The organism is Bordetella bronchialis, from assembly GCF_001676705.1.
Taxonomy (GTDB): domain Bacteria; phylum Pseudomonadota; class Gammaproteobacteria; order Burkholderiales; family Burkholderiaceae_B; genus Bordetella_C; species Bordetella_C bronchialis.
In genome coordinates this window covers 1,819,203-1,933,012 of record NZ_CP016170.1, presented here as the reverse complement: position 1 = coordinate 1,933,012, position 113,810 = coordinate 1,819,203, and the positions used below count along the sequence as shown (strand labels likewise).

The following is a 113,810-nucleotide window of genomic DNA, read 5'->3' as shown; positions in this document are numbered from 1 at the left end:
TGGAAGGACATGAACCAGATCAACGGCTGCGGCGAACGGGCCGCGGCGCGTTATCCCGAGCTGGTCTACTGGACCTACAACTGGCGCAAGGGCGGCGGTTCGCAGCGCATGATAGAAATCAGCAAGCGCGAAAACTTCTACCAGCAGGAATACTGCGGCTGCGTGTATTCCCTGCGCGACACCAACCGCCATCGGCGCGCCCAGGGCCGCGAACGCATCTACATCGGCGTGAAGTTCTACGGCAAGGATGGCCCCGTCAGGCAGGAAACGCTGCTGGCGGACGATACGCCGGCGACCGCCGCCACGCCGGATACGCCCTGATTCCCATCGCCACGGGCAACGGCCCCGGCATGGGGACCGGACAGGCCGGCACCCTGGAGACATTCGCGGCGCGCCGTGCGGCGTACACTTTGTCCTCGACCCCGCCCGCAACCTTGAGGACACTATGAACGGCGCCGAAAGTCTGGTCCATACGCTGCTGAAAAGCGGCATCGATACCTGCTTCGCCAACCCTGGCACCAGCGAGATGCACTTCGTCTCCGCGCTGGACCGCATTCCCGGCATGCACTGCGTACTGGCGCTGGCCGAAGGCGTCGTCACCGGCGCGGCGGACGGCTATGCCCGCATGGCCGACAAGCCGGCCGCCACGCTGCTGCATTGCGGACCGGGGCTGGCCAACGGGCTGGCGAACCTGCACAATGCGCGCCGCGCGAATTCCCCCATCGTCAACATCGTCGGCGACCAGGCCACGCATCATCGCCCGCTGGACGCGCCGTTGACGGCGGACACGGAAGGTTGGGCACGCCCTGTTTCCGCGTGGACGCGCACCGCCACCGATGCCGCCACCATAGGCCGCGACGCCGCGGCCGCCGTGCAGGCGGCGCGCACGGCACCGGGCCAGATCGCCACGCTGATCGCGCCTTCGGACACCTGCTGGAATGCCGGCGGCGTCGTCGCCGAACCGCTGGCGCCCCCGCCCGCTGCGTGCGTCGACGAAGGCGCCGTCGCGGCGATCGCGCGCGTGCTGCGCGCGGGCGAACCGGCCGTGCTGTTCGTGGGCAATGCGGCGCTGCGCGAAGCGCCGCTGGCCGCGGCCGGACGCATCGCGCATAAAACCGGTGCGCGCGTCATGGCGCCCACGTCCAATCGCCGTGTCGAACGGGGCGCCGGCCGCTATCCGGTCGCGCGCCTGCCGTATGCAGTGGAACCCGCCGTCGCCGCGCTCAAGGGCGTCAAGCACCTGATCCTGGTGGGCGCCAAGGCGCCGGTGGCGTTCTTCGCCTATCCCGACAAGCCCGCCGTAATGTACCCGGAAGACTGCGTGGTGCACGTCCTGGCGCGCGAGGACCAGGACGCCCTGGACGCCCTGTCCCGGCTGGCCGATGCCCTGGATGCGCGTGTCCCCGCGCCGGTCACCGAGCGTATCGCGCTGGAGCCCGCGCGCGGCGCCGTCACCTCCGAAGCCGTGGCCCAGACCGTGGCCGCGCTGCTGCCCGCGAACGCGGTCATCGTCGACGAAGGCGTAAGCTTCGGCCGCGCCTTCTACCCCGGCACGGCGAACACCGTGCCGCACGACTGGCTGCAGATAACCGGCGGCGCCATCGGCAACGGCCTGCCCCTGGCCACGGGCGCGGCCCTGGGCGCGCCGGGCCGACGCATCGTCTCGCTGCAGGCGGACGGTTCGGCGATGTACACCGTCCAGGCGCTATGGACCCAGGCCCGCGAACAGCTGGACGTGACCACGGTCATCCTGGCCAACAGGAAGTACGCCATCCTGCTGGGCGAGCTGCAAGGGGTCGGTGCGGCCGCCGGCAAGACGGCCATGGATATGCTGGACCTGACCCGTCCCGATCTGGAATGGGTGAAGATCGCCAACGGCATGGGCGTGGAAGCCGCGCAGGCCGACACCATGGACAAGTTCGCCGATCTCTTCGCCACCGCCAACCGGCGCAAGGGGCCTTTCCTGATCGAGCTGGTCATCTGACCTCCCGCGCGCGGCCAGGCGCGCGGGCCGGCTAACATCGCATCACAAAGAGTTATGCGGGCCGCGGCGCGCGGCGGTCTTCGCACGGCTATCCTGCGCAATATAGCGACTACGGGAAGGCGAAGATTCATGGCACCCTTATCGTGCCTGCGATACGGCAGCTACCGGCACGATCCCCTGAGCGGCGGCTACCCCCTGGGGCACGGCCATCGCATGTATCTGCCCGGGCTGATGCGATTCAGCCGCCCAGACCCGCTGAGCCCCTTCGGCGCCGGCGGCCTCCATCCCTACGCTTATTGCGCGGGCGACCCCATCGACCATACGGACCCGCGCGGCGCCTTCCCCGTCGTCGCCGTGGCAGCCTTGATCATCGCCTCGCTCGACGTTGCCTCGGTGATGCGGTCAGCCAGAAAAGCGGTCAACCTGTTCGACGAGGCGCGGGGGCTGACGGGAATGGGCCAACGCCGCGCACGAGCGCTCGCGGCGCTGCATGCCACGTCGGTCGTGTCGACGACATCCGGAGCTCTCGTGGGCGTCATTACCGCGGTGATGGGATTCTCCGCGCCCGACGGGCGCAACGGCTCGGGCGGCTGGCTATCGGGCGACGCGCGGGATCTGCTGTGGCTCACCGTCGCCCTGAGCGCCGTTGGCGGCGTCGCCGGCGGGGCGGCACATATCATGGGCAAGGCGATGCCGCACGCCGCGGCCGAAGTCCGGCCGGTGCAAATGGCCGAGATGCCCTACCCCTCGGATGAGGTTCATGCCAGCCGCCCGCGACGCCCGAGCGTCGTCACCACCTTGGACCCGGGCGCGATGGCGGTGGCAATGGAGAGGCACAGATGGCCGGTTCCCGTTTACGACGACATCATGCGTGGCGGCGAAAGCTACGATCGACCGCCCGCCTACCCGCAAGACGCCCCTCGGCCGGCGTCCCCTGGCGCTCCCCCGCCCTACTCGGTACAAGACCCGCTATCCCCCTCGCCTCCACCGGACGACCCCGCGCCAACCGCGGACATGTCGACACCGTTGTAGTCGAATGAACGCCCGCCCGACGCAGCACAATGCCATCGCCTATGCGGGTCAATACCGGGACCTTGCGTCCGCGGGCTACCCACCGGGCAACGGCTATCGCCTGTACTTGCCCTCCTTGATGCGATTCAACCGCCCCGATGACCTGAGCCCGTTCGGTGCCGGCGGCGTCCACGCCTATGCCTACTGCGCGGGCGATCCCGTCAATCATACGGATCCGGAGGGAAAGTATCCCATCCTGACATTCGCCAGCATGGTAATGACGCTGGTCGACATGGCCACCACGGCAAGCGCGTACCGGAACGCCAGCAGGATAGGCGGCGACCTGGCCCGCGTAGAGGGATGGACCGCGCGCGCCGTGGCCTTGCGGACTGCCCATCTTGTGTCCGGCGTGTCGGGCGGCGCGGGGGCGGTGGCGGGCCTGGCGGGCAGCATCCTGGGATTCACGTCCACGAACGGGCAAGGCGAGCCCACCGGACAGACCAGGATCCAATCCATCCTGCTCTGGACCACCATCGGGCTGACAGTGGCCGGCGCGGCCAGCTTCATGGCGGCGGCGCGCATGGCACGTTCGGTGGGCCGCATCGACCCCATCGAGCTGCCGCAAAGCGATGAAGCGCTAAACCGGAATTTCGCCGAAGAGCACCGCCAAGAGCTGGCGCGGGTAACGCTCGAACGGAATACGCTCCTGGACCAGATGCGGCGATCCCGCCCACCCGGATACCAGGATGCCATTCCCATGCGGACGCTATCGCATCCCCGGGGCGCCGGCCCGACGCCCGATATCCCTGCCATCGCGCCCCCGGCCTATGCGGAGACACCCAATGGCGTGACCCATCGCCCTTACATCTCGCCACCGCCCACGCCGCCGACCCGCACCGCCGCCACGCCATGGCGGGCAGGCCCGCCGCCCGCCTATACCACCAGGCCGCCTTCGCTCGCGACCCTTGCCCTGGACAGCCAGGATGGCCGGGAACAAGGACCGATCTAGAGATGCGGGACATGGGACGCCAGGCCTGCCTGACATGGCAACACAAAATGTTATGCCGGGCCCGCCCACCGGGCTGCCGCGCGCGGCTATCCTCCGCGCAGTAGCGACTCCGGAAAGCGGATACCCATGGCACACAGCCCGTCCCTGCGATACAGCGGCTACCGGCACGATCCCTTGACCGGCGGCTACGCCCTGGGCAACGGATACCGCATCTACCTGCCGGCCCTGATGCGTTTTGCCGAACCGGACAGCGACAGCCCGTTCCAGCTCGGCGGCATCAACGCCTATGCCTACTGCCATGGCGACCCCGTCGATCGTTCCGACCCCAGCGGGCATATCACCGAAGCGCTGGAGGCCCTGGCCGAAGAAGACCGGATCTGGCTGAGCGAAACCTGGGCTGAAGAAGCGAGCGGACATCAACGTCCGGCCGCGGCAGTCTCCGGCGATGCCGAAACGGGGAACATGCAATCGCTGGACCTCTCGGCCAAAGACCAGCCCGTGAAAATGCGACTGAAGCATTTGTTGCTCGTCGAACGCAAGGAGGCTCACGCCTATATCCCCGACGAAGCAGGCGAACGGATGATTGCGCTTCGCCCCGTCGTGCGCCGGGCGAACAGCCGCCCCGGTCCGACCGATCTTGCCTTGCAGCCCGCGGACGCCAAGCCGCTCGGCGTCATGTTCGCGACCGCGTCGTCCATGGGAGGCATGGCGCCGCGTATCGATGCCGGCCCAGACGCTCGACCGACGTCCAGGCTCGCCTGGGGTCACATCGACACCCATTCCGCCACCCCGTCCTACTCGCTGCCTCACGGCGGGGTTTTCGAGGCGTATCCGCCAACGGCTGCGACCTCGATATGGCAGGGCGGCGTGAAGGCGTTTCGCCAAGAGCCGGCAGACATGCCGCAATACGCGGACGAACGGCCGAACCCGGCTGGCGACCAGGGATCGGGCTACAGCCAGCCGACGCTGGTGTGAGACGCGCCGGGAGGGCGGCCATCGCGATGCGCGCGCCCGGCTAACATCGCAACACAAAGTGTTATGCCGACCGGGGGTCTGCCCGCCAGGCGAGCGGCTATCCTGCGCACGTAGCAACTACGTGACGAAGCGGACCCCCATGGCGAACAGATCGTCCCTGCGATACAGCGGCTACCGAAGCGACTTCGTGACTGGCGGCTACGCCCTGGGCAAGGGATACCGGGCCTACCTGCCAGGGCTGATGCGCTTCGCGAGGCCCGACGGCTGGAGCCCGTTCGGGCGCGGCGGAATCAATGGCTACGCGTATTGTGGCGGCGACCCCGTCAACTATTCGGACCCGAGCGGGCATCTTTTTGAAGAAGATTTCCTGGCGTTTGAACCGAAAAAAAAGCCCACCGTGGACAGAATGGGGCGGCCGCTCATGGAGACGCCCGCCGCGGTACTTGCCCCCCGGCCCGGTTTCAACGAGATCGAACCCGACAATCTCACATTCGGCGGGCAGGCATCCGACGGCGCATCGATCGGCACGCAGCGTGCGCGGCGTGGCACCAGCGCCGCTACGCAACCGGCCGGGCACGCCATGTCCGTAAAGGAGCAACTGGCCGCCGCCTTTTCGCTCGGTCCGGAAGACCCAGGTTCGACTAAGGCGCCAGGCAGCTTCGATATCCCGAGCGTGGAAGCGACACCCTATCACCCGGTGCCCCGGGCGCCGGTCGGGAAAGTGACAGTGACCGTCGCGGCAGACAGCGAGTTCCCGATAGACATCGACGACGCCACGAGTGACGTGGACGACGCCACGGGCAATCCGCCCGTGGCGCGACTGATCAATCCCTACTCGACCCGTGGCGGGAGCGTGGCGGCACCCACTCAGGCACCGCTCTCGCGGTTGAGGCAACGGATGGCGGATCTCTGGGAGACCGACGTCTCGAACATCCTGTTCTCGCCCATGGAGCCGCCGGACCCGCCCCTGTCGCGATGGCCCACCCTGCAAGGAAACCGGCAATAGCCGTATCCGAGGCCGGCAAACGGGCACGGGGCCCGGCAAGGACAACCGCTTCGCCGCCCGCACGGCATCAGACCGAGATATACCTCCATGGCAGATAAAACGTCTCTGCGATATGCCGGCTACCACACCGATGGCACGGCAGGCGGGTACTCGCTGGGAAACGGCTACCGGCTATACCTGCCGGGCATCATGCGTTTCGCCAGCCCGGACAGCCTGAGCCCCTTCGGCCCTGGCGGAATCAACGCCTATGCCTACTGCCGGGGCAATCCAATCGACGGATCGGATCCCGGCGGACATATCAAGCTTGTGGATCTCATGGAAGACACCGGCGAAACGACGAGCCTGCTGGAAGAACAGGCGTTGCGCCCCGCATCCAGAAGCTCGACACGCACGGACCACGGGACCGGCGACCGGTCGATCGGCATGGAGAACACGCATCGCGACACCTCGCCGCCCGCGCCGCTGGACAGCTCCAGGCGTACGACCCGGCGAAGCAGCGACCGCAACGGGACCGCGTCGCAGCGTGGCAGCCGCGCCGGAACGCCACAGGCGGCGTCCTCGCTTCCAACGGCCGACGACACCAACGAGGCGCTGCTGCAGCGGGAGTCCTTTCCGCCCCCGCCCCTGCCGGCCGCGGAGCCGCCGCTGCGGGCGGCACAACTTGGACTGCCTGCGAGCGCATCCCCGCCCGGCCCACCGTCCGGGCCCGGCCCGCGACCCACGCCAGCCGCCGGGGAACTCGCGCTTTCGATAGAAGGCCTGTTATCCGCGAATTCCGTGCCGCACCCGCACGCGAGCGATCCCCTGGCGCCTATGCGCGAGGCAGCTCCGTCCCCGCGGATCACGTCCATGCCAGCCATGTTGTATCCGCGAGCGCGGCATGCCGGCCCATGGCGGGCCTTATTCAACAAGGCCGTGCAAGCCTATGACGCCTGGCGCCACCCCGACCCCTGGCTGGACTGAAGCGGACGTCATCCGGCGCGGCGTCCGTGTACACCGCATGCTGGCGCGCATGGCGAACACCGCGGCCCCCATGAAGGAGAATGCCCATGACCGGTGAATCGAACCTGCGCTACGGCGGCTATCGCGACGACCGGGTGACGGCAGGCTATGCGCTGGGCAACGGGCATCGCTTATACCTGCCCTCCCTGATGCGTTTCACCAGTCCGGACGGCATGAGTCCATTCGGCGCGGGCAGAATCCACTCTTACGCCTACTGTGCCGGCGACCCCGTCAACCACGCCGATCCCGGCGGGACGATGGCGGTTGCCATACTCGCCGCGGTCATGGCGGTCGGGGACGTCGTATCCGCCCTTCGGGGCGCAAGCAGGCTCAGGTCGGTAGTCCGTGAAAGCCGCGCGGCAGGCGGTTGGACCGGGCGCACGATAGGCCTGGCCGCACTGCACGGCATAAGCACGGCGACCGGCGCCACGGGAGCGGTAGTCGGATTCATAGGGGCGCCAGCGGGTCTCGCCGCCCCGAGCGCCACTAGCAACGCGCTGTTCTGGGCCACGATGGGCCTGACGGCCGTCTCCGGTGCCAGCACGATGGCCAGCCTGACCGTGGAAGGCACGGGAAGGCCGCGATCCGCCAACCCGGGAAGGCCGGAGATAGCGGGCGGGACCGCGCAAACGCGAAGGCCGCCGCTCGCGCGTCTACCCCTGGAACAGCACGAAATGGGTGCGTTGCCGGATGACGGCCGCATACGAACCATTAGTCATTGGGAACGGTTATGGCGAAGCAGCACCCCCTACGGCGAGGCATCGCCGCCCTCTCCGCTTTCCCCCCCCGTGTCACCCTCTTACGATGAAGCGATGCGCGTCGGCATGGAGGCCGGCATAGTGATCGTGCCGGCGCCCCCCCGTTACACCGAGTTCGACAGGCAGTTTCCCTATCTTGCCCCGGTGGGCGACGCGCCGCCCTTATATGAGCCGCTCCCGCCGGCGTCCGTATCGGGCGGGCCGCCCGATACGGAAGCACCGCCGGAATAACAGCCCCGCGTTACTGCAGCGTCCGCTCGAACACCAGCTTGCCGTCGCGCAGGTCCACGGGCACCACATCGCGCGGACCGAAGCGGCCTTCCAGGATCAGCCGTGCGACCGGGTTCTCGATCTGCTGCTGGATGGCTCGCTTGAGCGGACGCGCGCCGAACACCGGGTCGAAGCCGACGCGGGCGATTTCCGCCAGCGCGGCATCGCTGACCTCCAGCCGCATTTCCTGCTTTTCCAGCCGTTCGGCCAGGCGCTTGAGCTGGATGCGCGCGATCGACTCGATGTGCTGCGACTCCAGGCCATGGAAGACGACGACCTCGTCGATCCGGTTCAGGAACTCCGGCCGGAACGACTGCTTCAGTTCGTCCCACACGACTTCCTTGATGACTTCGTAGGGCTTGCCCGCCATCGTCTGGATGTGCTGCGATCCCAGGTTGGAAGTCATGACGATGACCGTGTTGCGGAAGTCCACCGTGCGGCCCTGTCCATCGGTCAGGCGGCCGTCGTCCAGTACCTGCAGCAGGACATTGAACACGTCCGGATGCGCCTTCTCGATTTCGTCGAGCAGGATCACGCTGTACGGCTTGCGGCGCACGGCTTCGGTCAGGTAGCCGCCTTCTTCATAGCCCACATAGCCGGGCGGCGCGCCGATCAGCCGGGCCACCGAATGCTTCTCCATGAATTCGCTCATGTCGATGCGGATCATGTGGTCCTGCGAATCGAACAGGAAGTCGGCCAGGGCGCGGGTCAGCTCGGTCTTGCCCACGCCGGTCGGGCCCAGGAACAGGAAGGAACCATACGGCCGGGAGGGATCCGACAAGCCGGCACGCGAACGGCGGATGGCATCGGCAACCAGGCGCACGGCCTCGTCCTGCCCCACCACGCGGCGGTGCAGGAACGCTTCCATTTCCAGCAGCTTCTCGCGCTCGCCCTGCATCATCTTGGATACCGGGATGCCCGTGGCGCGCGACACGACCTCGGCGATTTCCTCCGCGCCGACCTGGGTGCGCAACAGGCGCGGGCGCTCGCCCTGCCCGGCCTGCTGGGCCCCGCTTTCGGCGGACTTCAGGCGTGCTTCGAGTTCCGGCAGCTTGCCGTATTGCAGCTCCGCCAGCTTGTCGAACTGGCCCTTGCGCTGCAACTCGGCCATTTCCGCGCGGACCTGCTCGATCTCTTCCTTGATCGCCTGGCTGCCCTGGACGGCGGCCTTTTCCGCCTTCCAGATTTCCTCGTAGTCGTTGTATTCGCGCTGGAGTTTTTCCAGCTCGTCCTCGATGGACGCCAGGCGGCGCTTGGAGGCCTCGTCGGATTCTTTCTTGACCGCCTCGCGCTCGATCTTCAGCTGGATGATGCGACGGTCCAGGCGGTCCATCACTTCGGGCTTGGAGTCGATCTCCATGCGGATGCGCGCCCCCGCCTCGTCGATGAGGTCGATGGCCTTGTCAGGCAGGAAGCGATCGGTGATATAGCGATGCGAGAGTTCGGCCGCGGCCACGATGGCGGGATCGGTGATCTCCACCCCATGGTGCAGCTCATAGCGTTCCTGCAGGCCGCGCAGGATGGCGATGGTGGACTCCACGTCGGGCTCGTCGACCAGCACCTTCTGGAAACGGCGCTCCAGCGCGGCGTCCTTTTCGATGTACTTGCGGTATTCGTCCAGCGTGGTGGCGCCGATGCAGTGCAGTTCGCCGCGCGCCAGCGCGGGCTTGAGCATATTGCCGGCGTCGATGGCGCCCTCGGCCTTGCCGGCGCCCACCATGGTGTGCAGTTCGTCGATGAAGACGATGCTGCTGCCGTCGTCCTGCGCCAATTCCTTCAGGACGGCCTTCAGGCGTTCCTCGAACTCGCCGCGGAACTTGGCGCCCGCCAGCAGCGCCGCCATGTCCAGCGACAGGACACGCTTGCCGCGCAGGGTTTCGGGCACCTCGTCGTTGACGATGCGCTGGGCCAGGCCCTCGACGATGGCGGTCTTGCCCACGCCGGGTTCGCCGATCAGCACGGGGTTGTTCTTGGTGCGGCGCTGCAGGATCTGGATGGTGCGGCGGATTTCATCGTCGCGGCCGATGACCGGATCCAGCTTGCCCTGGCGGGCGCGGTCGGTCAGGTCCAGCGTGTACTTGGCCAGCGCCTGGCGATTGGATTCGCCTTCGGCGCCCTGCACGGCTTCGCCGCCGCGCACCGCATCCACGGCCGCCTCCAGCGCCTTTTTCTGCAGGCCAGCGTCGCGCAGGATGCGGCCGGCGGGGCCCTTGTCGTCGGCCAGCGCGAGCAGGAAGAGCTCGCTGGCGATATAGGTATCCCCGCGGCGCGCGGCTTCCTTGTCGGTGCGGGTCAGCACGTTCTGCAGGTCGCGGCCGACCTGTACGTTGCTTTCGCCCTGGACCTGGGGCAGGCCCTTCAAGGCCGCGTCGATGGCGGCGGGCAGCCGGTTGACCGCCACGCCGGCGCGCGCCAGCAGGCTGGAAGCGCCGCTTTCGGGATCGCCGATCAGGGCGGAAAGAACGTGCAGGGGTTCGATGTAGGGATGGTCGTTGCGCGCGGCCAGGCTCTGCGCATCGGCCAAGGCCTGCTGGAACTTGGTGGTGAGCTTGTCGAATCGCATAATGTGGGTCGATTGGTAAAGGTTGGAGCCTGGCCCGCGGCCGGCTCGATGCTCCACAAATGCGGGCGCCCCGGCGGGATTTCAATGCCCGGACACCACGATACGCGATACACGGAACCGATGGATACCCATGTTTTCGTCTACGGCACGCTGCGCCGGGGGGAGATCAACGACCTGGCGGTCGCCGCGGCGCGGGCCGGCCTGCCGGTCCCGGAATACGCCGGCGCTGCCCGCGTGCGCGGTTGGCTGTACGACTTCGGCGACTGGCCCGGGCTGCTGCCCGACCCGGACGGCCCCGCCGTGACGGGCGATGTCTACCGCATCGACCCGGCGCTGCTGCCGCTGATGGACGCCATCGAGGAATACGACCCCGCGGGCGGCTCCTGCTTCGTCCGCTGCACGGTGCGGCTGGAGGTGGGCGGCCGCGAACTGGCCTGCCACTATTACCCCATCGATCCGGCGCACATCGGCCGGGCCCTGCGCACCGACGCCACGGACTGGATCGCCCACCGCAAAAGCCGCGCCGCATAGCGGCCCGGGCGGTGCGAGGGCGCGCGGCCCGCGCCCCCTTGTGCCGCCCCCTCGCGTAGCGCGCCGCGGACGAAAAAATGCCCGCGGGCGGGCGGGCCGCCGCGGGCATCCGGAGCACGGCCCGGTACGCCGGTCAGACTTCTTCGTACAGCGGCAGCGTGAGGAACTCGGCGAAATCGTCCTGCGTGCTCATCTGCTCGAAGATCTGCGCGGCGCGGTCGTAGGCCTTGCTGGGCCCGGCCACGCCGTGCACCTTGGCCAGCTCTTCGGGAATCAGCTTGCGCACCAGGTCGGCGGTCACCTTGGTGCCGTCCTCCAGCACGCCCTTGGGCGAGCGTATCCACTGCCAGACCTGCGAACGGGAGATCTCCGCCGTGGCGGCGTCTTCCATCAGGTTGTGGATGGGCACGCAGCCATTGCCGTCCAGCCAGGAGCCCAGGTAGTGGATGCCCACGTTGATGTTCATGCGCAGCCCGGTCTCGGTGATGGGCGCCTCGGGCTGGAAATCCAGCAGGTCGGCCGCGGTGACGGCGACGTCCGGGCGCTGCTTGCCGATCTGGTTGGGCGCGTCGCCCAGCACCTTGACGAACTCCTCCATCGCGACCGGCACCAGGCCCGGGTGGGCCACCCAGCCGCCGTCATAGCCGTCCGTGGCGTCGCGGGCCTTGTCCGAACGGATGCCGGCCATGGCCTGTTCGTTCTTGACGGGATCGTTCTTGATGGGAATCAGCGCGCTCATGCCACCGATGGCCGGCGCGTTGCGGCGATGGCAGGTCTTCAGCAGCAGCAGCGCGTAGGCGCGCATGAAGGGCGCCGTCATGGTGACCTTGGCGCGGTCGGCCAGGCAGAAGTCGCGTTCCACCTTGAACTTCTTGATGCAGCTGAAGATATAGTCCCAGCGGCCGGCGTTCAGGCCGGCGCTGTGCTCGCGCAGTTCGTACAGGATCTCGTCCATTTCGAAGGCGGCCAGGATGGTTTCCACAAGGACGGTCGCCTTGATCGTGCCCTGCGGGATGCCCAGCGCCTGCTGCGCGCGGACGAAGATATCGTTCCACAGCCGTGCTTCCAGGTGGCTTTCCATCTTGGGCAGGTAGAAGTACGGCCCGCTGCCGCGCGCCAGCAATTCCTTGGCGTTATGGAAGAGATACAGGGCAAAGTCGAAGATCCCGCCGGACACCCGCTTGCCGTCGACGGTGACGTGCTTTTCGTCCAGGTGCCAGCCGCGCGGGCGTACCAGCAGAACCGCGGTCTTGTCCTTCAGCGCATAGGTCTTGCCGCCCTGCTCCAGGCGTATCGTGCGGCGCACGGCCTCCATCAGGTTGAGCTGTCCGGAAATCTGGTTGCGCCAGTTGGGCGTGTTGGAATCCTCGAAGTCCGTCATATAGCTGTCGGCGCCGGAATTCAGGGCATTGATCACCATCTTGCGCTCGACCGGGCCGGTGATTTCCACGCGGCGGCACTTCAGGTCCTCGGGGATCGGGGCGATGGTCCAGTCGCCGTCGCGGATGGCCCGCGTCTCGGGCAGGAAGTCCGGTTTCTCGCCGGCGTCCAGGCGCTTGGCGCGCGCGGCGCGGGCCGCCAGCAGCTGCTGGCGGCGCGACTCGAAGGTGCGGTGCAGGTCGGCCACCAGGGCCAGCGCGTCGTGCGTCAGCACGGTCTCGAAGCCGGGTTCGATGGGGGCGTCGATCGCGACGCCGGCGGGCAAGGTCAGGCTCATAGATGTCTCCGCGGAAGAATCCTGTGTCCGCCAGTGTACGAAGCGGATATTGAATTAAAAAGTATATAAAAGTAGATTCATCTTTTATTCCTGGTTAAAAATGGACCGCTTCAAGCAACTCCAGACCTTCGTGGACGTGGCCACCCTGGGCAGCCTGTCGGCGGCGGCGCGGGCGGAAGGCGTGGCGCCCGCCATGATCGGCCGACGCATCGATGCCCTGGAAGCGCGCCTGGGCGTGAAGCTGCTGGTGCGCTCCACGCGCCGCATTTCCCTAACGGCCGAGGGCAGCGCCCTGCTGGAAGACGCCCAGCGCATCCTGCGGGACCTGAACGAATCCGAAAGCCTGGTCGCCCAGGGCAGCGCCCGGCCGACCGGCCTGCTGCGCATCACGGCGCCGGCCGGCTTCGGCCGGCGCCATGTCGCGCCCTTGCTGCCCGGCTATGCCGAGTGCTATCCGGACGTCGGCGTGACACTGGACCTGAGCGACCGCCTGGTCGACCTGATCGAAGAGCGCTACGACTGCGCCGTGCGCATCGGCGATCTGGACGATTCCGGCATGGTGGCCATCCGCCTGGCCGATAACCGCCGTGTCGTGGTGGCCTCGCCCGACTACCTGGCGCGGCATGGCACGCCGCGCACGCCCGCCGACCTGGCCGGACATCACTGCCTGTCCTTCGGCAACCAGGGCAACCAGTCGCGCGGCTGGCTGTTCCGCGTGAACGGCCAGGTGCAGCCCTATCGCGTCGCCGGGCGCCTGGAATGCAGCGACGGCAGCGTCCTGCACCAATGGACGCTGGCGGGCTGCGGACTGGCCTGGCGCTCGATGTGGGAAGTCCAGCAGGACCTGGCGCGGGGACGGCTGATAACCGTCCTGGACGACTACTGCGCGCCGCCCAACGGGATCTACGCCATGCTGCCGGAACGCAAGCACATACCGGCACGCGTGCGGGCCTTCATCGACCTGTTGCGGCAGGCCTACGCGGATCCGGCGTACTGGAGCCGGCCCGCGTCGGAATGACCGCCATTCAGCGTATTGCCACGTGGCGCCGCCTACAATCGTGCGCTATCGCGCGGCCGCCCGCCGCCGCCCTAGTCCGGTGGACCCATGCGCCTGGTTCTTTGCTTTTTGCTGGCCCTATGCATCCTGGCCCGCGCGCAGGCGCAGGAAGACAACGGCCCGCCGCGCGTCGGCGTGCCGCCCTGGCAGACCGTGCGGCTCGGCGCGCCCGCGCACCGCTATCCCTTTCCGGTCTACGCCAGCCGCGTGCTGAGCGCGGACAAGCTGGCCGGCGTCGAACACGTCATCGTCATCCTGCATGGCATCAAGCGGGACGCCGATCGCTATTACGAAACGGCGGCGGGACTGCTGTGGCTGAATCCGGCCGCCATGGACCGCACGCTGGTCATCGCGCCCAAGTTCGCCGACACCATAGACCGCGGCTTCGAAGGCATGCCGGCGTGGCACCGGCAGCGCTGGATCGCCGACGGCGATAGCGCCAAGGCGCCGGGCCGCCCCGCTCCCATCGGGTCCTTCGACGTGCTCGACGACCTGCTGGAATGGCTGGCCGACCGCCGCGAGCTGCCGGCGCTGCGCGACGTCGTGCTGGCCGGCCATTCGGCCGGCGCCCAAATGCTGCAACGCTACGCCGTGCTGAATGACGTGGACGAAGCCATCCGCAAGCGCGGCGTGGACCTGCGCTACGTCATCGCCAACCCGTCCTCGTACCTGTACTTCACCAAGGACCGGCCGCGCGCCGACGGCGGCTTCGGCCCGTACAACGCGGGCCTGTGCCCGGACTTCGACGATTTCCGCTACGGGCTGGAGCACCTGCCGCGCGACGTGCGCGTGCCGGATTCCAAGCGCCTGGCGGCGCGCTATGCGCAGCGTGGCGTCACCTATCTGCTGGGCGGGGCCGACAACAACCCGGAACACCGTTGGCTGGACAAGCGCTGCGGCGCGGAGGCGCAGGGACCGACACGGCTGGCGCGCGGCCGCGCCTATCTGCGCTACGAAGCCTGGCTGCCCGCGCTCAAGCACAACGTGCATCGCGCCTATGAAGTGGCCGGCGTCGGCCATGACCAGCGCGGCATGTTCGGCTCGGAATGCGGCGCGCGCGCGCTGCTGGGCGCGGACGCCAGCACGGTCCCCGGCGCGGCCGCTTGCACCGCGCCCCGCCCGCCGTCCGGACGAAGCCGCTAGATCGCCCGGCCGCCGGGCCGGCGGCCCGGTGCGCCGGGCGGGCCATCGGCAGGTGGGCCGGACGAAGGATCCCCGCGCCGCGCGTAACGGCGGTATCGTATCGATTCCGCTGGTCCATCATCCCAGCACGTCAACGCAGGCCATCACCATGTCGCTAGAAGAACACTACACCGCCATCTTGCAGCAGCTCGGCGAGGATCCCAACCGCGAAGGGTTGCGCGACACGCCGCTGCGCGCCGCCAAGGCCATGAAATACCTGTGCCGCGGCTACGACCAAAATCTGCACGAGATCGTCAACGGTGCCTTGTTCTCGTCCGATACCAAGGAAATCGTGCTGGTCAAGAACATCGAGCTGTACTCGCTGTGCGAGCACCATATCCTGCCTTTCATCGGCAAGGCGCACGTCGCGTATCTGCCCAACGGCAAGGTGCTCGGGCTTTCCAAGGTCGCCCGCATCGTCGACATGTTCGCGCGCCGCCTGCAGATCCAGGAGAACCTCAGCCGCCAGATCGCCGAGGCCGTTCAGCAGGTCACCGGCGCGGCCGGCGTGGCGGTGGTCATCGAGGCCCAGCACATGTGCATGATGATGCGCGGGGTGGAGAAGCAGAACTCCTCCATGGTGACCTCCGTCATGCTGGGCGAATTCCACGAGAACGCCGCCACCCGGGCGGAGTTCATGAACCTGATCCGCTGACTCGCCCCGCCGCCTGCTCCAAGGTAAAGCTGGTCTGCTTCACGTCCTGCGAATCCAGGCCCACATAGACGTTGAACAAGCCCGGTTCGGCGCCATAGTGCAGTTGGGCGTTGTAGAAGCTCAGGTCGTCCTCGTCGATGGTGAAGGCCACCTGGCGCGATTCGCCCGGCTTCAGCGTCACTTTCCGGAAGTGCTTCAATTCCTTGACCGGCCGGCTGATGGAGGCCACCGGGTCCTGGATATACAGCTGCACCACCGTCGCGCCTTCGCGGCTGCCGGTGTTGGTCACCGTCACGCTGGCCTGTACGGTGCCGCCGCGCGGCATCAGCGGGCGGGACAGGGCGACATCCGACACCGCGAACGTGGTGTAGCTCAAGCCATAGCCGAAGGGAAACAACGGGCCGTTGGCCGCGTCGAAATAGCGGGACGTGTACTTGTCCGGATGCACGGGATCGAAGGGCCGCCCGGTGTTCAGATGGTTGTAGTAGATGGGGATCTGTCCCACCGAACGGGGAAAGGTCATCGGCAGTTTGCCGGACGGGTTGTAGTCGCCGAACAGCACGTCGGCGACCGCATTGCCGCCCTCGGTGCCGGCGAACCAGGCTTCCAGCAGCGCATCGGCGTTGTCGTTCTCCCAGGTCAGCGCCAGCGGCCGGCCGTTCATCAATACGATGACCAGCGGCTTGCCGGTGGCCTTCAAGGCCTTCAGCAGCCTGGCCTGGCTGTCGGGAATCACGATATCGCTGCGGCTGGAGGCCTCGTGCGCCATGCCCTGCGATTCTCCCACCACGGCCACCACCACGTCGGCCTGCCGCGCCGCCGCCACGGCGTCGTCGATCAGGCGCGCGGGCGGGGCCGCGTCCACCTCTACATCCTGTTCGTACAGGTTCAGGTACTTCACGATCTCGGGATCGTCGATGACATTGGCGCCCTTGGCATACAGCAGCCGTGCGCGGTCGCCGACCGCCCGCGAGATGCCCTGGTAGACCGACACGGTCTGTTCGGGCCGGCCGGCCGCCGACCAGTTGCCCATCATGTCGCGCTGGCTTTTGGCCAAAGGCCCGACCACGGCGATGGTGCCCTGCTTGCGCAGCGGCAGCACGCCGCCCCGGTTCTTGAGCAGGACGAGGCTTTCGCGCGCGACCTGACGCGCCGCGTCCCGATGCAGGCGGCTCTCGGCATTGACGTCCGGCGGATCGTTCTGCGGCGGCCCGATGCGGCGATAAGGGTCGCGGAACAGTCCCAGGTCGTACTTGACGCGCAACACGTCGCGCACGGCGCGGTCCAGGTCGGCCATGCTGACGCGGCCGCTGTCCAGCAGCGGCTTCAGGTTGTCGCCATACATGGTGTCGCTCATGCTCATGTCCGCGCCGGCGGTGATCGCCAGGCGCGCCGCGTCGCGGCCGTCGGACGCCACGCCATGCTTGATCATTTCCATGATGGCACCATGATCGCTGATGGTGATGCCCTTGAAGCCCCATTGCTTGCGCAGCACGTCCTGCAGCAGCCATTTGTCGCCGGTGGCCGGCACGCCGTTCAGCGAATTCAGGGCGATCATCACGCCCACCGCGCCGGCATCCAGGGCCGCCTTGTACGGCGGCAAGTAGTCCTGGAACAGGCGTTGCGGGCTCATGTCGACGGTGTTGTAGTCGCGGCCGCCCTCCACCGCGCCGTAGGCGGCGAAATGCTTGACCACGGCCATGATGCTATCGGACGCCGCGGGATCGTCGCCCTGGTAGGCCTTGACCAGCTCCGCGCCGATGCGCGAAGTCAGGTAGGTGTCCTCGCCGAAGCCTTCGGAATTACGGCCCCAGCGGGGATCGCGGGATATGTCCACCATCGGCGACCACGTCACGTCCAGGCCGTCGGCGCTGGCCTCCTTCGCGGAGATGCGGCCGGTCAGGCGGATGGCGTCCAGGTTCCAGGTGGACGCCAGGCCCAGGCCGATCGGGAAGATCGTGCGTTGCCCGTGGATGACGTCGTAGGCGAAGAACAGCGGGATCTTCAGCCGGCTTTGCATGGCCGAGTCCTGCAGCACGCGGATGTCCTTGGGCGTCACGGTGTTGAAGACGGCGCCCGCCTTGCCCGCCCGGATATCGGCATTGAAGCCGGCCCGGTCGGGGTTGGCCCCCGCCGGCACGCTGACCAGGCGCAGCTGGCCGATTTTTTCGTCCACCGTCATGCGCCGCAGCAGGTCTTCCACGAAGGCTTCGCGCGCCGCGTGCTCGCGCATCATGGACGGCGCCGCCAAGGGGGGATGGTCCGTCTGGCCATATGCCGGCGTCCCGGCGGCCAGCGCGATCAGCAAGGGTAGGGTCGAGCGAAGCTTGTTCATGCGCATGCGTCTCTGTTCTTGTGGATGGCGAAATGCGCGCGTAGGCGGCGGGCGGCCTCGCGGGGGCAATCGGCGGGGACCAAGTTTGCCACATCGGCCGCAAGGCGGCGGTGGCGGCGGCTACAGCAGGGAAAGCGTCAGCGGATCGGCCTGGCCGTCGAAGAAGCGATCCAGGCAGGCACGGAAGATCGGCTCGCCGGGCGCCGCCCACGTGAACAGCGTCAAGGACGAGCGCAGCTTCACTGCGTCCAGGGGCCCGAAGATATCCGCCGCGGTCCCGGGGGCGCGCTGCACGAGCTCGCAGGCGTGTCTCAGCCGCGGTCCCAGCACGGGGTGGCGCAGGTAGGCGCGCGCCTCGTCCAGCCCGGAGATGGCGTAGCGCCGCGCCATGTCGCTGCGCCCCAATCCCCGCACCTGGGGAAACACGAACCACATCCAATGGCTGCGCTTGCGACCTTCGGCCAGTTCGCGGCACACCGCGTCGTAGACCGGGTCCTGCGCCTGGACGAAGCGTTGCAGGTCGTAGGGGTCGTTCAGTCCGCCGGTTTCCATGTCAGCTCCCACGCGCCGCTCAGCGCGTTCTGCAGCCACAGCGCGCAGGTGAGCGTCTTGGAATCGGTGATGGCGCCTTCGCGGCAGGCCGCGAACAGGTCGCCGACCGCCATGGGATGGACATCGACGAATTCGTCGGCATCGGTCCGCGCCGGACCGGGCTGCAAGCCGCGGGCGAAGTAGATGTGGATGATTTCAGTCGAATAGGCGATGGCCACGTGCATGGCGCCCGCCAGGGCCCACTCGCCGCCGCGGTAGCCGGTTTCTTCGAGCAGTTCGCGCTGGCCGCACACCAGGGGATCCTCGCCCGGGTCCAGCTTGCCGGCGGGAAATTCCGTCATGACCCGGCCCAGGGGATAGCGGTACTGGCGCACGAGCAATACGCGGCCGTCGTCCAGCAGTGGCACGACGACGACGGCACCGGGGTGGACGATGTATTCGCGCGTCGCCTGGTGGCCATTGGGAAGCTGCACCGTGTCGCGCCGGGCGCGCAGGAAACTGCCTTCGAACAGGGTCTCCTGCTTCAGGGTTTTTTCCAAGAGGTGGGCGTCGCTGTTCGTATGCACTGATTCCATCCGCGGCTGAAGGGGAAGTCCAACTTTAGCAGTTGCCGCTGGCACGTTCCGTGCCTGGCCGTTCGGATTCTCACAATACGATGCGGGCGGCATGTGAGAAGATCGGGACTGCCGGGCGCGTCCCGGCGCCGCGGCAAGTCCGCCGCGGGGCCGACAGGAGGGGCGCGTGTATCCAGCGCCGGCCGCCGTCCGTGCACAAAAACATACAGGAGGAGCACCATGTCCATGAAGACCCTGGCGCGCGCTTTCGCCGCCTTCGCCATTGCCGCCGGCATCGCCCCGGCAGCGGCCCGCGCCGACTATCCCGAAAGACCGGTGAAGATCGTCGTGGCATTCACGGCGGGCGGTACGACGGACATCCTGACGCGCGCGATCGGCAACAAGATCGCCGAGTCGCTCAAGCAGAGCTTCATCATCGAGAACCGTCCGGGCGCGGGCGGCAATATCGGCACAGAATACGTGGCCCGCGCCGCGCCGGACGGCTACACGCTGCTGGCCGCCTCGGTGGGCCCCATCGCGGTCAACTCCAGCCTGAACAAGCTGGACTACGACCCGCTGACCGACTTGGTCCCGGTGGTGCAGTTCGCCGACGTGCCCAATGTGCTGGTGGTGCCGCCGGAAGCGCCCGTGCATAACGTGGCCGAGTTCATCGCCTATGCCAGGAAACACTCCGGCAAGCTGAACTACAGCTCGACCGGCATCGGCACCTCTTCCCACCTGGCCAGCTACATGCTCATGCAGAAGGTCGGCGTGCAGGCCACCCACATTCCCTACAAGGGCGCCGACGCGCTGAACGACCTGCTCAGCGGCCGCGTGCAATTCATGTTCGCCACCATTCCTTCGGTCATCGGCCAGATCAAGGCCGGCAAGCTGCGCGCGATCGCGGTCAGCAGCATCCGCCGCTCGGCCTCCATGCCCGACGTGCCCACCATCGCGGAAAACGGCTTCCCCGGCTTCGAGGCCGGTTCCTGGTTCGGCATGTTCGCGCCCAAGGGCACGCCGCCGGCGGCCGTCGCCACCTTGAACCAGGCGGTGAACGCCGCGCTGCCCGGCCTGAAGGACAAGATGACCGCCGAAGGCGCCGATCCCGTGGGCGGCAGCCCCGAAGCCTTCGGCGAGTTCACCCGCAAGGAACAGGCGAAATGGAGCGCGCTGGTCAAGCAGATGGGCGCCAAGGCGGAATAGCCGGGCGCCCCTGGGCGGTCCGTAGCGGCGGTCCGTCGCCGCGCGGTGCCGGATCTCGCCGCGGCCGTGCAAGACGATGAAGGCCGCGCGTCTCAGGCGCCCAAGCCCGGGGGCGCGGCGGCGTGCCGGCGCAAACGCCAGTCCACCGCCTCGAACACCAGCTCGCTGGCCAGCGCCATGGCGGCCGCCGGCACCGCCCCCGCCAGCAATAGCTGGCCATCGTTCAAAGCCAGCCCCGTGACGATGCGCTCGCCGAAGCCGCCCGCGCCGATAAAGGCGGCGATGGTGGCGGTGCCTATGGAGATCGAAGTGGCCGTGCGCACGCCGGCCAGGATGGTGGGCCGCGCCAGGGGCAGTTCGATCAGCATGATGCGCTGCCGCGTAGTCATGCCCAATGCCGTGGCGGCCATGCGCATGCCGGAAGAGACTTCGTCCAGGCCGGCGACCGTGTTGCGCATGATGGGCAGCAGCGCATATAGCGTCAGCGCCAGCAGCGCCGGCACGGCGCCGATGCGGCCCGTCACGGTGATCAGGATGGCGAGCATGGCCAGCGACGGGATGGTCTGCAACAGGCCCGTCATGCCCAGCACGACCGCGCGCGGCCGCCGATGCCCATGGACGAACACGCCGGCGGGTACCGCCACCACGACGGCGATGGCGACGGCGAACGTCACCAGCATCAGGTGCTGCCAGGCCAGCCGGCCCAGGTCCGGGCCCAGCAATTTGTTCCAGAAGCCATAGCGCGCGGGCTGCGCGGCGGCGGCCGCGCCCGCGGCTCCCGCCGACCCGCCAGCCGCCCCGGCTGCGGACGTCGTGCCGGCGGCGGAAGGCGTACCGGCATCCGCCGTCGCCAGCCGTTCGCGGGCGATGATGTCGAACGGCGCGCCATCCAGTTCGGCGCGCGCGTTCATGGCGATCATGGCGTGCTCGTCTATCGTCCCCGCCAGGGCCTGCATCGCCGCCCAGGCCTCGGGATGGCGCCGCGGCACATCGAGCCGGTACAGCACCACGGCGTCGTAGCGCGGGAAGTACTTCAGGTCGTCGTCCAGGATGCGCAAACCCAACGCGTCGATCTTGGCGTCCGTGGTGTAGATATCGATGACGTCCGTCTGTTTTTTCTGGATGGCATCGTAGGCCAGGCCATGGTCCAGCCCCGTGGGCACCTGGGGCAGGCCATAACGCGCGGCAAGACCGCGCCAGCCATCGGCGCGGCCTATGAATTCGCTGGAAAGCCCCAGGCGCAGCTCGGGATGCCGCGCCAGGTCGCTCAGGGAACGTATACCCAGCCGATCGGCGTCGGCGGCGCGCATCGCCAGCGCATAACCGTCGTTGAACCCGAAGGGAATGCCCACGCCCAGCCCCAGGGGCGCCAGGCCGCGCCGCATCTCGTCCATCGACAGCGGCTTGTCGCTCTTGAGTATCTCCAGCGCGATGGTGCCCGTGTACTCCGGATAGAGGTCGATGCCGCCGCTGCGCAAGGCCTGGTAGACGATGGCCGTATTGCCCAGCCCTTGCGACACGGCGGGCGCCTGCCCGGTCCGCTGCCGAACCTGCAGCGCCAGCAGCTGGGCCAGGATGTACGACTCGGTGAAGCGTTTGGAACCGATGCGCAGGGCCGCCGCGGGCGGGCCGTCCGCGACAGGCGCGGCACGCTGGCGGGCGTCCTGTCCCGCGGCGCCCTGCCCGTGCGCGGTGGCGGGCGCGGCCATCGGCAGGACCGCCAGCATCGCGGGCAGGCAAAGTTCGAGGATACGGCGTGCGAAACGTGCCAGGGGCGATGTAGGCGGGGTCATCCGGAAAGGGCGATAGTGGGACAGGCGCCAGGGCGGCCACGCTGCCCGCGCCGGGGACGCGGGAGTCCCGCCAGGCGACGGGCAGCGGTCAATTGTGCCATCATGCCGCATGGCTTCCATCCCGTTATTCCCCTTAGGCAATGCCCTGTTCCCGGACGGGATCATGCATCTGCGCGTGTTCGAAGTCCGCTACCTGGACATGGTGCGCCAGTGCATCGCCGATGGCAGCGCCTTCGGCGTCGTGCCGCTGCTGGAAGGCCAGGAGGTCCGCACGCCGGAAGGCAAGGAAGTCCTGGCCGGCGCCGGTACGCTGGCGCGCATCGTGGAATCCTCCGCGCCCATGCCGGGCCTGCTGCAGATCGTCTGCGCCGGCACGCGCCGTTTCCGCCTGCTCTCCGCGGAGCAAGGGCGTTTCGGCCTGTGGACGGGCGAAATCGAAATCCTGCCGGACGACCCCGCGCGCGAGATCCCGCAGGAACTGCAAGCCTGCGCCAACGCCCTGGGCGCCCTGATCGCCGACCTGCAGCGCCGCGCCACGCCCACGGCCCTGATGCCGGTGGTTCCGCCCTTTCGCCTGGACGAATGCGGCTGGGTCGCCGACCGCTGGAGCGAAATCCTGCCCCTGGCGCCGGCGATGAAGCAGGACTTGTTGCTGACGGCCGACCCGGAATTGCGCCTGGCGCACATCCACGACCTGCTGGAGACGCGCGGCCTGCTATCGCCGCCGGATACGTCCCCACCTATTTGACCGCCTGCCCCCGGGCCCGCGCCACGGCGGCGGCGGCCTCTTCCTCGGCTTCCTGGTCGGTGGGTTCCAGCATCGGCAGAATGCCGCTGCCCATCGCGCCGCGCGGCTGCAGCAGCAACGCCACCAGGGCAGTCCAGCCGGTCTGATGCGACGCGCCCAGGCCACGGCCGGTATCGCCATGGAAGAACTCGTGGAATAGCACCAGATCGCGCGAGGCCGGGTCGGCCTGCAGCAGCGGATAGCCCATCATGGACGGCCGTTCGCCGTCGCCATTCTTCAGGAACAGGCGGGTAATGCGCTGCGCGAGCAGGTCGGCGATTTCCCGCAGTGAATACCTGTGGCCCGACCCCGTGGGGTACTCGACGCGGAAATCCTCGCCGTAATAGCGATGGAATTCATATAGCGACTCGATCAGCAGATAATTGACCGGCAGCCAGACCGGCCCGCGCCAATTGGAATTCCCGCCGAAGACCCGCGAATCGGATTCGCCCGGCAGATAGCGGATGCAGAAGCTCTGCCCGTTGTGGTGGAATTCATAGGGCGCGTCGCGATGGTACCGCGACAGCCCGCGCACGCCGTAGTCCGACAGGAACTCGCTTTCGTCCAGCGCGCGCCGCAGCAGCGCTTTCATGCGATGCCCGCGCAACAGCGACAGCAGCGCCGAATTGCCCTTGCCCGGTTCGGTCCAGCGCGATACCAGCCTGGCCAGGTCGGGGCGATGCCGCAGGAACCAGCGCAGCCGTTCCTTGAATCCCGGCAGCCGCCCGTGCACGTTTTCTTCCAGCACCTGCACGGCGAACAGCGGGATCAGGCCGACGATGGACCGCACCCGCATGGGCATGCTGTCCTGGCCCGCCAGGTGGAGCGCGTCGTAGAAGAATTCGTCCTCTTCGTCCCACAGGCCGGTTTCGCATTCGTCGCCGCTGTTGACGGCCTCGGCGATGTACAGGAAGTGCTCGAAGAACTTGACGCCGATATCGACGAAGGTCTTGTTGACCGTTGCCAGCTCCAGCGCGATGCGCATCATGTCCAGCGCATAGGCCGCCATCCATGCGGTGCCGTCGGACTGGTCGATGTGCCCGCCGGTGGGCAGGGGCTGGGAGCGGTCGAAAATGCCGATGTTGTCCAGGCCCAGGAAACCGCCCTGGAATATGTTGTGCCCATCGGCGTCGCGCCGATTCACCCACCAGCCGAAATTCAGCAGCAGTTTGTGGAAGATCAGCTCCAGGAAGGCATGGTCCGGCTCGCCCGTCCAGGCGCGGTCGATTTCATAGACGCGCCAGGTGGCCCAGGCATGCACCGGCGGATTGCCGTCGCCGAATGCCCACTCGTAGGCGGGAAGCTGGCCATTGGGGTGCTGGTAGCGGTCCTTGACCAGCAGCAGCAGCTGGTTCTTGGCGAAGACCGGATCGACCAGGGCCAGCGCGGTCGCCTGGAATGCCAGGTCCCAGGACGCATACCAGGGGTATTCCCATTTGTCCGGCATCGATACCACTTCGCCATTGCACAGGTGGCGCCACTCGGCGTTGCGGCCGCGCCGCCGGCGCGCCGGCGGTGTCGGCTGCGCGGCATCGCCGTCCAGCCACCGCGTCACGTCGAACTCGTAATACTGCTTGGACCACAGCAGTCCGGCCAGGGCCTGCCGCTGCACGAGCCGGGCGTCGGGATCCTCTATTCCCTGCTGCAGGCAGGCGTAGAAGGCATCGGCCTCGGCGCGCCGCCGGGCGATCAGCGCTTCGGCATCCAGGGGCTGCGCATCGCGCCGCGCCTGCGGCTGCAGGCGCAGCACCATGCTGGTCCGCGTGCCAGGCGCAAGGCAGGCGACGCGGTGTGCCGCCACCTTGGTGCCGGCGTCCTCGCGCACGGCGTCCTGGATGTCGTGCACGATGTAGTCGTTGATGCCGTCCTTGAACGGCCCCGCTCCCTCGCTGCCGAACAGGCGCCGCACATTGGTTTCGTTTTCGCAGAACAGCCATTGCACCGGGTCCGGTGCCTGGACGGTGGCGATCATGGGTTCATACGCCGGGTGCCGCGCCAGCACGGCCCAGCCATCGCCGTCGCGCACCCGCTGCAGCGAGGGCTTGGGCGATGCGCCGTCCCATGACCACGTATTGCGCGCCCACAGCTGCGGCATCACGTGCAGCGTGGCGTATTCGGCGCTGGGATTCTCGATCGTCACGCGCATCACGATATCGTCCGGCGTGTGCTTGGCGTATTCCACCGTGACGTCGAAGTAGCGGCGGTCATCGAACACGCCGGTATCCAGGATCTCGTACTCGGGCTGGTCCACGCCGCGGCGCGCATTCTCGGCAACCAGGTCGGCGTAGGGAAAGGCCGCCATGGGATAGCGGTACATCATGCGCATGTAGGAATGCGTGGGCGTGGCGTCCAGGTAGAAATACAGCTCCTTGACGTCTTCGCCGTGATTGCCCTCGGCATTGGTCAGGCCGAACAGGCGCTCCTTGATGATGGGATCGCGCCCGTTCCACAAGGCCAGCGACAGGCACCAGCGCAGCCGGTCGTCGCCATAGCCGGCGATGCCGTCCTCGCCCCAGCGATAGGCGCGGCTGCGCGCATGCTCGTGCGGGAAGTAATCCCAGGCGGTGCCGTATTCGCTATAGTCCTCCCGCACCGTGCCCCACTGCCGTTCGCTCAGGTAAGGCCCCCAGCGCCGCCAGGGGACGGAATCGGCCTCGGCCAGGCGTTGGCCTTCTATGGTCTGGAATAAAGCGGTGGCACGCGGCGGCGACATGGCACGTCCTTGCGACAGGCGGGAAAAGCGAATTTACTCCGTCGGGGCGGCGCCGGGCACGACGCCGCGCAACATGCTTTCCATGCGCAGCAGCTCCCCCAGCGACCAGGCCTGGAAGGGCGCGCCGCCCCATGAATGCGGCGCATCGCCGTCGGCGATCTCCGCCACATGGTCCAGTCCGCCCGCGTCCAGGTGGCGATACAAGGGCGCCAGCCAGCGCGCGCGGGCCGCTTCCACGGCCGCCCGGTCCAGGCTGCCCGCCTGGGCACGCACGCGCAGCCAGGCCTGCAGGAAGGCGCCCATGAGCCACGGCCAGGCGGTGCCCTGGTGATAGGCGGCATCCCTTTGCGCGGGGCCGCCCTGGTAGCGGCCGATGTAGCGGGGATCGCCGGGCGCCAGCGTGCGCGGGCCCATCGGCGTCAGCAGCTCGCCTTCCACCTGGGCCACCACGGCGCCGGCCAGCGGCCCGTCGATCACGGCGTGGGGCAGGCCCCCGACGGCGAAGATCTGGTTCGGACGCACGCTGCCGTCCAGGCAGCCCGGCTGGTGCCCGGCGTCCACCACGTCGTACAGGCCGCTGCCGTCGGGCTTGGGATAGCGCCGCAGGAAGGATGCGGAGGCGCGGCCAGCCAGGGCGCGGGCGGCCGCGTCCCAGGCGCCCGCGATGCGCAGGGCGTTGATCCATAGCGCCTGCACCTCCACCGGCTTGCCGATGCGCGGCGTCACCACCCAGTCGCCCACCTTGGCATCCATCCAGGTCAGCTGCAGGCCTTCCGCGCCGGCGCGCAGCAGGCCGTCCTCGTCGGCGGCGATACCGTGCCGCGTGCCGGCGGCATAGCCGGCGACGATCGCGTCGATGGCCGCGCGCAGCGTCTCGCGGGCCGCCGCGTCGGCATGCCCCGACTCCAGGTACTCATGGGCGGCCACGACGAACCACAGGGAGGCATCCACGGCGTTGTATGCCGGCTCCCCGCCGTCGTCGGGGAAGCGGTTGGGCAGCATGCCGCGCGAGATGTAGCGGGCCCATTCGAGCAGGATGGCGCGGGCGTCATCGAGGCGCCCGCTCGCCAGCAGCAGCCCGCGCATGGCGATGAAGGTATCGCGTCCCCAGTCGGTGAACCAGGGGTAGCCCGCGACCAGCGTCAGCCCTTCCGCCCGCGACACGACATAGGCATCGGCGGCGCGCCGCAGCCGGTCCGGAAAGGCGGCGCGCCGGGCGGCCTCTTGCCCCGCCATGCGGCGGGCGAGCGCCAGGGCGTCGTCGGATGGCGCGCCCTCGGCCATGTCGGCGGCCAGGATCATGGCCGCCGGACCGGCGCCCAGGTCGAACGTGAACCGGCCCGGCGTGGCCAGGTCCTCGACGTCGTCCATGCCGCGCTCGCGCTCGCGGGCATAGCAGAAACCCCGGTACCAGTCGGGCTCGTGGGTATAGCGGCCGTTGGTGTGCGCCACGATCGCCGGCACATCGCCGTAGGGTCGCCAGCGCACCCGCGCGTCCTGCACGGTCGCGGCGAAATCGAAGGCAGGGTTCTCGCGATGCAGGGCGTGGTAGTCGCGTCCCGACAGCAGCGGCCGCACATTCAGCGCCAGGCCGCCCTCGCCTTCCAGCGTCCAGCGCAGCACCGTGCGGGCGCTCTGTTTGTCCACGAAACACTCCGCACGCACGGCGCGGCCGTCCCGCAGCCCCAGGCGCCACGTGGGCCAGGGATGCAGGTCAAACGAGACGGGCGGGGCCCCGTCGCCGGGAACGAGCAGGTCCGGCGCATAGCGCTGGGGCGTGAGCAGCTGGGGCCCGTCCGCCAGGTCGACCCAGGCCTGCACGCCATTGACCAGGACCATGCGCCCGGTGGGAGGCCGGGTGGCGCACAGCAGCAGCGCGTGGTAGCGGCGCGTGTGCAGGCCGCACGCCGTGCCGCTGGCGTAGCCGCCGCGGCCATCCGCCTCCAGCCATTCCCGGGTGTCGTCCATGCTCAGGCCTGTTGCGGCCGCGCCACGCTGCAATGCACCATTGCAGGGGCTTTCCTGGGGCATGCGCACCACGGAAAGGCACGAAAGCGCTTATTTCCAACGCCATCCGGTTTCTTCCGAAACGGTTGTTGCGACGCATCAAAATAGGTGTTTATCATGATTGCAACGCCCTCGCCTTTAGCTCGTTCCGATCTTCCACCAGGAGTCCCATCATGGGTTCGCGCCGCCTTTCCAGCCTTTCCTTCACGCCTTCCGATACGGCCGCCCTGAAACGCGGCGCCCGCGCGACCGCCCGCTTCGCCCATCGCCGCGTGGCGATGCCGGCCGCCGCCTTCGTGCTCGATTCGGTGGAGGGCCTCTTCACCTTCATCGACGAATTCGCCGATTCCGTCGAAGAGGTGCGCAAAGCCATGGCCCGCGCCCGTTCGGAACGCTACACCATCTCGGCACACCGCCGCTGAAATAATGGGACCGCGCCCCGGCTGCGGCCGGGGGCGGGTCAGGCCACGACTTCCGGCGTGACCGTTTCGCTTTGCAGATCGTCCAGGAAGCGGTCGCGCCAGCGTGACAGGTTGTTCTCGTTGAGCCTGGCGAGCATGCTGCGGTGCCGCGCCACGCGTTCGGGCAGCGACATGGTCAGGGCACGGTCCAGGGTTTCGGCCATGCCGTCCGGATCGTAGGGATTCACCAGCAAGGCGCCCTCGCCCAGTTCCTCCGCCGCGCCGGCGAACTCCGACAGCACCAGCACACCGGGATCGTCCTGCGACTGCGCCGCGACGTACTCCTTCGCGACCAGATTCATCCCGTCGCGCAGCGGCGTCACATAGCCGACTTGCGAGGCGCGGAACAAGGACATCAACAACGCGCGGTCATAGGACTTGTTGATATAGCGCAGCGGCGTCCAGGCCAGGTCGGACCAGCGGCCGTTGATGCTGCCCGCCGCGCTTTCCAGCTGGCGGCGGATCTGCCGGTACTGCTCGACATCGGATCGCGACGGCGGCGCGATCTGCACAAAAGTGACCTGGCCGCGATGCGCCGGGGTTTTCTCCAGCAGGCGCTCGAAAGCCGTGAAGCGCTCCACCAGCCCCTTGCTGTAGTCCAGCCGGTCCACGCTGACCATCAGCCGCCGCTGCTGCAATCCCTGCTTCAGGTTGGTGATCTGGCGCGAGCGGCTGTGCTTGAGCGACAGCTGCTGGATTTCCTCGGGATAGATGCCGATGGGGTACACCCCCGCGCCGATGCGATGGCCGCCGATCTCGATATAGCGGTCGCCGCGGCGCCCCGCGCCGAAGCGCCTGCATACATAGTCGACGAAGGCGCGGCGGTCCGCGTCGGTCTGGAAGCCGACAAGGTCATAGGCGCACATGGCCTCTACCAGCTCGCGATGCGGCGGCACCGTCGCCATGACGGGTTCGACGGGAAACGGAATGTGCAGGAAGAACCCGATGCGGTTGCGGATGCCGGCCTGGCGGCAGGCACGCGCGAAGGGCAGCAGGTGGTAGTCGTGCACCCACAGGATGTCGTCGGGCTCGATCAACGGCTTCAGGCGTTCTACCAGCCAGTGGTTGACGCGGCAATAGCCGGCGTATTCGCGCCTGTCATAGCGGCTCAGGTCGGGCCGGTAGTGGAAGACCGGCCACAGCATGCCATTGGAGAAACCGCGGTAGTACTGATCGTAGTCCGCGCGCGAGAGCGCCACGGTCGCATAGGTAATGTTGTCGCGCGTTTCCTTGTGCACCGTGTCGGGCCGCGTCGAACCGTCGACGATATCGCCACTCCATCCGAACCATATGCCGCCCATTTGCTTCAGGGCATCGAACACGCCCACCGCCAGGCCGCCCGCCGTGGGCTTGCCTTCCGCGATGGGCGCGACCCGGTTGGATACAACGATCAATCTGCTCATAGGCCGACCTCCTTCTTCTATTGTCTTGCCCGCGCTCAAAGCAGCGCGAGCCAACCCGCCAGCGCGGCTGGCGTGGGAAAGCGCCAGTCGGCGACGCTCTCCCCTTCCCCGATCTTGATCGTAACGCCGCCCATCGCCTTGACGGCCTCGAATCCGGCCTCGTCGGTCAGGTCATCGCCGGCGAACAGCGGCACGCGGCCGGCGAAGGGCGGGAGGCCCATCAGGCGGCCGATGGCCGCCGCCTTGCTGGCGTGGCGCGGCTTGATTTCCACCACCATCTTTCCCGGTTGCAGGACGAAGCGATCGGCATGCGGTTGCATGGCCATTTCAGCGGCGATGCGCGCGTCCTGCTCGTGGTCCGGCGCGTTGCGGTAATGAAAGGCCAGCGACAGGCCCTTGTGTTCCAGCTGCGTGCCGGGCCAACGGTCCACCAGGGGGGCCAGGCTTTCCACCATGCGCGCCACCGCGGCGGTGTCGACGGGAAGTTCATGCAGGGTGCCGTCGGGCTCGCGCCATTGCGCGCCATGCAAGCCGGCGCCGGTCAGGACCAGCGGATGGACCAGGGCGTCGATCTGCGCCAGCGGCCTGCCCGATACAATCGCCAGGGCGCCATCCGCCAGGTTCTTCAGGCGTCCCAGCACGTCCAGGGTTTCGGCCGGGACATGCGCCTGCTGCGGCGTGGCCGCGATGGGCGCCAGGGTTCCGTCCAGATCGAACAGGAAGGCATGCCTGCCGACGTTGTCGCTGGTGACGGGAATGGAATGGCTATGCACGTTTTCACTCTCGCCCGCCTACGCGGGGTATGACCGTTACGTTATAGCCCAGGGGTGTAACCAGAAGCCGCTTCGGGAAGTTACAAAACGAGAGCAGACCGCATACAGGCCCCACATCCGCCCCGGAACTTAAGATGACCGTCAGGCTCCAACGCCCTGGATTGCCAGCCCAGCAAGAGCATCGCTAAGGAGAGACGCATGCGCATTCTTTTGGTGGAAGACGACCGGATGATCGGCGAAAGCGTTTTCGACGGCCTGCGCGCGGAAAACTATGCGGTGGACTGGGAGAAAAACGCCAAGGGCGCGGACCTGGCGCTGCGTACGGGGCCCTACGATCTGGTCCTGCTGGACCTGGGGCTGCCGGACGGGGACGGGCTGAGCCTGCTGCGCGACCTGCGCACGCGCCGCAACCGCACGCCCGTGCTCATCGCCACCGCGCGCGACGCCGTCGCCGACCGCATCGCGGGACTGGACGCCGGCGCGGACGATTACGTCATCAAGCCTTATGACATGGACGAACTGCTGGCGCGCATGCGCGCGCTTATCCGGCGCAGCGCCGGACGCGCCGAACCGGTGTTCGAGCACGCCGGCGTCAGCATCGATCCGCACGACCGCTCCGCGCGCGTGAACGGCCAGCCCGTCACGCTGACCGCGCGCGAATGGGCGGTGCTGGAACCGCTGATCGCCCGGCCCGGCATGATCCTGTCGCGCGCGCAGCTGGAGGAAAAACTCTACAGCTGGCAAGAGGAAATCAGCAGCAACGCCGTAGAGGTCTATATTCACGGGCTGCGCAAAAAACTCGGCCAGCGCTTCATCCAGAATGTGCGCGGGGTCGGCTACGTCATTCCCAAAACATGAAGATTCCGCTCGGCTCCTCGCTCAGGGCCCGCCTGATTTTTTTCCTGTTCGCATCCATCCTGCTGGCCGCCCTCGTGCAGGGCATCGTGGCCTACCGCAATATCCTTCAGCAGACCGACGAAATCTTCGACGCGCAGCTGCAGCGTACCGCCGCCTCGCTCACCGCCGGCGACGGCCTGCTCAGCGCCACGCCGTCCGCGCCCGCCGGGCCCGCGCCGGCCGACAATCTCATCATCCAGATCTGGACGGCCGATGGCGCGCGGCTGTTCAAGTCCGCGTCCGGCAAGCTGCTGCCCGATCCGGTGGTGCTGGGTTTTTCCACCGTCAAGGCCGGCATGTCCACGTATCGCGTGTATGCGATGGCCACGCCCTTCCAGGTGACGCAGGTCGCCCAGGATATGGACGTGCGGCAAAAGACCGCGCGGGCGCTGGCCTTGCGCAGCGTCGGGCCCATCGCCGCGGCCGCGCCGCTGCTGATGCTGGTGGTGTGGTGGGTGGTGGGCGCGTCGCTGCGCCCGGTACGGCGCACCCGCGAAGAACTGGCCCGGCGCCAGCCCGAAGCGCTGTCGCCGGTGGCGGAGGCCGGCCTGCCCGACGAGATCCGGCCGCTGGTCCACGAGCTGAACCTGCTGCTGGAACGCACGCGCCAGGCCTTCGCGGCGCAGAAGCGCTTTGTCGGCGACGCGGCGCATGAACTGCGCTCGCCCCTGGCCGCGCTGCGCCTGCAACTGCAGGCGCTGCAGCGTCCCGGCGACGAGGCCGCGCACCGTGTCGCCGTCGAACGCCTGGCCACCGGCATCGACCGCGCGTCGCGCCTGATCGAACAGTTGCTCTCGATGGCGCGCCACGACGCCGCGGCCGTGCAGGCGGCGCCCAGGCGCGTGGAGCTCGTGCAGTTGATGCGCCAGGCCATCTCCGACATCCTTCCCGAGGCCAATGCCAAGGCCATGGATATCGGCATGGACGGCGTGTCAGAGGCCTGGATCCAAGGGGATCCCGATGCGCTCGCGCTGCTGGCGCGCAATCTGCTGGACAACGCGATCAAATACACGCCGGCCGAGGGACGTATCGACGTGGGCATCTCGACCCACGGCGACGCGGTCACCCTGCTCGTCGACGACAGCGGGCCCGGCATTCCGCCGGCGGAACGCGAGCGCGTCTTCGACCGCTTCTATCGCGCGCAGAACCACGACGCGGTGGGCAGCGGCCTGGGCCTGTCCATCGTGGAGGCGGTCGCCCGCCGGCACAACGCCGCCGTGTTCCTGGAAGACGCGCCGGGCCTGGGCGGGCTGCGCGTGCGGGTACGCTTTCCCTTCGGTTTCGCCTAGATCGCGCGGCCCCGGGGCCGCTTAAGTTTCACCTAAGTATCGGGTCGGAAGATGGCGCCGTGTTCAGACACAGGTGGCCGCTGGAGCATTGCCACCGCAACAAACGCTCATTGGACGAGTGCTCGAGGACCCGATATGAAGATCAAGACCCTTACTCCCTCCCGTTTGACGATGTCGCTGATCGCCGCCGGTGTCATCGGCGCCACCGCGGCGACCGCCACGATCGGCACCGCCTCTCATGCCGAGAACGCGCCCCCCGCCATGACCCAGCCCGTGCAACCGGCCCTCGGCATGACCTCGGTGCCGAACTTCGCGCAGATCACGCGCGAATACGGCCCCGCCGTGGTGAACATCAGCGTATCCGGCACCAAGAAGGTCGCCCTGCAGCAGGACCCCTTCGCGCAATTCTTCGGCGGCATGCCCGGCATGCCGGGCTTTCCGGGCTTTCCCGGCCAGATGGGCCCCGGCACGCGAGAGGTACCCATCCGCGGCGAAGGCTCCGGCTTCATCGTCAGCGCCGATGGCTTGATCCTGACCAACGCCCACGTCGTGCAGGACGCCAATGAAGTCACCGTCAAACTGACCGACCGGCGCGAGTACCGCGCCAAGGTTCTGGGCAGCGATCCGGTCACCGATGTCGCCGTCATCAAGATCGATGCCAAGAACCTGCCCGTGGTCCGCCTGGGCAGCGTCGACAACCTGCAGGTCGGGGATTGGGTACTGGCGATCGGTTCGCCCTATGGCCTGGAAAACACCGCGACGGCCGGTATCGTCAGCGCCAAGGGCCGTTCGCTGCCCGACGACACGTCGGTGCCCTTCATCCAGACCGACGTGGCGGTCAATCCCGGCAATTCGGGCGGGCCGTTGTTCAACTCGCGCGGCGAAGTCGTCGGCATCAATTCGCAGATCTATACGCGCACGGGCGGTTTCCAGGGCCTGTCCTTCGCCATTCCGATCAACATCGCCACGAAGATCAAGGATGAAATCGTGGCGCACGGCAAGGCCAGCCACGCGATGCTGGGCGTGACGGTGCAGGAGGTCAACCAGGACCTGGCCGATTCCTTCAAGCTGGACAGCCCGAGCGGCGCCTTGGTGGCCAGCGTGGAAAAAGGCAGCGCGGCCGACAAGGCCGGACTGAAATCCGGAGACGTCATCCGCGCCATCGACGGCCGCCCGGTCGTCTCGTCGGGCGACCTGTCCTCGATCATTACGCTGGAAGATCCGGGCACGCGCGTCAAGCTGGACATCTGGCGCGACGGCAAGCCCGTGCAGGTAACGGCGACGCTGGGCAAGTACGGCAAACAGGAAACCGTCGCCGCCGCCAACGCGCAAACAGGCCAGCATGCCAGGCTCGGGCTCGCGCTGCGCCCCCTGACGCCCGACGAACAGCAACAGGCCGGAACGCCGGGCCTGCTGGTCGAGCAGGCCGAGGGCGCCGCCGCCAAGGCCGGTATCCAGCCGGGCGACATCATCCTGTCAGTGAACGGCGTGCCCACGCGCAATGTCGACGAGGTACGCAGCGCGGTGTCCAAGGCCGGCAAGACGGCGGCCCTGCTGGTCCAGCGCGGCGACGGCAAACTGTTCGTGCCGGTGCAGATCGGCTAAGGCCGGGACCATGGTTGGAGCGGCTCCGCGCCGGCTCCAGCCATGCGCGGCGCGCAGCGGACGGCGTTTCTTGGTACCCTTCGCGGGGACGCCATCGTGGCATCCCCGCGCCAGACCCGGAAACCCGTTTCGCCAGTGCCGCTGCTATCGCCATCGCACCCCCATCCTTCTTCCCCCGGCCATGCCGGAATCCGATATGCCGTCCGCGCACGGCGTATCGCCTGCGCTGCCGCCTTGGCGCTGTTGCTGGCGGCCTGCGCCTCCACCCGCGTGCCGCCCGGCTACTACCGCGTCGAATCCGGTGACACCCTGACCCAGATCGCGCGCGAGCACAGGCAAAGCGTGAGCGACCTGATCCGCTGGAACCGCCTGGACAGCGCCAACCGCATCGACGTGGGCCAGGTATTGCGCGTCACGCCGCCCGGCGACGCCGCGCCGTCGCCAACCCGGCCCGCCGCCCGGTCCGGGTCGGGCACGAAGTCCGCCGCCGCCAAGCCCGACAGCGCCAGGCCCGCCGACACGACGCCCTTGCGCGGCATCCAGTTGGTATGGCCGGCCCAAGGCACGCTCGCCCAGCGATTCAACGGTTCTTCCTCGCAAGGGCTGCGCATCGTCAATGCCGCCGGCACGCCGGTGGTGGCCGCCGCCGCGGGCTCGGTGGCCTACGCCAGCAACGGCCTGCGCGGCTACGGCAACCTGGTCATCCTGCGCCATACTTCCGGATTCCTGACCATCTACGCGCACAACCGCCGGCTGCTGGTCAAACAAGGACAGCAGGTCACACAGGGCCAGAAGATCGCCGAAATGGGCAATACCGACAGCAAGCAAGTCGAGCTGTACTTCGAATTGCGCCAAAGCGGCAAGCCTGTCGATCCGGCGCGGGCACTGCCGCCGCGCTAACTTTTCCCCGTCTTTCCATGGCCCTGGTTCTGGCTCGCTTTCTCTACGGTTTCTCGCTGTCCTGGATCGTCGTGGCGGTCCTCATCGCCGCCACCTTGCTATGCATCCGCCTGGTGGGCATCGCCGTCGTCGCCTTCGACCAGGAACGCAAAGGCGATATCGCGGGAGCGGCCTGCGTCGCCGTGGTCATCGTGGCCGCGCTGGCCGCGATCGGATGGCTGGGCGGCCGCCTGTACGACGCGCTGGGCGCCTCGGCGCTGGTCGGCGGCACGGCGCATTGGCTGGCGGGCGGCAATACCCTCTCGCCCGCCGCCATCTTCGGCGCCTTGGCCGGGTTCGGCAGCCTGGCGGGGATGCGCGCCTGGATGAACCGCCCGCCCAGGGATCCCGCGCTGGCCAGGGGAAAGGCGGCCGACAAGGCCGCGGCCAAGGCGGAGCGCGGGTCCGCCCGCGCCGATGGCGCGTCGTCCGGGGGCAAGACGCGGGCGGCGGCATCCAAGGCACGGGCCAAGGCAGCGGCGCCCGCGCGCGGACCGCGCATCCCGCAGCTGGGCTGGAGCGCGCTGTTCCTGCTCCTGCTGGGCGCCGCGGTCTTCGCCTTCGCCTACGGGGTGGATCCCCTGTCCGTCCCCCCGGACGCCACGGCGGCGGCCGCCCGCATCTATCGCGACATGGCCATGCGTGCCCGGCCGGTCTACCTGGCGGCGGCGGTGCTGTTGGGCACGGGCGCCGTGCTGGCGCTGCTGTGGTTCTTCTGGCGGCGCAGACCGGAACGCTAGCTGTCCCGATGTACAGGCCGCGCCGGCCGTGGCCGGTGTTGTCCTTGCGCGAACCGCGCGGGCCCAGGCGGGCCCCGCCCCCTGGCATCGAGACTTCCCGCCCCGGCGCCCGATCCGCGTATTGCCGGGGAAGCGCCAGGCGCCCGTATCCGTCCCGGCCGGCTCGCGGACGGGTATGGCGCCCCGCTTCCCGTGTGGCAGGACAAACAATAACGATTCTTATTATAAAATCGTGCGGTCCAACCCTTGTAGGAGTCCGCGGCCATGGCCGGTACGCATAAATTCTGGTTCGTGTGGCGCGCGCCCCTGATCCTGCTGGCGCTGACGGTGTTCGGCCTGCTGGCGGCCCTGCTGGGCACGGAGATCTGGCACTGGGCCTCCTGGGTCGCGCTGGCGGTGCCCATCGCCGTCATCCTATTCCACACCGCGCGCCGCCCGCGCTCCCGTACATCGCCAGCGCGTACGTCTTCCCCTTCCTGACCGCCCATCGGCGGGCATACCACCCTCTACCCGGGCCCCGCCGCACGCCGGGCGTCCGCCTTCACCCGCAGGCCCGCGCCGGTCGCCCGGCGGCGGGCTCCGTCCCTGGACGGTCGCCCGCCCGCTTCGCCTCGCCGGTGCACCGCTGCCATCGCCGCACTTTCATGGGCCCCTTCCCAGGGGTACGCTAAATGCTGCGTCCGGCCTTGCGTCGTCCGCCGGGCGCCACCCTTGAAACGTTGAAGGCCGCCGCCACTTAGGCGACATATCCCGTAGGCAGAAACCATGAGATCACGCGACTTGACGTCCTGGATGTGGGGTGACGCCCTCTCCATGCTGGAACAGGCCGAACGCCTGCAACGGCAGTTCTTCCGAGCTTGCGCGGCGGATCCGCATATCTGGGAGCCGCCCATCGATGTGGTCGAAACGGCGGATGCCGTGATCGTCCACATCGCCCTGCCGGGCGTGCCGTCCTCGGCCGTCACCGTGCGTTATCAGGCCGACGGCGTGACGGTGTCCGGCATGCGGCGCCTGCCGGCCGGCGGCGCCGCCCATATCCACCGGGTCGAAATCCCTTATGGGCGCTTCGAACGCCACATCGTCCTGCCCGTGGCCGCGCTGGAGCCCAGCACGCCCGAGATGTCGGATGGTTGCCTCGTATTGACGTTCAGGAAAAGAAAGGAAACGCCATGAAGCTTTGGCCCACCATGCAAGTGAGGACCGACGATGACCGGGCCCGCGCGGGCGGCAACAGCGCGCCCGCCGGCGAGCCGGATCAACGTACGACCAAGCCCCTGCCGCAGGACGCGATGATCCTGATACCGCTGCGCGAAGCGGTGCTGTTCCCGGGCGTGCTCTCGCCCGTGACGGTGCAGCGCACGGGCTCGGTGGCGGCCGCGCAGGAAGCCGTCAAGAGCGAGCTGCCGGTCGGCTTCCTGCTGCAGCGCGACGCCACCAAGACCGACGTCGGCCCTTCGGACCTGTACTGGGTCGGCACCCAGGGCCCGATCGTGCGCTACATCACGGGCCAGAACGACGCCCATCACATCGTGGTCCAGGGACAGTCGCGCTTCCGCGTGCTGGAATTCCTGGAAGGCTGGCCCTTTATGGTGGCCCGCGTCGCCATGGTCGAACCGGTGGAAACCTCCGATCCGCAGATCGAAGCGCGTTTCCTGCAGCTCAAGGAACAGGCGGTGACGGCCATCGGCCTGCTGCCGCACGTGCCGGACGAACTGGCCGCCGTGGTGCAGGGTGTCACCTCGCCCGCGCTGCTGGCCGACATGGTCGCCAATCTGATCGACGTGAAGGTGGAGGATAAACAGGACATCCTGGAAACCTTCGATCTGGGCCGCCGCCTGGACAAGGTGATCGAGCTGCTGTCGGCGCGCGTCAACGTGCTCAAGCTCAGCCGCGAAATCGGCGAAAAAACCCGCGCCCAGTTCGACGAGCGCCAACGCGAGCATGTGCTGCGCGAACAGCTGCGGCAGATCCAGAAGGAACTGGGCGAAGGCGACGACACCGCGGCGGAAGTCGAGGAGCTGAAGAACGCCATCGAAAATGCCGGCATGCCCGAAGACGTGCTCACGCACGCCCGCAAGGAGCTCAAGCGCCTGCAGCGCATGAGCGAGGGCGGCGGCGAATACGCCATGCTGCGCACTTATCTGGAATGGCTGACCGAACTGCCCTGGAAGCAGGAGCCGCAACCGCCCATCGACATCGCGGAAGCGCGCCGCATCCTGGACGAAGACCACTTCGGCCTGGAAAAAATCAAGCGGCGCATCCTGGAGTACCTGGCAGTGCGCAAGCTCAATCCGCAGGGTAAGAGCCCGGTGCTGTGCTTCTCCGGCCCGCCGGGCGTGGGCAAGACCTCGCTGGGCCAGTCCATCGCGCGGGCGACGGGCCGCGTCTTCCAGCGCGTGGCCTTGGGCGGCGTGCACGACGAAGCGGAAATCCGCGGGCATCGCCGCACTTACCTGGGCGCCCTGCCGGGCAACATCATCCAGGCGATGCGGCGCGCGGGCACCAGCAAGGTGGTGCTGATGCTGGACGAAATCGACAAGCTGGGCGCCGGCGGCTTTCATGGCGATCCCGGCAGCGCGCTGCTGGAGGTCCTGGACCCCGAGCAGAACCACAAGTTCCGCGACAACTACCTGGGCGTGGATTTCGACCTGTCGCACGTGATGTTCATCTGCACCGCGAACGTGCTGGATACCATTCCGGGCCCGCTGCGCGACCGCATGGAGATCATCCAGCTTCCGGGCTATACGGAGGAAGAAAAAATCCAGATCGCCCGGCGCTACCTGGTGCGCCGCCAGCTGGAGGCCAATGGCCTGCGCCCGGAACAGGCGGAAGTCACCGACGCGGCCCTGAAGGCCATCGTCGAGGACTACACCCGCGAAGCGGGCGTGCGCAACCTGGAGCGCGAGATCGGCTCCGTGCTGCGGCATGCCGCCATGCAGATCGCCGAAGGCCGTCAGGAAAGCGTGCGCATCGACGCCGGCGACCTCGCCGATCCGCTGGGCCCACGGCGCTTCGAGAACGAGGTCAAGCTGCGCACCAGCGTACCGGGCGTGGCCACCGGCCTGGCCTGGACGCCGGTGGGTGGGGACATCCTGTTCATCGAGGCCAGCAAGGTCCCCGGCGGCGGACGGCTGATCCTGACGGGACAGTTGGGCGACGTCATGAAGGAATCCGCGCAGGCGGCCCTGACGCTGGCCAAGACCTGGAGCGGCGACGCGCTGGACAAGGTGGACATCCACGTCCACGTACCGGCGGGCGCCACGCCCAAGGACGGCCCCAGCGCCGGCGTGGCCATGTTCGTCGCCCTGGCATCCTTGTTGAAAGGCACGCCGGTACGCTCGGACGTCGCCATGACGGGCGAAGTCAGCCTGCGTGGCCTGGTGCTGCCCATAGGCGGCGTCAAGGAAAAAACCCTGGCGGCCCTGCGCGCGGGGATCACCACCGTGATGCTGCCCAGGCGCAACGAGAAAGACCTGGACGACGTACCCAAGGAAGCGCGCGACAAGCTGAAATTCGTCCTGCTGGACCGGGTCGAAGATGCCCTCGAAGTCGCGCTCGAGAAGGAAGCCGTGCCGGCGGTATAAACGCCCTGGCAAGGCAAACGCCGGCACCCTCGCGTGCCGGCGTTTTTTTGGCGGGCGGCGAATGGGCGGAACGCGGGCTTCAATGCAGGGCGACAACCATGGAGGGTACGGTGCTGGGGCATGGAGTAGCGGCGGGTGTCTGATCGGTGGTCGGCTTGCTCATGCCGTCCGCTCGGTGGTCGGCTTGCTCATGCCGTCCGCTCGGTGGTCGGCTTGCTCATGCCGTCCGTCGGGGGAGATGCCTGTCGTGTCCGGCCCGCTCGGGCGGTCCAGGGCGTTCGCCCTGGACTTCCGCTTCGTCTTCCTCCTTCGGCGGCCGAACGGGCGTTGGGGTTCTTGCCGCTTTTTTGCCCGGCCGTCCTACGTACGGAAGCCCTCGCGCGCCCTCGGACGGGCCGGCCCCGACAGGCATCTCCCCCGCCGGACTCACGGGTTGCCTTAGCGCCGGTCGCTGGGACGGGCGGTGTGCTTGGCCCTTCGTGGGGCGCTTGTCGCTTGATAAGAAGAATCTTGAGGTGCCCGCCGATTCGGAGCCGCCCTGCGCGGCTCCGAATCGGCTACGCGATGGTGGCGTGCGGCGGGTGCGGGCTTGCGACGGTCGTCGCCCGAAGTGGAAGCGTTGCCCGCCCAGATTGGGGGAGAAACAAGTCGGTGTGGCGGGCCGCCCGCCGGCCCGCCACACCGTAGGCACCGTGGCATGCCGCGGATGCTGGCATAGGTGCCACGCGCCGCTAGCGCGATTGCGCGCACGGTTTCCTATCGAATCGCGGCGGCGCCATCCCCAACGCCCGTGGCATGCCACCGATGCTGGCGTAGGTGCCACGCGCCGCTAGCCCGATTGCGCGCGCGGTTTGCTAACGAATCGCGACCGCGCCATTCCCAACGCCCGTGGCAAGGCACGGTGCTACGGTGTGGCGGGCCGGCGGGCGGCCCGCCACACCGCCTTGTTCCCCCCACCCTGCGCGGGCCAAGATTCCACTTTGATTCCCCGACCTACGCATTACCAGCAACCGTGGCATTACCAACAACCACCGCATGCCCCGACCGCGTAGGCGTTTTAGGGCCGCGCAGGGCGGCCCGAAAACGACGGGCAACGCAAGATCTTCCTTAACCCGGAAACACGGCCCACGAAGGGCCAAGAAAACCGACCGCCCCAGCGGCCGGCGCTAAGGCACCCCGTGAGTCCGGCGGGGGAGATGCCTGTCGGGGCCGGCCCGTCCGAGGGCGCGCGAGGGCTTCCGTACGTAGGACGGCCGGGCAAAAAAGCGGCAAGAACCCCAACGCCACTTCGGCCGCCGAAGGAGGAAGACGAAGCGGAAGTCCAGGGCGAACGCCCTGGACCGCCCGAGCGGGCCGGACACGACAGGCATCTCCACCGCCGGACGGCATGAGCAAGCCGGACGGCATGAGCAAAACACCCAAACCGCCAAGCAACCACGCCAACATGAGCAAAACAACCACCGACGCCGGATCCCCCCAGCCAGGTCACCCAACGACCGAGAAACCCGATCAGCACCGCTCGATACCCTGAGCCGAGTGCGATAGCCCGCCTCAGGTCTTCAAGCGATAGCCCGTCTTGAAGATCCAACGCACGGCGATCATGCACGCCGCCAGGAACACCAGCGTCATGCCTACGCTAACGCCGACATGGACGTCGGCCACGCCGAAGAAACTCCAGCGGAAGCCGCTGACCAGGTAGACGACCGGGTTGAACAGCGTCACCGCGCGCCAGAAATCGGGCAGCATGTTAATGGAATAGAAGCTGCCGCCCAGGAAGGTCAGCGGCGTCACCACCATCAACGGAATGACTTGCAGTTTCTCGAACCCGTCGGCCCAGATGCCGATGATGAAGCCGAACAGGCTGAACGTGATGGAGGTCAGCACCAGGAAGCCCACCATCCACAGGGGATGGGCCACACCGAAAGGCACGAAAATGCGGGCGGTGACCAGCATGATGATGCCAAGGATGATGGACTTGGACGCCGCCGCGCCCACATAGCCGATGACGATCTCCACATAGGAAATCGGCGCGGAATGGATCTCGTAGATGGTCCCGGTAAAGCGCGGCATATAGATGCCGAAGGACGCGTTGGAGATACTTTGCGTCAACAGGGCCAGCATGATCATGCCGGGCACGATGAAGGCGCCATAGCTGACGCCGTCGATATTGACCATGTGCGAACCGATGGCCGAACCGAACACCACGAAGTACAACGACGTGGAAATCACCGGCGAGGCCACGCTTTGCATCAGCGTGCGCCACATGCGATGCATTTCGAAAAGGTAGATGGCGCGGATGGCATAGATATTCATGGCTGCGCTTGCCCCTCAGGACGTGCATGGACCAGGCTGACGAAGATTTCCTCCAGCGAGCTTTCCGATGAGCGCAGGTCGGTGAATTCCACGCCCGCCTCGTCCAGCTTGCGCAACAGCGTCGCGATGTCGCCACCGCCCACCTGGTTGTCGTAGGTATAGACCAGTTCGTGGCCCTCTCCGGCCAGCTCCAGCTGATAGCCCTGCAGCGCGGGCGGCAAGGCGGACAGCGCGGTTTTCAGGACCAGCGTCAGTTGCCGCTTGCCCAGCTTCTTCATCAGGGCGTTCTTGTCCTCGACCAGGATGATCTCGCCCTGGCGTATGACGCCCACGCGGTCGGCCATCTCCTGGGCTTCTTCGATGTAATGGGTGGTCAGGATGATGGTTACCCCCTGCTCGCGCAGCCGCCGCACCATCTCCCACATCCCCCGGCGCAGCTCGACGTCCACGCCGGCGGTCGGCTCGTCCAGGAACAGGATGCGCGGCTCGTGCGAAAGCGCCTTGGCGATCATCACGCGCCGCTTCATGCCGCCTGACAAGGCCATGATCCGCGCGTCCTTCTTGTCCCACAGCGACAGGTCGCGCAGCACACGCTCGATATGGGCCGGATCGGCAGGCTTGCCGAACAGGCCACGGCTGAACGTGACCGTGCTCCACACGCTTTCGAACGCGTCGGTATTCAGCTCCTGCGGCACCAGCCCGATGCTGGCGCGCGCCGCCCGGTAGTCGCGGATGATGTCATGCCCGTCGGCCAGGACCGTACCGCGGCTGGGATTGACGATGCCGCAGATGATGCTGATCAGGGTCGTCTTGCCGGCACCGTTCGGTCCCAGCAGTGCGAAGATCTCGCCGCGCCGGATATCGAGATCGATGTTCTTCAATGCCTGGAATCCAGACTTGTATGTCTTGGACAGGCCTCGGATTGAGATGATGGGATCCACGCCGTTCTCGTCGGATTCGATTGCCTGGATTCTACCCGCGCGGACGTGACAGGCCGACTCGGCATGCGCCGCAGCGGCGGCCTGCAGCGATGCGCGTGCGCCCCTCCATCGGGCGGCGCGCCATGCCGCAAGGGCCCCGGCCAAGACGGCTCGCTTCGGCATGATCGGCCGGAAGTCCCGGATATAGCGGGCTTTTTCGACGGCATCGCCAGGAGATGGACACGGCGCTTGCCCATGCCGGGATGCGCCGCGATGGGATGCGCGCGTGCAGGACGTCGGCACTCTCGACATGTCACTTCGTGGACAGCGAACAATGAGGGCCACCGCGCCAGCGGAATCACGGACGCAATCACCGATGGCGCGCAGGAACAATTCCTTGGCCGCGTTCCTCAGGCAGGGATGCCCGCCGGCATCTTTTCTTCACCTCGCCATGCATCGCCGTGCACACGCGGCGGTGCTTGCATCACGCCCCTCCAGGAGACATCCCCATGAGCACCGTATCCATCCCACCGGTAAGCCCGCAGCTGCCTTTCCTGGTAACGCCCGTGCCGTCATCGCCGCAGCAGGAATCTTCGGCGCAGGCGCCCGGCTCCGGGACACACCACGCCGGCAGGGCTGCCGCCGTGACATTCGAACGCCACGAGACCTCCACCGCGCAAGATCCGGCCCTGCCGCCGGTCGACATCGGCTCCACCGCACCGTCGGCGCTCGGAATCGAAACGATCCCACCCACTCGCGTGCTCGATACCCGAGCCATCATCGACCGCGTCGCCGGGGAATGGGAAAAAGCGGGCGTGGACGCGGCATGGATCAAGGCCATCAAGAGCCCCGATAGTTGGATGACGCTTACTCCGGCGGACCGACCGGCCATCACGAAACTGGGGGAAGCGCTGCAACGCACCGGGGAGTTCTCCGCGATGCGTTCCCAGGCCATTCGCATCCTGCGCGGGACGCAAGTCTGGGAAACGGCGCTGAACGACCGCCAGCGCGCGAATCCCGGCATACCGCGATGGCGCCTGGATCATCAGATGGTGGCCGAGCAGTTCGGCTGGCGCCAGGGCGCGTCGCATGAACATGCCCGCACCCTGCAGTTGATCGTCGGCGCCCTGGACCTTGCCGCAGGGGCCGCCGTAGCGGAATCCCGGCAGCCTGCGCCGACGTCGACGCGCGTGTGACGTACAGGCCGGCGTGGCCCCGGGTACGGCCGTCCCGCCGCGCCGGCCTAAAATGGCGTATTCCGTATCGCCAGCCGTGCACATCCATGAATCTCGACCAGGCCCCGCTGGGCCACGACATCGCCTATCCCGGCCAATACGATCCCGGGCTGCTCTTTCCGGTGCCGCGCGCCGACAATCGCGCGGCCATCGGCATCGGCGCGTCCCTGCCCTTCCAGGGCTGCGATATATGGAATGCCTATGAACTGTCGTGGCTGAACCCGCGCGGCAAGCCCCAGGTGGCGATCGGACGCTTCATCGTGCCGGCCGATACGCCGTGCATCGTCGAATCCAAGTCCTTCAAGCTATACCTGAACTCGCTGAACCAGACGCGGCTGCCCGATGCGGCGGCCTATATCGAGCGGGTCGAACGCGATCTGGGCGCCGTAGCCGGCGGGCCGGTGCGCTTGCAGCTGATACCGCCCGACGCTTTCAACCGGGAGCGCATCGCGAACCTGGCCGGCACGACGCTGGACGACCTGGACATCGAGACCGATGCCTATACGCCCGCGCCGCAGCTGCTGCGCTGCGAACCGGGCGCGCGGGTCGTGGAGGAATCGCTGACTTCCGACCTGCTGAAATCCAACTGTCCCGTCACGGGCCAACCGGATTGGGGCAGCGTGCAGATAGGCTATCGCGGCCCCAAGCTGGACCGTGCCGCGCTGCTGGCCTACATCGTTTCGTTTCGCGAGCATGCGGAATTCCACGAGCATTGCGTGGAGCGCATCTTTACCGACGTGATGGCGGCCTGCCGCCCGCAGGCATTGTCGGTCTATGCACGCTATACCCGCCGAGGCGGGCTGGACATCAATCCCTGGCGCGCCACCCCAGGCTGGCCTGCCCCGCCCATGGATCTGCGTACCGCCAGGCAGTAGGCCGGGCTCGCGCCAGGGGCCGGGCCTGCCGTCCGCATGGCGCCGCGCCGACGCGGCGCCATGACGCTATGGAGACGCAGCCGGATGGCACCGCCGGGACTTACGCCCCGGCATCCGATATGCCTATTGCCCGGCTGGCATGGTCGCCAAGCGCGGTTTACGCGCGTCGCGCCCCCGGCCAAACCGTGGCGACAAGTTCCTTGGCGGCCTGTTCCGGCCCGCCCGGAAGCATCGGGCTCATCGCCAGGCGCGATACGTGGACCGATGCCTCGGCCATCTTGGCGATGCCATCCAGGAAGAATTTGTCGGCCACCACTTTGCCGCCTTCGATTATGCGATTGGCGGCGTCCTCCACGAAGGCGACCGCGCCGCCATCCGAACCGGCGGGCTCGGCGGCTTGGTAGTTCGCGAAGACTTCGGCGGTCCCATCGCCGGTCGCACAGCGTCCCGCGGAGTTGTCGCCCGCTCCGGTTGCAAGATCGTAGAGGGCGACGGCCGCATGTCCGACGCCAATGGGCATGGAAGTTTGTGCAAAGGTACGGATATCCATTTCAGTTCCAACAGTGATCAATCGACAAAGATGCCCTGTGAAGGCATCCCCGGCTGAGGAACCGCGCCGTGGGATTGCTCCTGGCCGGAATCCGGTGAATGGGTCCGCGATTCCAAACCCTGCACCCCGCCGCCGACCAAGGCTGTCGGCCTGCCCTGTGATAAACCAGGACGGAACGCCACGGCGACGCGCCCGCGCATCGATGGCGGATGCCTAGGGATCGCTTCTATCGACAGGGTTCCCCAGACGGGGATGCTTTTACGGCATCTTCCGGGATGCCTGGGGGCATCCTCCGTCATACCGTCATATCGATCCAAGGAAGCGAAAACCCATGACCATAGGAAGTCTCCCGCCCACTGTCGCCTCGCCCGATTGCCTGCTGCCCCTTGCCTGCAAGGGCAGGCAGGATGCGATCGTCCATGCCCGCGCCGGTCGCGATACTGCCGAACGCGCGGCCCAAGCCTTTGCCGATTACGCGGCGCCCAGCGACGTGATCACCCACGACCTTGTCCAGCCCGAGGCGGCGTCCGCCGCGGCGTGCACGGCGCTGGGCAAGGCGGCGCGTATCGCCGCCACGGCCGTCAGGGAGATCGCCTTCACACCGCCCGCCGCGTATGCCGTCAAAACCGTGGTGGAGGCCGGCAATTTCACGGCGCGCGACTTCGCGCGCCTGGCGATGTCGCCGCTTACCTATGTGGGCATGAAAGCAGGCGACCGGATCGCCGATGCGATCCTCAAAGCCAAGGGCTGAGCCAGACGCCGCAAGGAAAGCATGCCGGGCGAAGCGCGGCATGCGACGCGGTGTTTCCGCGTTCCTCCGTTTACTCCGGCTGGATATTGTTGACCTTGATGATCCGCGCCCACTGGCCGCTGTCGCGGTCCGCCAGGGCTTGCAGTTCGGCCGGGCTGCTGGCCTGCGGCTCCACGCCCAGGTCGCGCAGCTTGCCGGCCACGGTCGGGTCGGCCAGCGTGCGGCGGATGGCCTGGTTGATCTGCTCGACGGTCGCCGCCGGCGTCTTGCTGGACACGTAGATGCCGCTCCAGTTGTTCAGCAGCTCCATGCCGGGAATCCCCTCTTCCTCGAAGGTGGGAATGTCGGGAAACAGCGGGCTTCGCTTGGGCGCGGCGATGGCCAGGCCCTTCAGCCCGCCCGACTTCACCAGCGCCTGGATGCCCGGGACATCGCCCACGAAGGCATCCACGTGTCCGCCCATCAGGTCCGAGATCGCCGGCGCCGCGCCTTTTTCAGGCACGTGCAGGAACGATACCTTGGTCTTTTCCGTCAACAGCGCGATGGCCATGTGCGGCATGCTGCCGATGCCCGACGAGGCAAAATTGACCTGGCCCCCCTTGCGCGCGTTGGCGATGAATTCCTTGGCGTCCTTGGCGGGATTCTTGGGATTGACCACCAGCATTTCCGGCGTATTGACCACCAGCGAGACCGGCGCGAAATCCTGCACCTTGTAGGCGAGCTTGGGATACAGCGACGGATTGATGGTGATCGCGCCGGCGGTGGTAATCCACAGGGTCTTGCCATCGGCCGGCTCATGCAGCACGTACTGCGCCGCCACGGCGCCGTTGCCGCCGGGACGGTTCTCGACCACCACGTTCTGCTTCAGTTCCTTGCCGAGCTGCTCGCTGATCACGCGCGCCATCAGGTCCGAGGGTCCCCCCGGCGGGAACGCCACGACCAGGCGGACATAGCTGCCCTGCGCCAGCGCGTTGCCGGCCGGCGCGGCGGCCATTGCCAGGGTACACAGAACGGCCGGCGCGCAACGCCGGGCCCATGCCATCAATGCCATGATGTCTCCTAACGGTCTGCTTGAATTCTTGTCCGTGGAGTGTTGGCGTTTACGCGCCGGCGCGCAAGACGGCAGGCGCCGCACTGTCCAGCAGGCGGACAGTGCGGCGGCCGCATCACCGGACGGCGCACTTCTCCACCAGGGCCATATCGGGATCGCGGCCCAGGCCGGGACCGCGCGGCACCGCGACCCGCCCGCCGGCGGCCAGCACGGCATCGCCCAGCGGGTTGACGTCTATGGTGCAGTAGCAGTATTCGAGCTCGATGTCTTCTTCCAGGGCGGCCAGCACATGAACGGTGGCAAGCAGGCCCGGGCCGACATAAGGGGAATGCGGCGCGAGCTTCACGCCATATTGCCGCGCCAGGCCGGCGATGCGCAGCAGCTCGCTGATTCCACCCACCTTGGTGGCGCTGGGCTGTGCGTAATCCACGGCGCCCGCCTGGAACATGGCCTGGAACTCCAGGTAGCCCGCGGCGTTCTCTCCGGCGGCGGTCGGCACCGGGGCCTCGCGGCGTACCCGCGCCAGGCTGGCATGGTCCTCGGGCGGGAAGACCGGTTCTTCCAGCCAGAGCAGGTCCAGGCCGCGCATCTGGCGGGCCATGGAGATGGCCTCGTCCGCCGTCCAGGGGCAATTGGTATCGACGGTCAGCCGGATGCCGGAGCCGATGGCCTCGCGCGCGCGGCGGACCTGCTCCACGCCGGTTTCGTGCAGCTTGATGGTGGTGTAGCCCTCGCCCACCGCGCGCGCCGCATTGCGCGCCACGATGTCCGGATCGGTGTAACGCATCAGGCTCGCGTAGGCCGGCACGCTGTCGCGGCGGCGGCCGCCCAGCAGTTCGGCCACCGGCTTGCCGGCGGCCTTGCCGGCCAGGTCCCACAGCGCGATATCGAGCCCCGACAGCGCATACATGACGGGGCCGGAGCGCCCCAACAGGTGGAATTTCCGCGACAGGTCGTTCATGATGCCGGCGATGTCGGCTTCGTCGCGGCCGACCGCCATGGGCGCCACCAGGGCCTCGATGGCGGCCTTGGTGGCGGGCCATACGGCGAAGCCGAAGGCCTCGCCCCAGCCGACCAGTCCCTGGTCCGTTTCCACCCGGATAAGCAGCATCTCCATTTCGCGCGGCTTGCCCGCCAGCAGGGGCTTGGGCCCGCCGATCTCGAAGGGCATGGACAGCGGGATGGCGGAAACGGAACGGATGCTCATAGGCTTTTTTCGCGGATGGCGGGCCAGGCGCGCTGCAGGTAGTACAGCATGGACCATACCGTCAGCACGGCCGCCACCAGGATCAGGATGCTGCCCAGCACACGGGTGCTGACGCCGTGGATGGGCTGCCAGTACAGCAGGCAGGGAATGGCCACCATCTGGGCAGCGGTCTTGAACTTGCCCAGGCGGTGCACCGCCACGCTGGCGCTGGCGCCTATCTTGGCCATCCATTCCCGCAACGCCGAAATCGTGATCTCGCGGCCGATGATGACCAGCGAGATAAAGGCGTCGACCCGCCCCAGGTCCAGCAGGACCAGCAGCGCAGCGCTGACCATCAGTTTGTCCGCCACCGGATCCAGGAAGGCGCCGAAGGCCGAAGTCTGGTTCCACTTGCGGGCCAGCCAGCCGTCGAACCAGTCGGTCAGCGCCGCGATGACGAAGGCCGCGGCCGCCAGCATGTCGCGGTTGGGCTCGGCCAGCCAGCTGGCAGGCAGGTAGAAAAGCCCGACGACCAGCGGGATCATGGCGATGCGCAGCCACGTCAGAATGATGGGAACGTTGATAGGCATGATGACGCGTATGCTACAACAGCCCGCGACGCCGGGCTGTCATACTGGCCGGTCAATGCAAGGCGTCGTAGATCCGTTCGGCCAATTCCTGCGAAATTCCATCCACCGAGGCCAGGTCCTCGATACTGGCGCGCGACACCCCGGAAAACCCGCCGAAGCGCGCCAGCAGGCGCTGGCGGCGGCGCGCGCCCACGCCTTCGATTTCCTCCAGCCTTGACACGTTACGGGCCTTGGCGCGCCGGGCCCGCATCCCCGTGATGGCGAAACGGTGGGCCTCGTCGCGGATCTGGGCGATCAGCATCAGCGCGGCCGACTCGGGCCCCAGGGCGACCGGTGGCCGTTCGTCGGCGAAAACCAGGGTCTCCAGGCCGACCTTGCGGCCCTCCCCCTTGGCCACGCCCACCAGCACGTGCACGTCCAATCCGAGCTCGGCGAATACCTGGCGGGCGATCTCCACCTGCCCCTTGCCGCCGTCGATGAGCACCAGGCCGGGCAGCGGGGCCTCGCCATCGGCGACCTTGGCGAAGCGGCGGGTCAGCACCTGGCGCATGGCCGCATAGTCGTCCCCCGGCGTGATGCCGGCGATGTTGTAGCGCCGGTACAGCGAAGGCTGCATCTCGTGATGCTCGAACACCACGCAGGACGCCTGGGTGGCCTCACCGGCCGTATGGCTGATGTCGAAACACTCGATGCGCAGGCCGTCCAGCGCCGCCTCGTCGGTTTCCATGTCCAGCGTTTCGGCCAATGCCAGAGTGCGGGCGGCGCGTGCGCCGGACTCGGTCAAGGCACGCGCCAGGGCCATCTCGGCATTGCGGGTGGCCTGTTCCAGCCAGGAGCGGCGCACGCCTTGCGGGCGGGTCAGCACACGGCTGCGCGTTCCGGCCTGTTCCGACAGCAGGACGATCAGATCGTCATCCGGCGGGGCATGGGAGCAGACCAGGATGGGCGGCAGCGGATTGTCGGTGTAGTGCTGGCCGACGAAGGCCTCCAGGACATCCGGGGCGGACTCGCCTTCCGCGTGGGTGGGAAAGAACGGCTTGTCGCCCAGGTGGCGCCCGCCGCGCACCATCGCCAGGTTCACGCAGACGCGGCCACCGGCGATGGCGACGGCGATGATGTCGCAGTCCTCGCCGCCCATGTCTTCCATGGTCTGCTGGTGCAGCACGCGCGCCAGCGAACCCATCTGGTCGCGCAGCACCGCGGCGGCCTCGAACTCCAGGGCTTCGGATGCCCGCAGCATGCGGGCCTCGATATCCTGCATGACCTCCTTGGCCTGCCCGTTCAGGAAGCGGCCGGCGCGCGCCACGTCATTGGCGTATTCCTGCGCCGGCACCGCGCCCACGCAGGGGGCGGAACAGCGGCCGATCTGGTGCAGCAGGCAGGGCCGCGAGCGGTTGGCGAAGACGGTGTCTTCGCAAGTGCGCAGGCGAAAGACCTTTTGCAGGATCTGTATGGTTTCACGCACCGCCCAGGCGTTGGGAAAAGGCCCGAAGAACTGCCCCGGCTTGTTGGTGGAACCCCGGTAGTAGGCGATGCGCGGCCATTCGTGCGCCGTGATCAGCAGGTACGGGTAGGACTTGTCGTCGCGGAACAGGATGTTGTAGCGCGGCCGCAGGCTCTTGATCAGGTTGTTTTCCAGGATCAGGGCCTCGGCCTCGGACCGCGTGACGGTGACCTCCACCAGCGCGACCTTGGCCACCATCTGGGCGATGCGGGGGCTGGTCAGCGTTTTCTGGAAATACGAAGACACGCGCTTTTTCAGGTCGCGCGCCTTGCCGACGTACATGACCTCGCCGTTGGCGTCGATATGCCGGTAGACCCCCGGCAGATGCGGCAGGTCAGCCAGAAACGATTTGAGATTGAAGCCTTCGGGCATGCTGGTAACGGCGGTCGGCCTGCAGATCATTCCAGTCCACGGCCGGATGGCGCGGCATCAGGCGGCGGATACGTTCGACGGATTCGGGCTGCGATTCGTGTTCCAGGCGCGCGAGCAGCTCATCGGCCAGGTCCGGACGGTTGCATACGAGCACCATGTCGCAGCCGGCGCCCAGGGCGGCCTGGGCGCGCGCCAGGATGTCGCCGGCCACCGAGGCGCCTTCCATGGTGAGGTCATCGGAGAACACCACGCCATCGTAGCCCATGCGGCCGCGAAGGATATCCTGGATCCAGCGGCGCGAGAAGCCGGCCGGCTTGTCGTCCACCTTGGGATAGATGACATGGGCGGGCATGACCGACGGCAGGACCAGGTCGCCCAGCCAGCCGTAGGGGGCGGAGTCCTCGCGCAGGATGCGTTCCAGGCTGCGCGGATCCACCGGGATTTCGTGGTGCGAATCGGCGCTGACGAAACCGTGTCCGGGAAAATGCTTGCCGCAGGAGGCCATGCCCGCCAGCGCCAGCCCCTGTATGAGGGCCCGCGACAGCATGGCCACGACGCGCGGATCGCGATGGAAGGCGCGGTCGCCGATAACCTTGCTGACGCCGTAATCCAGGTCCAGCACCGGCGTGAAGCTCATGTCCACGCCACAGGCCCGCAGTTCGGCCGCCAGTACGTAGCCGGTTTCCGTGGCCAATCGCATCGCGTGCAGCGGATCGCGATCCCAGACCCTGCCCAGGCCGCGCATGGGCGGCAGGGGCGTGAAGCCATCGGTGCGAAAGCGCTGGACCCGGCCGCCTTCATGGTCCACGGCGATCAGCAGGGGCTCGTCGCGCACCTTGTGGATGCGCGCGGTCAGCTCGCACAGGGTCTGCCTGTCCTGGAAGTTGCGGGCAAACAGGATGACGCCTCCCACCAGGGGATGGCGCAGCCGCTTTTTTTCTTCCTTGCTCAGCTCCGGGCCGGCCACGTCGACCATGACGGGACCGGGCAGCTGCGATTTGTTCTTTTTGCGGGGCATGAATATCTCTTGTGAAGATCCGGCGCGCGGGCGCCGGGTTGGATCGAAGCGCCGCCCTTCTCAGGCTGCCTTGCGTTCGACGATCACATAGGCGGCGGCCATGTCGGTTTCGTCGGTCAGGGAGACGTGGGCGGCGCCATAGCGTGGCGCATACCAGGCCAGCAGTTCCGGCGACAGGACCAGGACGGGCCGTCCGCCCGGCGCGTTCAGGGTCTGCACCCGCCGCCACGTCATGGGCATGCGCATGCCCAGGCCGACGGCCTTGGAAAAGGCTTCCTTCACGGCGAAACGCGTGGCCAGGAAACGGATGCCGCGGCGCGGGTCCCGTGCCCGCCGCGCGTGGAACTTGGCCAGCTCCTGTTCGCCCAGGATTTTCCGGGCGAAACGGTCGCCATGGCGTTGCAGGGCCTTTTCTATCCGGTCGATGCGGATCAGGTCCAGGCCGATACCGGCGATGGCGGATGGCATGCCGTCAGCGCCCGGCTGGACGGCGGCCATGCCCGGCGAACCCGCGTCCGCGGTCGGCGCGGAGGCCTGCCGCGCCGGGGCGCTGGACGATGAAGGCGCTGCGGTCATGGCTGGGGTCCGCGTCATTGGCCGGCGCGCGCCCGCACCATCAAGGCTTTCATATCGCGCACGGCCTTTTCCCAGCCGTCGAACACCGCTCGCGCCACGATGGCGTGGCCGATATTCAGTTCCGCGACGCCGTCCAGCGCCGCCACTGGCTGGACATTGCCATAGTGCAGGCCGTGCCCCGCGTTGACCTGCAGGCCGTGGCGCAGGCCTTCGGCCACCGCCCCACGGATCCGCGCCAGCTCCGCCTGTGCGGCCTCGCCGGTTTTTTCCGCGTAGGCGCCCGTGTGCAGCTCGATGACCCGGGCACCCGCCCGGGCCGCGGCGGCGATCTGCCCGGCGTCAGGGTCGATGAACAGCGACACCCGGATGCCGGCCTCATGCAGTTGCGACACGGCGTCCGTCACGGCCGCCAGGGCGCCGGCCACGTCCAGGCCGCCCTCCGTGGTGAGCTCCGCGCGCTTTTCCGGGACCAGGCAGACGTCCTGCGGCCGCACGGCGCAGGCGATGTCCAGCATTTCCCTGGTAATGGCGCACTCAAGGTTCATGCGGGTGCGCAGCAGCGGCCGCAGCCGGTGCACGTCCGCATCCTGGATATGGCGGCGGTCTTCGCGCAGATGCAGGGTGATCACGTCGGCGCCGGCATCCTCGGCACGCAGCGCCGCCTCTACGGGGTCGGGATAATCGGTATGCCGTTGCTGCCGCAACGTGGCCACGTGGTCGATGTTTACGCCTAGGTCTATCATCGCATCGCATATCGTCTGGGTCCCGGCGCACCACCCCATCCATACGGAGCGGCCGGAAACGGAACAGAACGATATTATCGCGCCGCGCCGGACCGCGCCCTACTCCTGGGTGACCAGTTCGCCGACGAACACGTATCCCATGCCATGGACGGTATGCAGCGGCAGGCGTTCGCCGCTTTCATGCACCTTCTTGCGCAGGCGGCTGATGGCCACATTGACCGAACGCAGGTTGGTCGCGGTCATGAATTCGCTCATGGCGGCACGCGACAACTCGCGCTTGGGGTTGTCGAGCAGGCAAATGAAGCAGGCGCGCTCCGTGCCGGTCAGGTGGATACGCTTGCCGGCCGGGGTGATCAGCACCCAGCCCTGGTACAGGACGCGCCAGGGGTCGCGGACGGCCAGGGGGCGGGAAGCGGCATCCCGGCCAGCCAGGCCGGCCGCGGACACGGCCGCGCCATGCAGGGCGTAGCCGCCGGGACGGCCGGGCGCGGCGCCGATCAGCCCGGCGATGTCGGCGGAGCCCACCAGCCCCACGGCGTTGGCCGGCGCGGCCGTCCGCGCGCCGGCGCCGGCCCCCAGGGGGCCGGACGGCACCGCGCCAGCCGCCACGGCGGACGTGGCGGCTGGCGCGCCGGCGGACAGGGGGCGGCGCCGCCGGCGCTTGGCGCGGCGCGCCTGCGCCCGCAACAGCGCGGCCAGTTCGGTGGCCTCGTAGCGGCGATCCAGGCACAAGTGGGCGCCTGCCTGCAAGGCGTTCAGGCGGGTCTGCTGCGCGGCGTCGGGGGCCTGCAGCAGGATGCCCGCGCCGTACTGGGCGCTCAGGCGCGGCAGCACGGCATCGACCACCTGCTTGACCGGCGCGCTGGCGCCGACCAGGACCAGGTCCGGATCGCGCAGATCCAGCCACTGGAACAAGCCCGCCGCGTCGCGGCAGCCGTGGACGTGAAAACCCAGCCGGGCGAGCAGATGGACGGTGCGATTACGGGTTTCGTCGTCCGGTTCCCAGAGGGCAAGCGAAAGCGGCGCATTGTCGGTTGCGTTGCACGATTCCATGACATTCCACAAGGTTGCGAAGGATGATCGATGTGCAGCGAAAACTACCATTGTGATTCCCGGCATTTCCCGATTGCGCGTCAATTCAGACCAATCCCGCACAAGCGGTGGCGATCTGGCCGCATAACGGCGCCCCGCGGGGGCGCGGCCGGCAGGGCCTGTTCAGGCCCGGTGGATATCGTGGGTCACGAAGCGCTGGCCTTCGCCCGGCAGGTCCAGCAAGCCGGGCCGGGCCAGCGTGGCGCGGATATCGGTCAGGCCGGAAGCCCAATGGTCGCGCATGGCCTCGGTACCGAACTCGTAATCCTTGGAGTGGCGCTCGTAGTTCTTGGAGTCGTAGACCATGTTGACGACATTGATCGCCGGGATCAGCGCGTCGCGGCGGATCTCCGCCAGTTCCGGCGCATTGCGCCTGGCGGGCGGCAGCAGGGCCAGCAGGCGCTGCAGGTCCTCGCGCAGCTTGATATTGCGCTTCAGCGTATCGGTGACGAGCCGGGTGCGGCTGGAATACTGGATGTCCTTGCGGCGCTCTTCCACTTCATCCATGTTGGTCGGCAAGGGGCCGCGCGCCGGCCACAAATCCACCTGGAAGGCCAGTGTGTCGCGCATGGGACTGGCCGACAGCACGTAATACAGCGGCGTGTTCGATACCAGGCCGCCATCCCAGTAGTATTCGCCATCGATTTCGATGGGCGGAAAACCGGGCGGCAAGGCGCCGGACGCCATGACGTGATGCGGCGTCAGCTCGATCTGCGTGCTGTCGAAATACGAAAAATTGCCCGTGCGGACGTTGACCGCGCCGAAACTGGCGCGCACCGACCCGCTGTTCAGCAGGCGGAAATCGACGTAGGTCCGCAAGGTTTCAAGCAACGGCGTGGTGTCGTAGTAGCTGGTGGCGGCGATGCCCTGCTGCCAGAACGGCGGCGGAACGCGCGGCTTGAAGAAACCCGGCTGTCCATGCAACAGGGCCGAGGCCGCCGCCAGGCGGCCGTTCATCCATTCGCCCCAGGGCAGCGCCTCGTAGCCATAGCTGCGGCAGATGGTTTCCCAGAAGCCGCGCAGGCGCTGCACGCGTTCGTCTTCCGGCGAGCCGGCGATGATCGCGGCGTTGATGGCGCCGATGGAAATACCCGCCACCCAGTCCGGCCGCAGGCCGTGTTCGTGCACGCCCTCGTACACGCCGGCCTGGTAGGAACCCAGCGCGCCGCCGCCCTGCAGCACCAGCGCCACGGTGCCGTATGCGCATTTCGCGCGCTTGGATGCGGCCATGGCGTCAGCCCAGCAGCAGGGCGTCGTCGGACAGTTTTTCGCCCCGCACGCGTTCGAACATGGCCAGCAGGTCCGGCACGGTCAGGCCCTTGCGCTCCTGGCCGGAGACATCGAGCACGACCTGGCCCTGGTGCAGCATGACGGTACGTTCGCCGACATCCAGGGCCTGGCGCATGCTGTGCGTGACCATGAGCGTGGTCAGGCGGCTTTCCGCGACGATGCGGGCGGTCAGGCCGAGCACGAAATCGGCGGTACGCGGGTCCAGCGCGGCCGTGTGTTCGTCCAGCAGCAGCAGGCGCGAAGGCTGCAGGGCCGCCATGAGCAGACTGACCGCCTGCCGCTGGCCGCCCGACAACAGGCCGATGCGGTCGCCCAGGCGATTTTCCAGGCCCAGGCCCAGCGTGGCCAGGCGTTCGCGGAAGACCTGCCGCATGGCGGGCTTGACGGCATGGCGCAGGCCGCGCCGCGCCCCGCGCGCCTGGGCCAGCGCCATGTTTTCTTCGATGGTGAGCTCTTCGCAGGTGCCGGCCATGGGATCCTGGAAGACGCGGGCGACATATCCGGCCCGTGTCCAGGTCGGCTGGCGCGTCATGTCGATGCCGTCGATTTCGATGCGCCCGCTGTCGATGGGCTGGTCGCCCGACACGGCGTTGAGGAAGGTGGACTTGCCGGCGCCGTTCGAGCCGATGACGGTGACGAACTGTCCCGTGGGAATATGCAGCGACAGTCCCCGCAGCGCCCGGGTTTCGATGGGCGTGCCGGCGTTGAAGGTGATGTGCAGATCGTGGGCGGTCAGCATGTCAGGCTCCCTGTCCGCCGCGGCGGCGCCGGCGCAGGCGCGGTATGACGAGCGCGATCGTCACCAGCACGGCCGTGACCAGGTTCAGGTCCTGGGCCTGCAGGCCGATGAAATCGATGTTCAGGGCCAAGGTGACGAAGAAGCGGTACACGATGGCGCCCAGGATGACGGCCAGCGTGGCCAGCGCGATGCGCCGCGCCGGCAGCAGGCTTTCGCCGACGATCACGGCGGCCAGGCCGATGACGATGGTGCCCAGGCCCATCGAGATATCCGCGCCGCCCTGCGCCTGTGCGAACAGCGCCCCGGCCAGCGCCACCAGCGCGTTGGACAAGGCCATGCCGCCCAGGATCAGGCGTCCGGTGTTGACTCCCTGCGAACGGGCCATGCGCGGGTTGGCCCCGGTCGCGCGCATGCCCAGCCCCTGCTCGGTCGACAGGAACCAGTCCAGCAGCAATTTGCAGACGACGACCACCACCAGCAGGATCGCGGGACGCGCCACGTAGTCGCTGAGCCACGCGGGCTGCAGCAGGGTGAAGACCGTGGGCTCGGTGATCAGCGGAACGTTGGGCCGCCCCATCACGCGCAGGTTGACCGAGTACAAGGCGATCATGACCAGGATGCTGGCAAGCAGGTCCATGATGCGCAGCCTGACGTTCAGCCAGCCGGTCAGGCAGCCGGCCACGGCGCCGGCGACGATCGCGCAGCCGGTGGCGGCAAAGGGGTTGAAGCCCGCCGAGATCATGGTGGCGGCCACGGCGGCGCCCAGCGGGAAGCTGCCATCGACCGTCAGATCGGGAAAACGCAGCAATCGGAAGGAGACCAGCACGCCCAGCGCGACCAGGCTGAAGACCAGGCCTACCTCCAGTGCGCCCAGCAAAGAGAACAGGGACATCGTCGCGGCTGCTGCTTACTTGATGACCTGCGCGGCCGATTTGATCAGGGCTTCGGGCAAGGCCACGCCTTGCGCCTGCGCGGCGGCCGGATTGATCATGAGCTGCACCTTGTTCACGGTGGTCGACGGTATGGCGCCCGGCTTTTCGCCCTTCAATATGCGCGCCACGACTTCGCCCACCTGCTGTCCCAGCTGGTAGTAGTCCACGCCCTGCGCGGCGATCGCGCCGCGCTTCACGCTGTCGTTGTCGGCCGCGACCAGCGGGATCTTGGCGTCGTTGCCGACCTTGACCAGCGACTCATAGGCCGAGACCACGTTGTTGTCGGTACTGGTGTAGATGACATCGACCTTGCCGATGAGGCTGCGGGCGGCGGCGGCGACGTCCACCGTGCGCGGCGCGGCGGCCTCCACCAGGCTCATGCCCGCCTTGGGCAGCAATTCCTGCATCTGCTTGATCACGACCACGGAATTGGCTTCGCCGGGGTTGTACACCATGCCGACGCGCTTGGCATTGGGCACGACCTTGCGGATCAGGTCGATCTGCCGTTCCACTTCCAGCGCGTCGGAGATCCCCGTCACGTTGGTGCCGGACGGCCCCATGGACGGCACCAGTTGCGCGGCCACCGGATCGGTTACCGCGGCATAGACCACGGGAATGTCCTTGGTGGCGGCGACCACGGCCTGCGCGGCCGGCGTGGCGATGGCAACGATGGCGTCGGGCCGGTCGCCGACGAATTTGCGCGCGATCTGCGCGGCGGTGCCCGTATTGCCCTGCGCGCTCTGGTACTGCCACTTCAGGTTCTTGCCGGCGTCATACCCCTTGGCCTTGAGGGCGTCCTTGACACCGTCGCGCACGGCATCCAGCGCGGGATGCTCCACGATGGCGATGACGTCCACCGACTTCTGCCCCGCAGGGGCGGCCAGGGCGGCTCCGCCCGAACACAGCGTGGCGGCCAGCGCGACGGCGGCGGCGACAGCTTGCACGGCGGATTTTTTCTTTGACATAAAAGCAGGCTCCTCGACCATGGATAACGCCTGGAACGGGCGCGGCGCGCGCGGGGCCGCGGCGGCCTGGGGACCGCCCGTCCCCAAAAACGCATAGTCTAACTTGGCGACGTGGGCGCTCAGGCGCGGGAAATCCCTGAACTTCCAGGTAAGTACATCGTCCCGCCTTTCGGCCGATATACTTGCCCGAAAGAATCAGAACCAGAACAAGAAAAATCTGATGACTTGCCCGACTTTGTCTGACAAGCATGACAACCATCGATGAGAGCGACCGACCATGCAACAACGTCAATTGGGCCGTTCCGGCCTTTCCGTTCCTCCCCTGGCCTTCGGCGGCAATGTATTCGGCTGGACCGTCGGCGAGGCGGACGCCTTCTCCCTGCTGGACGCCATGGTGGACGCCGGGCTGAACTTCATCGACACCGCGGATGTGTACTCGCGGTGGGCGCCGGGCAATCGCGGCGGCGAATCCGAGGTCATCATCGGCAAGTGGCTGGCCAAGTCCGGCAAGCGGGACAAGGTTGTCATCGCCACCAAGGTCGGCATGGAAATGGGGCCCAAGGCGAAAGGGCTGTCGCCCGCCTACATCGCCCGCGCGGTGGACGACTCCCTGGCGCGCCTGCAGACCGACTACATCGACCTGTACCAGTCGCATCGCGACGATCCGGACACGCCGCTGGCCGACACGCTGGGCGCCTACGGCAAACTGCGCGAGCAAGGCAAGATACGCGCCATCGGCGCGTCCAACTACACCGCCGCGCGCCTGTCCGAGGCGCTGATACTGAGCGAGCGCAACGGCCTGCCGCGCTATGAATCCATCCAGCCCGAATACAACCTGTATGCGCGCGAACCCTACGAAAGCGGCCTGCAGGCCGTGGTCACCGCGCAGGGCCTGGGGACCATCAACTACTACGCGCTGGCCAGCGGCTTCCTGTCGGGCAAATACCGCACGGCCGCCGATGCCGGCAAAAGCGTGCGCGGCAAGAAGATCGTCGAGACCTACCTGAACGAGCGCGGCCAGCGCATCCTGGCCGCGCTGGACCAGGGCGCGGAGGCCACCGGAGCGACCCCCGCCCAGGTGGCGCTGGCCTGGACCATGGCCCAGCCCGGGATCACCGCCCCGATCGCCAGCGCGACCTCGCTGGCGCAACTGGACGATCTGGTGAAGGCGGCCTATCTGCAACTGCCGCCCGAGATCATGCGCTCGCTCGACGAAGCGAGCGCATGGCGTTGAGCGGCTAGTCCAGGGACACGCCCGAGTCCTTCACCACCTTGCCCCAACGGGCCACTTCGTCGTCGACGAATTTGCCGAAGGCGGGGCCGGTCAGGGCGGGCGTGGCCGAGCCGTTGGACGCCCATTGCTCCTTGAGCTTGGGCGTATTCAAGGCCGTGGTGACTTCGCGGATCATGCGGTCGACGACCGGCTGCGGCGTGCCCGCCGGCGCCCACAGCGCGTACCAGGTGGAAACCTGGTAGTTCATGACGCCCGCCTCGGCGGCGGTCGGGACATCCGGGAAGGACGGCGAGCGCTGCGCGGCGGCCACCGCCAGCGGCTTGATGCTGCCCGCGCGGATGTGGCCGGAGGACGATCCCAGGCCGTCGAAGGCCAGGTCCACCTGGCCGCCGATCAGCGCCGAGAGCATGGGCCCGGCACCCTGGTACGGCACGTCCACCAGCTGGATCCCCGTTTGCATGGCGAACAGTTCGCCGGCCAGATGGTGGGTACTGCCCTTGCCCGCCGTGCCGTAGTTGATCTGCCCGGGGCGCGCCTTGGCATAGGCGATGAATTCCTGCAGCGTCTTGACGGGCAGCTTGGACGGGTTGATCACCACCACCTGCGGCGGCTGCGCCAGCAGCGCCACCGGGACGAAGTCCTTCTGGATGTCATAGCTGAGCTGCTTGTACAGCGCCGGCGCGACGGCATGATGCGCACCGCCCATGAAAAAGGTGTAGCCGTCGGGCCTGGCCTTGGCGGCCACGGCGGCGCCCACGGTGCCGCCCGCGCCGCCCTTGTTGTCGATGACGACGGTCTGGCCCAGTTGGTTGCGCAGTTGCTCGGCCAGGGGACGGGCAAAGGTATCGGTGCCGCCGCCGGCGGGAAACGGCACGATGATGGTGACGGGGCGCTCCGGCCAATCGGCCGAGGCCGGGGTTGCCAGGACAAGCGCCAGCAATGCGGCGGCCAGCGCCGCGAACCTGGTACGGTAAGCCATGATGTTCTCCTCCGGGGTGCTGCGTAGGATGGGTTTCGCCCATCGGTCGGCGCGGGGCGCCGCGGCGCCCGCTGTTGTATGAATCCTTACGCACATCGGTACGGGTGGTGTCTAAGGCGGCGGTCTCCTTGTCGAATCGATGAAGCGGGCGGCGATCAAAGCTGCCCGTAGGTGTCGCGCAATACGTTCTTCTGCACCTTGCCCATGGTATTGCGCGGCAGCTGGTCGGTCACGTGCACGCGCTTGGGCACCTTGAAATTGGCGATGCGGTTCTTGAGCTCGCCCTGGATGGCGGCCGGATCCAGCCGGGCCCCCTTGCGCGGCACCACCACGGCGACGACGGCCTCGCCGAAATCGGGATGCGGCACGCCGATGACGGCCGACTCTTCCACGCCCTGCATATCGTCGATGACGGACTCGATTTCCTTCGGATAAACGTTATATCCGCCGGAGATGATCAGGTCCTTGCTGCGGCCCACGATGCTCAGGTAGTCGACCGGCACGGGACTGCCGTTGATTTCGCCTCCCCAGCGGCCCACGTCGCCGGTCTTGAACCACCCGTCCTCGGTGAATTCCTCGCGCGTCTTTTCCGGCATGCGCCAATAGCCGGAGAACACGTTGGGTCCGCGCACCTGGATGTTGCCGATCTCGCCGGGCGGCAGCTTGCGGCCGGCATCGTCGACGACGCGTACCTCCACGCCGGGCAGCGCCTTGCCGACCGTGCCGCCGATGCGCGCGCCTTCGACGGCGTCATAGGGGTTGGACGTCAGCATGACGGTTTCGCTCATGCCGTAGCGTTCCAGGATGGTGTGGCCGGTCCGGCCCTGGAAGGTAACGAAGGTTTCCGTCAGCAGGGGCGCCGAGCCGGAGATAAACAGCCGCATGCGGGCGCAGGCCTCGCGGCCGAAGCGCGGATCCGCCAGCAGCCGCACATAGTAGGTCGGCACGCCCATCATTACGGTGCTCTGCGGCAGGTAGCGCAGGGCCTGGTCCACATCCAGCTTGGGCAGCCAGATCATGCGCGCGCCCGCCAGCAGCGCGCCGTGCGAGGCGACGAACAGCCCGTGCACGTGGAAGATCGGCAGCATATGCAGCAGCACGTCGTCGGCGCGCCAGCCCCAGTACGTGTGAAGCACGCGCGCATTGGAGGCCAGATTGCCGTGCGACAGCATCGCGCCCTTGCTGCGGCCGGTGGTGCCGGACGTGTACAGGATGGCCGCCAGGTCGTCTTCGGCGCGCGCCACGGTCTTGAAACGCTGGGACAGCTTGCCAGCCGCGTCCAGCAGCGTGCCGGTGCGGTCGTCGTCCAGCGTGTAGACGTGCGCGACGCCGGACCGGTCGGCCAGCTTTTGTATCCATGGCAGGTTGGCGCTGGAACACACCACCACCGAGGGCTCGGCATTGCCCAGGAAGTATTCGATCTCGGATTCGCGATAGGCGGTATTCAACGGCAGGTAGACCAGGCCGGCGCGCAGCGTGGCCAGATACAGCAGCAGTGCCTCCGGGGACTTTTCCACCTGGACCGCCACGCGGGCGTCCTTGGGCAGGTCCAGGGACGTCAGCAGATTGGCCAGGCAGGCGCTGGCCCTGTCGATATCGTCCCAGGTGTAGCGCAAGGTCGGCGTCTCGATCGCGACCTGGCTGCGATCGCGCGGAAAACCCGTTTCGAGTACCGCGTACAAATTGGCATTGCTCACTCTTTCCAGTCTCCGGTGAATGTCGGCGCTTCGCCCGCCAGAAAGGCGCGCACGCCTTCCCGGTGGTCGCGGCTCTCCGCATAAGAAAAAAAGCGTTCGTACTCCTGCTCGCTCAGCGGTTCGTCGCGCGACAGGCGCGCCGCCATGTGCTTGTTCAGGCTGGCGGCGCGCGGCGCGCCCCCAAGGATGCGGCCCACGCAACGTTGCAGTTCGTCATCCAGGCCGGCATCGTCGACAACGCGGGTCAGCAGGCCCTTGGCATACGCTTCCTGCGCGTCCAGGATGCGGCCTTCCAGCAGCAGTTCCAGCGTCACGGCACGGCCGGCCACGTTCAAAAGGCCGCGCATTTCGTCCGGCGCCATGGGAAAACCCAGGCGATTGATGGGCGCGCCCAGGCGCGCCGTGCGCGCGGCGATGCGCAGGTCGCACTGGCAGGCGATTTCCAGGCCACCGCCCACGCACACCCCTTCGATGCGGGCCACCACGGGATGGGGGCAGGCCTCGATGGCGCGCAGCGCGGGGGCGAGGATGTCGCGGTGATAGCGCACGACCGCGGCGGTGTCGCCGCGTTCCGTGGGGAACTCGCGGATATCCGCGCCGGCCGCGAAATGGCCGTCTTCGCCGCGCACGACCACGCAGCGCAGCGCCCGGTCGGCGGAAAGCTCCTGGAACAGCGTCGCCAGCTGCCGCCACATGGCCACCGTGATGGCGTTCATGCGGCCCGGGTGGGACAGCGAAACGTGCGCCACCGCGCCTTCGCGGCGGCACGTCACCTGCCCCGCGCCGCGGCGCGGGGCGGGGGGCGGATCTAACGGCGGATCGGCGAGCGTCATGTCCCTTGTCTTTTTATATCCGGCCCGGGCAATGTGCCGGATTGTGCTTCACCCCGGGGCGGTTCGTACAGCGGTTTCACGCCCCCCTCTTTTACCGGCCCGCCGCGCTACCCTATCTTCGCGATGAGGCGGCTGACGGCGGGCTTGCCGGCATTGAGACGGCCCAGGTTGTCGTCGAGTTCGTCCAGTTCGTACAGATAGTTGACCATCAGCGCGGCCGATTGGGCCAGGCCCTTGGCGGAACGGTCCGCGCCCCAGTTGATGCGTTCGATGCGCGCGCCGTTGCCCAGGTGGAATCGCGCCACCGGATCCAGCGGCGCGCCGCCCTTCATCGATTGCAGATAGGCCGCGGCCAGCTTCATGCCGGCCCGCTGCACGACCTCGCCGCCGCCGCGCGGGCTGGTGGCCGCCTTGCGCAGCCGCGCCAGCCAGCGCGCGCCGTCCGGCACGCCGCGGCGCGCGCGCTCGCGGGTCTTGTCGCGCACGATGTCTTCCACCTCGTCGGCATTCAGCTTGCCCAGCCAGTCCGCGAAGCCCGGGATGGGCGACAAGGTGGCGAAGGACTTCAGCTTGGGCAGTTCCGACAGCAGCTGGTCGATGACGCGCTTGAGCAGGAAGTTGCCGAAGCTGATGCCCCGCAGCCCCGGTTGCGTATTCGAAATGGAATAAAAGATCGCCCAGCGGGCCTTGTCCAGGTTCTGCGGCGGCTGCGCCGTATCCAGGACCGCCAGCACGTCGTCGGCCATCTGCGGCGCGAAAGCGACCTCGACGAAGATCAGCGGCACGTCGGGCATCTGCGGATGGAAGAAGGCATAGCAGCGCCGGTCTTCCGCGACGCGGTGCTTCAGGTCGTCCCAGGACTGGATCTCGTGCACGGCCTCGTACACGATGAGCTTTTCCAGCAGCGACGCGGGCGAATCCCACGTCAGCCGCCGCAGGTCCAGCAGGCCCACGTCGAACCACGCCGAAAGCAGGCTTTCCAGGGTCTTGTCCAGCGCCTGCAGACCCGCCACCTGCTTGCGCCAGCGCAGCATGTCGGCGCGCAGGCCGACCAGGAAACGCAGGCCGTCGGGCTGGTTGTTGAAGCGCCGGAACAGCCGGCCGTTGGCTTCGTCCGGTTGCTCCTGCGCCGCGCTGGCGGCCGCCAGCAGGCCCAGCATCGTGCGGCGGACCTTGCCTTCCGCGCCGGTGTAGGCCTGGCACCAGGCATGGGCCAGCCGGTTCGCCGCCACGTCGGTCAGGCGCGGCGTGAACAAGGGCCGCAGCGCGGCCTGGTCCGGAAAGCGGTCGCGTTCCCACAGGCGGCCCAGGCGCGCCATCAAGCCGGCTTCCGCCTCGGGCTTGTCGGTGTCCAGGTCCGACTGCGGCGGCACGGTCGCGAGGTCGCGGCGCGGCATGGCCTTATCCAGCAGGCGCGCCGCGCGCGCGGGAACGAGCGGTTCTGGAACGGTCATGGGCGAGCTCCTTGGCAGGGGTGGCGGCGGACTTGCCGGCCGCGGCGGACCGCGGTTTCGCCGGCTTGGACGCGGCGGGGACAGGCTTGGACGGGCGCGCCGCTGGCGCGGGCGCCGGAACGATAGTGCCCGACGCGCCGGCGCGCCGCTCCATGGCATGCAGCGCATCGAGCTGGCGCAGCAGATGCTTGCGCGCGACGGCTTCGGCGCGTTCGGGGTCGTGATCGCGTATGGCGGCGAAAATCGCCATGTGCTCCGCGCAGGACGCGCGCATGCGCCCCGGCAGCATCAGGCTCTTGTGGCGCGACAGGCTCAGCACCTTGCGCAGGTTGCCGATGGTTTCCGACAGCCAGCGATTGTCGGCGAGCGCCTGGATGGCCTCGTGGATGACGTAGTTGGCTTCGTAATAGGCATCGATGCGGCCGGCCGCCGCATGCGCCTGCAGGGTCTCGTGCAGCGCGGCCAGCCGGCGGATGTCCTGCGGGCCGGCCTTGCGGGCGGCCTCGAAGGCGCAGCGGCCTTCCAGCATGGCCATCAGGGGAAAGATGTCGTCCAGGTCCCGCATGGACAGCTCATTGACGAAACAGCCGCGCCGCGGCTCCAGGCGCACCAGGCCTTCGCTGGCCAGCAGCTTGAGCGCCTCGCGCAGCGGCGTGCGCGAAATGCCCAGCTGCGCCGCCACCCGCAGCTCGTCCACCCATTCGCCCGCGGCCAGGGCTCGCGAACGGATCATTTCCCGCAGGCGCTGCGCGGCTTCCAGGTACAAGGCCTGGCGCACGATGGGCTGGGGCGACGCGGCGATCTCGGCGGGAGCGTTCACTGGGCCAACATCCATAAAGGGTCTGGACAGATCCGGGGGCTCGCCCCCGGGGCAGCAGCGGTGCCGGCCGGCATAAGCCGTGCCACGCCGCCGCGAACCCGGGCCGGACGGCCGGCTCGTAATTCATAATTATGGCTGGCTTATCTTACACCGGGCGCCGCGCCCGGCAAGCATCTTTTTGGCCGGCTAATACGCCAGCCGTCCCTCGCGCGCCTGGCCGATCAGCGCGCGCGCCCAGCGGCGCGCCGGCAAGCCATACAGGCCCTCTACCACGGCGGCACGGTCCAGCAGCGCCTCGACCGGGATATCCAGGGGCGGCCCGGAAAACGCCAAGACGATGCGGTTGCCCGCATCGATTTCCGGCAACAGCGCGAGGCGGCCGTCGAAAGCGGCGGACAGATTGTCGATATTGCGCGGGAAGCTTTCGTGTTCGCCGAACAGGTTGACCGCCAGCACGCCGGTGTCGCCCAGCACCCGGCGGCAATCGCGATAGAAGCGCACGGAATCGCGCACCGGCCCGCGCGCCTGCGCGTCATACAGATCCACCATCAGGATGGGGCAGCGGCCGGCGTTGGCCGGATCCTGCACCCACGCGCCCGCGTCGGCTTCCTCTACCACCAGACGGGGCGGCCCGGGCAGACGGAAGAATGCATGGCAGATCGCGGTCACGCGCGGATTCCACTCCACGGCCACCACATCGCTGCGGGTGCGCTTCACGCAGAAACGCGCCAGCGAGCCGGCGCCCAGGCCCAGCAGCCCGATGGCGCCATCCTTGGGCGGCTCCATGAACAACAGCCAGGACATCATCTGGCCGGTGTACTCCAGGACCAGCTCCGTGGGATCCGCGATACGCATGGCCCCCTGTATCCAGGGACTGTCGAAATGCAGGTAGCGGACGCCGTCCGATTCGGAAAGAGTGGGAACGTCCGGCACGGACGGCATGGCGCGTGGTGGCATAGGCGGTGTCAGATGCGCTCGAAAATGGCGGCAATGCCCTGCCCGCCGCCGATGCACATGGTGACCAGGGCATAGCGCCCCTGGATGCGCTGCAGTTCGTACAGGGCTTTGATGGTGATGATGGCGCCGGTCGCGCCGATGGGGTGTCCCAGCGAAATGCCGCTGCCGTTGGGGTTGACCTTGGCGGGATCCAGGCCCAGTTGCCGCGTGACGGCGCAGGCCTGCGCGGCAAAGGCTTCGTTGGACTCGATGACGTCCAGCTGATCCACGCCGATGCCCGCCCGCTTCAGCGCGGCTTGGGAGGCCGGCACCGGCCCGATGCCCATGTAGGCCGGGTCCACGCCCGCGTGCCCGTAGGCCACCAGCCGCGCCAGGGGCTGGACCTTGCGCCTGGCGGCCGTCTCGGCGCTCATCAATACCACGGCCGCGGCGCCATCGTTGATGCCGCTGGCATTGCCGGCGGTGACGGTGCCGTTTTCCTTCTGGAACACCGGCTTGAGCTTGCCCAGGGCATCCGGGTCGACATCCCGGCGCACGTGCTCGTCCACCTCGAAACGGGTCTCGCCCTTGCGTGTCTTGATGACCACGGGAACGATCTGCTCCTTGAAGCGCCCGGCGTCGATGGCGGCGGCCGCGCGGCGGTGCGATTCCAGCGCCAGCGCGTCCTGATCGGCGCGGCTGACTTCATACCTGGCGGCCACGTTCTCGGCCGTGATGCCCATGTGGACGCGGTCGAACGGATCGGTCAGCGCGCCCACCATCATGTCCGACAGCGTGGCGTCGCCCATGCGCGAGCCCCAGCGCTGTCCCGGGGAGATATAGGGACCGCGGCTCATGTTCTCCGCCCCGGCGCCGACGGCGATCTCCGCATCGCCCAGCATGATGGTCTGCGCGGCCGATACGATGGCCTGCAGTCCGGAGCCGCACAGCCGGTTGACGTTGAAGGCGGGCGTTTCCTTGGCGATGCCGGCATTCAGGGCCGCGACGCGCGCCAGGTACATATCGCGCGTCTCGGTATTGATGACGTGGCCGACCGCGACGTGGCCGACTTCCGCGCCGTCCACGCCGGCGCGCGCCAGGGCCTCGCGGATCGCCGTGCTGCCAAGGTCGATGGGCGGCACGTCCTTGAGCGCGCCGCCGAAGGTGCCCACCGCGGTCCGGGCGCCGGCGGCAATGATGACTTCTTTCATGATGGCTCTCCTGTGAGCGCCGGCACGGAACGCTGCAAGGCCGCGACGGCTGTATTCGGTGAAGGCGATACTCGGTGAAGCAAGGATCCTGCCGTTGCCGGGGCCCGCAACCGGGCCGGAACTCAGCGCCCCGACGCCTTGGCGCTGACGCCGTTGGCCATGCCCATATCGGTGTTCGGCACGTCGTCCACCAGGACGCGGACCTCGTCGCCCGATACGCCCAGCGTTTCGCAGGCCGCGGCGTTCAATGCCTGGTACAGCGCGTTCTTCTGCGCTTCCGTGCGGCCGGCGATCATGTGCACGTGAAAGACCACCGACTGCCGGCCGACCTCGCCGCCGACGATGATGTGCTCGGGCGCGATCTCGTGCAGCATGATGCGCACGCTGCGCAGCGGCGCATCCAGGCTGTCGACCACGGCCTGGGTCGCGCCCTTGAGCAGGGAGGTTTTCTTGCCGGCCGGCCATCCGGACAGGACATGGACGTGAAGAATGGGCATGGGGTTTCCAGGACGATGAAGGAAAAAAGAACGCCGCGCTGCGGCGGCGTTCCGCGGTGCCATGCCCGGTGCGGGCAGCGGCGGCGATGTCGGGACGCGCTTCGGGTATGGTAATACGGTTGCGGCGCGTGCCGTTTGACCGGTGTCAGGCGGCGGTGCCGGCGTAGATGTAATCCCGCCGCCAGGGATAGGCCAGGTCCGCCGGATGGTCGAGCTCGTCCGAACGGCCGGTGGCCAGCGACTGCCCCAGCACCTGGTGCAGGGCGATCCAGCCGTGCTCGAAGGCCATGGCGCAACCGGCCAGGTACAGCCGATAGGCGCGCAAGGACTTCGCGCCCTGCTCGCCCGTGAGTATCTTGGCCGCGGCGTCCAGCTGGCTTTCCAGGCTATCGCTCCAGGCCCACAGGGTGCGGGCGTAGTGCGGGCGCAGGTTTTCGATATCCGTGCCTTCCAGGCCGCCTTCCGCCATCGCCGCCAGCACGTTGCTGATGTGCGTCAGCTCGCCGCCGGGGAAGATGTATTTCTCGATGAAGTCGCCCATGCCGCTGCCCAGCTGCGCGTTATGCACGCCGCCCGCCGTGATGCCGTGGTTCATGATCAGGCCGCCCGGGCGCAGCAGGCGGCGCAGCTTGGCGAAATACTCGGGCAGCTGCGCGCGCCCGACGTGCTCGAACATGCCCACCGACGAGATCTTGTCGTAGGGCCTGCTCTCGTCCAGCTTGCGATAGTCCAGCAGTTCCATGCGCACGCGGCCTTGCAGGCCTTTCTCCTGGATGAGCCGGTTCACATGGGCGTGCTGGTTGCGCGACAAGGTGATGCCGGTGGCATCCACGCCGTAGTTCTCCGCGGCCCACAGCAGCAGGCCGCCCCAGCCGGCGCCCACATCCAGGAAGCGCTCGCCGGCGGCCAGGCGCAGCTTGCGGCAGATGTGGTCCAGCTTGGCTTCCTGCGCCTGCGCCAGGGTCATGCCGGGCGTACGGTAGTACGCGCAGGAGTACACGCGCCGCGGGTCCAGCCACAGCGCATAGAAGTCGTCGGAAAGGTCGTAGTGGAATTCGATCTGCTTGGCGTCGCGTTCCACCGAATGGCGCTGCACCGAGACCATGCGGCGCATGAAGTTCTGGAACCAGCCGCCGCGCTCGGCCTGCATGGGGGAATTGGGCAGCAGTTCGGCGGCCGCGCGCATGACGTCGTGCATATTGCCCTGGATGTCCACCAGCCCTTCGACATAATCCTGCCCCAGGACGCCGACCTCGCCGGCCGCCAGGTGCGCCAGCGCGGCCTTGCTGCGCGCGGTGAACTTCACTTTGGGATTCGGCGCCCCCACCTTGGTGCCGTCCGGCATTTCCAGTTGAACAGGGATCGAAACGGATTCCAGCTTGCGTCCCACCGCAGACAACACAGGATTCACGACAGTCAACCTCGCAAGAAATAACCTGCGGACTTTATCGGAATTTGTTTCCGATTTGAACCGCGCCCGGGCATGTTACATTTCCGGGACACATTCACGGCCGAATCCCCTTCGGCGTCTCCGCCATTCAGGCAAACGTCAATAAATGTCCCTTTACCTGCCTACCCGAGGCTTGCCCGGCTGGCTCCTGCTGATGGGCGCGCTGACGGCCATCGGGCCGTTTTCCATCGACCTTTACCTGCCCGGGTTTCCCGCCATCGCGGCCGGCCTGAACGTCGGCCAGGGCGATGTCGAGCGGACCATGGCCGCCTACCTGGTCGGCCTGTCGGCGGCGCAGATTTTCTACGGCCCGCTGGCCGACCGCTATGGACGCAAGCCGCCGCTGCTGGTGGGCCTGTCGCTGTACATCGTCGCGTCCCTGGGCTGCGCGCTGGCCGTCGATATCGAGAGCCTGACGGCATGGCGGGCGGTGCAGGCGCTGGGCGGCGCGGCGGGCATCGTGATTCCCCGCGCCGTGATACGCGACCACTACGAGACCCAGGAGGCCGCGCGCGCCATGTCGCTGCTGCTGCTGATCATGGGGCTGGCGCCCATCCTGGCCCCGCTGGTCGGCGGCCAGCTGCTGTTGCTGACAGGGTGGCGCGGGATCTTCGGCCTGATGCTGGCCGCCGGCGTGGCGCTGATGGCGGCCATGCTGTTCATCATGAAGGAATCGCTGCCGCCCGAACGCGTGATCCGCCTGCATTGGCGCACGATCGCGCGCAATTACGGCGAGCTCCTGCGCCACCGGGGCTTCATGGCCCACAGCCTGGCGGGCGGACTGGGGCAGGCCGGCATGTTCGCGTATATCGTCGGATCGCCGCGGGTCTTCATCGAACTGTACGGCGTCGATCCGCAGCACTACGGCCTGCTTTTCGGCCTGAACGCCGCCGGCCTGATCGCCGGCTCGCAAGTCAGCGCGCGGCTGTTGCGCCGCATGGCGCCGCAGACCCTGCAGCGCCGCGCCCTGGTCACGCTGGCGCTGGCCAGCCTGGCGGCCGTGCTGCTGACGCTGGCCGGCTGGATGACACTGCCGCTGCTCATGCTGTGCCTGATCGGGTACATGAGCAGCCAGGGTTTCGTGAACCCCAATTCGGCGGCGCTGGCCCTGGCCGAACAAGGCAAGCGCCTGGGGGCCGCATCCGCCCTGCTGGGCACGCTGCAATTGTCCTGCGGCGCGCTGGCCGGGCTGTGCGTCAGCCTGTGGCAGGCCGACACGCCCCTGCCGCTGACCGGCGTGCTGGCGGCCTGCGCCTGCCTGTCCTGGCTGTCCGGCCGGATCGCGCGGGCCGGCACTTGATCGGCTGGCTTTTTTCATAGTAGAATCGCAGGCTTACGAATTTACCCGTGCCAGCTACTATGCTTTGTAGCCGGGCACTTCCACCCCGCCGATGCGTAACCGGTCGAAGGGGCGGCGGGCACAAGCACTTGGGCCGGTTCCCAAGGTTGCCAGTGATGGATGCAAGGCATGGATGCGAGCCATGGATACACACCATGCGATATGCGCCACGCCCCACGACAGGCAACGCAACAGGAACCACGCATGGCAGCCACGGCGCCATGCGAACGGCCCGGCATCCTGGATACGGGATGGCCAGCACCCTGCTGGCGGCTAGCCTCCCGTCCTGCAAGCCATACGCGGCAGCATTGAATTCCTGAGGTGAAATCATGGCACGCGTATGCCAAGTAACGGGCAAGCGCCCGATGGTGGGCAACAACGTTTCCCACGCCAACAACAAGACCAAGCGTCGCTTCCTGCCCAACCTGCAATCGCGCCGTTTCTTCCTCGAAAGCGAAAACCGCTGGATCACGCTGCGCGTCAGCACCAAGGCCCTGCGCACCATCGACAAGAAAGGCATCGACGCCGTTGTCGCCGAACTGCGCGCCCGCGGTGAATCGATCTAAGGCATCCCCGCCCACAGACTATCCAGGAGTACGACATGGCAGCCAAAGGCAACCGCGAAAAGATCAAGCTCGAGTCGACCGCCGGCACGGGACACTTCTACACCACCACCAAGAACAAGCGCACGATGCCGGAAAAAATGCTGATCAAGAAGTTTGATCCGGTCGCGCGCAAGCACGTGGACTACAAGGAAACCAAGCTCAAGTAATCGAGCCGACGGGATCATCGCGCCTAGCGCCGCCGCCACGCGGATCGCCAGCGAGCACGCCGGGATGAACCTGGGTTTCCACACGAAAAAGCCGACAGCAATGTCGGCTTTTTTTCGTCCCTCCGCCTGGCGGGCATGGCGCCTTGCCCTGTGCGCGCTGCTGTGCGCCGGCGTGGCGCTGCTGTCCGCGCCGCCGGCCGCCGCCACCGGCGCGGCCAAGACCGCGGCGGGCGCCCGCGGTCGGCCGCCCGCGCAGCCCGCCGCGCCGCCGCCCCTGCGTATCGGCGAAATCAACACCTACAAGGCCTTGCCCGCTTTCGCGCAGCCATACCGCCAAGGCTGGATGCTGGCGCTGGAACAGATCAACGCCGAGGGCGGCGTGCTGGGCCGCAAGCTGGAGGTCCGCTCGCGCGACGACCATGGCGTGGCCGAGGATGCCGTCGCGGCGGCGCGGACGCTGGTCGAAAAGGACGGCGTGGCGGCGCTGTTCGGCGGCTATTCCTCCGAGGCCAGCCTGGCGATCTCGCGCTATGCCGATACGGACAGGGTGCCGTACCTGGCCGTGGCGCCCTTGACGCAGCGGCTGACCTGGCAGGAAGGCAACGCCTACACCTTCCGCCTGCGGCCGGGTGCCTGGATGCAGGCCGCGGCGGTGGCGCCCAAGGCGCTGGGCCTGCGCAAATTGCGCTGGGCGCTGGTCTACCAGGACACCGAGTCCGACCGGGCCACCGCGGAGGCCTTCAAGGGCCTGATGAAGACCTTCCAGTCCAAGACCGAATTCGTCGCCGAACAGGCCGTCGCGCCGGGCAGGTTCGACGCCAAGGCGACCGTGGCCGCCGTGGCCGAGGCCAGGCCCGAGGCCCTCTTCAACATGCTGACCGGCGCAGAGCTCGCCGCATTGGCACGGGCGGGCGCGGCGGCACACCTTTTCGACGGAATGGGCGTCGTTTCCCTGTTCACGGGCGACCCCGAGAACATCGCCGCGCTGGACGACGCCATCGCCAAGGACGCGCCCGCGGCCGGCGCCGGGGCGACGCCCGAGCCCGGCATACCGGACGGCTGGATCGTCACGGGATATCCCCGCGACGCGGTCGATACGCCAGAGAACCAGGCCTTTGTCCAGGCCTACCGCGAACGCTATGGCGATGCGCCCGGCATGGCCTCGGTGCTGGGCTATTCCGCCCTGCGCTCCATCGCGGAGGCACTGAAGCGCGCCGGCACGCCGGACCGCGATGCCGTGGCGGCCGCCTTCCGCCGGCTGCAGGTGCCCACGCCCTTCGGCACCATCGAATACCGGAACCTCGACCACCAGGCCACGCTGGGGATTTTCCTGGGCTACACCGGCCATGCCGACGGACGCCTGGTCATGGACCGTTTCGTCTACGCGACGGGCGCGCGCCTGCAGCCGCTGGATGAACAGATCCGCCGCCTGCGCGTGCAGGCCGGCCGGGCAAGCGCGGCGGCCGCCGGGCCCGCGCCCCTTGCCAAGCCGGTGGCTGGCGCGGCTCAAACCGATACGGCGGGATCGCCCGCAGCCGCGGGCAAGCCGGAGGCGCCTCCCACCGCGGGGCCGGCGCGTCCCGTCGTCGCGCCCGGGCGTCCGGCCACGCGGCCGGACACGGCATTGAACGCCCGCCTGAGCGCCGCGAAGCCGGGGGCCTCGCCGGCCGGCGGACCTGCGGCGCCCGCCAATCATGCCGATCCGGCCCAGGGCGGCGGAGCGGCCGCTGCCGCTCAGGCTCCCTTCGATACCTCGCGATCCACCCGGGCCGTCACACCCGCCATGGCGGACTGGCCGGACCAGGTACATCAACCCGCGGCACGCTGAGCGCCGCGCGCGATCGTCGACCGGCGCGGCGCGCCGCGACCGTCAGGGCAGCAGGCGCTTGCCGTCTTCCAGGCGCGGCACACGCGCCAGGTTTTCCGGACGCAGGGTTTCCGGCAGCAATTGCGGCGGCAGCGCCTGATAGCTGACCGGCCGCAGGAAGCGGCGGATCGCCAGGGTGCCCACGGACGTGAAGCGGCTGTCCGAGGTCGCCGGGTAGGGGCCGCCATGCACCATGGCATGCGCGACTTCCACGCCGGTGGGCCAGCCGTTGGCCAGGATGCGGCCGGCCTTGCGCTCCAGTACGGGCACCAGGGCACGCGCCTTCTCGTAATCCGGCTCGTCCAGGTGCAGGGTGACGGTCAGTTGGCCTTCGATGCGCTCGGCGACCTGCCGCATATCGTCCACCGACTTGCAGCGCACCACCATGCTGGAGGCGCCGAATACCTCCTGCTGCAGCGACTCGTGCGACAGGAAGTTGCCGATGGAGGTGGAGAACACGGCGGCGCGGCCGCGATTGGGGCCGTCGCCGGTGCCGCCGCGGGCGCACACCTGCACGCCTTCGGCCTTTTCCAGGGCCTGCACGCCTTTTTCATAGGCGCTGTGTATGCCGGGCGTCAGCATGGCGCTGGGCACATGGGCGGACAATGCCGCGTCGGCCGCCTTCAGGAAGCGGTCCAGGTCCGGGCTTTCCAGGGCCACGACGATGCCGGGATTGGTGCAGAACTGCCCCGCCCCCATGGTCAGGGAAGCGACGAATGCCTTGCCCAGTTCTTCCGCGCGCGCGGCCAGGGCCGCGGGAAAGAGGAACACCGGGTTGATGCTGCTCATTTCGGCGAACACGGGTATGGGTTCGCGCCGCTTGGACGCGATATCGACCAGGGCCAGGCCGCCGCCACGCGAGCCGGTGAATCCCACGGCCTTGATGCGCTCGTCCTGCACTAGCGCGGCGCCGGTTTCGATGCCGCCCAGCAGCAGCGAGAACACGCCCTCCGGCATGCCGCATTCGCGGGCGGCGGCCTGGATGGCGCGCCCGACCAGCTCGCCGGTGCCCGGATGCGCGGGATGGCCTTTCACCACCACCGGGCAGCCGGCGGCCAGCGCGGAGGCCGTATCGCCGCCCGCCACCGAAAAGGCCAGCGGGAAGTTGCTGGCGCCGAAGACCGCGACCGGCCCCAGGGCGATGTTGCGCAGGCGCAGGTCCGGCCGGGGCAGCGGCTGGCGATCCGGCATGGCGGGATCCACGCGCACATCCAGGAATTCGCCGGCGCGCACCACCTGCGCGAACAGCCGCAGTTGGCCGACGGTACGCGCGCGTTCGCCTTCGATGCGGGCAGGCGGCAGCGCGGTTTCGGCAACGGCGCGATCGATCAGCGGCTGCCCCAGCTGCATGATCTGCTCGCCGATGGCTTCCAGGAAGCGGGCGCGGCTTTCCAGGGACGTTTCGCGGTAGGCATCGAAGGCGGCCCAGGCCAGCGCGCAGGCCTGTTCGACCTCGGCCGGCCCGGCCTGCGCGAAGCTGGGCGACAGGGTTTCGCCCGTGGCGGGGTTGACCGCCTGGAGGCTGCGCTGGCCGTTGTCGACGGCACGCTGCCCGATAAGGATTTCGCCGGTGATGGGGGTGCTCACGTTCTCTCTCCTATGATTCTTTGAGCGACCGTCCGCCTGATTCCCCGTGCTGTTGCGCGGGTCACACGGGCGATGCGCCGCGAACCGTCCATGATACCGCTAACGTGTGACCGGACCGGGCGGTCTCCGGCTGGCGTGAAGGGATATGTCGTGCGGGAAATGGCCCGGCGATATGGCCTGGGGATATGGCCTGCCGATATGGCCTGCCGATATGGCCTGCCGATATGGCCTGCCGATATGGCCTGCCGATATGGCCTGCCGATATGGCCTGCCGATATGGCCTGCCGATATGGCCTGCCGATATGGCCTGCCGATATGGCCGGGCGATATGGCCCGGCGATATGGCGCGCAGGCGTACGGCACGGCGGGAGATGGCCCGGCGCGATCGGGCAGCCCGATGCGGGTTTGTTCTACATATTTATGTATGCAAAAATATATAAAAACGAAGATTGCATTCCCCTCCGGCGTCCCCGCACGGGCGGCGCCGGGCAGAAGAATCGAATCCCCATCCGACCATCGGCCATCCGCGGCCACCCGTAGGAGACATTCCATGAAGGCTATTCCCTCGACCAGGCGCCGATTCCTGGCGGCCGCATTCTGCGCGGCCGCGGCCATGGGCCTGCACGCCGGCGCGCAGGCGGCTTATCCGGACAAGACCGTCCGCATCATCGTGCCGTACGCGCCTGGCGGATCCGGCGACGTCTTCGCCCGCCTGATCGCGGAAAAGCTGACCACCCGCCTGGGCCAGACCTTCATCGTCGAGAACCGCCCGGGCGCGAGCGGCGCCATCGGCGCGCGCTATGTCTCCGACGCGCCGTCCGACGGCAGCATCCTGCTGCTGGGACAGACCGGCGAGATCGTCGTCACGCCGCTGCTTTCCAGCACCCTGAACTACAAACCGGAAAACCTGCTGCCCGTGGTACTGGTGGGCGATTCGCCGCTGGTACTGTCGGCCCACCCCTCGGCGCCGTTCAATACGGTGCAGGAGATGGTCGCGCAGAGCAAGCAGCGCCCGCAGGGCTACAACTACGCCTCGTCTGGCACCGGCACGCCGGGGCATCTGGCCGCCGCCGCGCTGGCGTTCAAGACCGGCGCCAAGCTGACACACGTTCCCTACAAGGGCGGCGGCGCGGCGCTGAGCGACCTGCTGGGCAATCACGTCGATATGTTCTTCTCCGGCGCGCCGGGCGTGCTGCCGCACTTCAAGAGCGGCACGCTCAAGCCGATCGCCGTGTCCACGCTGGAGCGTTCGCCGGCCCTGCCCAAGGTACCCACGGTGGCGGAGTCTGGCCTGCCGGGCTTTTCCTTCAGCCTGTGGGGCGGATTGTTCGCGCCCAAGGGCACGCCGGCCGACATCGTCCAGAAGCTGAATACCGAGGTCAACGCCATCATCGCCGATCCGGAAACCAAGCAAAGGCTGGAGGCCGAAGGCGCCGTGATAAAGCCCAACAGCGTCGAACAGTTCACGCAATTCCTGGCGGCCGAACGCACGCGCTACCAGGAGATCATCAAGGAAACCGGCGTCAAGCTGGACTGACGCCACGGAGCCCCCGCGCATGACGCCCCCCGCCCTTCCCGCCTGGGATTGCCACACCCACGTCTTCGACGACGCCACGCGCAGGCCCGTGGTGCCCGGTTCCCATTACATTCCCCCCGTGCGCACCTGGCAGGACTTGTCGCGCACCGGCGCCCCGCACGGCATCGAGCGCTTCGTGCTGGTCCAGCCCAGCGTCTATGGCACCGACAACAGCCTGCTGCTGGAGACCCTGCGAGAATCCGCGGGCCGCGCGCGCGGCGTGCTGGTGGTGCCGGACGAGACGACAGAGGCCGAACTGCTGGCGTGGCGCGAACAGGGCGCGCGCGGTGTCCGCTTCAACGCTGTCTCGGGCAGCGGCAACGGGATGGCCGGCTATACCCGCCTGGCGCCGCGCCTGCGCGCCGCCGGCTGGCACGCGCAATTCTTTGTCGCGCCGCAGGCCTTGCAGGGCGTCCACGAGGCCATCCGCGCCGGAGACGGCCCCGACGTCGTGGTGGACCACCTGGGCGGCGCGGCCAATGGCGCGGAATATGCCTCGATCCGGGAGGCGGTCTTCCGCCTGCTGGATACGGGGCGGGTCTGGCTCAAGGCCTCGGGCTTCTATCGCTATGGCTACCCGGTGGCGGCCTGGGCGGAGCGCTTCGGCGAGCTGTTGCGCGAACTCGCGCGGCGCTATCCCGAGCGCGTGGTCTGGGCCTCGGACTGGCCGCACACCTGGTTTTTCGATCCCGCGCACGGGACAGCCATGCCTTATGGGGACCTGGTCGGCCTGCTGCGCGATTCGGTCGGCGATGCGGATTTCCAGCGCATCCTGCGGCAGAACCCGCGCGCCCTGTACGACTGAGCCGCGGCCGGGCCGCGGCCCGCATGCCGGAACGGCCACGGCCCATCCAGGCGTGCGGAGCGCCTACTGCCCCGTGGATTGCTTCGCGCGCAGGATCTTCAAGCGCTCCAGCAGAGCGTTGCGGATATGCTCGCGCGCCATCTGTTCCGCGCGTGCCGGATCGCCGTCCCGGATGGCTTCGTAAATGGCACGGTGTTCGCCATGCGCGGCATCCGGCCGTCCCGGCATTTCCAGCGTGCTGCGTCCCAGCAGATAAGTGGAGTCCGTCAGCGATTGCAGGGCGCGGATCAGGAATTTGTTGTGGGCGGCGCCATAGATGGACTGATGGAAGGCCAGGTTGGCGGCGACGGGATCGCCGCCCCGCTGGCCCTCTTCCAGGATGTGCGCCATGTTGTCGATCTCGGCCTCGCTGGCATGCTTGGCGGCGAAACGCGCCGCGCCGCCTTCCAGCAATTCACGCATGGCATAGAGCTCGGTGACGGACTGCTGGTCCAGCGACGTCACCACCAGGCCGCGGCGCGGTTCGTGGGTCAGCAGGCCTTCGTCCTCCAGGCGCTTGAGGGCCTCGCGCACGGGCGTGCGGCCCATATTGAGAAGCTCCGCCACCTCGATTTCGCGCAGCCGGTCGCTGGCGCCGAAGAAGCCCATCAGAATGCGTTTCTTCAACTCCTGGTATGCCAGGTTGGCCTGGGTGTTCTGCTTCGCTATGGGCATATCGATTCCTGCAGGGCCGCGCGCAATGCATCGAGCCGCTTGATCATGGCGGCGGCCTCCGCCGCGCTGCATCCCACGGCGCCCGCCACCCCATGCGGAACGGCGCGCGCCTTGGCCTTCAACTGCCGCCCCGCGTCCGTCAAGGACACGATGACCTGCCGCTCGTCGCGCGCGGCACGGGCCCGTTGCACCAATCCGGCCGCTTCCAGGCGTTTGAGCAGGGGCGTCAGCGTGGCGCTGTCCAGGAACAGGCGCTCGCCGATGGCGGACACGGTCAGGCCGTCCTGCTCCCATAGCACGAGCATGACCAGGTATTGCGGATAAGTCAGGTCCAGGCCGGACAGCAGTTTGCGATAGACCTTGCTCATTGCCAGGCTGGTGGAATACAGCGCGAAGCAAAGCTGGTTTTCCAGGAGCAAGGCGGCGTCGCCGCGCGGTGAAGAAGGATGGGACATGGCGGACATATTAAATCGTGCGCGATTCATGTGCCAGCGGCGGGCCGCGGACGCGCGAACGCCCGCGACGTGCGCACGGCAGCCGGCCCTGGGGACGCGCGGCACATCGTCTATGCGAGGGCCGCGTGCCGCCAGGGCCGGTCGGTGCCAGGCCGGCCCGGCGACGCCGGCGCGGCCCGGGATTTTTAAACCAGCGTCAAGGTCACATCGATATTGCCGCGCGTCGCATTGGAGTACGGGCAAACGATATGGGCCTTGTCCACCAGTTGGCGCGCTTGCGCCGGGTCCAGCCCCGGAATGGAGATGCGCAGCTCGACTTCGATGCCGAAGCCCGTCGGGATGGCGCCGATGCCCACCGAGCCGGTGATGCTGGTTTCCGCCGGCAGGGCCACCTTCTCCTTGCCCGCCACGAACTTCAGCGCCCCCAGAAAGCAGGCCGAATAGCCCGCGGCGAACAGCTGTTCCGGATTGGTGCCCGGGCCGCCGGCGCCACCGAGTTCGCGCGGGGTGCTGAGCTGGATATCCAGCACGCCGTCGGAGGAACGGGCACGCCCGTCACGGCCGCCGTTGGCGGTGGCTTGGGCACGGTAAAGCACTTTTTCGATAGACATGGCGAACTCCTTGCAGGTCGTTGGGCCGCGCCGGATGGCCGCGGGCCGGTTGGGATTCATCGGCGCATCGGGCGCCTGGAAGGAATATTAAATCGCACACAATTTAATTGCAAGCGATTTATTTGGCCTTGTGCCACGCCGGGTATGGCGGTTGCCAGGGAAACCGCACTGCCCGCCCATGGGCGCACAGACTCGGATATCGTGGAAAACTGGAAAACGACCCAACTTACGCTGATCCTGCGCGAAGCCGGCCAACCCGAACGCACCGTCGAAGTTCCCTGCGCGTCGGTCGCCTGGCAATCGCCCAGCGATGTCCCGCCGTCGCGCGACGACGGCACCGCGCCGGGGTACCTGCTGGCAAGCGGGGTCGATATCGCGCCGCTGTCCGACTTCTCATGGACGCCGACGCACGTCCGGTTCCAGGCCGAAGGCTACATGGAGGCACGAGAATTCGCCATCAGCGGCTTCGAAGCCGACCCCGGCGCCCGCACCTTGAAGCTGCCTATTCCTTGATGCCCGGAAGCTGGGTCGCCTATGCCCGGAAGCTGGGTCGCCTATGCCCGGAAGCTGGGTCGCCCATGCCCGGAAGCTGGCCCCTATGCCCGGAAGCCGGGTCGCCTATGCCCGGAACGCGCCGGCGGGGCGCGGGAAAGGACACGGGCCCCGGCCGGACCGGGACCTCGCGTGCAAGAAGGGCGCGGTCCGACCGGATTTCAACGGTCCTCGCCCTGCGTGGCCGTCGTGGCCGCCGGCTCGGAAGGCGCGGCGGACTGGGCCTGGCGGGCGGCATGGCGTTTCGTCGCCGCTGCCCGGGCTTCTTGGGAAGTGAAGCGGTGCGCCTTGCCCAGACGATGGGCCGCGCGGCCGCCTTGCGCCGCGATTTCACGCTGGAACTCGGGACCCATGGCGGCGAAGCCCCTGGGTTTGCGGCGCTCTTTAGGATCCTGGTTGTCGGTCATATCTAACCCCCTTGCTGGTGGTGGTGGAACCAAAGACGGAAGCCGGCGGGGCGCAATGCGCATGCCCGCGGCATGGGCGGAACAGCGCCGGGGCCGCAATGATCAGCACCGGTTACCGCTGTTGTAGAAGGTGCCGCCATCGCTTTCGCGACGAGGGCTGGCTCGCCCCCGGTCAGCAACTATTACGCCCGGCACGGGGGGCTGGAGCCGCGGCGCGCCTCGCTGCCGCACTGCACCCCCATGGCAGAACCTATAATCACCTGTTTTGACCGCCCCCCTTGCGCCGGTGGGCCGGCCCTTTTTCGTCATCGAATCCCTTATCCAGCCCATGCAGGAACGCTACAACCCCAACGCCGTCGAAGCCGCCGCCCAGGACGTCTGGCGACGCAGCGACGCCTATCGCGTCAGCGAACACGCCCGCAACGCCAGCGGCGCCGAAAAGCCGAAGTTCTACGCGTGTTCCATGCTGCCGTATCCCAGCGGCAAATTGCACATGGGCCATGTCCGCAACTACACCATCAACGACATGATGGCGCGGCAGCTGCGCATGCGCGGCTACAACGTGCTGATGCCCATGGGCTGGGACGCCTTCGGCATGCCGGCCGAAAACGCCGCCATCAAGTCCAAGGTGCCGCCGGCCAAATGGACCTACGACAACATCGCCTACATGAAGAAGCAGATGCAGGCGATGGGGCTGGCCATCGACTGGTCGCGCGAGATGAGCGCCTGCGACCCGGCCTACTACAAGTGGAACCAGTGGCTGTTCCTGAAGATGCTGGAAAAAGGCATCGCCTACCGCAAGACGCAGGTGGTCAACTGGGATCCGGTGGACCAGACCGTGCTGGCCAACGAGCAGGTCATCGACGGCCGCGGCTGGCGTTCCGGCGCGCTGGTGGAAAAGCGTGAAATCCCGGGCTACTACCTGCGCATAACGGATTACGCCGAAGAGCTGCTGGAGCAGGTCAAGAACGGCCTGCCGGGCTGGCCGGAACGCGTGCGCCTGATGCAGGAAAACTGGATAGGCAAGAGCGAAGGCGTTCGCTTCGCCTTCCCGCACGACATCCGCGACGAATCCGGCCGCCTCGTGCAGGACGGCAAGCTGTATGTGTTCACCACGCGCGCGGACACCATCATGGGCGTGACCTTCTGCGCCGTGGCGCCGGAACACCCGCTCGCCACCCTGGCCGCCCGGGACAACCCGGGGCTGGCCGAGTTCATCGAACGCTGCAAGCTGGGCGGCACCACCGAGGCCGAACTCGCCACGCGCGAAAAAGAAGGCCTGCCCACGGGCCTGACCGTGACGCATCCCCTGACCGGACAGCCGGTGGATGTCTGGGTCGGCAACTACGTGCTCATGAGCTATGGCGACGGCGCCGTCATGGGCGTGCCCGCCCACGACGAACGGGACTTCGCCTTCGCGCGCAAGTACGGGCTGCCGATCCGCCAGGTGGTCGATGTACCGGGCAAGACATACGCCACCGATGCCTGGCAGGAGTGGTACGCCGACAAGCAGAACGGCCGCCTGGTCCATTCCGGCAAGTACGACGGCCTGAGCAGCAAGGACGCCGTCGGCGCCATCGCGGCCGACCTGGCCGCCCTGGGCCTGGGCGAAAAACAGACCACCTGGCGCCTGCGCGACTGGGGCATTTCGCGCCAGCGCTACTGGGGCACCCCCATCCCCATCATCCATTGCGGCGACTGCGGCCCGGTGCCGGTGCCGGAACAGGACCTGCCCGTCGTGCTGCCCGAGGACCTGATCCCGGACGGCACGGGCAACCCCCTGGCCAAGAACGAAGCCTTCCTGTCCTGCGCCTGCCCCAAGTGCGGCAAGCCGGCGCGGCGCGAGACGGACACCATGGATACCTTCGTCGACTCCGCCTGGTATTTCATGCGCTATACCTCGCCCGGCAACGACGGCGCGATGGTGGATGCCCGCAACGATTACTGGATGCCGATGGACCAGTACATCGGCGGCATCGAGCACGCGGTGCTGCACCTGCTGTATGCGCGCTTCTGGACCAAGGTCATGCGCGACCTGGGACTGCTCAAGTTCGATGAACCGTTCACGCGCCTGCTGTGCCAGGGCATGGTGCTGAATCACATCTACTCGCGCAAGACCGAGCACGGCGGCATCGAATACTTCTGGCCCGACGAGGTCGAAAACGTCTACGACGCCAAGGGCGCCATCGTGGGCGCCCGGCGCAAATCCGACGGCACCGAAGTGCACTACGGCGGCGTCGGCACCATGTCCAAGTCCAAGAACAACGGCGTCGATCCGCAATCGCTGATCGATACGCTGGGCGCGGACACCGCCCGGCTGTTCGTGATGTTCGCCAGCCCGCCCGAACAGACGCTGGAGTGGTCGGACTCCGGGGTGGAAGGCGCCAACCGCTTCCTGCGACGCCTGTGGTCCCATGGCTGGTCCCAGCGCGATGCCGTCGCCGCCGGCCTGGCCGCGCGCGACGTGGACTGGCGCGGCGCGCCCGCCGCCGCCAAGGACCTGCGCCGCGAAATCCACACGCTGCTCAAGCAAGCCGACTACGACTACGAGCGCATCCAGTACAACACGGTGGTGTCGGCCTGCATGAAAATGCTGAACGCCATCGAGAATGCCGAGCTCCCGGCCGCCGATGCGGCCGCGGACGCCGCGCGCGCGGAATGCCTGGGCGTCCTGCTGCGCGTCCTGTACCCCGTCGTGCCGCACATCACCTGGCAGCTCTGGAACGACCTGGGCTACGCGGACGTCTACGGCGACCTGCTCGATGCGCCCTGGCCGCAGGTCGACGAAGCCGCCCTGGTCGCCGACGAGATCGAGCTGATGCTGCAGGTCAACGGCAAGCTGCGCGGCGCGGTGCGCGTCGCCGCGCAAGCCACGCGCGAACAGATCGAGACGCAGGCCGCCGCGCACGAAGCGGTGGCGCGATTCCTGGAAGGCCGGCCGCCCAAGCGCGTCATCGTGGTGCCGGGCAAACTGGTCAACGTCGTAGGTTAATGAGGTACCGCATGAATTTCGCCAGGCAAGGAAACCGCCCGGTGGGCGTGGCAGGACGCGGCCAGGGCTGGAACGGCTATCGCGGCGGCTTGCGCGTCGCCAGCCTGGCGCTGCTGCTGTTGTTGTCGGCCTGCGGTTTCCAGATGCGCGGCACCACCCCGCTGCCCTTCGATTCGCTGTATGTCGGCATTCCGCCGAACTCGCGCTTCGGCGCGGAAGTGCGCCGGGCCATCGAAGCGGCCTCGCCGGACACCAAGCTGGTGGCGGCGCCCAAAGAGGCGGAAGCGCAGCTGCAGCAGATCCGCAATTCCCGCTCCATGCGTGAAGTCTCCCTCAACGCCCAGGGCCGGGTCGAGGAATACGAACTGGGCCTGGTGTTCACTTTCCGCGTGATCGACAGCAAGGGCCGCGCCCTGCTGCCGGACACGACGCTGGAAACCTACCGGGAGATGCCCTACAACGACCAGGTCGTGCAGGCCAAGGAAGGCCAGGCCGAAAGCCTGTACCGCAACATGGAGCAAAGCCTGGTCAGCCGCATCGTGCGCCGCCTGACGGCGCCGGACGTGCGCCTTGCCGCCCAAAGACTGGAACACGCCAAGCCGGGCGAGGACACGGGCCCGGTGTACGACACCGCGCCTCCCCCGCAGCAGTCCGACCGCCTGCCCTGGAACCGTCCCAGCATCACCAACGGCCCGCCCAGCCCCGACGACGATATGCAGTACTGATCGCCCATGGCCCAGCCCCTGGATGCGGACCGCTTCGCCGACCACCTGCGGCGCGCAGGCGGCAAGTTGTCGCCCCTGTACACCATCAGCGGCGACGAACCCCTGCTGGTGACCGAAGCCATGGACGCGCTGCGCGCCGCCGCGCGCGCGGCCGGCTACACGGAGCGCACTTCCATGGTGATGGACGCGCGCAGCGACTGGAGCGCGGTGGTCGCCGCCACGCAGACCGTATCGCTGTTCGGCGACCGCCGCCTGCTGGAACTCAAGATCCCCACCGGCAAGCCCGGCAAGGCCGGCGCCGACATGCTGGCCCGGCTGGCCGAACAGGCGGACCCCGGCGGCGGCGATCCCGACACCATCATCGCCGTCGGCCTGCCGCGGCTGGACAAGGCCACCCGGGAAAGCCGCTGGATGGCGGCCCTGTCCCGCGGCACCGTGGTCGACATCCCCAATATCGAACGCGGCCGCCTGCCAGCGTGGATAGGCGAACGGCTGGCACGCCAGAACCAGCGGGCCGATGCCGCCACCCTGCAATGGATGGCAGACAAGGTCGAAGGCAATCTGCTGGCGGCGCACCAGGAAATCCAGAAACTGGGCCTGCTGTATCCCGAGGGCGCGCTGGAGGCCGAGGCCGTCGAACGCGCGGTACTGAACGTCGCGCGCTATGACGTCTTCGGACTGCGCGACGCCATGCTGGCCGGCGACGTCGGCCGCACGGTACGGATGCTCGATGGCCTGCGCGCGGAAGGCGAAGCCCTGCCCCTGGTGCTGTGGGCGGTGGGCGAAGAAATTCGCGTCCTGGCCCGTGTCGCCCAGGCCCGCGCCAGCGGACAGGACAGCGGCGCGGTCATGCGGCGCCTGCGCATCTTCGGCGCGCACGAACGCCTGGCGCTGCAGGCCCTGTCGCGTGTCCCGGCGCGCGCCTGGCCGGCCGCCGTGCAGCACGCCCACGATGTAGATCGCATCATCAAGGGCCTGGCGGTGCCTGGCCGGCTGTCCGATCCTTGGGAAGAAATGACCCGACTGGCCCTGCGCGTCGCCGCCGCGGGCCGGCGCGAGTCCTGAGGCGCCCGCAGGCCAGCCGACGCACGCGGCAGCCGGCGCGTGAACGGATACACTAGCAAGTTCCCCGCGGATGCCGAAACGCCTGCGTCCCGGATCGACATACCGACTGCCATGTCCACGCAAAACGTAGAACTTGCCATGCTCGCCCTGGGCGAGAACGCCCGGCGCGCCGCGCGCGAGATGATGCGCGCCAGCGGCGCGGCGAAAGCGCGCGCCCTGACGGCCATGGCCGACGCCATCGCCGACGGCCGCGACAGCCTGAAATCCGCCAACCGCCAGGACATCGATGCCGCGCGCGAGACGGGCCTGAGCCCGGCGCTGCTGGATCGACTTGCCCTCTCCGACAAAACGCTGGACCTGATGGCGGACGGCCTGCGCCAGGTCGCCGCGCTGCCGGATCCGGTCGGCAGCATCGGCCCCACCAGCGTGCGCCCCAACGGCATGCGCGTGGCGCAGATGCGCGTGCCGCTGGGCGTCATCGGCATCATCTACGAATCCCGTCCCAACGTGACCATCGACGCGGCGGCCCTGTGCCTGAAATCGGGCAATGCGGCCATCCTGCGCGGCGGCAGCGAAGCGCTGCGTTCCAATCTGGCGCTCGCCGCCATCGTGCGCCACGGCCTGGAGACCGCCGGCCTGCCCGCCCATGCGGTCCAGGTGGTGGACACCGCCGATCGCGCGGCGGTGGGCAAGCTCATCACCATGACGGAACATGTCGACGTCATCGTGCCGCGCGGCGGCAAGAGCCTGATCCAGCGGGTCAGCGCCGAAGCGCGCGTGCCCGTCATCAAGCACCTGGACGGCAATTGCCACGTCTATATCGATGCCGCGGCGGATGCCCGAAAGGCCCATGCCATCGCCTACAACGCCAAGACCTACCGCTACGGCGTGTGCGGCTCGATGGAGACGCTGCTGGTGCATGGCGCGGTCGCCGGCGCCATCCTGCCCCGCTTGGCGGACGCCTACATCGCCCATGGCGTGGAGCTGCGAGGCTGCCCGCGCACACGCGAACTGGTGCCGGCCGCCAAGCCCGCCACGGACGCCGACTGGGCCGAGGAATTCCTGGGGCCCATCCTGGCCGTGCGCATCGTCGACAGCCTGGACGAGGCCATCGAGCACATCGGACGCTGGGGCTCCGGCCATACCGACGCCATCGTCACCGAAGACCTGGGCGCGGCGCAGCGCTTCCAGCGCGAGGTCGACTCCAGCTCCGTCTATGTGAATCTGCCCACCGTGTTCGCCGACGGCTACGAGTACGGCCTGGGATCCGAGATCGGCATCTCCACCAACCGCCTGCACGCCCGCGGGCCGGTGGGGCTGGAGGGCCTGACCACCTATAAGTGGGTGCTGACGGGCGAAGGGCAGTTGCGCGGCTGACCCCGGCGGCCGGGGAATGGGCATGCGGGCGTGCCAGCCCGCTGCCCTACCCTACAATGCCTCTTTTTTCCGAGGTAACGGCCCATGCTCTGGATCAAGACCCTGCACATCGTCTTCATCGCCGCCTGGTTCGCCGGCTTGTTCTACCTGCCGCGCATCTATGTGAACCTGGCGCAGCAGGACGAGCCGGCGGTCCGCGCGGTACTGCTCGGCATGGCGCGGCGCCTGTTCCGCTTTACCACGCTGCTGGCCGTCATCGCCGTCGTTTTCGGGCTGTGGCTGTATATCGGCTACGGCATCGGCATGGGACCGGGCAACGGCTGGATGCACGCCAAGCTGTTCTTCGTGCTGTTGATCATCGGCTACCATCACGCCTGTGGCGTCATGCTGCGCAAATTCGAGCAAGGCCGCAACACGCGCACGCACACCTTCTACCGCTGGTTCAACGAAATATCCGTGCTGCTGCTCTTCATCGTGGTGGCGCTGGTCGTGGTCAAGCCTTTCTAGACTCCTGGATTTTCCCGCTACATGTCCGTCGACGATCCCGATCGCCCGCGCAAAACGCTGACCCTGGGCAAGCGCGCCGGCGCTGCCGCGCCCGCGCCGGATGCCGCCAAGCGCAAACGCAGCGGCAGCCGCGCGCGCCTGGTGGCGCAGCAGGAAAAAGAGCGCGAGAAAGCCCGCTCGCAGGACGAGCCCGCGGCCCCCACTGCCCGCAACGGCGACCGCTCCCGTGACCGCGGCCGGCCGGGCGCCGCCGCCCCGCGGCACGCGGGCCGCGGCGCCGCGGCAGCGGGCGGTTCGGCCCGTCCTGCCCGGGACAGGTCGGTCACAGGCACGCGCGTAAAGGACGAAACGGCAAGCCGGTCATTTCCGGCGACGCGCGCCAACCAACGAGACGAGGCGTCGCCGGACGCGGCGCCAATCGCCGACCATCGCGACGGCCCCGATGCCTACGACGTGGAATATACCGACCGTCCGCGCAAGCGCGGGCGGGAGGGCGGCCAGCGCGACACCGGACCGCGCGCCGGCGAACGGTTCCAGGTCTTCGCGCCCTGTCCCCAGGGACTGGAGGAAGTGCTCGCCATCGAGATGCAGGCACTGGGCTTCGCGGACGCCCGCATCGGCCGGGCGGGCGTCCATTTCAGCGCCGACTGGACCGGCGTGCAGCACGCCAATCTGTATTCGCGCCTGGCGACCCGGGTGCTGGTGCAGGTCGCGCAGGGCCCCGTGCAGGAAGAAAACGATCTGCTGGACCTGGCCTATGCCACGCAGTGGGAACGCTGGTTCGGCGCGGAACGCTCGCTGCGCGTGGATACCTCGGCCATCAAAAGCCCCATGCGCAGCCTGCAATACTGCAATCTGCGGGTCAAGGACGGCATCTGCGACCGCCTGCTGGACCGTGAAGGCGCGCGCCCCGATATCGACACCGTGCGGCCGGACGCGCGGGTGCACGCCTTCCTGACCAGCGATACCGCCACGCTGTACCTGGATACCAGCGGCGAATCGCTGTTCAAGCGCGGATGGCGGCTGGACAAGGGCGAGGCCCCCCTGCGCGAGAACCTGGCGGCCGGCATGCTGGCCTTGGCCGGCTGGGATCCGGCGGCGCCGCTGCTCGACCCTTTCTGCGGCAGCGGCACCATACTGATCGAAGCCGCCTGGGTCGCCCTGGGCGTCCCGCCGGGCATTGCCCGCCCGTTCTCCTTCGAGCGCCTGCGCGGACACGACGCGCGACGCTGGCAGGACCTGAAGGACGACGCGCGGGCGCGTATCCGCCCGCGCCTGGACACGCCGCTGTTCGGCTACGACATCGACCCGGCCGCCATCGACCATGCGCGGCGCAACGCCGAACGCGCGTGGCTCACCGAAGACAGCATCCAGTTCCAGGTCGCTGACGCCCGCACGCTGCAGGCGCCGGTCGACCGCGGCTGGATCGTTACCAACCCCCCGTACGGCGAACGGATGCAGGCCGGCCAGGACGAGGACCTGTGGCGCGATTGGGCGGCCTGCCTGAAACGGAACTTCTCGGGATGGCAGGTCCATGCGATCTCCAGCGATCTGACGCTGCCCCAGAAAATGCGCCTGAAGCCCCTGCGCCGCATTCCCTTGCACAACGGCCCGCTGGATTGCCGCCTGTTCGGCTTCGAGCTGGTCAGCGCCGGCTACCGCGACAAACGCGCCCACCACGACGGCGGTACGCACCGCGGCCAGGACGACGCCGATGCGCCGGGGGATGCCGACGAGGCCGGGCAGGACTGAGCCGCCGCGGCGCGGCCGGCGCGGCGCGGCCGGCGCGGCGCTATGCCGCCGGCCGCGACCCGGGATCGGCGGCCCCGGGGTCGGCCGGCCCACGATCGGCCGGACACGGGTCGCCAGCCTCAGGGTCGCCGGCGCGGAAGTCGTCATGCCCGGGATCCCGCACCTGTCGGCCGTGCGGCGCCGCCTGCATGGCCCGCGCCACCAGGGCGCGCAGTTCCGCCAGCCGGTCTTCCCGCTGCAGATACAGGGCCTGCGCCTGCGCCAGCGTGATCGGGGCGAACCGCACCGTATCCCCGGGCAGCGCCTGTGCCAGCCTCGGCAGATCGACACTGGCCACATAGGCGATCTTGGGATAACCGCCGGCGCTCTGGCGATCCGCCATCAACACAATGGGATTACCGTCCGGCGGCACCTGCACGGTGCCGAAGGAAACCGCCTCGGAGACCATCTCCAGCGGCTGCGCCAGCATGAGGCGCGGCCCGGCCAGGCGGTACCCCATGCGGTCGGAGCGGTTGTCGATCTGAAATGGCTGCTCGACGAATGCCTGCCGTGCCTGTGCGGTAAAGGCATGCCACTGCGGTCCGGGTACCACCCGCAGGATGCCCGCGTCGCCATCCGGGGCCGCTATCGCGAACTGGGCGGCGGAAACGAAAGGCGTCCCGCACTGGACCAGCAGCCGCATGGCCCCGGGATATCCGGCGTCCGCCGGCTGCAGCGGCAGGCGATCGCCCCGTGCCAGCGCACGCCCCTGGAAGCCGCCGTAGCCGCCACGCAGGAAGGTGCTGCGGCTGCCCATCACCGCCGGCACGTCGAAACCGCCACGCACCGCCAGGTACAACCGCGCGCCACGTCGGCGCTCGCCGCAGGCAAGGGTTGCGCCGCCGCGAACCAGCAGGGGCTGGTCCAGCGGGACCAGCATGCCATCGATACGCGCCTGCATGTCGGCCCCCGACAACGCGATCAGGCGATCGCGCGTGAACCGCAGGGTCGGGCCGGTCAAGGTGCATTCCAGCGTGGCCTGGTCTTCCGGATTGCCGACCAGGACGTTGGCGAGGCGGTGCGACCATTCGTCCATGACCCCGTTCACGGGGACGCCATAGCGTTGCTGCCCATAGCGCCCCAGATCCTGCAACTGGGACAAGGCGCCGGGTTTCAATACCCGTATCATCGGCGGGCCTCGTACAGGCGGTCGAATTCGGCGGGGGAAATCGGCACGAAGCGCAGGCGGTCGCCCAACCGCAGCCGTACCGGCGGGTCCCGCTCCAGATCGAACAGATTCCAGGGCGTGCGGCCGATCAGGTTCCAGCCGCCCGGCATGGCCAGTTGGTAAATCATGGACAACCCGTTGGCGATCGCCACCGAGCCGGCGGGCACCTCCGTACGGGGAGTGGCGCGGCGCGGCACCGCCAGGCGCGGATCCAGCCCACCGGCGAAAGGGGCCCCCGGCGCGAAGAAAAACGTGTAGATCACCAGCGGAGAGGCACCGTGCAGGGCAATGACTTCGGCGGTGCTCAAGCCGCAACGCCGGGCGACCTCGTCCAGGTCGGGACCGTGGACGCCGCCATAGCAGGCCGGGATCTCCACGACCCGGGATTCCCCGAGGATATCCGGGACACCCCGGCGCAAGCGCTCCCGCAGGATGGCGGACAGGCACTCGAAGGGCGTGCCCGCCTGGCCCGCATAAGCCTGCGGCAGGTAGTGCAAGGCGACGGTGGTGAAGGCCGGCACCACGTCTATTACGCCTGGCGGCGGTTCCGCGAGCAGATCGGCCGCCAAGGCCTGCACCGCGCGATTGGTACGGGCGTCGACCTCGTCTCCCAGGGTGACGAGCAGACAGCGGTCTCCCACGGGATCGATACGCCAGTCGGGGACGGGTTCGGTGGCCGGGCTCTCCATCCGGCCATTGTAGAGGTCACCCTGGCTCACTATGACCCCCTTTTGCCAGCCCGGCGCCACACCGCGGCCAAGATGCCGTACTTGTGGTTTTTTTACGACTTGCGGAATCTAGGGTTAACCCCTAAAATTCGGGTTATCCCTAGAGCGCCTGCATGAAAGTAGTCCACCGGGATGGAACGCGGCGCTTGCTTTTAGCACCCAGGATATTATCGTGAACGAACGTGAACCCCTCCGCCTGACCGACGAACTGGAACGCGAATTGATGCGTCAGGCCATTGAAGAACAATTCCGCCCGCGGCCCCTCCGTGCGCTGGGCAAACTGATCAGCAAGTTCGGCCGCTCTTTCCGCGCCCCGGCCAGCCGCCACAGCGGCGAAGCCGCCCGCGCCTGAATCGCGAGCCCGACAGCGACAAGTCCCCTTGGGGGCTGCACAAGCCCCTTTTAGAACCCGCCCTCGTGGCGGGCTTTTTTTTTGCCCCGCGCAGTCCGAGGCGCTTTGGCCCTTTCGCCGCTGGCCACCCTGGCGCGCCGGCGTCTCCTTCCGCGGGCCGGGCGCGGGCAAGCGATAATACGGCCGCTATGAACGACACCGCCGCCCTGCCCGCTCCGCCCCGCCTGCGCCGCTTCGCCTGCATGATGTACGAGGCCGTGCTCCTTTTCGGCGTGGTTTTCCTGGCCGACTACCTGTTCGACACGCTGACCCAGAGCCGCAGCGGCCTGATGCTGCGCTCCGCGCGACAGCTGTGGCTTTTCCTGGCCATTGGCGGCTACTTCCTGGTGTGCTGGCGCCGATCCGGCCAGACGCTTCCCATGAAAACCTGGAACATCCGCCTGGTGGGCCGCGACGGGGCCACGCCCTCGCTCGCGCGGCTGGCATGGCGCTACGTGCTGGCCTGGCTGCTGCCTCTGCTGGCGGCGCTGGCCGTATGGGCCATCGAATCCCTTACGCACTGGCCGGGCACGTTGATGTTCATCGTGGCGGCGCCTTTCGCGATCTTCATCGGATCCTGGCTGGATCCGGATGGCCAGTTCCTGCATGACCGCTGGGCCGGCACCCGTCTCGTCTCCGTTCCGGCCGCTGCAAACGCGGCACGCGGGCGCACCGCCGGCGCCTGATCCCGCGCCTGCCGTCCCGCCGCGCCTGGCACCGGGCGTCGCCGCGCGCTTGTCATGAAAGCGCCATGCCGATTTCACATCGGCGTCATCGCACGGTGATTTCATGCTTGCATGACAGCGCGACCCGAGGGACATGTGAACGAGACTCGCCCGACGCATTGGCGCACTGTGTGGATTTCCGACCTGCATCTCGGCACGGCGGGGTGCAAGGCCGAATTCCTCCTGGATTTCCTGGATCACAACGAAGCCGAGACCCTGTATCTGGTGGGCGATATCGTCGACGGCTGGCAACTTCGCAAGCATTGGCACTGGCCGCGCGCCCACAATGACATCGTGCAGCGCATCCTGCGCAAGGCGCGGGAAGGCACCCGGGTGGTTTTCGTTCCGGGCAACCACGACGAATTCGCCCGCGAGTTCATCGGCTACGCCTTCGGCGATATCGAAATCGTCGACGAGGACGTCCATGAAACGGCGGACGGCCGCAAGCTGCTCGTGCTGCACGGCGACCAGTTCGATGGCGTCATCCAGCACAGCAAGTGGCTGGCGCACCTGGGTGACTCCCTTTACCAGTTCGCCCTCTGGTTGAATCACTACTTCAATCGCATGCGGCATCGCCTGGGGCTGCACTACTGGTCGCTGTCGCAGTACCTGAAGCACAAGGTCAAGAACGCGGTGGCCTTCATCACCGACTTCGAGCAGGCCCTGGCTGGCGAAGCCCGCCGGCGCGGGCTGGACGGGGTCGTGTGCGGCCATATCCACAAGGCCGAGCTGCGGGATATCGACGGCGTGCTGTATTGCAACGACGGCGACTGGGTGGAAAGCCTGTCCGCCCTGGCCGAGGACCACAGCGGCCATCTGCAGTTGATCGATTGGGCGGCCGTCCTGGCCGACCGCGCCGCGGGCACGCCACCGGCCCGCGCCCCCCGCCCGGTTTCGCTGCCGGCCCTGCCGTCGGCCCTGCGGCGCCAGGGCAAGCATCCATAATTGGCCCGCCAGCGCGGGGAACATCCGTAATAACCCTAGACGCGGGGAACGGCCACACGCCAATGTTGCAGATCGTGGCTCGCTAGGTCATGCTTGCGTCTGGGGCAATCCGGCCCCAAAAGCACTGCCGACGAGTCCCATCGTTGTAACCGCTCACAACAGGGCCATGAACGATCAATACCAGGCGCTTTACGACTCATTCCGCTGGCTAGTACCCACCCAGTTCAACATCGCCGAGGTGTGCTGCCACCGTTGGGCCGAGAGCGGCCTCGACGCGCGGCGCATTGCCGTTTATTACGAGGACGAGTCGGGGAATAGAGAGGTCTGGACCTACGGGCGCCTGGCGGAAGCGGCGAACCAGCTGGCCAATGGCCTGGTACGCATGGGGGTGGGCAAGGGCGACCGCGTAGGTGTTGTTTTAGGACAACGGCCGGAGACCGTCGTCGTCCATATGGCGACCTACAGCGTCGGCGCCATCATCGTGCCCTTGTCGGCGCTTTTCGGGCCCGAGGCCCTGGAAGCGCGGCTGCGCGACTCCGAAGCCCGGGTCGCCGTGGTGGATGCCGCCTCCAGCGCGAACCTGCTGTCCATCGCGGAACAGTGCCCCGCCTTGCACCAGATCATCGGCATCGGCTTCGCGGACGAGCGCGTGCTGCCCTGGCGCAGCCTGCTGGCCCGCCAGCCCGGCGAATTCAAGCGCATTCCCACGCTGGCCACGGATCCGGCCATCCTGCTGTATACGTCCGGCACGACCGGCGCGCCCAAGGGCGCGTTGCTGCCGCACTGCGCCCTGATCGGGAATTTGCCGGGTTTCGTGGCTTCCCAGGACTGGTTTCCCAAGCAGGGGGACGTTTTCTGGTCGCCGGCGGACTGGGCCTGGACGGGCGGCATGATGGACGCGCTGCTGCCTACCCTGTATTTCGGGCATCCCATCGTCGGCACGCGCGGCCGTTTCTCGCCCGAGCGCGCCTTCGAACTCCTGGAGCGATACCAGGTCACCAATACTTTCCTGTTCCCCACCGCCTTGAAGGCGATGATGAAGGCCGTTCCGGCGCCACGCGAACGGTACAAGCTCGTGCTGCGCGCGATCATGAGCGCCGGCGAAAGCGTGGGAGAGACGGTATTCAACTGGTGCCGGTCGGCGCTGGGCATCACGCCCAACGAGATGTTCGGCCAGACCGAAATGAATTACCTGGTGGGCAACAGCCAGGCGCGCTGGCCCGCCAAGCCGGGCAGCATGGGCCGGCCCTATCCCGGCCACCAGGTAGCCGTCATCGACGAACAGGGCCAGCCCGTCAAGACCGGCGAAGTCGGCGAAGTCGCGCTGAACCGCTACGACATCCACGGCCATCCCGACCCCATCCTGTTCCTGCAATACTGGCGCAACCCCACGGCGACGGCCGCGAAATTCACCGGCGACTGGTGCCGCACGGGCGACCTGGCGCGCAAGGACGAGGACGGCTACCTCTGGTATGCCGGCCGCAGCGACGACGTATTCAAGTCGGCGGGCTACCGTATCGGCCCGGGAGAGATCGAAAGCTGCCTGCTGGGCCATCCCGCCGTCGCCAATGCCGCCGTCGTGCCCAAGCCGGATCCGGAACGCGGCGCGCTGGTCAAGGCCTATGTCGTGCTGACGCCAGAGTACGCCGGCCAGCCGCGCGAGGGCATCGTGCAGGCGCTGCAAGACCATGTACGCGAGCGCCTGGCGCCGTACGAGTATCCGAAGGAAATCGAGTTCCTCGACGAGTTGCCCATGACCACCACCGGCAAGGTGCAGCGCCGGGTGCTGCGGCAGAGGGAAGAGGAAAAAGCCGAAAAGGCACACGGCGGCCAGGCCGCCTGAGCCCGGGGGATATCCATCATGGCCATTTACGAACTCGACGGCGTCGCTCCCCGTATCGACGCCAGTGCCTACATCGCCGACAGCGCCGATATCATCGGCGACGTCACGCTGGAAGCGGACGTCAGCATCTGGCCGCAGGTGACGATACGCGGGGACAACGCCCCCATCGTGATCGGCCGCGGCAGCAACATCCAGGAGTCCTCCGTCCTGCACGTGGATACCGGCCATGGCCTGACGGTAGAGGCCCGTGTCACCGTGGGCCACCAGGCCATGCTGCATGGCTGCACCATCCGCGAGGGCGCGCTGGTGGGCATCCAGGCCGTGGTGCTGAATGACGCCGTGGTCGGGCGCAACTGCCTGATCGGCGCGGGCGCCATCATTCCCGAAGGCCGCGTCATTCCGGATAACAGCCTGGTGATCGGCGTCGGCAAAGTGGTGCGCGAGCTGACCCCGGAAGAAATCGAACGCATGCATGGCAACACGCAGGGCTATGTCGAACGCGGCCAGCAGTACAAGCGCGTGCTGAAACGCATAGGCTAGGGGCCCGCGCACTGCCGCCGTGCTCAGCCTTGGCTGCCGGGGCCCTGGCGCGCGGGTCCGATCGGCTAAGATGCGCCCATGACCGATCTTCTGAAGAAATACCTGTTCGAGGACCGCACCGTACGCGTACAGGCGGTACGGTTGCACGACACCTGGCGCGCGGCCCAGGTGAATCACGAATACCCCCTTGCGGTGAAGCGCCTGCTGGGCGAGCTGATCGCTGCATCCACGCTGCTGGCCGCCAATCTCAAGTTCGAGGGCTCCCTGGTCATGCAGATCCAGGGCGACGGCCCGATCGCCCTGGTCGTCGTGGAGTGCCGCGCGGACCTCAGCCTGCGGGCCACCGTCAAGCTGCGCCAGGACCGCGTCGTGCCGGACACGGGCACCATGCAAAGCCTGATGAATCCGGGCGGCAACGGACGCTTCATCGTCGTGCTGGATCCGCAGCGCAAGACGCCGGGCCAGCAGCCCTACCAGGGCATCGTGCCCATCGTCGGCGAAACCGTGGCCGATGCGCTCAGCCACTACATGCAGCAGTCGGAACAGCTGGAGACCCGCCTGTGGCTGGCCGCCGACGACAATCATGCCGCGGGGATGCTGCTGCAGCGGCTGCCCGGCCAGGGCGGCACGGCGCAAACGCCCGAGGCCGCCGAAGAGACGTGGAACCGCGCCGTCCACCTGACGCAAACGCTGGGGTCCGACGAGCTGCTGGCCACGGATATCGATACGCTGATCCATCGCCTGTACTGGGAAGAAACGCTGCTGACCTTCGATCCGGCGGGCGTGCGCTGGCACTGTCCCTGCAACCGCGCCAAGGTCGCCGACATGTTGCGCATGCTGGGCCGCGCGGAAATCGAGGACATCCTGGCCGAACGCGGACAGGTCGAAGTGGCCTGCGATTTCTGCGGCAAGCCCTACCTGTTCGATGCGGTGGATTGCGCGGGGCTCTTCACGGAATCGCAGGCGCTGCCGGAACAGGATCCGCCCACGGTGCATTGAGCGCCGTACCCGGTACCGGGCAGCTGGCTCGGGGCACCCGACAGCGCCGGCGGGCGCCAGGCACCTGTCACCGGACAGGCATGTGTCGCGCGCATCACGCGTAGATATCGCAATCGACAGCCACCGCATGGCGCCGCACACTCCCCGCCATGCTTCCCCTGCCCGCGCGCGGGGCCGCCCGTCAGCTTGGCGCGGCCGCCGCCTCCTTTGCCGTCACGGCGCTGCCTTTGTTGTTCGGGGCGCTCTTCGTCGTGGAAGCCGCGCGCTGGCATGTCGTCCGGCAAATGCTCAGCCTGGCCTTGCTGGAGGCCGCGCGCGCCGGCGCGACCGTCCACGCCCGGCCGGCCATCATCGACCAGGCCTTCGAAGACGCCCTGCTGCCGCTATTCCACCCTCCCGGACCGCATGGCGACGCGCGGGCCCGCATGCGTGCCGCCTTCCTGGACGTCGCGAGAACGGCCGGTGCGCCGCCATGGCGCATCGATGTGCTGTCGCCGGGGTCCCTCGCCTTTGCCGACTTCGGCGACGCCGCGCTGCGCGTGGCGGGCGCGGCCGGCCTGCCCGCGATCAACAACGATTACCAGGCGGAACAACACCTGCGGCGCCGCCGCATGGGCTGGGCGGGCGGCCGGGGCCCCCTGTCCGGCCAGACGATTTTCGAGGCCAATATGCTGCGGCTGCGTTTGACCTATGTACACCCGCCGCTGGTGCCGGGACTGCGCGCGATACTGAAGCGCCTGGCCGCGATGCGCGACGGGAACGGGCCGGAGGCGAGCCATCCCGCAGCCCGCGCCGGGATGCTGGTGATGGCGATGGAATCCGCCCTGCCCATGCAGTCGCATCCAGTGTTGTGGGGGGCTGCGACCGGCGGCGCGCCTACCGCGGTGTCCAGGCCACCGGCGTCGCGCGGACCGGGCAAGGCGGGCGCGTCGCCCAAAGGGCCGCTGGTGTCCTGGCAATTCCGCGGACATGGGCAGGACACGCCATCGCGGGCAAAAGACGGCGCGCAAAAGGGTCATGTTCCGCTGGGCAATGCGCGCGAGCCCCACGCACACGCAAGCCCGGCCACCGAGGCGGCGCCCGGCGGGCCCTTCCGGGATCCCGCCTGCGGTGTCCAGCTGTGCTGCCTGCCGCCAGCGTGGTCACGATGACGGCCAGGTGGCCACCCCCGGGGCCGGCGCGATGAGCGGCAAGCGGGGCTGCCTGCGTCGCGATGAAGGGCCAGCACGGCCCGCCATCGCCAACGCCTGTGGGCCGCCTGCCGGATCACGCCCGTCCTGGCGGACGGGGCGAGCTCAGCGGCGGGCAGCCTGCCCCGCGGGCGCGGACCCCGCACGGCCGGCTGTCGCCGCGGCAGGCCGGTTCGCCCCGCCAGGGGCCGCGACGGGCGCCGGCGGCACGCTGCCGGCCGGCACGATCTGTACGAAGACCTCGCCGTCCTTCATCATGCCCAGTTCGCTGCGCGCGCGCTCTTCCAGCGCGCCGGTGCCCGTCTGCAGATCGCGCACTTCCGCGTCCAGCGCGGCGTTGCGCGCCCGCATGCCGTCGTTGACGGCGCGCTGGGCGGCCACCTGTTTCTGCAGGTCCCAGACCTTGAACCAGCCGCCCTTGCCCAGCCAGAGGGGGTATTGGATCAGGCAGACCAGGGCCAGCAGAACCAGGAACAACAGGCGCATGCGTGGATATCCGTTAGGGTTGGAACGGCGCGTCGCGGCCGACGCGCCGTCGTGCGCGCGAGGGCGCTAACGCAGGTTGTAGAAGGCTTCCAGGCCAGGATAGGAGGCGACCTCGGCCAGTTCTTCCTCGATGCGAAGCAGCTGGTTGTACTTGGCCATGCGATCCGAGCGCGACAGCGAGCCCGTCTTGATCTGCATGGCATTGGTCGCGACGGCGATATCGGCGATGGTGGAATCTTCCGTTTCGCCCGAGCGGTGCGACACCACGGCGGTGTAGCCCGCGCGCTTGGCCATTTCGATGGCGGCGAAGGTCTCGGTCAGCGTGCCGATCTGGTTGATCTTGATCAGGATGGAGTTGGCCACGCCCTTGGAGATGCCTTCCTTCAGGATGCGGGTATTGGTGACGAACAGGTCGTCGCCCACCAGCTGCACCTTCTTGCCCAACTGGTCGGTCAGCAGCTTCCAGCCTTCCCAATCGTTTTCGGCCATGCCGTCCTCGATGGAGATGATGGGGTACTTGTCGCACCAGGTGGCCAGCAGGTTGGCGAACTCCTGCGAGCTGAGCGAAATGCCGCCCTCGCCTTCCAGCACGTACTTGCCGTTCTTGAAGAACTCCGAGCTGGCGCAGTCCAGGCCCAGCGCGATCTGCGTGCCGGGCTCGTAGCCGGCTTCGCCGATGGCCTTCAGGATCAGCTGGATGGCGGCTTCGTGGTTGGCGACGTTGGGCGCGAAGCCGCCCTCGTCGCCGACGGCGGTGGACATGCCCTGGGCGTTGATCAGTTTCTTCAGGGCGTGGAAGACTTCCGCGCCCCAGCGCAGGGCTTCGCGGAAGCTGGCCGCGCCCACCGGCAGGATCATGAATTCCTGCAGGTCCAGGGTGTTGTTGGCATGGGCGCCGCCATTGATGACGTTCATCATGGGCACGGGCATGCTCATGGGCCCGCTGCCGCCGAAATAGCGGTACAGCGACAGGCCGGATTCGTCGGCGGCGGCGCGCGCCACCGCCATGCTGGCGGCCAGGATGGCATTGGCGCCCAGGCGCTCCTTGGCGTCGGTGCCGTCCAGCTCGATCAGGGTGCGGTCGACGAAGGTCTGTTCCTGCGCGTCCAGGCCCATCAGCGCTTCGGAGATTTCCGTGTTCAGGTTCTCCACCGCGCGCAGCACGCCCTTGCCCAGGTAGCGGTTCTTGTCGCCGTCGCGCAACTCGATGGCTTCGCGGGTACCGGTGGACGCGCCCGAGGGCACCGCGGCGCGGCCCATGGCGCCCGATTCCAGCAGTACATCGCATTCCACGGTCGGATTGCCGCGCGAATCGAGGATTTCGCGGCCGATGATGTCGACGATTGCACTCATGATGGTTCTTCCCTATGTCGATAAGATCGATGAAAACTTTACGCCATGGCGCCGGACGGGCCGGCGCCATGGGGCACGTGGCGGACGCGGCGGGCGAGCCGGCCGCGGCGCGTCACGCGGCGTCCTTGGCCCGGCCCTGCTGCCGGTCGATGGCCGCCTGGATATAGCTGGAGAACAGCGGGTGCCCATCGCGCGGCGTGGAGGTGAATTCCGGGTGGAACTGCACGCCCACGAACCAGGGATGCGACGGCAGTTCCATCATTTCAGGCAGGTTTTCCGTGGGCGTGCGCGCGCTGATCACCATGCCGGCTTCTTCCAGGCGCGGCACGTACACGTTGTTGACCTCGTAGCGGTGGCGGTGCCGCTCGTTGACCTCCGGCCCGTAGATCTGCGCGGCGCGCGTGCCCGGCTTGACGGGGCAGCGCTGCGCGCCCTTGCGCATGGTGCCGCCCAGGTCGGAATTGGCATCGCGCTTTTCCACACGGCCTTCGCGGTCCATCCATTCGGTGATCAGCGCCACCACCGGATGCGGCGCGGCGGGATCGAATTCGGTGCTGTTGGCGCCGCCCAGGCCGGCGACATGCCGCGAGAACTCGATGACGGCCAGCTGCATGCCCAGGCAGATGCCCAGGTAGGGGACGCCGTTCTCGCGCGCGTAGCGGATGGCGGCGATCTTGCCTTCCGTGCCGCGCTTGCCGAAGCCGCCCGGCACCAGGATGGCGTCCAGGTGCTTGAGGCTGTCGGTGCCGTGGGCTTCCAGGTCTTCGGAGTCGATGTACTCGATCTTGACGCGCGAGCGGGTATGGATGCCCGCGTGCACCAGCGCTTCGGTCAGCGACTTGTACGATTCGGTCAGGTCGACGTACTTGCCCACCATGCCGATGGTGACCTCGTGTACCGGGTGCTCGAGGGCTTCGACCAGGTCGTCCCACATGGACAGGTCGGCCGGCGGAGGCGTCAGCCCCAGCGCGTCGCACACCAGGTTGTCCAGGCCCTGCTTGTGCAGCATGGCGGGGATCTTGTAGATGGAGTCGGCGTCCCACACCGAAATCACGGCGTCCAGCGGGACGTTGGAAAACAGTGAAATCTTGGCGCGCTCGTCTTCCGGGATGGGCCGGTCGGCGCGGCACAGCAGCGCGTGCGGATAGATACCGATTTCACGCAGCTTCTGCACCGAGTGCTGCGTGGGCTTGGTCTTGAGCTCGCCGGCGGAAGCGATGAAGGGGACCAGGGTCAGGTGGATGAAGGCGGCGTTGTTGCGGCCCATCCGCAGGCTCATCTGGCGGGCGGCTTCCAGGAAAGGCAGGGATTCGATATCGCCCACCGTGCCGCCGATCTCGACAATGGCGACGTCGGTGTTGCCGTCCCAGCCCGCTTCGGCGCCGCGCGCGATGAAGTCCTGGATTTCATTGGTGATGTGCGGAATCACCTGGACCGTCTTGCCCAGGTAGTCGCCCCGGCGTTCCTTGCGCAGCACGGACTCGTAGATCTGGCCGGTGGTGAAGTTGTTCACCTTGCGCATGCGCGTGGAAATGAAGCGCTCGTAGTGGCCCAGGTCCAGGTCGGTTTCGGCGCCGTCTTCCGTGACGAAGACCTCGCCGTGCTGGAAGGGGCTCATCGTGCCGGGATCGACGTTGATGTAGGGATCGAGCTTGAGCAGGGTGACTTGCAGGCCGCGCGATTCCAGGATCGCGCCAAGGGACGCGGCGGCAATGCCTTTCCCCAGGGAAGACACTACGCCGCCGGTGACAAATACGTATTTGGTCATCGTGAATAGCGCCCGGGGCCGCCGGGCGCGTGCGGGAAATTTGGATTATAGCCGGCAGGCCGGCGAATCCTTCTATTTCCCATGGCGTCGCGAAGTAACAACGCCCGGCCAGGCGTAGCGCCCCGCCGCCACGCTGCGAGGGGCTAGCGGCCGGCCAGCGGCCGTGTCCGCGCCAGCAGCCAGTCCCGGGCGGCGCCGTCCACGTGCGGCAGGAGCCGTTCCCGCACCTGCGCGTGGTAACCGTCCAGCCAGGCGGTTTCGTCGGGCCGCAGCATATCGGCCTGGATGCACGACGTATCGATAGGACACAGGGTCAGGGTTTCGAAAGCCAGGAATTCGCCGAGCTCGGTGGTTTCCGCCGGCCGGTTGCACACCAGGTTCTCGATGCGCACGCCCCAGCGGCCGGGACGGTAGATGCCCGGCTCGTTGGAGGTGATCATGCCCGGCTCCATGGCGGTGTGCGGCGTGGCCGGCGCGCGGTGTGCGATGACCTGCGGACCTTCGTGCACATTCATGAAATAGCCGACGCCGTGGCCGGTGCCGTGGCCGTATTCCGCGCCGCCTTCCCAGATGGGCGCGCGGGCGATGGCGTCCAGCATCGGCGACAGCACGCCGCGCGGGAAGCGCGCGCGCGACAAGGCGATCATGCCCTTGAGCACGAGCGTGAAATCCCTTTTCTGTTCCGCTGTGGGCGTGCCCACCGCCACGACGCGGGTGATGTCGGTCGTGCCGCCTTCGTACTGGCCGCCGGAATCGATCAGCAGCAGGCCGTTGCCGTCGATGACGGCGTGCGACTCGGGCGTGGCGCGGTAATGGGGCATGGCGCCGTTGGCGTTGTAGGCGGCGATGGTGCCGAAACTGAGCGAGACGAAGCCGGGGCGGCGCGCCCGGGCCGCCGACAGTTTTTCGTCGACGGTCAGTTCGGTGATGCGCTCGCGCCCCAGCGCGGCCTCGAACCAGGCGAAGAACTCGCACAGGGCGGCGCCGTCCTGTTCCATGACGGCGCGGACATGGACCAGTTCGTCGTCGGTCTTGCGCGATTTCGCCAGGGTACTGGGGTTGATGGCTTCCACGCGGCGAAGCTGGGCCGGCAGCGCGGCCAGCACGCCCACGGTGGTGCGCGCGGGGTCGACCAGCACGGCCCCGTCGGCAGGCAGGGCCGCCAGCGCCGTGGGGCAGTCGTCGTAGGGACGGACCGCGACGCCGTCGGCCGCCAGCCGGTCCGCCAGCGCGGCGTCTATCTTGCCCGGGGCGGTGAACAGCTCGGCGCGATCGGCCAGGACCAGGGCGTGCGCGACGAACACCGGGTTGTAGTCCACGTCGCCGCCGCGCAGGTTGAACAGCCAGGCGACATCGTCCAGCGAGCTGACCAGGTGCGCGGCCGCGCCCTTGGCGCGCATGGCCTCGCGCACCCGCGCCAGTTTGTCCGCGCGCGAGACACAGGCGTGGGGCGCCAGGTGTTCCCGCACGGGGGTGGCCGGCAGCGCCGGCCGGTCCGGCCAGATCTCGGCAAGCAGGTCATGGCCGATATCCAGCCGGCCGCCGGCGCCCGTCACCGCGTCGGACAGGGCCCGGTGCGCCGCCAGCGACAGCACCAGGCCGTCCGCGCCGACCGCCGCCCCCGCGTGCGCGCCGCAATACGTGCCCAGCCACTCCGGGTGCGGCGGCACGCCCGCATCGCCCAGCTTCATCAGCGTGACGCAGGTCCCCGCCAGTTGCGCCTGCGCCTGCACCCAATACCGGCTATCCACCCACAGCCCGGCGAAATCCGCCGTGACCACCAGCGTGCCGACCGAACCGGTAAAGCCCGACAGCCACTGGCGCCCCTGCCAGCGCGCCGGCAGGTATTCGGAAAGGTGGGGATCGGCGGAGGGCACGACATAGGCGGACAGGCCGTGCGCGGCCATGGCCTGGCGCAGTGCGGCGATGCGGGCGTCGGTGTGCGGCATGGAAATCCTCGGGCGCGGGTCAGCGCAGCATGAATGACATGGCGGCCAGGCTGTTCAGGGTGCGGATGGCCGCCTGCATGCTTTCCGTGGTGAAGCGCAGCGTCACGCCGTCCACGCGTTCCAGCGCGGGCCAGGTGCAGAACAGGTCGGCCAGGGCCGGATTCTGGGTCTGCAGCACGCATTCTATAGGCGGTTCGATGCGCCACGGTTTCAGGCGGCCGATGTTGCCCATGGCCTCGCGCGCGGCCTCGCGGATGGCGGCGCGTGCCGCGGCCGGCGACAGGGACACGCCGCTGCCCTGCCCGCGGGCGATCTTGGTCTGCACCCAGACGGCGCCCGGAAAGAGCTCGCGCGTTTCGCCGATGAATACGTCGTCGCCGCTGGCCAGGGCCACGGGCACGCCCAGCTCGCCGGCCAGGGCGCCGTACAGGCCGGCCTCGCCCAGCTCCATGCCGTTGATGCGCACCTTGGCGAAGGAAAAGCCGTTGATGGTGTGCGCCAGCACGCCGCGGCCCTGGGCGCGCGAGTGGTAGCCGATCATGAATACGGCGTCGCAGGCTTCCTCCAGGCCGCCCATCATGCCCAGGTAGCGGGGCTTGCCCAGTACCAGGCGCGCGCGTTCGTCGATGCCGTCGGGCAGCAGGTTGCGATAGCCGCCATGCGAGTCGTTGACCAGCACGTCGCGGGCGCCGCCTTCGAAGGCGCCCGCGACGGCGGCATTGGCCTCGCCCGTCATCCAGCCGCGGGCCCGCTCGTATTCCGGGTTGCCGGCCGTCACCTGCTGGGAATGGAAGACGCCGGCGACGCCTTCGATGTCGGTGGAAATCAGTATGCGCATGGCTGCTCGATGCTGGAAGAATGAAGGAAACAGGCCCTGGCGGGCCGCCGTGTCATCGCCCGCCGTCCAGCCACCGCCGCCACTGCGGAATGGCGTCGCGGATGGCCAGGCGCGCGTGGCCGTCGCGCCCCGTCACGCTTTCGGCATGCCACAGCGCGTGGACGATGGATTGCTCGATGGCCTCGGCCGCGGCCTCGAACAAGGGATCGATGCGGGTCTCGTGCAGCATGGCGACCGCGGGCATCGCGCGGTCCGCCAGGTGCGGCACGGTATAGGCGGTGGAAAACGCCAGGGCGATGTCGCCGCTGCCATGGCCGAATACGGAGCCGGTGCGCGCCAGGCCGGCGCCGGCGCGCAGGGACAGCCGCCGCAACTGGCGCGCGTCCAGGGGCGCATCGGTGGCCAGCAGCAGGATGATGGAGCCTTTTTCCGGCTCCGCCGCGGCGCCATCGTCGGCGGGACCGCCGCGCGGCGCCGGTGCGGCCGGCGTATCGCCGCCGCTGTCGCCGCTTCCTTGCGTTCCCTGGGCGCGCGCCTGTTCCAGCCACTGGCCGAAGGGCCGTCCGGCGACCGTCAGCAAGGGCTGGCGGCCGAAATTGGCCAGTACCAGCGCCCCGACCGTCCAGGACCGGCCGCCGGCCGGACGGGCGATCCGCGACGCGCTGCCGATGCCGCCCTTGAAGCCGAAACAGGACATGCCGCGTCCCGCGCCGACGGCGCCCTGCTCGCAATGCGGACCGGCGGCGGCGCAGGCCGCCAGGTAGTCGGCTTCCCCGACCGCCATGGCCTGGATGTCGTTCAGGTAGCCGTCATTGCACTCGAACACCAAGGGATTGACAGTGGGCCAGGCGCGGCCGATCTCCGCATTGGCGTCCACCGCCTGGCGGATCTGGGCATTGGCCACGGTGCCCACGGAGAAAGTGTTGGTGAGCGCGATGGGTGTCTCCAGCACGCCCAGCTCTTCCACCTGCACCAGGCCGACGCTCTTGCCGAAGCCGTTCAGCACGCTGGCGGCGGCCGGCACCTTGTCGCGATAGAGGTCGCCGCCATGCGGCCGCACCACCGTGACGCCGGTCTGCAGCGCGCCGCGCGCCAGCGTCGCATGCCCCACCGTCACGCCCGCGACATCGCAGAGCGAGTCGCGCGGCCCGGAAGGCAGTACCCCGACGCGCGGAAAGCCGGTCGGCGCGGTCGTCATGCGGGCCATCATGCGGGCCACCCTCTTGCGGGCCACCCATTCCGTGCGGCCATGCCGGGCGCCGGCCCGGCGTCTTCGTCGCGGAAGGGATCCAGCACAGCTGTCTTCGCGGCCATCGCCATGCCTACCGCCGGTCGATCTTGGGATCCAGGGCGTCGCGCAAGCCGTCGCCCAGCAGGTTGAACGCCAGCACGGTCAGGAAGATCGCCAGCGCCGGAAACACGGCGATGTGCGGCGAGGTCACCATATCCGCGCGCGCCTCGTTCAGCATCGCGCCCCATTCCGGCGTGGGCGGCTGCGCGCCCATCCCCAGGAAGGACAGGCTGGCCGCCGTGATGATGGAAGTGCCGATGCGCATGGTGCCGTAGACCACGATGGGCGAGATCGTGCCGGGCAGGATGTGGCGCATGATGATGGTCCAGTCCGACGCGCCGATGCTGCGCACGGCCTCGACATAGGTCATGTGCTTGATCGCCAGCGTATTGCCCCGCACCAGCCGCGCGAAGGCCGGCACGCTGAATACCGCCACCGCGACCACCACATTCACCATGCTGGATCCCAGGATGGCCACCACGCCGATGGCCAGCAGCATGCCGGGGAAGGCCAGCAGTACGTCGGAAAGCCGCATGCTGATGCGCTCCCACCAGCCTTCGTAGTAGCCTGCCATCAGCCCCAGGAAGGTGCCGACGGCGGCGCCCAGCGCCACGGACACGAAGCCCGTTACCAGCGAAATGCGCGCTCCCATCAGGATGCGGCTGAAGATATCGCGGCCGAGCGCGTCCACGCCCAGCCAGTGCGTCAAGGACGGACCGGCGTTCAGGTTGTCGTAGTCGAAGTAGTTTTCCGCGTCGAAGGGCACGATCCACGGCGCCAGCACGGCCACCAGGATCAGCAGCAGCACGAAGATGCCCGCGCCGACGGCCAGGTGCTGCTTCTTGAACTTGCGCCAGAATTCGGTGAACGGCGTGCGCACGGCCTCGGCCGTGGCGGGCACGGCGGCGGTCGCGGTGCCCGCGGCGGCGGTGTTGTCGAGTTGCGTCATGGCCGCCTCACTTGTACCGGATGCTGGGGTTGATGACGCCGTACAGCACGTCCACCACCAGGTTGATCAGAATGAATTCCAGGGAAAACAGCAGCACCAGGCCCTGGATGACCGGATAGTCGCGCTGCGTGACCGCGTCGACCAGCAGCGCGCCCAGGCCGGGCCAGCTGAAGACGGTCTCCACCACGATGGACCCGCCCAGCAGGAAGCCGAACTGCAGGCCCATCATCGTGACCACGGGGATCAAGGCATTGCGCAGCGTGTGCTTGGCCACCACGACTGATTCGGCCAGGCCCTTGGCGCGCGCGGTGCGCACGAAGTCCTCCTGGATCACCTCGACGAAGGAAGATCGCGTGAAGCGCGCCATGACGGCCGCCACGGCCGCGCCCAAGGTGATGGAGGGCAGGATGTAGTGTTTCCAGCTGGCCGCGCCTATGGTCGGCAGCCAGCCCAATTCGACCGAGAACACCTGCATCAGCATCATCCCCAGGGCGAAGGCCGGGAAGGATATCCCCGATACGGCCAGCGTCATGCCCAGGCGGTCCGGCCAGCGGTTGCGCCAGACGGCCGATGCCACGCCGATGATCATGCCGAAGACCACGGACCACACCATGCTGGTCAGGGTCAGCAGCAGCGTGGGCATGAAACGGTCGGCGATCTCCGTGCTGACGGGACGCTTGCTGCGCAGGGAAACGCCCAGGTCGCCCCGCAGCATGTGCGTGAAATAACGAACGAACTGCTGGGGCAGCGGAAGGTCCAGGCCCAATTCCTGGCGCACCAGCTGCACGGTCTGCTCGTCGGCATCCTGGCCGGCCGCCAGCCGCGCCGGATCGCCGGGCAGCATGTGGACGAACATGAACACCACCGCGATAACCAGCAGCAGCGTGGGAATCATGCCCAGAAGGCGCTTGACGATGTAGGTAAGCATAAGAATTCCTGCGCGCGGATGCGCGGCATCCGCGCGGTCATGCCACGGAACGGGTGGCGCGCCTTCGCGCGCCGCCCGGCCGGAGGTTTATTGCTTCAGGTCGACGTCGCCGAACCAGAAGCTGGTGTCGGGCATCACGTACACGCCGCTCAGGTTCTTCGACTTGATGTACACGTTGCCCTGGGTCACCAGGAAAGCCCACGGCGCATCGTTCCAGATGGTCTGCTGCGCGTCCTTGTACAGCGAGGTCTTCTCGTCCTTGTTGGTGGTCGTCAACGCTTTCTTGATGTCGTCGTCCACCTTCGGATTGGAGTAGTAGGCCGTGTTGTTCAGCTGCGGCGGGAAGGCCTCCGTAGCCAGCAGGGGACGCAGGCCCCAGTCGGCTTCGCCGGTGGACGACGACCAGCCCGCGTAGTACATGCGCACCTTGGCGTCCTCGGGCTTCTGCACCTGCTGCACGCGCTGCACGCGCTGGCCGGATTCCAGGACTTCCACCGAGACCTTGACGCCGACCTGGGCCAGCTGCTGCTGCAGGAACTGGACGATCTTCTGCGACGTGCCGTCGTTATAGGCCGACCACAGCGTGCTTTCGAAACCGTTGGGGTAGCCGGCTTCCTTCAGCAGCTCGCGCGCCTTCTTCGGATCGTAGGGCCAGCCCTTCTTGTCGATCTCGTAGGCGTATTCCACGCCCTGGGGGATCACGCCGGTCGAGACGCTGGCATAGCCGGCGTAGGCGACCTTGATCAGCGCTTCCTTGTTGATGGCGTAGTTGATGGCCTGGCGCACCTTCGGATTGTCGAAGGGCTTTTGCTGCACGTTCATGGACATGTAGCGGGCCATGATCGAGTTCTTGCGGTCGACCACGTCGATCTTGTCGTTCTTGGTCAGCGCGGCAGCCTGCTCGTAGGGCACCGGGAAGGCGAACTGCGCCTCGCCCGTCTGCACCACGGCGGCGCGGGTGTTGTTGTCCGTGACCGTGCGGAAGGTCAGCGTGTCGACCTTGGGATAGCCCTTGCGCCAGTAGCCGTCGAACTTCTTCACCTTCAGGTATTCGGCGGGTTTCCATTCGACGAACTCGAAGGGGCCGGTGCCGACGGGGTGGAAGCCGATGTCCTTGTTGCCCCACTTTTTCAGCGCCGTCGGCGAGATCATCATCGCGGCCGGGTGCGCCAGCGCGTTGATGAAGGCCGAGAACGGGCGCTTCAGCGTGATGCGGACGGTGTAGGGATCGACGACTTCGGTCTTCTCCACCTGGTTGAACTGCGTGTAGCGGGTCAGGCGGTTTTCCGGATTGGACACGCGGTCGAAGTTGACCTTGACGGCCTCGGCGGTGAAATCCGTGCCGTCCTGGAACTTGACGCCCTTGCGCAGCTTGATCGTGTAGACCAGGCCGTCCGGGCTGACTTCATAGCCGGTGGCCAGCAGGGGCTGGATCTTCAGATCCTTGTCGAACTCGAACAGCCCCTCGTAGTACGCCTTGCCGGCGGCCTGGTTCAGGGTGCTGTTGGTGTTGTAGGGATCCAGCGTTTCCAGGGCGATGGCAACGGCGAATGTCACGTCCTTCGCCGCATGCGCCAAGGGCGAGGCGGCAACGCCGAAGGCCAGCGCGGCGGCGGCCATCAGACGGGTGGGGCGCAATGCTTTCATGTGATGCACTCCTGACGGATTAAAGGAGGGTTGGTGGAGAAACGGCAAGGATGCAGCTTGGACAGGCACTAAAGCGGCGGCGTCAATACAGCCCGCCCACGGCGTGCCGGGCCACGTAATGCCCCGGCCCGACATTGACCAGCGGCGCGACCGCGGGCTCGTCGCCGGGCTTGCGGATCGGGCTGGGTATTTCCTCGGTCAGCAGCGCGCGCTTCAAGTGGCGCCGCGCCGGATCGGCGATCGGCACCGCCGCCATCAGCTTCTTGGTGTACGCATGCTGGGGATTCTCGAAAATCGCGCGGCGCGGGCCGATTTCCACGATCTGGCCCAGGTACATCACCGCCACGCGGTGGCTGACGCGTTCCACCACCGCCATATCGTGCGAGATGAACAGGAAGGCCACGCCCAGGTCGCGCTGCAGGTCGATCAGCAGATTGACGATCTGCGCCTGGATGGACACGTCCAGCGCGGACACCGATTCATCGGCGATGACCACCTTGGGATTGAGCGCCAGGGCGCGCGCGATGCAGATGCGCTGGCGCTGGCCGCCGGAAAATTCGTGCGGATAGCGCTGCGCCATGGATGCCGGCAGGCCGACGCGTTCCAGCAGGTCGGCGACCCGCTGCTCGGCCTGCTTGCCGCTGGCCACGCCGTGCACCAGCAGCGGTTCCATGATGGAAAAACCTACCGTGACGCGCGGGTCCAGCGACGCGAAGGGATCCTGGAATACGAACTGGATATCGCGGCGCAGGGCCTGCAGCTCGGCGCCCTTCAGCTTGCCGATGTCGCGGCCTTCCAGGCGGATGCTGCCACCCTGGCTCTCGGTCAGGCGCAGCAGCGCGCGGCCGGTCGTGGACTTGCCGCAGCCGGACTCGCCGACCAGCGCCAGGGTCTCGCCGGGGTACAGGTCGAAGCTGACCTTCTCCACCGCGTGCACGCGGCCGCGCACGCGGCTCAGTATGCCGCCGCGGATATCGAAGCGCGTAACCAGGTCGCGCACGCTCAGGATGGGTTCGCCGGACGCATGCGGCGGCTGGGCCGCGGGGCGGGGCTCCGCCGCGTCGGCGCGGACGGGCGCCGCGCCGGCCGCCCCGGCATGGGCCGCCCCGGCATGGGCCGCCCCGGCGTGGGCCGCCCCCGTCGACGTGCCATCCATGCGCACGAGTTGGAAACGTTCCGGCAGGTCGGTGCCGCGCATGGATCCCAGGCGCGGCACGGCCGACAGCAGGGCCTGCGTATAGCGATGCCGGGGCTGGCCGAAGATCTGGGCGGAGGCGCCCTCTTCCACCTTGTCGCCGCGGTACATCACCAGGACGCGGTCCGCGACTTCCGCCACCACGCCCATATCGTGCGTGATGAACACCACGCCCATGTGCATTTCCTCCTGCAGCTGGCGTATCAGCTGCAGGATCTGCGCCTGGATGGTGACGTCCAGGGCGGTGGTGGGCTCGTCGGCGATCAGCAGCGCCGGCTTGCAGGCCAGCGCCATGGCGATCATCACCCGCTGCCGCATGCCGCCGGACAACTGGTGGGGATAGCGGTCCATGATGGAGCGCGCCTCCGGGATGCGCACCTGTTCCAGCATGCGCAGGGCTTCCGCCCGCGACGCCGCGCCATCCTTGCCCTGGTGCAGGCGTATGGATTCCGCGATCTGGTCCCCCGCGGTGAACACCGGGTTCAGCGAGGTCATGGGCTCCTGGAAGATCATCGCCATGTCGGCGCCGCGCACGCCGCGCATCTCGCGCTGGCTGGCGCCGGCCAGTTCGATGACCTGGCCGGCGCGCCGGCGCAGCAGCATGCTGCCCTGGGCGATATGCCCGCCACCGTGCTCGACCAGGCGCATCAGCGCCAGCGAGGTCACCGACTTGCCCGATCCCGACTCGCCAACGATGGCCAGGGTTTCACCCCGGTCCACGTGGAAGGACAGGTCGCGCACGGCCTCGACGGTCCGTTCCGCGCTCCTGAACCGCACGGTCAGGTCCCGCACCTGCACCACGCGATTCTCCGGCATGGCCCCGCCATCTACGCGGCGGGTCGTTGCCTGCTCGGCCATCCTGCTGTCGGCCATATTCATCCCCTAGCAAAACAGTTACACCATGCGTGGCGACGCGTCATCGATAGATCGCGGCCACCGGCGCTTCGCCCACGCGGGCATGGCCGCGGTACATGCCTTCGGTATTGAAGGTCAGCGAAACATTGCCCTTGCCATCCACCGCGATCAGCCCGCCCTTGCCGCCGATGCGCGGCAGCTTTTCGTGCATGACCGAATGCGCGGCCTCTTCGAGCGAGACACCGCGGTACTCCATCTGCGCCGCGACGTCGTAGGCGGCGACCATGCGGATGAACATCTCTCCGGTGCCGGTGGTCGACACCGCGCACGTGGCGTTGGCGGCATAGCATCCGGCGCCGATCAGCGGCGCGTCGCCGACGCGCCCCACCTGCTTGTTGGTGACGCCGCCGGTCGACGTGGCGGCAGCCAGGTTGCCCTGCGCATCCACCGCCACCGCGCCCACGGTGCCGAACTTGCGGTCCGGATCGATGGGGGCCGCGGCCGGCTGCACGCCGGCCACCATTGCCTGCCCGTCGTGGTCCAGCACGGCCGCGCCCGGCTGTTCGCGCTGCACGCGCAGCAGCTGTTCGTAGCGCGCGGGCGTCGAGAAATACGAAGGATCGACGATTTCCAGCCCCTGTTCCCGGGCGAAGGCTTCGGCACCCTGCCCCACGAAGAACACGTGCTTGCTGTTCTCCATGACGCGGCGGGCCGCCAGCACGGGGTTGCGTACGCAGTTCACATTCGCGATAGCGCCCGAACGCAGCGTCGCGCCGTCCATGATGGACGCGTCCAGTTCATGCGTGCCGGCGCTGGTATAGACGGCGCCGTGGCCCGCATTGAACAGCGGGCAGTCCTCCAGGCGCGTGACCGCCTCCGTCACCGCGTCCAGCGCGCTGCCGCCGCGCGCCAGCACGGCCTGCGCCGCGGCCAGGATCTCGTTCAGGGCGTCCAGGTACTGGCGCTCCTGCTCGGGCGTAATCGATGCGCGCGACATGGTGCCGGCGCCGCCATGGATGGCCACTACGGGTTGGATCATCGCTTTCTATCTCCTGCGCCGTGGATCAGCCACGGCATGATGGACTGGGTCGCCTCCAGCGCCGACTCGACGGAGTCTTTCGCGCGGAAGGCGACCGCCGCGGCCAGGGCCTCGATCAGGCCCAGCGCGGCGGTTTCGGAATTCGCCGAGACTTGCCGCTCGGCATGCGCGTACAGGGCGACGGAGGCCAGCGGCGCCAGCGGCGAAGTCGGCTTGTCGGTCAGCGCCAGGACGGGCACGCCGGCCTGCCTGGCGGCCTCGGCCAGCGTCACGGTGTCGTTGACGTAGCGGGGAAAGCCTATGCTGATCATCAGGTCGTCCGCCTTCATGCGCGGCAGCCGGCGGGCCGCCTGGGACACGCCGCCGGGGCCAGCCAGGGACTCCACCACGTCGCAATGCATGAACAGCGAACGGTGCAGCAGGCCCGCCAGGAAGCCGCTGGCGCCGAAGCCCACGATGTAGATGCGCCGCGCCGCCAGCACGGCATCCACGGCGCGTTCGCAGGCGGCCGCGTCCAGCGACTGCAGCGAACGTTCGGCATTGCGGATGTCTTCCTGCAGCGAGGCGGCGAACACCTCGGCCGCGGTGGCCGGATGCGCCAGCCGGGTGCGCAGTTTCTCCACGGGCGCCAGGGCCGACTCGAAGCCGCGCATCAGTTCCGCGCGGAACTGCGGATAACCCGGCAGCCCCAGGGTGCGGGCAAAGCGGTTGGCGGTGGCCACCGACACGCCATTGGCCGCGGCGAACTCGTCTATGGTCATCGTCGCGGCGCGGAACTGGTGCGCCAGCACGTATTCCGCCAGCCGGTGCTGCGTGCGGCTGAGCGCGGGCTGCGCATTCGCGATGCGCTCGGCGATGGTGACGATGGGTCGGTTCATGGGCGGCGGGACACCGGGCCCCGGAACGCGGCGAGAACTCGCCCGCACCGGGATCGGGCCGCGTAAGCGGCGCTGGACGGAAGGGACCGGATGATCGTTAAAAAAACGTCGGATGTAAACGGATTTCGGGCGGTATTTTATTCATGAAAATAAATTTTCACACCCGGGTTTACCCCTGCTGCGCCGCAACATGCCCAGCGTGACGCACCACGACGATGCGCCGCCGCCCCTCGCCCGGCCCGCGTGCGGCGCGGCGGCCGGCGCCGCGGCTACGTGGCCGACTTCGGCGCCGGCGGCACCGGCGCACCCTTGCGTATGCTCGCCTCCAGGATGAAGTACAGCACTGCCGCGATCGCGAAGGGCCCCAGGTAGTACACCGCCCGATACGTCAGCAGCGTGCCGAGGATCTCGTAGTGCGGCACCTGCCCGGACAGCATGGCGACGAAGACGGCCTCCACCACGCCCAGCCCGCCCGGGATGTGGGTGACGGCACCGGCGATGCCGCTGAGCAGCAGCACGCCCAGCACCAGCGGATACGGGACGTCGTGCCGCATCAAGGCCCACACCACGAAGCCGATGGACATCCAGCAGGCGCCGCCCAGCAGGCTTTGGGCGATGGCGATCTTGCCGGAAGGCAGGAAGATATCGTGGCCGCGCACCGTCCACGATCGCCGCGGAGACCACGCGCACAGGGCCACGTAGGCGAAGGCCGCGGCCACCATCGCCACCCCGATCAGCCGTAGCGCGCTGTCGCCGATGCGCCAGTTGTCGGGGATGGGCAGCACGCCCCAGGCGAACAGGCCGCCGGCCACCCAGAAATAGCCCAGCCAGTTGGTGGTCAGGCTAAGGCCGACGATACGCGTGATTTCCGCGGCTTCCAGTCCCAGTTTCAGGTACAGCCGGAAGCGGAACCCCACGCTGCCGATCAGCGAGCCCATATTCAGGTTGAAGGCGTAGGCGACGATACCCACGGCCATGACGCGGATGGGCGGGATCTTGTGGCCCAGATAGGGAATGGCCAGCAGGTCGAAGCAGCTGTAGATCAGGTAACTGAGCGCGGCCAGGCCGCAGGCGCGCAGCAGCACAGGCCAGGTATTGGCTTGCACGGCCTCGAACACTTTTTCCCACTCGACCTCGCGCGCCTGGTCCACCAGCAGGCCGATCACCAGCAAGGCGAAGGCGATAAAGAACAATTTGCGCAGCAAGGGCCAGCGGGCGCGCAGCGCCTTCATGGCCCCGCCTTGCCGCCCACGCGTGGCGCTAAGCGGGTCGCTGCTCATGCGTTTCCTCGGCATCGGTTTCCAGGGGCGGCGGGGCCACCGTTTGCAAGCGGGGTTTATGGGCGGGCAGCCAGCCGGTCCAGGACGGGAAGCGGCGCAGGAAGTGATACACGAACACGCCCCACAGCAGGCGCCGCAGCTTGCGGCTGCCCGGCGGCGCGGGCTCCGGCTGGCGGCAATGATGGTCCACCAGCCATTGCAGGCGTTCCTGCAGCACGGCCGCGAAGCCGCGGTCGCGGATCATCACGTTGGCCTCCAGGTTCAGGGCCAGGCTCAGGGGATCGAGGTTGCTCGATCCCACCGTGGCCCAGGTGCCGTCGACGCAGGCGACCTTGCCGTGCAGGGGGCGCTGGCAATACTCGTAGATCTGCACGCCGGCCGCGGTCAGGTGGTCGTACAGCATGCCCGCCGCCACCTTGACGATGGGCATGTCCGGTTCGCCCTGCAGGATCAGGCGCACCCGCACGCCGCGGCGTGCCGCGTTGCGCAGTTCGCGCAGCAGGCGGTAGCCC

The 113,810-nt window shown here is 68.0% G+C and carries 102 protein-coding genes (2 of these 102 cut by a window edge); 47 read left to right on the top strand and 55 right to left on the bottom strand.

Translation table 11 applies throughout. From position 1 onward, the window contains the following. From BAU06_RS08615 to BAU06_RS08580, 8 genes are all read left to right on the top strand, one after another. A protein-coding gene (locus tag BAU06_RS08615; protein WP_066347077.1) for an epoxyqueuosine reductase QueH crosses the window boundary here: on the top strand, positions 1–321 show its final stretch. It extends 399 nt beyond the left edge of the window; 321 of the gene's 720 nt are visible here — the last part of the coding sequence; its start codon lies beyond the left edge, outside the window; its stop codon occupies positions 319–321. A 124-nt stretch (positions 322–445) separates the two neighbouring features. After that, on the top strand, positions 446–1,984 hold the full coding sequence (locus BAU06_RS08610) for an acetolactate synthase large subunit (RefSeq protein WP_066347061.1): 1,539 nt from the start codon (positions 446–448) through the stop codon (positions 1,982–1,984). 129 nt (positions 1,985–2,113) lie between these two features. After that, positions 2,114–3,016 carry an RHS repeat-associated core domain-containing protein gene (locus tag BAU06_RS08605; RefSeq protein ID WP_066347057.1) on the top strand — a complete coding sequence of 301 codons (903 nt, stop codon included), beginning with the start codon at positions 2,114–2,116 and terminating at the stop codon, positions 3,014–3,016. 4 nt (positions 3,017–3,020) lie between these two features. Further along, positions 3,021–4,004 (top strand): RHS repeat-associated core domain-containing protein, encoded by a 984-nt coding sequence (locus tag BAU06_RS26855; protein ID WP_066347055.1) that lies wholly within the window; start codon positions 3,021–3,023, stop codon positions 4,002–4,004. A 126-nt stretch (positions 4,005–4,130) separates the two neighbouring features. Further along, entirely contained in the window at positions 4,131–4,979 is an 849-nt protein-coding gene (locus BAU06_RS08595; RefSeq protein ID WP_066347054.1) for an RHS repeat-associated core domain-containing protein, read from the top strand. A 139-nt stretch (positions 4,980–5,118) separates the two neighbouring features. Continuing rightward, entirely contained in the window at positions 5,119–5,985 is an 867-nt protein-coding gene (locus tag BAU06_RS08590; RefSeq protein WP_082993849.1) for an RHS repeat-associated core domain-containing protein, read from the top strand. 87 nt (positions 5,986–6,072) lie between these two features. Beyond that, positions 6,073–6,948 (top strand): RHS repeat-associated core domain-containing protein, encoded by an 876-nt coding sequence (locus BAU06_RS26850; RefSeq protein WP_066347046.1) that lies wholly within the window; start codon positions 6,073–6,075, stop codon positions 6,946–6,948. Positions 6,949–7,034: 86 nt separating this feature from the next. After that, complete coding sequence (locus BAU06_RS08580; protein WP_066347043.1) at positions 7,035–7,976, top strand: RHS repeat-associated core domain-containing protein; 942 nt, start codon at positions 7,035–7,037, stop codon at positions 7,974–7,976. Between the two features lie 10 nt (positions 7,977–7,986). Here the strand turns inward: BAU06_RS08580 and clpB are convergent, their stop codons facing one another. After that, positions 7,987–10,578 (bottom strand): ATP-dependent chaperone ClpB, encoded by a 2,592-nt coding sequence (gene clpB / locus BAU06_RS08575; protein ID WP_066347042.1) that lies wholly within the window; start codon positions 10,576–10,578, stop codon positions 7,987–7,989. Positions 10,579–10,698: 120 nt separating this feature from the next. On the opposite strand from clpB, the gene BAU06_RS08570 reads away from it, so the two are divergent. Continuing rightward, positions 10,699–11,109 (top strand): gamma-glutamylcyclotransferase family protein, encoded by a 411-nt coding sequence (locus tag BAU06_RS08570; protein WP_066347039.1) that lies wholly within the window; start codon positions 10,699–10,701, stop codon positions 11,107–11,109. A 133-nt stretch (positions 11,110–11,242) separates the two neighbouring features. Here the strand turns inward: BAU06_RS08570 and aceB are convergent, their stop codons facing one another. Then, positions 11,243–12,826 carry a malate synthase A gene (aceB, locus tag BAU06_RS08565; protein ID WP_066347037.1) on the bottom strand — a complete coding sequence of 528 codons (1,584 nt, stop codon included), beginning with the start codon at positions 12,824–12,826 and terminating at the stop codon, positions 11,243–11,245. A gap of 100 nt (positions 12,827–12,926) precedes the next feature. Here aceB and BAU06_RS08560 point away from each other — a divergent pair, with 100 nt between their 5' ends. The 3 genes from BAU06_RS08560 to folE all read left to right on the top strand — a co-directional run bounded on the left by BAU06_RS08560 (position 12,927) and on the right by folE (position 15,720). Continuing rightward, entirely contained in the window at positions 12,927–13,844 is a 918-nt protein-coding gene (locus BAU06_RS08560; RefSeq protein WP_066347035.1) for a LysR family transcriptional regulator, read from the top strand. 87 nt (positions 13,845–13,931) lie between these two features. Continuing rightward, the gene (locus BAU06_RS08555) at positions 13,932–15,026 is read left to right on the top strand and encodes an alpha/beta hydrolase (protein WP_066347029.1); all 1,095 of its coding nucleotides are present in this window, start codon (positions 13,932–13,934) and stop codon (positions 15,024–15,026) included. Between the two features lie 148 nt (positions 15,027–15,174). Continuing rightward, entirely contained in the window at positions 15,175–15,720 is a 546-nt protein-coding gene (gene folE / locus BAU06_RS08550) for a GTP cyclohydrolase I FolE (RefSeq protein WP_066358496.1), read from the top strand. Here the strand turns inward: folE and bglX are convergent. From bglX to BAU06_RS08535, 3 genes are all read right to left on the bottom strand, one after another. Continuing rightward, a complete protein-coding gene (gene bglX / locus BAU06_RS08545) occupies positions 15,701–18,055 on the bottom strand; it encodes a beta-glucosidase BglX (RefSeq protein WP_082993847.1) in 2,355 nt (784 codons plus the stop codon). The genes folE and bglX overlap by 20 nt on opposite strands. A gap of 120 nt (positions 18,056–18,175) precedes the next feature. Continuing rightward, entirely contained in the window at positions 18,176–18,592 is a 417-nt protein-coding gene (locus BAU06_RS08540) for a DUF1810 domain-containing protein (protein WP_066358492.1), read from the bottom strand. Continuing rightward, a complete protein-coding gene (locus BAU06_RS08535; protein ID WP_066347025.1) occupies positions 18,589–19,182 on the bottom strand; it encodes an NUDIX domain-containing protein in 594 nt (197 codons plus the stop codon). Before BAU06_RS08535 ends, BAU06_RS08540 begins: the two co-directional genes overlap by 4 nt. 225 nt (positions 19,183–19,407) lie before the next feature. Here BAU06_RS08535 and BAU06_RS08530 point away from each other — a divergent pair, with 225 nt between their 5' ends. After that, positions 19,408–20,367, top strand: coding sequence for a Bug family tripartite tricarboxylate transporter substrate binding protein (locus tag BAU06_RS08530; RefSeq protein WP_066358488.1), 960 nt, complete (start codon positions 19,408–19,410; stop codon positions 20,365–20,367). 92 nt (positions 20,368–20,459) lie between these two features. Here BAU06_RS08530 and BAU06_RS08525 read toward each other — a convergent pair whose 3' ends face one another. Beyond that, complete coding sequence (locus tag BAU06_RS08525; protein WP_231934019.1) at positions 20,460–22,160, bottom strand: glycine betaine ABC transporter substrate-binding protein; 1,701 nt, start codon at positions 22,158–22,160, stop codon at positions 20,460–20,462. Positions 22,161–22,269: 109 nt separating this feature from the next. Here BAU06_RS08525 and BAU06_RS08520 point away from each other — a divergent pair, with 109 nt between their 5' ends. Then, positions 22,270–22,908, top strand: a complete 639-nt coding sequence (locus tag BAU06_RS08520; protein WP_066347024.1) for an LON peptidase substrate-binding domain-containing protein — start codon at positions 22,270–22,272, stop codon at positions 22,906–22,908. Here BAU06_RS08520 and BAU06_RS08515 read toward each other — a convergent pair. Both BAU06_RS08515 and BAU06_RS08510 read right to left on the bottom strand, forming a co-directional pair. Beyond that, a complete protein-coding gene (locus BAU06_RS08515; protein WP_066347021.1) occupies positions 22,901–25,660 on the bottom strand; it encodes an MGH1-like glycoside hydrolase domain-containing protein in 2,760 nt (919 codons plus the stop codon). The two genes, BAU06_RS08520 and BAU06_RS08515, sit on opposite strands and share 8 nt — an antisense overlap. A gap of 33 nt (positions 25,661–25,693) precedes the next feature. Next, a complete protein-coding gene (locus tag BAU06_RS08510; RefSeq protein WP_066358481.1) occupies positions 25,694–27,628 on the bottom strand; it encodes an amylo-alpha-1,6-glucosidase in 1,935 nt (644 codons plus the stop codon). Positions 27,629–27,840: 212 nt separating this feature from the next. Here BAU06_RS08510 and BAU06_RS08505 point away from each other — a divergent pair, with 212 nt between their 5' ends. Beyond that, positions 27,841–28,089, top strand: a complete 249-nt coding sequence (locus tag BAU06_RS08505) for a hypothetical protein (protein WP_066347018.1) — start codon at positions 27,841–27,843, stop codon at positions 28,087–28,089. A gap of 38 nt (positions 28,090–28,127) precedes the next feature. Here the strand turns inward: BAU06_RS08505 and otsA are convergent, their stop codons facing one another. Further along, entirely contained in the window at positions 28,128–29,531 is a 1,404-nt protein-coding gene (gene otsA / locus BAU06_RS08500) for an alpha,alpha-trehalose-phosphate synthase (UDP-forming) (protein WP_066347015.1), read from the bottom strand. Between the two features lie 35 nt (positions 29,532–29,566). After that, positions 29,567–30,304: a trehalose-phosphatase gene (gene otsB / locus BAU06_RS08495; protein ID WP_066347011.1), complete on the bottom strand. Its 738-nt coding sequence runs from the start codon at positions 30,302–30,304 to the stop codon at positions 29,567–29,569. A 198-nt stretch (positions 30,305–30,502) separates the two neighbouring features. Between otsB and BAU06_RS08490 the strand changes: the two genes are divergently transcribed. The 8 genes from BAU06_RS08490 (at position 30,503) to lon (ending at position 39,358) form a co-directional block, all read left to right on the top strand. After that, the gene (locus tag BAU06_RS08490) at positions 30,503–31,162 is read left to right on the top strand and encodes a response regulator (RefSeq protein WP_066347010.1); all 660 of its coding nucleotides are present in this window, start codon (positions 30,503–30,505) and stop codon (positions 31,160–31,162) included. After that, on the top strand, positions 31,159–32,490 hold the full coding sequence (locus tag BAU06_RS08485) for an ATP-binding protein (RefSeq protein ID WP_066347006.1): 1,332 nt from the start codon (positions 31,159–31,161) through the stop codon (positions 32,488–32,490). The genes BAU06_RS08490 and BAU06_RS08485 overlap by 4 nt, the downstream gene beginning before the upstream one ends. Positions 32,491–32,625: 135 nt before the next feature. Beyond that, entirely contained in the window at positions 32,626–34,095 is a 1,470-nt protein-coding gene (locus BAU06_RS08480) for a DegQ family serine endoprotease (RefSeq protein ID WP_066347003.1), read from the top strand. 189 nt (positions 34,096–34,284) lie between these two features. Beyond that, positions 34,285–34,995, top strand: a complete 711-nt coding sequence (locus BAU06_RS08475; RefSeq protein ID WP_066358479.1) for a M23 family metallopeptidase — start codon at positions 34,285–34,287, stop codon at positions 34,993–34,995. 17 nt (positions 34,996–35,012) lie between these two features. Beyond that, positions 35,013–35,774, top strand: coding sequence for a hypothetical protein (locus BAU06_RS08470; protein WP_066346997.1), 762 nt, complete (start codon positions 35,013–35,015; stop codon positions 35,772–35,774). Positions 35,775–36,038: 264 nt separating this feature from the next. Continuing rightward, on the top strand, positions 36,039–36,254 hold the full coding sequence (locus tag BAU06_RS08465) for a hypothetical protein (RefSeq protein ID WP_066346994.1): 216 nt from the start codon (positions 36,039–36,041) through the stop codon (positions 36,252–36,254). Positions 36,255–36,539: 285 nt separating this feature from the next. Continuing rightward, positions 36,540–36,947: an Hsp20/alpha crystallin family protein gene (locus BAU06_RS08460; RefSeq protein ID WP_066346992.1), complete on the top strand. Its 408-nt coding sequence runs from the start codon at positions 36,540–36,542 to the stop codon at positions 36,945–36,947. Positions 36,948–37,063: 116 nt separating this feature from the next. Beyond that, positions 37,064–39,358 carry an endopeptidase La gene (gene lon, locus BAU06_RS08455; RefSeq protein ID WP_231934071.1) on the top strand — a complete coding sequence of 765 codons (2,295 nt, stop codon included), beginning with the start codon at positions 37,064–37,066 and terminating at the stop codon, positions 39,356–39,358. A 1,551-nt stretch (positions 39,359–40,909) separates the two neighbouring features. Here the strand turns inward: lon and BAU06_RS08450 are convergent. Further along, positions 40,910–41,671 carry an ABC transporter permease gene (locus BAU06_RS08450; protein ID WP_066346988.1) on the bottom strand — a complete coding sequence of 254 codons (762 nt, stop codon included), beginning with the start codon at positions 41,669–41,671 and terminating at the stop codon, positions 40,910–40,912. Continuing rightward, positions 41,668–42,612: an ABC transporter ATP-binding protein gene (locus BAU06_RS08445; RefSeq protein WP_066346986.1), complete on the bottom strand. Its 945-nt coding sequence runs from the start codon at positions 42,610–42,612 to the stop codon at positions 41,668–41,670. The genes BAU06_RS08450 and BAU06_RS08445 overlap by 4 nt, the downstream gene beginning before the upstream one ends. A 488-nt stretch (positions 42,613–43,100) precedes the next feature. Here BAU06_RS08445 and BAU06_RS08440 point away from each other — a divergent pair, with 488 nt between their 5' ends. After that, positions 43,101–43,787 (top strand): hypothetical protein, encoded by a 687-nt coding sequence (locus tag BAU06_RS08440; protein ID WP_066346981.1) that lies wholly within the window; start codon positions 43,101–43,103, stop codon positions 43,785–43,787. A gap of 86 nt (positions 43,788–43,873) precedes the next feature. Beyond that, a complete protein-coding gene (gene queF, locus BAU06_RS08435) occupies positions 43,874–44,701 on the top strand; it encodes an NADPH-dependent 7-cyano-7-deazaguanine reductase QueF (protein ID WP_066346979.1) in 828 nt (275 codons plus the stop codon). Between the two features lie 157 nt (positions 44,702–44,858). Here the strand turns inward: queF and BAU06_RS08430 are convergent, their stop codons facing one another. Further along, positions 44,859–45,251 carry a hypothetical protein gene (locus tag BAU06_RS08430; RefSeq protein WP_066346976.1) on the bottom strand — a complete coding sequence of 131 codons (393 nt, stop codon included), beginning with the start codon at positions 45,249–45,251 and terminating at the stop codon, positions 44,859–44,861. Between the two features lie 331 nt (positions 45,252–45,582). On the opposite strand from BAU06_RS08430, the gene BAU06_RS08425 reads away from it, so the two are divergent. After that, complete coding sequence (locus tag BAU06_RS08425) at positions 45,583–46,002, top strand: hypothetical protein (RefSeq protein WP_066346973.1); 420 nt, start codon at positions 45,583–45,585, stop codon at positions 46,000–46,002. A gap of 70 nt (positions 46,003–46,072) precedes the next feature. Here the strand turns inward: BAU06_RS08425 and BAU06_RS08420 are convergent, their stop codons facing one another. The 12 genes from BAU06_RS08420 to BAU06_RS08365 form a co-directional block, all read right to left on the bottom strand. Continuing rightward, positions 46,073–47,053: a Bug family tripartite tricarboxylate transporter substrate binding protein gene (locus BAU06_RS08420; protein WP_156770183.1), complete on the bottom strand. Its 981-nt coding sequence runs from the start codon at positions 47,051–47,053 to the stop codon at positions 46,073–46,075. A gap of 115 nt (positions 47,054–47,168) precedes the next feature. Then, on the bottom strand, positions 47,169–48,260 hold the full coding sequence (locus tag BAU06_RS08415) for a mandelate racemase/muconate lactonizing enzyme family protein (RefSeq protein WP_066346968.1): 1,092 nt from the start codon (positions 48,258–48,260) through the stop codon (positions 47,169–47,171). Continuing rightward, positions 48,257–48,829, bottom strand: a complete 573-nt coding sequence (gene pgsA, locus BAU06_RS08410) for a CDP-diacylglycerol--glycerol-3-phosphate 3-phosphatidyltransferase (RefSeq protein WP_066346966.1) — start codon at positions 48,827–48,829, stop codon at positions 48,257–48,259. The genes BAU06_RS08415 and pgsA overlap by 4 nt, the downstream gene beginning before the upstream one ends. Before the next feature lie 52 nt (positions 48,830–48,881). Beyond that, complete coding sequence (gene uvrC, locus BAU06_RS08405) at positions 48,882–50,705, bottom strand: excinuclease ABC subunit UvrC (RefSeq protein WP_066346964.1); 1,824 nt, start codon at positions 50,703–50,705, stop codon at positions 48,882–48,884. Beyond that, positions 50,668–51,723 (bottom strand): beta-N-acetylhexosaminidase, encoded by a 1,056-nt coding sequence (nagZ, locus tag BAU06_RS08400; protein WP_066346962.1) that lies wholly within the window; start codon positions 51,721–51,723, stop codon positions 50,668–50,670. Before nagZ ends, uvrC begins: the two co-directional genes overlap by 38 nt. A 60-nt stretch (positions 51,724–51,783) precedes the next feature. Then, positions 51,784–52,221: a holo-ACP synthase gene (gene acpS, locus BAU06_RS08395; RefSeq protein WP_066358472.1), complete on the bottom strand. Its 438-nt coding sequence runs from the start codon at positions 52,219–52,221 to the stop codon at positions 51,784–51,786. Between the two features lie 92 nt (positions 52,222–52,313). Continuing rightward, a complete protein-coding gene (locus BAU06_RS08390; RefSeq protein ID WP_066346960.1) occupies positions 52,314–53,042 on the bottom strand; it encodes a pyridoxine 5'-phosphate synthase in 729 nt (242 codons plus the stop codon). A 99-nt stretch (positions 53,043–53,141) separates the two neighbouring features. After that, the gene (locus BAU06_RS27020) at positions 53,142–53,474 is read right to left on the bottom strand and encodes a helix-turn-helix domain-containing protein (protein WP_066358468.1); all 333 of its coding nucleotides are present in this window, start codon (positions 53,472–53,474) and stop codon (positions 53,142–53,144) included. Positions 53,475–54,257: 783 nt separating this feature from the next. Further along, positions 54,258–55,364, bottom strand: coding sequence for a patatin-like phospholipase family protein (locus tag BAU06_RS08380; RefSeq protein ID WP_066346958.1), 1,107 nt, complete (start codon positions 55,362–55,364; stop codon positions 54,258–54,260). 4 nt (positions 55,365–55,368) lie between these two features. After that, positions 55,369–56,163, bottom strand: coding sequence for an ABC transporter ATP-binding protein (locus BAU06_RS08375; protein WP_066346955.1), 795 nt, complete (start codon positions 56,161–56,163; stop codon positions 55,369–55,371). Position 56,164: 1 nt separating this feature from the next. Then, on the bottom strand, positions 56,165–57,055 hold the full coding sequence (locus BAU06_RS08370; RefSeq protein WP_066346952.1) for an ABC transporter permease: 891 nt from the start codon (positions 57,053–57,055) through the stop codon (positions 56,165–56,167). Positions 57,056–57,070: 15 nt separating this feature from the next. After that, a complete protein-coding gene (locus tag BAU06_RS08365; RefSeq protein ID WP_066346949.1) occupies positions 57,071–58,060 on the bottom strand; it encodes an ABC transporter substrate-binding protein in 990 nt (329 codons plus the stop codon). Between the two features lie 277 nt (positions 58,061–58,337). On the opposite strand from BAU06_RS08365, the gene BAU06_RS08360 reads away from it, so the two are divergent. Continuing rightward, the gene (locus tag BAU06_RS08360) at positions 58,338–59,294 is read left to right on the top strand and encodes an aldo/keto reductase (RefSeq protein WP_066346946.1); all 957 of its coding nucleotides are present in this window, start codon (positions 58,338–58,340) and stop codon (positions 59,292–59,294) included. Positions 59,295–59,298: 4 nt separating this feature from the next. Here BAU06_RS08360 and BAU06_RS08355 read toward each other — a convergent pair whose 3' ends face one another. The 9 genes from BAU06_RS08355 to BAU06_RS08315 form a co-directional block, all read right to left on the bottom strand. Continuing rightward, entirely contained in the window at positions 59,299–60,273 is a 975-nt protein-coding gene (locus tag BAU06_RS08355; RefSeq protein ID WP_066346944.1) for a Bug family tripartite tricarboxylate transporter substrate binding protein, read from the bottom strand. Between the two features lie 155 nt (positions 60,274–60,428). Further along, positions 60,429–61,970 carry a malonate--CoA ligase gene (locus tag BAU06_RS08350; protein WP_066346942.1) on the bottom strand — a complete coding sequence of 514 codons (1,542 nt, stop codon included), beginning with the start codon at positions 61,968–61,970 and terminating at the stop codon, positions 60,429–60,431. Further along, positions 61,967–62,803, bottom strand: coding sequence for an enoyl-CoA hydratase/isomerase family protein (locus tag BAU06_RS08345; protein WP_066346940.1), 837 nt, complete (start codon positions 62,801–62,803; stop codon positions 61,967–61,969). The genes BAU06_RS08350 and BAU06_RS08345 overlap by 4 nt, the downstream gene beginning before the upstream one ends. 107 nt (positions 62,804–62,910) lie before the next feature. After that, the gene (locus tag BAU06_RS08340) at positions 62,911–64,257 is read right to left on the bottom strand and encodes a malonyl-CoA decarboxylase domain-containing protein (RefSeq protein WP_082993573.1); all 1,347 of its coding nucleotides are present in this window, start codon (positions 64,255–64,257) and stop codon (positions 62,911–62,913) included. Continuing rightward, positions 64,205–64,990: a GntR family transcriptional regulator gene (locus tag BAU06_RS08335; RefSeq protein WP_231934070.1), complete on the bottom strand. Its 786-nt coding sequence runs from the start codon at positions 64,988–64,990 to the stop codon at positions 64,205–64,207. The genes BAU06_RS08340 and BAU06_RS08335 overlap by 53 nt, the downstream gene beginning before the upstream one ends. Positions 64,991–65,263: 273 nt before the next feature. Then, complete coding sequence (locus tag BAU06_RS08330) at positions 65,264–66,034, bottom strand: class I SAM-dependent methyltransferase (protein WP_066346936.1); 771 nt, start codon at positions 66,032–66,034, stop codon at positions 65,264–65,266. A gap of 8 nt (positions 66,035–66,042) precedes the next feature. After that, complete coding sequence (locus tag BAU06_RS08325) at positions 66,043–67,224, bottom strand: acetyl-CoA C-acyltransferase family protein (RefSeq protein WP_066346934.1); 1,182 nt, start codon at positions 67,222–67,224, stop codon at positions 66,043–66,045. A gap of 122 nt (positions 67,225–67,346) precedes the next feature. Then, positions 67,347–67,721 carry a tautomerase family protein gene (locus BAU06_RS08320; protein WP_066346932.1) on the bottom strand — a complete coding sequence of 125 codons (375 nt, stop codon included), beginning with the start codon at positions 67,719–67,721 and terminating at the stop codon, positions 67,347–67,349. A gap of 145 nt (positions 67,722–67,866) precedes the next feature. Next, entirely contained in the window at positions 67,867–69,132 is a 1,266-nt protein-coding gene (locus BAU06_RS08315; RefSeq protein WP_156770182.1) for a class I SAM-dependent methyltransferase, read from the bottom strand. A 193-nt stretch (positions 69,133–69,325) separates the two neighbouring features. Between BAU06_RS08315 and BAU06_RS08310 the strand changes: the two genes are divergently transcribed. From BAU06_RS08310 to BAU06_RS08295, 4 genes are all read left to right on the top strand, one after another. Then, positions 69,326–70,471, top strand: coding sequence for a multidrug effflux MFS transporter (locus BAU06_RS08310; RefSeq protein ID WP_066358463.1), 1,146 nt, complete (start codon positions 69,326–69,328; stop codon positions 70,469–70,471). Between the two features lie 368 nt (positions 70,472–70,839). Beyond that, complete coding sequence (gene rpmB, locus BAU06_RS08305) at positions 70,840–71,076, top strand: 50S ribosomal protein L28 (protein ID WP_066346922.1); 237 nt, start codon at positions 70,840–70,842, stop codon at positions 71,074–71,076. Between the two features lie 35 nt (positions 71,077–71,111). Next, positions 71,112–71,282: a 50S ribosomal protein L33 gene (gene rpmG, locus BAU06_RS08300; protein WP_066346920.1), complete on the top strand. Its 171-nt coding sequence runs from the start codon at positions 71,112–71,114 to the stop codon at positions 71,280–71,282. Between the two features lie 100 nt (positions 71,283–71,382). After that, entirely contained in the window at positions 71,383–73,110 is a 1,728-nt protein-coding gene (locus BAU06_RS08295) for an ABC transporter substrate-binding protein (RefSeq protein WP_066346917.1), read from the top strand. Between the two features lie 42 nt (positions 73,111–73,152). On the opposite strand, the gene BAU06_RS08290 is transcribed toward BAU06_RS08295, so the two are convergent. After that, positions 73,153–74,736 carry an aldehyde dehydrogenase (NADP(+)) gene (locus BAU06_RS08290; protein WP_066346913.1) on the bottom strand — a complete coding sequence of 528 codons (1,584 nt, stop codon included), beginning with the start codon at positions 74,734–74,736 and terminating at the stop codon, positions 73,153–73,155. A gap of 550 nt (positions 74,737–75,286) precedes the next feature. On the opposite strand from BAU06_RS08290, the gene BAU06_RS08285 reads away from it, so the two are divergent. Further along, positions 75,287–76,273 carry a Bug family tripartite tricarboxylate transporter substrate binding protein gene (locus BAU06_RS08285; protein ID WP_066346910.1) on the top strand — a complete coding sequence of 329 codons (987 nt, stop codon included), beginning with the start codon at positions 75,287–75,289 and terminating at the stop codon, positions 76,271–76,273. Between the two features lie 19 nt (positions 76,274–76,292). Next, complete coding sequence (locus tag BAU06_RS08280; protein WP_066346907.1) at positions 76,293–77,117, top strand: amidohydrolase family protein; 825 nt, start codon at positions 76,293–76,295, stop codon at positions 77,115–77,117. A 63-nt stretch (positions 77,118–77,180) separates the two neighbouring features. Here the strand turns inward: BAU06_RS08280 and BAU06_RS08275 are convergent, their stop codons facing one another. From BAU06_RS08275 to BAU06_RS08265, 3 genes are all read right to left on the bottom strand, one after another. Next, positions 77,181–77,831 (bottom strand): GntR family transcriptional regulator, encoded by a 651-nt coding sequence (locus BAU06_RS08275; RefSeq protein ID WP_066346906.1) that lies wholly within the window; start codon positions 77,829–77,831, stop codon positions 77,181–77,183. After that, positions 77,822–78,295, bottom strand: coding sequence for a MarR family winged helix-turn-helix transcriptional regulator (locus tag BAU06_RS08270; RefSeq protein ID WP_197509468.1), 474 nt, complete (start codon positions 78,293–78,295; stop codon positions 77,822–77,824). The genes BAU06_RS08275 and BAU06_RS08270 overlap by 10 nt, the downstream gene beginning before the upstream one ends. A 176-nt stretch (positions 78,296–78,471) precedes the next feature. After that, positions 78,472–78,897 carry an organic hydroperoxide resistance protein gene (locus BAU06_RS08265; RefSeq protein WP_066358456.1) on the bottom strand — a complete coding sequence of 142 codons (426 nt, stop codon included), beginning with the start codon at positions 78,895–78,897 and terminating at the stop codon, positions 78,472–78,474. 201 nt (positions 78,898–79,098) lie between these two features. Between BAU06_RS08265 and BAU06_RS08260 the strand changes: the two genes are divergently transcribed. After that, positions 79,099–79,410, top strand: coding sequence for a hypothetical protein (locus BAU06_RS08260; protein WP_066668918.1), 312 nt, complete (start codon positions 79,099–79,101; stop codon positions 79,408–79,410). Positions 79,411–79,610: 200 nt separating this feature from the next. Here BAU06_RS08260 and BAU06_RS27320 read toward each other — a convergent pair whose 3' ends face one another. Further along, positions 79,611–79,856, bottom strand: a complete 246-nt coding sequence (locus tag BAU06_RS27320) for a KGG domain-containing protein (RefSeq protein ID WP_066346902.1) — start codon at positions 79,854–79,856, stop codon at positions 79,611–79,613. Between the two features lie 328 nt (positions 79,857–80,184). On the opposite strand from BAU06_RS27320, the gene leuS reads away from it, so the two are divergent. The 6 genes from leuS (at position 80,185) to BAU06_RS08225 (ending at position 88,274) form a co-directional block, all read left to right on the top strand. Further along, positions 80,185–82,848 carry a leucine--tRNA ligase gene (leuS, locus tag BAU06_RS08250; RefSeq protein WP_066358453.1) on the top strand — a complete coding sequence of 888 codons (2,664 nt, stop codon included), beginning with the start codon at positions 80,185–80,187 and terminating at the stop codon, positions 82,846–82,848. 11 nt (positions 82,849–82,859) lie between these two features. Continuing rightward, positions 82,860–83,573 (top strand): LPS-assembly lipoprotein LptE, encoded by a 714-nt coding sequence (locus BAU06_RS08245; protein WP_082988069.1) that lies wholly within the window; start codon positions 82,860–82,862, stop codon positions 83,571–83,573. Between the two features lie 6 nt (positions 83,574–83,579). Continuing rightward, entirely contained in the window at positions 83,580–84,638 is a 1,059-nt protein-coding gene (gene holA, locus BAU06_RS08240) for a DNA polymerase III subunit delta (RefSeq protein ID WP_066346899.1), read from the top strand. Positions 84,639–84,749: 111 nt separating this feature from the next. Next, on the top strand, positions 84,750–86,015 hold the full coding sequence (locus BAU06_RS08235; protein WP_066346898.1) for a glutamate-5-semialdehyde dehydrogenase: 1,266 nt from the start codon (positions 84,750–84,752) through the stop codon (positions 86,013–86,015). An 84-nt stretch (positions 86,016–86,099) separates the two neighbouring features. Then, positions 86,100–86,522, top strand: a complete 423-nt coding sequence (locus BAU06_RS08230) for a CopD family protein (protein WP_066346896.1) — start codon at positions 86,100–86,102, stop codon at positions 86,520–86,522. Between the two features lie 21 nt (positions 86,523–86,543). Then, complete coding sequence (locus BAU06_RS08225; RefSeq protein ID WP_082993570.1) at positions 86,544–88,274, top strand: THUMP domain-containing class I SAM-dependent RNA methyltransferase; 1,731 nt, start codon at positions 86,544–86,546, stop codon at positions 88,272–88,274. A 40-nt stretch (positions 88,275–88,314) separates the two neighbouring features. Here BAU06_RS08225 and BAU06_RS08220 read toward each other — a convergent pair whose 3' ends face one another. Both BAU06_RS08220 and pxpB read right to left on the bottom strand, forming a co-directional pair. Continuing rightward, the gene (locus BAU06_RS08220; RefSeq protein ID WP_082993569.1) at positions 88,315–89,442 is read right to left on the bottom strand and encodes a 5-oxoprolinase subunit C family protein; all 1,128 of its coding nucleotides are present in this window, start codon (positions 89,440–89,442) and stop codon (positions 88,315–88,317) included. Then, positions 89,439–90,170 (bottom strand): 5-oxoprolinase subunit PxpB, encoded by a 732-nt coding sequence (pxpB, locus tag BAU06_RS08215; RefSeq protein WP_066346891.1) that lies wholly within the window; start codon positions 90,168–90,170, stop codon positions 89,439–89,441. The genes BAU06_RS08220 and pxpB overlap by 4 nt, the downstream gene beginning before the upstream one ends. 211 nt (positions 90,171–90,381) lie before the next feature. Between pxpB and BAU06_RS08210 the strand changes: the two genes are divergently transcribed. From BAU06_RS08210 to BAU06_RS08180, 7 genes are all read left to right on the top strand, one after another. Continuing rightward, positions 90,382–90,561 (top strand): hypothetical protein, encoded by a 180-nt coding sequence (locus BAU06_RS08210; RefSeq protein WP_082988066.1) that lies wholly within the window; start codon positions 90,382–90,384, stop codon positions 90,559–90,561. 188 nt (positions 90,562–90,749) lie between these two features. Beyond that, positions 90,750–91,286 carry an RDD family protein gene (locus tag BAU06_RS08205; protein ID WP_066346880.1) on the top strand — a complete coding sequence of 179 codons (537 nt, stop codon included), beginning with the start codon at positions 90,750–90,752 and terminating at the stop codon, positions 91,284–91,286. A 111-nt stretch (positions 91,287–91,397) separates the two neighbouring features. After that, positions 91,398–92,270, top strand: coding sequence for a UDP-2,3-diacylglucosamine diphosphatase (locus BAU06_RS08200; RefSeq protein ID WP_156770181.1), 873 nt, complete (start codon positions 91,398–91,400; stop codon positions 92,268–92,270). A 166-nt stretch (positions 92,271–92,436) separates the two neighbouring features. Further along, complete coding sequence (locus BAU06_RS08195) at positions 92,437–94,113, top strand: acyl-CoA synthetase (RefSeq protein ID WP_066346876.1); 1,677 nt, start codon at positions 92,437–92,439, stop codon at positions 94,111–94,113. Between the two features lie 18 nt (positions 94,114–94,131). Further along, a complete protein-coding gene (locus BAU06_RS08190) occupies positions 94,132–94,653 on the top strand; it encodes a gamma carbonic anhydrase family protein (protein WP_066346872.1) in 522 nt (173 codons plus the stop codon). A gap of 78 nt (positions 94,654–94,731) precedes the next feature. Further along, positions 94,732–95,652, top strand: a complete 921-nt coding sequence (hslO, locus tag BAU06_RS08185) for an Hsp33 family molecular chaperone HslO (protein WP_066346870.1) — start codon at positions 94,732–94,734, stop codon at positions 95,650–95,652. 149 nt (positions 95,653–95,801) lie between these two features. Beyond that, positions 95,802–96,803, top strand: a complete 1,002-nt coding sequence (locus tag BAU06_RS08180) for a hypothetical protein (RefSeq protein WP_066346868.1) — start codon at positions 95,802–95,804, stop codon at positions 96,801–96,803. Positions 96,804–96,947: 144 nt separating this feature from the next. On the opposite strand, the gene ftsB is transcribed toward BAU06_RS08180, so the two are convergent. From ftsB to clsB, 14 genes are all read right to left on the bottom strand, one after another. Continuing rightward, entirely contained in the window at positions 96,948–97,328 is a 381-nt protein-coding gene (ftsB, locus tag BAU06_RS08175) for a cell division protein FtsB (protein ID WP_066346864.1), read from the bottom strand. Positions 97,329–97,394: 66 nt separating this feature from the next. Further along, positions 97,395–98,681 (bottom strand): phosphopyruvate hydratase, encoded by a 1,287-nt coding sequence (gene eno / locus BAU06_RS08170; RefSeq protein WP_066346860.1) that lies wholly within the window; start codon positions 98,679–98,681, stop codon positions 97,395–97,397. Between the two features lie 112 nt (positions 98,682–98,793). Further along, a complete protein-coding gene (locus tag BAU06_RS08165) occupies positions 98,794–100,449 on the bottom strand; it encodes a CTP synthase (protein ID WP_066346857.1) in 1,656 nt (551 codons plus the stop codon). A 143-nt stretch (positions 100,450–100,592) separates the two neighbouring features. Next, entirely contained in the window at positions 100,593–102,398 is a 1,806-nt protein-coding gene (locus tag BAU06_RS08160; RefSeq protein WP_066346855.1) for an aminopeptidase P family protein, read from the bottom strand. A gap of 19 nt (positions 102,399–102,417) precedes the next feature. Then, positions 102,418–103,236, bottom strand: coding sequence for a M55 family metallopeptidase (locus BAU06_RS08155; protein ID WP_066346849.1), 819 nt, complete (start codon positions 103,234–103,236; stop codon positions 102,418–102,420). Between the two features lie 52 nt (positions 103,237–103,288). Continuing rightward, positions 103,289–104,434, bottom strand: coding sequence for a DmpA family aminopeptidase (locus BAU06_RS08150; protein WP_082993846.1), 1,146 nt, complete (start codon positions 104,432–104,434; stop codon positions 103,289–103,291). Positions 104,435–104,558: 124 nt separating this feature from the next. After that, positions 104,559–105,476 (bottom strand): glutathione ABC transporter permease GsiD, encoded by a 918-nt coding sequence (gene gsiD / locus BAU06_RS08145; protein ID WP_066346845.1) that lies wholly within the window; start codon positions 105,474–105,476, stop codon positions 104,559–104,561. A gap of 7 nt (positions 105,477–105,483) precedes the next feature. Further along, a complete protein-coding gene (gsiC, locus tag BAU06_RS08140; RefSeq protein ID WP_066346843.1) occupies positions 105,484–106,404 on the bottom strand; it encodes a glutathione ABC transporter permease GsiC in 921 nt (306 codons plus the stop codon). A gap of 87 nt (positions 106,405–106,491) precedes the next feature. After that, complete coding sequence (gene gsiB / locus BAU06_RS08135) at positions 106,492–108,051, bottom strand: glutathione ABC transporter substrate-binding protein GsiB (protein WP_066346835.1); 1,560 nt, start codon at positions 108,049–108,051, stop codon at positions 106,492–106,494. A gap of 82 nt (positions 108,052–108,133) precedes the next feature. Further along, on the bottom strand, positions 108,134–110,119 hold the full coding sequence (locus BAU06_RS08130) for a dipeptide ABC transporter ATP-binding protein (RefSeq protein WP_231934018.1): 1,986 nt from the start codon (positions 110,117–110,119) through the stop codon (positions 108,134–108,136). A gap of 43 nt (positions 110,120–110,162) precedes the next feature. Further along, positions 110,163–111,140, bottom strand: a complete 978-nt coding sequence (locus BAU06_RS08125) for an isoaspartyl peptidase/L-asparaginase family protein (RefSeq protein ID WP_066346834.1) — start codon at positions 111,138–111,140, stop codon at positions 110,163–110,165. Continuing rightward, entirely contained in the window at positions 111,137–112,018 is an 882-nt protein-coding gene (locus BAU06_RS08120) for a MurR/RpiR family transcriptional regulator (RefSeq protein WP_066346833.1), read from the bottom strand. The genes BAU06_RS08125 and BAU06_RS08120 overlap by 4 nt, the downstream gene beginning before the upstream one ends. A 269-nt stretch (positions 112,019–112,287) precedes the next feature. Then, entirely contained in the window at positions 112,288–113,298 is a 1,011-nt protein-coding gene (locus BAU06_RS08115; RefSeq protein ID WP_197509466.1) for a lysylphosphatidylglycerol synthase domain-containing protein, read from the bottom strand. After that, positions 113,279–113,810 carry the 3' portion of a cardiolipin synthase ClsB gene (gene clsB / locus BAU06_RS08110; protein ID WP_066346828.1) on the bottom strand. The gene runs 695 nt beyond the window's last position, so 532 of the gene's 1,227 nt are visible here — the last part of the coding sequence; the start codon falls outside the window, past its right edge; its stop codon occupies positions 113,279–113,281. Before clsB ends, BAU06_RS08115 begins: the two co-directional genes overlap by 20 nt.

What these genes read in the sequence shown, in the direction of transcription:
- BAU06_RS08610 (WP_066347061.1), top strand. Translation starts at nt 446, where the DNA reads ATGAACGGCGCCGAAAGTCTGGTCCATACGCTGCTGAAAAGCGGCATC.
- BAU06_RS08605 (WP_066347057.1), top strand. Translation starts at nt 2,114, where the DNA reads ATGGCACCCTTATCGTGCCTGCGATACGGCAGCTACCGGCACGATCCC.
- BAU06_RS26855 (WP_066347055.1), top strand. Translation starts at nt 3,021, where the DNA reads ATGAACGCCCGCCCGACGCAGCACAATGCCATCGCCTATGCGGGTCAA.
- BAU06_RS08595 (WP_066347054.1), top strand. Translation starts at nt 4,131, where the DNA reads ATGGCACACAGCCCGTCCCTGCGATACAGCGGCTACCGGCACGATCCC.
- BAU06_RS08590 (WP_082993849.1), top strand. Translation starts at nt 5,119, where the DNA reads ATGGCGAACAGATCGTCCCTGCGATACAGCGGCTACCGAAGCGACTTC.
- BAU06_RS26850 (WP_066347046.1), top strand. Translation starts at nt 6,073, where the DNA reads ATGGCAGATAAAACGTCTCTGCGATATGCCGGCTACCACACCGATGGC.
- BAU06_RS08580 (WP_066347043.1), top strand. Translation starts at nt 7,035, where the DNA reads ATGACCGGTGAATCGAACCTGCGCTACGGCGGCTATCGCGACGACCGG.
- clpB (WP_066347042.1), bottom strand. Translation starts at nt 10,578, where the DNA reads ATGCGATTCGACAAGCTCACCACCAAGTTCCAGCAGGCCTTGGCCGAT.
- BAU06_RS08570 (WP_066347039.1), top strand. Translation starts at nt 10,699, where the DNA reads ATGGATACCCATGTTTTCGTCTACGGCACGCTGCGCCGGGGGGAGATC.
- aceB (WP_066347037.1), bottom strand. Translation starts at nt 12,826, where the DNA reads ATGAGCCTGACCTTGCCCGCCGGCGTCGCGATCGACGCCCCCATCGAA.
- BAU06_RS08560 (WP_066347035.1), top strand. Translation starts at nt 12,927, where the DNA reads ATGGACCGCTTCAAGCAACTCCAGACCTTCGTGGACGTGGCCACCCTG.
- BAU06_RS08555 (WP_066347029.1), top strand. Translation starts at nt 13,932, where the DNA reads ATGCGCCTGGTTCTTTGCTTTTTGCTGGCCCTATGCATCCTGGCCCGC.
- folE (WP_066358496.1), top strand. Translation starts at nt 15,175, where the DNA reads ATGTCGCTAGAAGAACACTACACCGCCATCTTGCAGCAGCTCGGCGAG.
- bglX (WP_082993847.1), bottom strand. Translation starts at nt 18,055, where the DNA reads ATGAACAAGCTTCGCTCGACCCTACCCTTGCTGATCGCGCTGGCCGCC.
- BAU06_RS08535 (WP_066347025.1), bottom strand. Translation starts at nt 19,182, where the DNA reads ATGGAATCAGTGCATACGAACAGCGACGCCCACCTCTTGGAAAAAACC.
- BAU06_RS08530 (WP_066358488.1), top strand. Translation starts at nt 19,408, where the DNA reads ATGAAGACCCTGGCGCGCGCTTTCGCCGCCTTCGCCATTGCCGCCGGC.
- BAU06_RS08525 (WP_231934019.1), bottom strand. Translation starts at nt 22,160, where the DNA reads ATGACCCCGCCTACATCGCCCCTGGCACGTTTCGCACGCCGTATCCTC.
- BAU06_RS08520 (WP_066347024.1), top strand. Translation starts at nt 22,270, where the DNA reads ATGGCTTCCATCCCGTTATTCCCCTTAGGCAATGCCCTGTTCCCGGAC.
- BAU06_RS08515 (WP_066347021.1), bottom strand. Translation starts at nt 25,660, where the DNA reads ATGTCGCCGCCGCGTGCCACCGCTTTATTCCAGACCATAGAAGGCCAA.
- BAU06_RS08510 (WP_066358481.1), bottom strand. Translation starts at nt 27,628, where the DNA reads ATGGACGACACCCGGGAATGGCTGGAGGCGGATGGCCGCGGCGGCTAC.
- BAU06_RS08505 (WP_066347018.1), top strand. Translation starts at nt 27,841, where the DNA reads ATGGGTTCGCGCCGCCTTTCCAGCCTTTCCTTCACGCCTTCCGATACG.
- otsA (WP_066347015.1), bottom strand. Translation starts at nt 29,531, where the DNA reads ATGAGCAGATTGATCGTTGTATCCAACCGGGTCGCGCCCATCGCGGAA.
- BAU06_RS08490 (WP_066347010.1), top strand. Translation starts at nt 30,503, where the DNA reads ATGCGCATTCTTTTGGTGGAAGACGACCGGATGATCGGCGAAAGCGTT.
- BAU06_RS08485 (WP_066347006.1), top strand. Translation starts at nt 31,159, where the DNA reads ATGAAGATTCCGCTCGGCTCCTCGCTCAGGGCCCGCCTGATTTTTTTC.
- BAU06_RS08480 (WP_066347003.1), top strand. Translation starts at nt 32,626, where the DNA reads ATGAAGATCAAGACCCTTACTCCCTCCCGTTTGACGATGTCGCTGATC.
- BAU06_RS08470 (WP_066346997.1), top strand. Translation starts at nt 35,013, where the DNA reads ATGGCCCTGGTTCTGGCTCGCTTTCTCTACGGTTTCTCGCTGTCCTGG.
- BAU06_RS08465 (WP_066346994.1), top strand. Translation starts at nt 36,039, where the DNA reads ATGGCCGGTACGCATAAATTCTGGTTCGTGTGGCGCGCGCCCCTGATC.
- BAU06_RS08460 (WP_066346992.1), top strand. Translation starts at nt 36,540, where the DNA reads ATGAGATCACGCGACTTGACGTCCTGGATGTGGGGTGACGCCCTCTCC.
- lon (WP_231934071.1), top strand. Translation starts at nt 37,064, where the DNA reads ATGATCCTGATACCGCTGCGCGAAGCGGTGCTGTTCCCGGGCGTGCTC.
- BAU06_RS08450 (WP_066346988.1), bottom strand. Translation starts at nt 41,671, where the DNA reads ATGAATATCTATGCCATCCGCGCCATCTACCTTTTCGAAATGCATCGC.
- BAU06_RS08440 (WP_066346981.1), top strand. Translation starts at nt 43,101, where the DNA reads ATGAGCACCGTATCCATCCCACCGGTAAGCCCGCAGCTGCCTTTCCTG.
- queF (WP_066346979.1), top strand. Translation starts at nt 43,874, where the DNA reads ATGAATCTCGACCAGGCCCCGCTGGGCCACGACATCGCCTATCCCGGC.
- BAU06_RS08430 (WP_066346976.1), bottom strand. Translation starts at nt 45,251, where the DNA reads ATGGATATCCGTACCTTTGCACAAACTTCCATGCCCATTGGCGTCGGA.
- BAU06_RS08425 (WP_066346973.1), top strand. Translation starts at nt 45,583, where the DNA reads ATGACCATAGGAAGTCTCCCGCCCACTGTCGCCTCGCCCGATTGCCTG.
- BAU06_RS08420 (WP_156770183.1), bottom strand. Translation starts at nt 47,053, where the DNA reads ATGGCATTGATGGCATGGGCCCGGCGTTGCGCGCCGGCCGTTCTGTGT.
- BAU06_RS08415 (WP_066346968.1), bottom strand. Translation starts at nt 48,260, where the DNA reads ATGAGCATCCGTTCCGTTTCCGCCATCCCGCTGTCCATGCCCTTCGAG.
- pgsA (WP_066346966.1), bottom strand. Translation starts at nt 48,829, where the DNA reads ATGCCTATCAACGTTCCCATCATTCTGACGTGGCTGCGCATCGCCATG.
- uvrC (WP_066346964.1), bottom strand. Translation starts at nt 50,705, where the DNA reads ATGCCCGAAGGCTTCAATCTCAAATCGTTTCTGGCTGACCTGCCGCAT.
- nagZ (WP_066346962.1), bottom strand. Translation starts at nt 51,723, where the DNA reads ATGCCCCGCAAAAAGAACAAATCGCAGCTGCCCGGTCCCGTCATGGTC.
- acpS (WP_066358472.1), bottom strand. Translation starts at nt 52,221, where the DNA reads ATGGCCGCCGTCCAGCCGGGCGCTGACGGCATGCCATCCGCCATCGCC.
- BAU06_RS08390 (WP_066346960.1), bottom strand. Translation starts at nt 53,042, where the DNA reads ATGATAGACCTAGGCGTAAACATCGACCACGTGGCCACGTTGCGGCAG.
- BAU06_RS08380 (WP_066346958.1), bottom strand. Translation starts at nt 55,364, where the DNA reads ATGGCCGCATCCAAGCGCGCGAAATGCGCATACGGCACCGTGGCGCTG.
- BAU06_RS08375 (WP_066346955.1), bottom strand. Translation starts at nt 56,163, where the DNA reads ATGCTGACCGCCCACGATCTGCACATCACCTTCAACGCCGGCACGCCC.
- BAU06_RS08370 (WP_066346952.1), bottom strand. Translation starts at nt 57,055, where the DNA reads ATGTCCCTGTTCTCTTTGCTGGGCGCACTGGAGGTAGGCCTGGTCTTC.
- BAU06_RS08365 (WP_066346949.1), bottom strand. Translation starts at nt 58,060, where the DNA reads ATGTCAAAGAAAAAATCCGCCGTGCAAGCTGTCGCCGCCGCCGTCGCG.
- BAU06_RS08360 (WP_066346946.1), top strand. Translation starts at nt 58,338, where the DNA reads ATGCAACAACGTCAATTGGGCCGTTCCGGCCTTTCCGTTCCTCCCCTG.
- BAU06_RS08355 (WP_066346944.1), bottom strand. Translation starts at nt 60,273, where the DNA reads ATGGCTTACCGTACCAGGTTCGCGGCGCTGGCCGCCGCATTGCTGGCG.
- BAU06_RS08345 (WP_066346940.1), bottom strand. Translation starts at nt 62,803, where the DNA reads ATGACGCTCGCCGATCCGCCGTTAGATCCGCCCCCCGCCCCGCGCCGC.
- BAU06_RS08340 (WP_082993573.1), bottom strand. Translation starts at nt 64,257, where the DNA reads ATGACCGTTCCAGAACCGCTCGTTCCCGCGCGCGCGGCGCGCCTGCTG.
- BAU06_RS08335 (WP_231934070.1), bottom strand. Translation starts at nt 64,990, where the DNA reads ATGATCCGTTCGCGAGCCCTGGCCGCGGGCGAATGGGTGGACGAGCTG.
- BAU06_RS08330 (WP_066346936.1), bottom strand. Translation starts at nt 66,034, where the DNA reads ATGCCACCACGCGCCATGCCGTCCGTGCCGGACGTTCCCACTCTTTCC.
- BAU06_RS08325 (WP_066346934.1), bottom strand. Translation starts at nt 67,224, where the DNA reads ATGAAAGAAGTCATCATTGCCGCCGGCGCCCGGACCGCGGTGGGCACC.
- BAU06_RS08320 (WP_066346932.1), bottom strand. Translation starts at nt 67,721, where the DNA reads ATGCCCATTCTTCACGTCCATGTCCTGTCCGGATGGCCGGCCGGCAAG.
- BAU06_RS08310 (WP_066358463.1), top strand. Translation starts at nt 69,326, where the DNA reads ATGGGCGCGCTGACGGCCATCGGGCCGTTTTCCATCGACCTTTACCTG.
- rpmB (WP_066346922.1), top strand. Translation starts at nt 70,840, where the DNA reads ATGGCACGCGTATGCCAAGTAACGGGCAAGCGCCCGATGGTGGGCAAC.
- rpmG (WP_066346920.1), top strand. Translation starts at nt 71,112, where the DNA reads ATGGCAGCCAAAGGCAACCGCGAAAAGATCAAGCTCGAGTCGACCGCC.
- BAU06_RS08295 (WP_066346917.1), top strand. Translation starts at nt 71,383, where the DNA reads ATGTCGGCTTTTTTTCGTCCCTCCGCCTGGCGGGCATGGCGCCTTGCC.
- BAU06_RS08285 (WP_066346910.1), top strand. Translation starts at nt 75,287, where the DNA reads ATGAAGGCTATTCCCTCGACCAGGCGCCGATTCCTGGCGGCCGCATTC.
- BAU06_RS08280 (WP_066346907.1), top strand. Translation starts at nt 76,293, where the DNA reads ATGACGCCCCCCGCCCTTCCCGCCTGGGATTGCCACACCCACGTCTTC.
- BAU06_RS08275 (WP_066346906.1), bottom strand. Translation starts at nt 77,831, where the DNA reads ATGCCCATAGCGAAGCAGAACACCCAGGCCAACCTGGCATACCAGGAG.
- BAU06_RS08270 (WP_197509468.1), bottom strand. Translation starts at nt 78,295, where the DNA reads ATGTCCGCCATGTCCCATCCTTCTTCACCGCGCGGCGACGCCGCCTTG.
- BAU06_RS08265 (WP_066358456.1), bottom strand. Translation starts at nt 78,897, where the DNA reads ATGTCTATCGAAAAAGTGCTTTACCGTGCCCAAGCCACCGCCAACGGC.
- BAU06_RS27320 (WP_066346902.1), bottom strand. Translation starts at nt 79,856, where the DNA reads ATGACCGACAACCAGGATCCTAAAGAGCGCCGCAAACCCAGGGGCTTC.
- leuS (WP_066358453.1), top strand. Translation starts at nt 80,185, where the DNA reads ATGCAGGAACGCTACAACCCCAACGCCGTCGAAGCCGCCGCCCAGGAC.
- BAU06_RS08245 (WP_082988069.1), top strand. Translation starts at nt 82,860, where the DNA reads ATGAATTTCGCCAGGCAAGGAAACCGCCCGGTGGGCGTGGCAGGACGC.
- holA (WP_066346899.1), top strand. Translation starts at nt 83,580, where the DNA reads ATGGCCCAGCCCCTGGATGCGGACCGCTTCGCCGACCACCTGCGGCGC.
- BAU06_RS08235 (WP_066346898.1), top strand. Translation starts at nt 84,750, where the DNA reads ATGTCCACGCAAAACGTAGAACTTGCCATGCTCGCCCTGGGCGAGAAC.
- BAU06_RS08230 (WP_066346896.1), top strand. Translation starts at nt 86,100, where the DNA reads ATGCTCTGGATCAAGACCCTGCACATCGTCTTCATCGCCGCCTGGTTC.
- BAU06_RS08225 (WP_082993570.1), top strand. Translation starts at nt 86,544, where the DNA reads ATGTCCGTCGACGATCCCGATCGCCCGCGCAAAACGCTGACCCTGGGC.
- BAU06_RS08220 (WP_082993569.1), bottom strand. Translation starts at nt 89,442, where the DNA reads ATGATACGGGTATTGAAACCCGGCGCCTTGTCCCAGTTGCAGGATCTG.
- pxpB (WP_066346891.1), bottom strand. Translation starts at nt 90,170, where the DNA reads ATGGAGAGCCCGGCCACCGAACCCGTCCCCGACTGGCGTATCGATCCC.
- BAU06_RS08205 (WP_066346880.1), top strand. Translation starts at nt 90,750, where the DNA reads ATGAACGACACCGCCGCCCTGCCCGCTCCGCCCCGCCTGCGCCGCTTC.
- BAU06_RS08200 (WP_156770181.1), top strand. Translation starts at nt 91,398, where the DNA reads ATGACAGCGCGACCCGAGGGACATGTGAACGAGACTCGCCCGACGCAT.
- BAU06_RS08195 (WP_066346876.1), top strand. Translation starts at nt 92,437, where the DNA reads ATGAACGATCAATACCAGGCGCTTTACGACTCATTCCGCTGGCTAGTA.
- BAU06_RS08190 (WP_066346872.1), top strand. Translation starts at nt 94,132, where the DNA reads ATGGCCATTTACGAACTCGACGGCGTCGCTCCCCGTATCGACGCCAGT.
- hslO (WP_066346870.1), top strand. Translation starts at nt 94,732, where the DNA reads ATGACCGATCTTCTGAAGAAATACCTGTTCGAGGACCGCACCGTACGC.
- BAU06_RS08180 (WP_066346868.1), top strand. Translation starts at nt 95,802, where the DNA reads ATGCTTCCCCTGCCCGCGCGCGGGGCCGCCCGTCAGCTTGGCGCGGCC.
- ftsB (WP_066346864.1), bottom strand. Translation starts at nt 97,328, where the DNA reads ATGCGCCTGTTGTTCCTGGTTCTGCTGGCCCTGGTCTGCCTGATCCAA.
- eno (WP_066346860.1), bottom strand. Translation starts at nt 98,681, where the DNA reads ATGAGTGCAATCGTCGACATCATCGGCCGCGAAATCCTCGATTCGCGC.
- BAU06_RS08165 (WP_066346857.1), bottom strand. Translation starts at nt 100,449, where the DNA reads ATGACCAAATACGTATTTGTCACCGGCGGCGTAGTGTCTTCCCTGGGG.
- BAU06_RS08160 (WP_066346855.1), bottom strand. Translation starts at nt 102,398, where the DNA reads ATGCCGCACACCGACGCCCGCATCGCCGCACTGCGCCAGGCCATGGCC.
- BAU06_RS08155 (WP_066346849.1), bottom strand. Translation starts at nt 103,236, where the DNA reads ATGCGCATACTGATTTCCACCGACATCGAAGGCGTCGCCGGCGTCTTC.
- BAU06_RS08150 (WP_082993846.1), bottom strand. Translation starts at nt 104,434, where the DNA reads ATGACGACCGCGCCGACCGGCTTTCCGCGCGTCGGGGTACTGCCTTCC.
- gsiD (WP_066346845.1), bottom strand. Translation starts at nt 105,476, where the DNA reads ATGACGCAACTCGACAACACCGCCGCCGCGGGCACCGCGACCGCCGCC.
- gsiC (WP_066346843.1), bottom strand. Translation starts at nt 106,404, where the DNA reads ATGCTTACCTACATCGTCAAGCGCCTTCTGGGCATGATTCCCACGCTG.
- gsiB (WP_066346835.1), bottom strand. Translation starts at nt 108,051, where the DNA reads ATGAAAGCATTGCGCCCCACCCGTCTGATGGCCGCCGCCGCGCTGGCC.
- BAU06_RS08130 (WP_231934018.1), bottom strand. Translation starts at nt 110,119, where the DNA reads ATGGCCGACAGCAGGATGGCCGAGCAGGCAACGACCCGCCGCGTAGAT.
- BAU06_RS08125 (WP_066346834.1), bottom strand. Translation starts at nt 111,140, where the DNA reads ATGATCCAACCCGTAGTGGCCATCCATGGCGGCGCCGGCACCATGTCG.
- BAU06_RS08120 (WP_066346833.1), bottom strand. Translation starts at nt 112,018, where the DNA reads ATGAACCGACCCATCGTCACCATCGCCGAGCGCATCGCGAATGCGCAG.
- BAU06_RS08115 (WP_197509466.1), bottom strand. Translation starts at nt 113,298, where the DNA reads ATGAGCAGCGACCCGCTTAGCGCCACGCGTGGGCGGCAAGGCGGGGCC.